Origin of the sequence: Aliihoeflea sp. 40Bstr573 (assembly GCF_024105655.1) — a bacterium.
In the GTDB taxonomy this organism is placed as follows: domain Bacteria; phylum Pseudomonadota; class Alphaproteobacteria; order Rhizobiales; family Rhizobiaceae; genus Aliihoeflea.
Genome location: NZ_JAAAMH010000008.1, coordinates 55355 through 166323 on the forward strand (window position 1 = coordinate 55355; position 110969 = coordinate 166323).

General features: G+C 64.9%; 118 protein-coding genes, 1 tRNA gene and 3 pseudogenes (2 of these 122 running past the window's edge). 65 read left to right on the top strand and 57 right to left on the bottom strand.

The features are described from left to right. The 4 genes from GTK01_RS11705 to GTK01_RS11720 form a co-directional block, all read left to right on the top strand. Window positions 1–410: the 3' portion of a response regulator gene (locus tag GTK01_RS11705; protein WP_252926068.1), read on the top strand. The gene continues 295 nt to the left of window position 1, outside the view; the window shows 410 of its 705 coding nt (coding positions 296–705); the start codon falls outside the window, past its left edge; the stop codon is at window positions 408–410. Between the two features lie 64 nt (window positions 411–474). Then, entirely contained in the window at window positions 475–1884 is a 1410-nt protein-coding gene (locus tag GTK01_RS11710) for an ATP-binding protein (protein WP_252926069.1), read from the top strand. Then, complete coding sequence (locus GTK01_RS11715; protein ID WP_252926070.1) at window positions 1881–2408, top strand: GNAT family N-acetyltransferase; 528 nt, start codon at window positions 1881–1883, stop codon at window positions 2406–2408. The genes GTK01_RS11710 and GTK01_RS11715 overlap by 4 nt, the downstream gene beginning before the upstream one ends. Window positions 2409–2419: 11 nt before the next feature. After that, window positions 2420–2836 carry a DUF983 domain-containing protein gene (locus GTK01_RS11720; protein ID WP_252926071.1) on the top strand — a complete coding sequence of 139 codons (417 nt, stop codon included), beginning with the start codon at window positions 2420–2422 and terminating at the stop codon, window positions 2834–2836. On the opposite strand, the gene GTK01_RS11725 is transcribed toward GTK01_RS11720, so the two are convergent. From GTK01_RS11725 to GTK01_RS11735, 3 genes are all read right to left on the bottom strand, one after another. Beyond that, the gene (locus GTK01_RS11725; RefSeq protein WP_252926072.1) at window positions 2833–3192 is read right to left on the bottom strand and encodes a tRNA-binding protein; all 360 of its coding nucleotides are present in this window, start codon (window positions 3190–3192) and stop codon (window positions 2833–2835) included. The two genes, GTK01_RS11720 and GTK01_RS11725, sit on opposite strands and share 4 nt — an antisense overlap. A gap of 145 nt (window positions 3193–3337) precedes the next feature. Beyond that, window positions 3338–3838 (bottom strand): YbjN domain-containing protein, encoded by a 501-nt coding sequence (locus tag GTK01_RS11730; protein WP_252926073.1) that lies wholly within the window; start codon window positions 3836–3838, stop codon window positions 3338–3340. Between the two features lie 359 nt (window positions 3839–4197). Then, the gene (locus GTK01_RS11735; RefSeq protein ID WP_252926074.1) at window positions 4198–4470 is read right to left on the bottom strand and encodes an accessory factor UbiK family protein; all 273 of its coding nucleotides are present in this window, start codon (window positions 4468–4470) and stop codon (window positions 4198–4200) included. A 138-nt stretch (window positions 4471–4608) separates the two neighbouring features. Between GTK01_RS11735 and lgt the strand changes: the two genes are divergently transcribed. The 6 genes from lgt (at window position 4609) to GTK01_RS11765 (ending at window position 10150) form a co-directional block, all read left to right on the top strand. Next, window positions 4609–5445: a prolipoprotein diacylglyceryl transferase gene (gene lgt / locus GTK01_RS11740; protein WP_252926075.1), complete on the top strand. Its 837-nt coding sequence runs from the start codon at window positions 4609–4611 to the stop codon at window positions 5443–5445. Further along, window positions 5442–6488: an SAM-dependent methyltransferase gene (locus GTK01_RS11745; RefSeq protein ID WP_252926076.1), complete on the top strand. Its 1047-nt coding sequence runs from the start codon at window positions 5442–5444 to the stop codon at window positions 6486–6488. The genes lgt and GTK01_RS11745 overlap by 4 nt, the downstream gene beginning before the upstream one ends. A 100-nt stretch (window positions 6489–6588) precedes the next feature. Next, window positions 6589–7383 (top strand): peptidoglycan editing factor PgeF, encoded by a 795-nt coding sequence (gene pgeF, locus GTK01_RS11750; RefSeq protein ID WP_252926077.1) that lies wholly within the window; start codon window positions 6589–6591, stop codon window positions 7381–7383. Window positions 7384–7387: 4 nt separating this feature from the next. Further along, on the top strand, window positions 7388–8539 hold the full coding sequence (locus GTK01_RS11755; RefSeq protein WP_252926078.1) for a Xaa-Pro peptidase family protein: 1152 nt from the start codon (window positions 7388–7390) through the stop codon (window positions 8537–8539). 16 nt (window positions 8540–8555) lie between these two features. After that, window positions 8556–9098, top strand: a complete 543-nt coding sequence (locus GTK01_RS11760; protein WP_252926079.1) for a hypothetical protein — start codon at window positions 8556–8558, stop codon at window positions 9096–9098. A gap of 119 nt (window positions 9099–9217) precedes the next feature. Further along, window positions 9218–10150: a ribose-phosphate pyrophosphokinase gene (locus tag GTK01_RS11765; RefSeq protein ID WP_252926080.1), complete on the top strand. Its 933-nt coding sequence runs from the start codon at window positions 9218–9220 to the stop codon at window positions 10148–10150. A 252-nt stretch (window positions 10151–10402) separates the two neighbouring features. Here the strand turns inward: GTK01_RS11765 and chrA are convergent, their stop codons facing one another. Continuing rightward, entirely contained in the window at window positions 10403–11719 is a 1317-nt protein-coding gene (gene chrA, locus GTK01_RS11770) for a chromate efflux transporter (protein ID WP_371924332.1), read from the bottom strand. A gap of 407 nt (window positions 11720–12126) precedes the next feature. Between chrA and GTK01_RS11775 the strand changes: the two genes are divergently transcribed. Beyond that, a complete protein-coding gene (locus tag GTK01_RS11775; RefSeq protein ID WP_252926082.1) occupies window positions 12127–13488 on the top strand; it encodes a dienelactone hydrolase in 1362 nt (453 codons plus the stop codon). On the opposite strand, the gene GTK01_RS11780 is transcribed toward GTK01_RS11775, so the two are convergent. After that, window positions 13489–14286: a helix-turn-helix domain-containing protein gene (locus GTK01_RS11780; protein WP_252926083.1), complete on the bottom strand. Its 798-nt coding sequence runs from the start codon at window positions 14284–14286 to the stop codon at window positions 13489–13491. A gap of 89 nt (window positions 14287–14375) precedes the next feature. Here GTK01_RS11780 and GTK01_RS11785 point away from each other — a divergent pair, with 89 nt between their 5' ends. Next, complete coding sequence (locus tag GTK01_RS11785; protein WP_252926084.1) at window positions 14376–15605, top strand: MFS transporter; 1230 nt, start codon at window positions 14376–14378, stop codon at window positions 15603–15605. Here GTK01_RS11785 and GTK01_RS21075 read toward each other — a convergent pair. Beyond that, the gene (locus GTK01_RS21075; RefSeq protein ID WP_371924341.1) at window positions 15602–16792 is read right to left on the bottom strand and encodes a diguanylate cyclase; all 1191 of its coding nucleotides are present in this window, start codon (window positions 16790–16792) and stop codon (window positions 15602–15604) included. The two genes, GTK01_RS11785 and GTK01_RS21075, sit on opposite strands and share 4 nt — an antisense overlap. A 6-nt stretch (window positions 16793–16798) precedes the next feature. Beyond that, window positions 16799–17281, bottom strand: a pseudogene (locus GTK01_RS11795) (CHASE3 domain-containing protein); the annotation flags it as partial. Window positions 17282–17546: 265 nt separating this feature from the next. Here GTK01_RS11795 and GTK01_RS11800 point away from each other — a divergent pair. From GTK01_RS11800 to GTK01_RS11830, 7 genes are all read left to right on the top strand, one after another. Further along, entirely contained in the window at window positions 17547–18239 is a 693-nt protein-coding gene (locus GTK01_RS11800) for a 50S ribosomal protein L25/general stress protein Ctc (RefSeq protein ID WP_252926085.1), read from the top strand. Window positions 18240–18483: 244 nt separating this feature from the next. Beyond that, on the top strand, window positions 18484–19197 hold the full coding sequence (gene pth, locus GTK01_RS11805; protein WP_252926086.1) for an aminoacyl-tRNA hydrolase: 714 nt from the start codon (window positions 18484–18486) through the stop codon (window positions 19195–19197). A gap of 94 nt (window positions 19198–19291) precedes the next feature. After that, window positions 19292–19879 carry an exopolysaccharide biosynthesis protein gene (locus tag GTK01_RS11810; RefSeq protein WP_252926087.1) on the top strand — a complete coding sequence of 196 codons (588 nt, stop codon included), beginning with the start codon at window positions 19292–19294 and terminating at the stop codon, window positions 19877–19879. Between the two features lie 71 nt (window positions 19880–19950). Then, the gene (gene ychF, locus GTK01_RS11815; protein WP_252926088.1) at window positions 19951–21054 is read left to right on the top strand and encodes a redox-regulated ATPase YchF; all 1104 of its coding nucleotides are present in this window, start codon (window positions 19951–19953) and stop codon (window positions 21052–21054) included. A gap of 9 nt (window positions 21055–21063) precedes the next feature. Continuing rightward, window positions 21064–22029, top strand: a complete 966-nt coding sequence (locus tag GTK01_RS11820; protein WP_252926089.1) for a magnesium transporter CorA family protein — start codon at window positions 21064–21066, stop codon at window positions 22027–22029. A 70-nt stretch (window positions 22030–22099) separates the two neighbouring features. After that, a complete protein-coding gene (locus GTK01_RS11825) occupies window positions 22100–22567 on the top strand; it encodes a MaoC family dehydratase (RefSeq protein ID WP_252926090.1) in 468 nt (155 codons plus the stop codon). Continuing rightward, a complete protein-coding gene (locus GTK01_RS11830; RefSeq protein ID WP_252926091.1) occupies window positions 22564–23034 on the top strand; it encodes a MaoC family dehydratase in 471 nt (156 codons plus the stop codon). The genes GTK01_RS11825 and GTK01_RS11830 overlap by 4 nt, the downstream gene beginning before the upstream one ends. Before the next feature lie 10 nt (window positions 23035–23044). On the opposite strand, the gene GTK01_RS11835 is transcribed toward GTK01_RS11830, so the two are convergent. From GTK01_RS11835 to GTK01_RS11885, 11 genes are all read right to left on the bottom strand, one after another. Then, complete coding sequence (locus tag GTK01_RS11835) at window positions 23045–23329, bottom strand: type II toxin-antitoxin system mRNA interferase toxin, RelE/StbE family (RefSeq protein ID WP_252926092.1); 285 nt, start codon at window positions 23327–23329, stop codon at window positions 23045–23047. Next, on the bottom strand, window positions 23316–23612 hold the full coding sequence (locus GTK01_RS11840) for a type II toxin-antitoxin system RelB/DinJ family antitoxin (protein WP_252926093.1): 297 nt from the start codon (window positions 23610–23612) through the stop codon (window positions 23316–23318). The genes GTK01_RS11835 and GTK01_RS11840 overlap by 14 nt, the downstream gene beginning before the upstream one ends. A gap of 63 nt (window positions 23613–23675) precedes the next feature. Further along, entirely contained in the window at window positions 23676–24305 is a 630-nt protein-coding gene (locus GTK01_RS11845) for an FMN-binding negative transcriptional regulator (RefSeq protein ID WP_252926094.1), read from the bottom strand. Between the two features lie 65 nt (window positions 24306–24370). Further along, on the bottom strand, window positions 24371–24916 hold the full coding sequence (locus GTK01_RS11850; protein ID WP_252926095.1) for an adenine phosphoribosyltransferase: 546 nt from the start codon (window positions 24914–24916) through the stop codon (window positions 24371–24373). Window positions 24917–25032: 116 nt separating this feature from the next. After that, window positions 25033–25860 (bottom strand): cytochrome c1, encoded by an 828-nt coding sequence (locus GTK01_RS11855; RefSeq protein ID WP_252926096.1) that lies wholly within the window; start codon window positions 25858–25860, stop codon window positions 25033–25035. A 33-nt stretch (window positions 25861–25893) separates the two neighbouring features. After that, on the bottom strand, window positions 25894–27198 hold the full coding sequence (locus GTK01_RS11860; RefSeq protein ID WP_252926097.1) for a cytochrome b N-terminal domain-containing protein: 1305 nt from the start codon (window positions 27196–27198) through the stop codon (window positions 25894–25896). A 21-nt stretch (window positions 27199–27219) separates the two neighbouring features. Further along, the gene (gene petA / locus GTK01_RS11865; protein WP_252926098.1) at window positions 27220–27783 is read right to left on the bottom strand and encodes a ubiquinol-cytochrome c reductase iron-sulfur subunit; all 564 of its coding nucleotides are present in this window, start codon (window positions 27781–27783) and stop codon (window positions 27220–27222) included. Between the two features lie 217 nt (window positions 27784–28000). Next, entirely contained in the window at window positions 28001–28309 is a 309-nt protein-coding gene (locus tag GTK01_RS11870; RefSeq protein ID WP_252926099.1) for a DUF6665 family protein, read from the bottom strand. Window positions 28310–28313: 4 nt separating this feature from the next. Further along, complete coding sequence (locus GTK01_RS11875) at window positions 28314–30209, bottom strand: ABC transporter ATP-binding protein (RefSeq protein WP_252926100.1); 1896 nt, start codon at window positions 30207–30209, stop codon at window positions 28314–28316. Beyond that, window positions 30206–32068, bottom strand: a complete 1863-nt coding sequence (locus GTK01_RS11880) for an ABC transporter ATP-binding protein (protein WP_252926101.1) — start codon at window positions 32066–32068, stop codon at window positions 30206–30208. Before GTK01_RS11880 ends, GTK01_RS11875 begins: the two co-directional genes overlap by 4 nt. 21 nt (window positions 32069–32089) lie before the next feature. Continuing rightward, complete coding sequence (locus tag GTK01_RS11885) at window positions 32090–32341, bottom strand: hypothetical protein (RefSeq protein ID WP_252926102.1); 252 nt, start codon at window positions 32339–32341, stop codon at window positions 32090–32092. 261 nt (window positions 32342–32602) lie between these two features. Between GTK01_RS11885 and GTK01_RS11890 the strand changes: the two genes are divergently transcribed. Then, on the top strand, window positions 32603–33055 hold the full coding sequence (locus GTK01_RS11890) for a tRNA (cytidine(34)-2'-O)-methyltransferase (protein WP_252926103.1): 453 nt from the start codon (window positions 32603–32605) through the stop codon (window positions 33053–33055). Window positions 33056–33259: 204 nt separating this feature from the next. On the opposite strand, the gene GTK01_RS11895 is transcribed toward GTK01_RS11890, so the two are convergent. From GTK01_RS11895 to GTK01_RS11905, 3 genes are all read right to left on the bottom strand, one after another. Beyond that, the gene (locus tag GTK01_RS11895; RefSeq protein ID WP_371924333.1) at window positions 33260–33658 is read right to left on the bottom strand and encodes an endonuclease domain-containing protein; all 399 of its coding nucleotides are present in this window, start codon (window positions 33656–33658) and stop codon (window positions 33260–33262) included. 235 nt (window positions 33659–33893) lie between these two features. Beyond that, window positions 33894–34172, bottom strand: a complete 279-nt coding sequence (locus GTK01_RS11900) for a MoaD/ThiS family protein (protein ID WP_252926104.1) — start codon at window positions 34170–34172, stop codon at window positions 33894–33896. Beyond that, window positions 34165–35247 carry a sialidase family protein gene (locus GTK01_RS11905; RefSeq protein WP_252926105.1) on the bottom strand — a complete coding sequence of 361 codons (1083 nt, stop codon included), beginning with the start codon at window positions 35245–35247 and terminating at the stop codon, window positions 34165–34167. The genes GTK01_RS11900 and GTK01_RS11905 overlap by 8 nt, the downstream gene beginning before the upstream one ends. A gap of 369 nt (window positions 35248–35616) precedes the next feature. Between GTK01_RS11905 and leuA the strand changes: the two genes are divergently transcribed. The 3 genes from leuA (at window position 35617) to GTK01_RS11920 (ending at window position 38750) form a co-directional block, all read left to right on the top strand. Continuing rightward, a complete protein-coding gene (gene leuA, locus GTK01_RS11910) occupies window positions 35617–37329 on the top strand; it encodes a 2-isopropylmalate synthase (RefSeq protein ID WP_252926106.1) in 1713 nt (570 codons plus the stop codon). Beyond that, window positions 37326–38096, top strand: a complete 771-nt coding sequence (locus tag GTK01_RS11915) for an alpha/beta fold hydrolase (RefSeq protein WP_252926107.1) — start codon at window positions 37326–37328, stop codon at window positions 38094–38096. Before leuA ends, GTK01_RS11915 begins: the two co-directional genes overlap by 4 nt. Before the next feature lie 75 nt (window positions 38097–38171). After that, the gene (locus GTK01_RS11920; RefSeq protein WP_252926108.1) at window positions 38172–38750 is read left to right on the top strand and encodes a hypothetical protein; all 579 of its coding nucleotides are present in this window, start codon (window positions 38172–38174) and stop codon (window positions 38748–38750) included. On the opposite strand, the gene GTK01_RS11925 is transcribed toward GTK01_RS11920, so the two are convergent. Then, window positions 38714–39667: a metallophosphoesterase gene (locus GTK01_RS11925; RefSeq protein WP_252926109.1), complete on the bottom strand. Its 954-nt coding sequence runs from the start codon at window positions 39665–39667 to the stop codon at window positions 38714–38716. The two genes, GTK01_RS11920 and GTK01_RS11925, sit on opposite strands and share 37 nt — an antisense overlap. Before the next feature lie 71 nt (window positions 39668–39738). On the opposite strand from GTK01_RS11925, the gene GTK01_RS11930 reads away from it, so the two are divergent. Next, entirely contained in the window at window positions 39739–40209 is a 471-nt protein-coding gene (locus tag GTK01_RS11930) for an NUDIX domain-containing protein (RefSeq protein ID WP_252926207.1), read from the top strand. A 24-nt stretch (window positions 40210–40233) separates the two neighbouring features. On the opposite strand, the gene GTK01_RS11935 is transcribed toward GTK01_RS11930, so the two are convergent. After that, the gene (locus tag GTK01_RS11935) at window positions 40234–40491 is read right to left on the bottom strand and encodes a hypothetical protein (protein WP_252926110.1); all 258 of its coding nucleotides are present in this window, start codon (window positions 40489–40491) and stop codon (window positions 40234–40236) included. Window positions 40492–40608: 117 nt separating this feature from the next. Here GTK01_RS11935 and hemF point away from each other — a divergent pair, with 117 nt between their 5' ends. Continuing rightward, window positions 40609–41523, top strand: coding sequence for an oxygen-dependent coproporphyrinogen oxidase (gene hemF, locus GTK01_RS11940; protein WP_252926111.1), 915 nt, complete (start codon window positions 40609–40611; stop codon window positions 41521–41523). A gap of 225 nt (window positions 41524–41748) precedes the next feature. On the opposite strand, the gene GTK01_RS11945 is transcribed toward hemF, so the two are convergent. Further along, a complete protein-coding gene (locus tag GTK01_RS11945) occupies window positions 41749–41961 on the bottom strand; it encodes a hypothetical protein (protein ID WP_252926112.1) in 213 nt (70 codons plus the stop codon). 93 nt (window positions 41962–42054) lie between these two features. On the opposite strand from GTK01_RS11945, the gene GTK01_RS11950 reads away from it, so the two are divergent. Together GTK01_RS11950 and GTK01_RS11955 are read left to right on the top strand one after the other, a co-directional pair. Continuing rightward, a complete protein-coding gene (locus GTK01_RS11950; protein ID WP_252926113.1) occupies window positions 42055–42951 on the top strand; it encodes a LysR substrate-binding domain-containing protein in 897 nt (298 codons plus the stop codon). 131 nt (window positions 42952–43082) lie between these two features. Then, entirely contained in the window at window positions 43083–43811 is a 729-nt protein-coding gene (locus tag GTK01_RS11955; RefSeq protein WP_256483830.1) for an alpha/beta hydrolase, read from the top strand. Window positions 43812–43886: 75 nt separating this feature from the next. Here the strand turns inward: GTK01_RS11955 and GTK01_RS11960 are convergent, their stop codons facing one another. Beyond that, window positions 43887–44510: a L,D-transpeptidase gene (locus GTK01_RS11960; RefSeq protein WP_252926114.1), complete on the bottom strand. Its 624-nt coding sequence runs from the start codon at window positions 44508–44510 to the stop codon at window positions 43887–43889. A gap of 173 nt (window positions 44511–44683) precedes the next feature. On the opposite strand from GTK01_RS11960, the gene GTK01_RS11965 reads away from it, so the two are divergent. Then, window positions 44684–44869: a DUF1059 domain-containing protein gene (locus tag GTK01_RS11965; protein WP_252926115.1), complete on the top strand. Its 186-nt coding sequence runs from the start codon at window positions 44684–44686 to the stop codon at window positions 44867–44869. Here the strand turns inward: GTK01_RS11965 and GTK01_RS11970 are convergent. Genes GTK01_RS11970 through GTK01_RS11980 form a run of 3 tightly spaced genes read right to left on the bottom strand, consistent with a single transcriptional unit; the run spans window position 44866 to window position 47379 of the window. Then, window positions 44866–46131 (bottom strand): CCA tRNA nucleotidyltransferase, encoded by a 1266-nt coding sequence (locus GTK01_RS11970; RefSeq protein WP_252926116.1) that lies wholly within the window; start codon window positions 46129–46131, stop codon window positions 44866–44868. The genes GTK01_RS11965 and GTK01_RS11970 overlap by 4 nt on opposite strands. After that, window positions 46128–46766 carry a CoA pyrophosphatase gene (locus tag GTK01_RS11975; protein WP_252926117.1) on the bottom strand — a complete coding sequence of 213 codons (639 nt, stop codon included), beginning with the start codon at window positions 46764–46766 and terminating at the stop codon, window positions 46128–46130. Before GTK01_RS11975 ends, GTK01_RS11970 begins: the two co-directional genes overlap by 4 nt. Beyond that, window positions 46756–47379 (bottom strand): DUF1285 domain-containing protein, encoded by a 624-nt coding sequence (locus tag GTK01_RS11980; RefSeq protein WP_252926209.1) that lies wholly within the window; start codon window positions 47377–47379, stop codon window positions 46756–46758. Before GTK01_RS11980 ends, GTK01_RS11975 begins: the two co-directional genes overlap by 11 nt. A 109-nt stretch (window positions 47380–47488) precedes the next feature. On the opposite strand from GTK01_RS11980, the gene GTK01_RS11985 reads away from it, so the two are divergent. The 5 genes from GTK01_RS11985 (at window position 47489) to GTK01_RS12005 (ending at window position 54747) form a co-directional block, all read left to right on the top strand. Continuing rightward, entirely contained in the window at window positions 47489–48493 is a 1005-nt protein-coding gene (locus tag GTK01_RS11985; protein ID WP_252926118.1) for a MoxR family ATPase, read from the top strand. Further along, window positions 48493–49389, top strand: coding sequence for a DUF58 domain-containing protein (locus GTK01_RS11990; RefSeq protein WP_252926119.1), 897 nt, complete (start codon window positions 48493–48495; stop codon window positions 49387–49389). Before GTK01_RS11985 ends, GTK01_RS11990 begins: the two co-directional genes overlap by 1 nt. Continuing rightward, on the top strand, window positions 49389–52211 hold the full coding sequence (locus GTK01_RS11995; RefSeq protein ID WP_252926120.1) for a DUF4159 domain-containing protein: 2823 nt from the start codon (window positions 49389–49391) through the stop codon (window positions 52209–52211). Before GTK01_RS11990 ends, GTK01_RS11995 begins: the two co-directional genes overlap by 1 nt. Continuing rightward, the gene (locus GTK01_RS12000) at window positions 52208–54277 is read left to right on the top strand and encodes a hypothetical protein (protein ID WP_252926121.1); all 2070 of its coding nucleotides are present in this window, start codon (window positions 52208–52210) and stop codon (window positions 54275–54277) included. The genes GTK01_RS11995 and GTK01_RS12000 overlap by 4 nt, the downstream gene beginning before the upstream one ends. A gap of 77 nt (window positions 54278–54354) precedes the next feature. After that, window positions 54355–54747, top strand: coding sequence for a VOC family protein (locus tag GTK01_RS12005; protein WP_252926122.1), 393 nt, complete (start codon window positions 54355–54357; stop codon window positions 54745–54747). Between the two features lie 42 nt (window positions 54748–54789). On the opposite strand, the gene GTK01_RS12010 is transcribed toward GTK01_RS12005, so the two are convergent. Then, on the bottom strand, window positions 54790–55302 hold the full coding sequence (locus tag GTK01_RS12010; RefSeq protein WP_252926123.1) for a GNAT family N-acetyltransferase: 513 nt from the start codon (window positions 55300–55302) through the stop codon (window positions 54790–54792). A 251-nt stretch (window positions 55303–55553) separates the two neighbouring features. On the opposite strand from GTK01_RS12010, the gene GTK01_RS12015 reads away from it, so the two are divergent. Next, window positions 55554–56543 carry a glutathione S-transferase family protein gene (locus GTK01_RS12015; RefSeq protein WP_252926124.1) on the top strand — a complete coding sequence of 330 codons (990 nt, stop codon included), beginning with the start codon at window positions 55554–55556 and terminating at the stop codon, window positions 56541–56543. 3 nt (window positions 56544–56546) lie between these two features. On the opposite strand, the gene GTK01_RS12020 is transcribed toward GTK01_RS12015, so the two are convergent. The 3 genes from GTK01_RS12020 to GTK01_RS12030 all read right to left on the bottom strand — a co-directional run bounded on the left by GTK01_RS12020 (window position 56547) and on the right by GTK01_RS12030 (window position 60639). Continuing rightward, a complete protein-coding gene (locus GTK01_RS12020) occupies window positions 56547–57311 on the bottom strand; it encodes a L,D-transpeptidase (RefSeq protein ID WP_252926125.1) in 765 nt (254 codons plus the stop codon). Between the two features lie 213 nt (window positions 57312–57524). Further along, window positions 57525–58433 (bottom strand): cation diffusion facilitator family transporter, encoded by a 909-nt coding sequence (locus GTK01_RS12025; protein WP_252926126.1) that lies wholly within the window; start codon window positions 58431–58433, stop codon window positions 57525–57527. Window positions 58434–58449: 16 nt separating this feature from the next. Continuing rightward, window positions 58450–60639, bottom strand: a complete 2190-nt coding sequence (locus GTK01_RS12030; protein WP_252926127.1) for an anthranilate synthase — start codon at window positions 60637–60639, stop codon at window positions 58450–58452. A 288-nt stretch (window positions 60640–60927) separates the two neighbouring features. On the opposite strand from GTK01_RS12030, the gene cueR reads away from it, so the two are divergent. After that, window positions 60928–61320 (top strand): Cu(I)-responsive transcriptional regulator, encoded by a 393-nt coding sequence (gene cueR / locus GTK01_RS12035; RefSeq protein WP_252926128.1) that lies wholly within the window; start codon window positions 60928–60930, stop codon window positions 61318–61320. Here cueR and GTK01_RS12040 read toward each other — a convergent pair. Then, window positions 61260–62024: a phosphatase PAP2 family protein gene (locus GTK01_RS12040; RefSeq protein WP_252926129.1), complete on the bottom strand. Its 765-nt coding sequence runs from the start codon at window positions 62022–62024 to the stop codon at window positions 61260–61262. The two genes, cueR and GTK01_RS12040, sit on opposite strands and share 61 nt — an antisense overlap. Before the next feature lie 239 nt (window positions 62025–62263). On the opposite strand from GTK01_RS12040, the gene GTK01_RS12045 reads away from it, so the two are divergent. The 3 genes from GTK01_RS12045 (at window position 62264) to GTK01_RS12055 (ending at window position 64975) form a co-directional block, all read left to right on the top strand. Next, complete coding sequence (locus tag GTK01_RS12045) at window positions 62264–62653, top strand: hypothetical protein (RefSeq protein WP_252926130.1); 390 nt, start codon at window positions 62264–62266, stop codon at window positions 62651–62653. A gap of 123 nt (window positions 62654–62776) precedes the next feature. Then, window positions 62777–63307 (top strand): YcnI family protein, encoded by a 531-nt coding sequence (locus GTK01_RS12050; protein WP_252926131.1) that lies wholly within the window; start codon window positions 62777–62779, stop codon window positions 63305–63307. A gap of 96 nt (window positions 63308–63403) precedes the next feature. Beyond that, window positions 63404–64975 carry a copper resistance CopC/CopD family protein gene (locus GTK01_RS12055; RefSeq protein WP_252926132.1) on the top strand — a complete coding sequence of 524 codons (1572 nt, stop codon included), beginning with the start codon at window positions 63404–63406 and terminating at the stop codon, window positions 64973–64975. On the opposite strand, the gene GTK01_RS12060 is transcribed toward GTK01_RS12055, so the two are convergent. The 3 genes and pseudogenes from GTK01_RS12060 to GTK01_RS12070 all read right to left on the bottom strand — a co-directional run. Further along, window positions 64965–66224, bottom strand: coding sequence for a DUF2254 domain-containing protein (locus GTK01_RS12060; protein ID WP_252926133.1), 1260 nt, complete (start codon window positions 66222–66224; stop codon window positions 64965–64967). The two genes, GTK01_RS12055 and GTK01_RS12060, sit on opposite strands and share 11 nt — an antisense overlap. Window positions 66225–66348: 124 nt before the next feature. Continuing rightward, window positions 66349–68028: a formate--tetrahydrofolate ligase gene (locus GTK01_RS12065; protein WP_252926134.1), complete on the bottom strand. Its 1680-nt coding sequence runs from the start codon at window positions 68026–68028 to the stop codon at window positions 66349–66351. Window positions 68029–68229: 201 nt separating this feature from the next. Further along, window positions 68230–68832: pseudogene (locus GTK01_RS12070) on the bottom strand (thymidine kinase); the annotation flags it as partial. A gap of 196 nt (window positions 68833–69028) precedes the next feature. Between GTK01_RS12070 and GTK01_RS12075 the strand changes: the two are divergent. The 3 genes from GTK01_RS12075 (at window position 69029) to choV (ending at window position 72092) form a co-directional block, all read left to right on the top strand. Beyond that, on the top strand, window positions 69029–69976 hold the full coding sequence (locus GTK01_RS12075; protein ID WP_252926135.1) for a choline ABC transporter substrate-binding protein: 948 nt from the start codon (window positions 69029–69031) through the stop codon (window positions 69974–69976). A 77-nt stretch (window positions 69977–70053) separates the two neighbouring features. Continuing rightward, on the top strand, window positions 70054–70908 hold the full coding sequence (gene choW, locus GTK01_RS12080; RefSeq protein WP_252926136.1) for a choline ABC transporter permease subunit: 855 nt from the start codon (window positions 70054–70056) through the stop codon (window positions 70906–70908). Further along, window positions 70905–72092, top strand: a complete 1188-nt coding sequence (gene choV, locus GTK01_RS12085; RefSeq protein ID WP_252926137.1) for a choline ABC transporter ATP-binding protein — start codon at window positions 70905–70907, stop codon at window positions 72090–72092. Before choW ends, choV begins: the two co-directional genes overlap by 4 nt. 4 nt (window positions 72093–72096) lie before the next feature. Here choV and GTK01_RS12090 read toward each other — a convergent pair whose 3' ends face one another. The 3 genes from GTK01_RS12090 to GTK01_RS12100 all read right to left on the bottom strand — a co-directional run bounded on the left by GTK01_RS12090 (window position 72097) and on the right by GTK01_RS12100 (window position 73660). After that, a complete protein-coding gene (locus tag GTK01_RS12090; protein WP_252926138.1) occupies window positions 72097–72303 on the bottom strand; it encodes a DUF1059 domain-containing protein in 207 nt (68 codons plus the stop codon). Between the two features lie 92 nt (window positions 72304–72395). Continuing rightward, complete coding sequence (locus tag GTK01_RS12095) at window positions 72396–72836, bottom strand: hypothetical protein (protein WP_252926139.1); 441 nt, start codon at window positions 72834–72836, stop codon at window positions 72396–72398. Window positions 72837–72853: 17 nt separating this feature from the next. Continuing rightward, window positions 72854–73660: a TadE/TadG family type IV pilus assembly protein gene (locus tag GTK01_RS12100; RefSeq protein WP_252926140.1), complete on the bottom strand. Its 807-nt coding sequence runs from the start codon at window positions 73658–73660 to the stop codon at window positions 72854–72856. A 322-nt stretch (window positions 73661–73982) separates the two neighbouring features. Between GTK01_RS12100 and GTK01_RS12105 the strand changes: the two genes are divergently transcribed. After that, complete coding sequence (locus GTK01_RS12105; protein WP_252926141.1) at window positions 73983–74708, top strand: hypothetical protein; 726 nt, start codon at window positions 73983–73985, stop codon at window positions 74706–74708. On the opposite strand, the gene GTK01_RS21080 is transcribed toward GTK01_RS12105, so the two are convergent. Next, window positions 74647–74865, bottom strand: a complete 219-nt coding sequence (locus GTK01_RS21080; protein ID WP_371924337.1) for a DUF6471 domain-containing protein — start codon at window positions 74863–74865, stop codon at window positions 74647–74649. The genes GTK01_RS12105 and GTK01_RS21080 overlap by 62 nt on opposite strands. Window positions 74866–75082: 217 nt before the next feature. Here GTK01_RS21080 and GTK01_RS12110 point away from each other — a divergent pair, with 217 nt between their 5' ends. The 7 genes from GTK01_RS12110 to GTK01_RS12140 all read left to right on the top strand — a co-directional run bounded on the left by GTK01_RS12110 (window position 75083) and on the right by GTK01_RS12140 (window position 81527). Next, on the top strand, window positions 75083–75844 hold the full coding sequence (locus GTK01_RS12110; protein WP_252926142.1) for a 3-hydroxyacyl-CoA dehydrogenase: 762 nt from the start codon (window positions 75083–75085) through the stop codon (window positions 75842–75844). Between the two features lie 10 nt (window positions 75845–75854). Further along, complete coding sequence (locus GTK01_RS12115) at window positions 75855–77006, top strand: CoA transferase (RefSeq protein ID WP_252926143.1); 1152 nt, start codon at window positions 75855–75857, stop codon at window positions 77004–77006. Window positions 77007–77008: 2 nt separating this feature from the next. After that, entirely contained in the window at window positions 77009–77779 is a 771-nt protein-coding gene (locus GTK01_RS12120) for a HugZ family protein (RefSeq protein WP_252926144.1), read from the top strand. 107 nt (window positions 77780–77886) lie between these two features. Next, window positions 77887–78231 carry a helix-turn-helix transcriptional regulator gene (locus tag GTK01_RS12125; RefSeq protein WP_252926145.1) on the top strand — a complete coding sequence of 115 codons (345 nt, stop codon included), beginning with the start codon at window positions 77887–77889 and terminating at the stop codon, window positions 78229–78231. A 70-nt stretch (window positions 78232–78301) separates the two neighbouring features. Next, window positions 78302–78508 carry a heavy-metal-associated domain-containing protein gene (locus GTK01_RS12130; RefSeq protein WP_252926146.1) on the top strand — a complete coding sequence of 69 codons (207 nt, stop codon included), beginning with the start codon at window positions 78302–78304 and terminating at the stop codon, window positions 78506–78508. A gap of 6 nt (window positions 78509–78514) precedes the next feature. Next, on the top strand, window positions 78515–80713 hold the full coding sequence (locus GTK01_RS12135; protein ID WP_252926147.1) for a cation-translocating P-type ATPase: 2199 nt from the start codon (window positions 78515–78517) through the stop codon (window positions 80711–80713). 7 nt (window positions 80714–80720) lie between these two features. After that, window positions 80721–81527 carry an RNA methyltransferase gene (locus tag GTK01_RS12140; protein WP_252926148.1) on the top strand — a complete coding sequence of 269 codons (807 nt, stop codon included), beginning with the start codon at window positions 80721–80723 and terminating at the stop codon, window positions 81525–81527. Here GTK01_RS12140 and GTK01_RS12145 read toward each other — a convergent pair. Further along, window positions 81483–82616, bottom strand: a complete 1134-nt coding sequence (locus GTK01_RS12145) for a hypothetical protein (RefSeq protein ID WP_252926149.1) — start codon at window positions 82614–82616, stop codon at window positions 81483–81485. The genes GTK01_RS12140 and GTK01_RS12145 overlap by 45 nt on opposite strands. 129 nt (window positions 82617–82745) lie before the next feature. Further along, complete coding sequence (locus GTK01_RS12150) at window positions 82746–83321, bottom strand: DUF1134 domain-containing protein (protein ID WP_371924342.1); 576 nt, start codon at window positions 83319–83321, stop codon at window positions 82746–82748. Between the two features lie 254 nt (window positions 83322–83575). Here GTK01_RS12150 and chpT point away from each other — a divergent pair, with 254 nt between their 5' ends. Together chpT and GTK01_RS12160 are read left to right on the top strand one after the other, a co-directional pair. Then, a complete protein-coding gene (gene chpT / locus GTK01_RS12155) occupies window positions 83576–84205 on the top strand; it encodes a histidine phosphotransferase ChpT (protein WP_252926151.1) in 630 nt (209 codons plus the stop codon). A 114-nt stretch (window positions 84206–84319) separates the two neighbouring features. Then, window positions 84320–84688 (top strand): PleD family two-component system response regulator, encoded by a 369-nt coding sequence (locus GTK01_RS12160; protein WP_252926152.1) that lies wholly within the window; start codon window positions 84320–84322, stop codon window positions 84686–84688. Between the two features lie 136 nt (window positions 84689–84824). On the opposite strand, the gene ctrA is transcribed toward GTK01_RS12160, so the two are convergent. After that, complete coding sequence (ctrA, locus tag GTK01_RS12165) at window positions 84825–85520, bottom strand: response regulator transcription factor CtrA (protein ID WP_024587507.1); 696 nt, start codon at window positions 85518–85520, stop codon at window positions 84825–84827. Between the two features lie 400 nt (window positions 85521–85920). Between ctrA and GTK01_RS12170 the strand changes: the two genes are divergently transcribed. After that, window positions 85921–86286, top strand: a complete 366-nt coding sequence (locus GTK01_RS12170; RefSeq protein WP_252926153.1) for a flagellar export protein FliJ — start codon at window positions 85921–85923, stop codon at window positions 86284–86286. 153 nt (window positions 86287–86439) lie between these two features. On the opposite strand, the gene GTK01_RS12175 is transcribed toward GTK01_RS12170, so the two are convergent. Beyond that, window positions 86440–86715, bottom strand: a complete 276-nt coding sequence (locus GTK01_RS12175; RefSeq protein WP_024587510.1) for a DUF1153 domain-containing protein — start codon at window positions 86713–86715, stop codon at window positions 86440–86442. Window positions 86716–86965: 250 nt separating this feature from the next. Between GTK01_RS12175 and mnmA the strand changes: the two genes are divergently transcribed. Then, window positions 86966–88144: a tRNA 2-thiouridine(34) synthase MnmA gene (gene mnmA / locus GTK01_RS12180; RefSeq protein WP_371924338.1), complete on the top strand. Its 1179-nt coding sequence runs from the start codon at window positions 86966–86968 to the stop codon at window positions 88142–88144. A 113-nt stretch (window positions 88145–88257) separates the two neighbouring features. Continuing rightward, window positions 88258–88446 carry a hypothetical protein gene (locus GTK01_RS12185; protein ID WP_252926155.1) on the top strand — a complete coding sequence of 63 codons (189 nt, stop codon included), beginning with the start codon at window positions 88258–88260 and terminating at the stop codon, window positions 88444–88446. A 160-nt stretch (window positions 88447–88606) separates the two neighbouring features. Here GTK01_RS12185 and GTK01_RS12190 read toward each other — a convergent pair whose 3' ends face one another. Next, a complete protein-coding gene (locus tag GTK01_RS12190; protein ID WP_252926156.1) occupies window positions 88607–89560 on the bottom strand; it encodes a Gfo/Idh/MocA family protein in 954 nt (317 codons plus the stop codon). A 214-nt stretch (window positions 89561–89774) separates the two neighbouring features. On the opposite strand from GTK01_RS12190, the gene GTK01_RS12195 reads away from it, so the two are divergent. Both GTK01_RS12195 and GTK01_RS21085 read left to right on the top strand, forming a co-directional pair. Next, window positions 89775–89851 (top strand) — tRNA-Met (locus GTK01_RS12195). A gap of 175 nt (window positions 89852–90026) precedes the next feature. After that, the gene (locus tag GTK01_RS21085; protein WP_252926157.1) at window positions 90027–90353 is read left to right on the top strand and encodes a hypothetical protein; all 327 of its coding nucleotides are present in this window, start codon (window positions 90027–90029) and stop codon (window positions 90351–90353) included. Between the two features lie 21 nt (window positions 90354–90374). On the opposite strand, the pseudogene GTK01_RS20980 reads toward GTK01_RS21085, so the two are convergent. From GTK01_RS20980 to traA, 6 genes and pseudogenes are all read right to left on the bottom strand, one after another. Further along, window positions 90375–91433 (bottom strand): annotated as a pseudogene (locus GTK01_RS20980) (recombinase family protein); the annotation flags it as partial. An 18-nt stretch (window positions 91434–91451) separates the two neighbouring features. Then, entirely contained in the window at window positions 91452–91712 is a 261-nt protein-coding gene (locus tag GTK01_RS12210) for a toxin-antitoxin system HicB family antitoxin (RefSeq protein WP_252926158.1), read from the bottom strand. Then, complete coding sequence (locus GTK01_RS12215; protein ID WP_252926159.1) at window positions 91709–92128, bottom strand: putative toxin-antitoxin system toxin component, PIN family; 420 nt, start codon at window positions 92126–92128, stop codon at window positions 91709–91711. The genes GTK01_RS12210 and GTK01_RS12215 overlap by 4 nt, the downstream gene beginning before the upstream one ends. Before the next feature lie 84 nt (window positions 92129–92212). Next, the gene (locus tag GTK01_RS12220) at window positions 92213–92440 is read right to left on the bottom strand and encodes a hypothetical protein (protein WP_252926160.1); all 228 of its coding nucleotides are present in this window, start codon (window positions 92438–92440) and stop codon (window positions 92213–92215) included. Next, a complete protein-coding gene (locus GTK01_RS12225; protein ID WP_252926161.1) occupies window positions 92430–92645 on the bottom strand; it encodes an AlpA family transcriptional regulator in 216 nt (71 codons plus the stop codon). Before GTK01_RS12225 ends, GTK01_RS12220 begins: the two co-directional genes overlap by 11 nt. 495 nt (window positions 92646–93140) lie before the next feature. After that, on the bottom strand, window positions 93141–96122 hold the full coding sequence (traA, locus tag GTK01_RS12230; protein WP_252926162.1) for a Ti-type conjugative transfer relaxase TraA: 2982 nt from the start codon (window positions 96120–96122) through the stop codon (window positions 93141–93143). Between the two features lie 180 nt (window positions 96123–96302). Here traA and GTK01_RS12235 point away from each other — a divergent pair, with 180 nt between their 5' ends. Genes GTK01_RS12235 through GTK01_RS12245 form a run of 3 tightly spaced genes read left to right on the top strand, consistent with a single transcriptional unit; the run spans window position 96303 to window position 97291 of the window. Continuing rightward, the gene (locus GTK01_RS12235; RefSeq protein ID WP_252926163.1) at window positions 96303–96626 is read left to right on the top strand and encodes a conjugal transfer protein TraD; all 324 of its coding nucleotides are present in this window, start codon (window positions 96303–96305) and stop codon (window positions 96624–96626) included. Between the two features lie 4 nt (window positions 96627–96630). Beyond that, window positions 96631–96906: a conjugal transfer protein TraD gene (locus tag GTK01_RS12240; protein WP_252926164.1), complete on the top strand. Its 276-nt coding sequence runs from the start codon at window positions 96631–96633 to the stop codon at window positions 96904–96906. Then, the gene (locus GTK01_RS12245) at window positions 96857–97291 is read left to right on the top strand and encodes a hypothetical protein (protein WP_252926165.1); all 435 of its coding nucleotides are present in this window, start codon (window positions 96857–96859) and stop codon (window positions 97289–97291) included. The genes GTK01_RS12240 and GTK01_RS12245 overlap by 50 nt, the downstream gene beginning before the upstream one ends. A gap of 37 nt (window positions 97292–97328) precedes the next feature. Here GTK01_RS12245 and glnT read toward each other — a convergent pair whose 3' ends face one another. The 6 genes from glnT to GTK01_RS12275 form a co-directional block, all read right to left on the bottom strand. Then, window positions 97329–98636 carry a type III glutamate--ammonia ligase gene (glnT, locus tag GTK01_RS12250; protein ID WP_252926166.1) on the bottom strand — a complete coding sequence of 436 codons (1308 nt, stop codon included), beginning with the start codon at window positions 98634–98636 and terminating at the stop codon, window positions 97329–97331. 84 nt (window positions 98637–98720) lie between these two features. Then, the gene (locus GTK01_RS12255) at window positions 98721–100049 is read right to left on the bottom strand and encodes an FMN-binding glutamate synthase family protein (protein WP_252926167.1); all 1329 of its coding nucleotides are present in this window, start codon (window positions 100047–100049) and stop codon (window positions 98721–98723) included. Window positions 100050–100063: 14 nt separating this feature from the next. Beyond that, the gene (locus GTK01_RS12260; protein ID WP_252926168.1) at window positions 100064–100750 is read right to left on the bottom strand and encodes a GXGXG domain-containing protein; all 687 of its coding nucleotides are present in this window, start codon (window positions 100748–100750) and stop codon (window positions 100064–100066) included. Window position 100751: 1 nt separating this feature from the next. After that, on the bottom strand, window positions 100752–101651 hold the full coding sequence (locus tag GTK01_RS12265) for a glutamine amidotransferase family protein (RefSeq protein ID WP_252926169.1): 900 nt from the start codon (window positions 101649–101651) through the stop codon (window positions 100752–100754). A gap of 93 nt (window positions 101652–101744) precedes the next feature. Next, on the bottom strand, window positions 101745–102416 hold the full coding sequence (locus GTK01_RS12270; RefSeq protein WP_252926170.1) for an XRE family transcriptional regulator: 672 nt from the start codon (window positions 102414–102416) through the stop codon (window positions 101745–101747). 64 nt (window positions 102417–102480) lie between these two features. Continuing rightward, complete coding sequence (locus tag GTK01_RS12275) at window positions 102481–103449, bottom strand: GlxA family transcriptional regulator (RefSeq protein WP_252926171.1); 969 nt, start codon at window positions 103447–103449, stop codon at window positions 102481–102483. Between the two features lie 89 nt (window positions 103450–103538). Between GTK01_RS12275 and GTK01_RS12280 the strand changes: the two genes are divergently transcribed. The 6 genes from GTK01_RS12280 to urtB all read left to right on the top strand — a co-directional run. Further along, window positions 103539–104789: a sarcosine oxidase subunit beta family protein gene (locus tag GTK01_RS12280; protein ID WP_252926172.1), complete on the top strand. Its 1251-nt coding sequence runs from the start codon at window positions 103539–103541 to the stop codon at window positions 104787–104789. Between the two features lie 19 nt (window positions 104790–104808). Next, a complete protein-coding gene (locus tag GTK01_RS12285; RefSeq protein ID WP_252926173.1) occupies window positions 104809–105072 on the top strand; it encodes a sarcosine oxidase subunit delta in 264 nt (87 codons plus the stop codon). Beyond that, on the top strand, window positions 105069–108032 hold the full coding sequence (locus GTK01_RS12290; protein WP_252926174.1) for a sarcosine oxidase subunit alpha family protein: 2964 nt from the start codon (window positions 105069–105071) through the stop codon (window positions 108030–108032). Before GTK01_RS12285 ends, GTK01_RS12290 begins: the two co-directional genes overlap by 4 nt. Further along, window positions 108025–108582 (top strand): sarcosine oxidase subunit gamma family protein, encoded by a 558-nt coding sequence (locus tag GTK01_RS12295; protein WP_252926175.1) that lies wholly within the window; start codon window positions 108025–108027, stop codon window positions 108580–108582. Before GTK01_RS12290 ends, GTK01_RS12295 begins: the two co-directional genes overlap by 8 nt. A 292-nt stretch (window positions 108583–108874) precedes the next feature. Beyond that, a complete protein-coding gene (locus GTK01_RS12300) occupies window positions 108875–110128 on the top strand; it encodes a transporter substrate-binding domain-containing protein (protein ID WP_252926176.1) in 1254 nt (417 codons plus the stop codon). 130 nt (window positions 110129–110258) lie between these two features. After that, window positions 110259–110969 carry the 5' portion of an urea ABC transporter permease subunit UrtB gene (gene urtB / locus GTK01_RS12305; RefSeq protein WP_252926177.1) on the top strand. 183 nt of this gene lie beyond the right edge of the window, so 711 of the gene's 894 nt are visible here — the first part of the coding sequence; the start codon lies at window positions 110259–110261; its stop codon lies off the right edge, out of view.

Here is a 110969-nt window from a genome sequence, read left to right on the forward strand (position 1 = left end):
TGGAGGGCCTGGAGGCGGGCGCCGACGACTATCTGCCCAAGCCCTTCGACCCGCGCGAACTGATCCTGCGCGTCAACGCGATCCTGCGCCGCGGCGGCCCGCAGACGACGCCGAAGGTCGAGCAGATCGTCTTCGGCCCCTACACCTTCCAGATCACCCGGCGCGAACTGAAGCGTGGCGGCGAACTCCTGCGCCTGACCGACCGCGAGCAGGAGATCCTGGCGATGTTCGCCGAGCGCGCCGGTGAGACGATCCCGCGCCACGAACTCGTCGGCGACGGCTCGGAGGTGGGAGAGCGCACGATCGACGTCCAGATCAACCGGCTGCGCCGCAAGATCGAGAAGGACCCGTCCAACCCGATCTGGTTGCAGACCGTGCGCGGCATTGGCTACAGGCTGAGCGTCGAATAGGGCGCACGGCTTTCCTTCAAGCATCGCTTCGCCCTATCCTGGCCGGGGCAAGCGGCAGGTGACGATGGCGAGTTCGGACATAACGGAAAGGCAGGGCGAGGCGCACAAGCCGGCGCCGAGCTTCGGCGAAAGCGTGCTGGCGCTTTGGCGGCGCAGCGCGCGTCGCGTGGCGCGCTATATGCCCAAGCGCCTTTACGCCCGCTCGCTCATCATCGTCATCGCGCCGATGATCCTCTTCCAGTCGATCGTCGCCTTCGTGTTCATGGAGCGGCACTGGCAAACGGTGACGATGCGCCTTTCGGCCGGCGTCACGCGCGATATCGCCGCCATCATCGACATGATCGAGACCTATCCGCCCGGCGACAACTACGCCAACGCCATTCGCATTGCGCAGGAGCGGCTGGGCCTCAAGGTTGATCTCCTGCCGCCAGACCCCCTGCCCGCGCCCGGGCCGAAGCCGTTCTTCTCGATCCTGGATCATTTTCTGAGCCAGGAGATCAACCGACAGATCAACCGGCCCTTCTGGCTCGATACGGTCGGCAATTCCAACGTCGTCGAAATCCGCGTCCAATTGCAGGACAAGGTTCTGCGAGTCTTTGCCCGGCGTTCCCAGACATACGCGTCGAACACGCACATCTTCCTGCTCTGGATGGGCGGCACGTCGCTGGTGCTGCTCGCCATCGCCATCGCCTTCCTGCGCAATCAGATCCGGCCGATCCTGCAGCTTGCCGAAGCCGCGGAAAGCTTCGGCAAGGGCCGGCCGATGCCCTCCGACTTCCGCCCGCGCGGGGCCGACGAGGTGCGCCGCGCCGGCAAGGCCTTTATCCTGATGCGCGAGCGCATCGAGCGCCAGATCGAGCAGCGCACGGCGATGCTGACCGGCGTCAGCCACGATCTGCGCACCATCCTGACCCGCTTCAAGCTCCAGCTCGCCCTCGCCGGCTCCAAGATGGACACGAGGCCCATGGAGCAGGACATCAACGACATGCAGTCGATGCTCGAAGGCTACCTCGCCTTCGCCAAGGGCGACGCCTCGGAGGACACGGGCTTCTTCGACCTGGAGGAATTCCTCGGCAAGCTCGAGGCCGAGGCCAAGCTGAGGAAGCGCAAGCTGACGACCAAGCTTTCCGGCCGGCCCGAGATCACCGTCCGGCCGATCGCCTTCTCGCGGCTCCTCTCCAACATCGTCGGCAACGCGTTTCGCTACGCGAAGAAGGTCGAGATCACCGCGATCCATTCGGCCGGATCGCTGACCATTACCGTCGACGACAACGGGCCGGGCATCCCGCCCGAGCGCCGCGAGGACGTCTTCAAGCCCTTCGTGCGTCTCGACGAGGCACGCAACCAGGATGCGAGCGGCACCGGCCTTGGCCTGTCCATCGCTCGCGACATCGCCCGCGCGCATGGCGGCGACATCAAGTTGGACGACAGCCCGCTCGGCGGCCTGCGCGCGATCATCCGCATTCCCGCATGAGCCGTATCGAGATCCGGCCCGCGCGCCCGCACGACCGGGACGCGATCGAGGCGCTGCTGCGCGCATCGTGGCTGGATCACTGGGCGCCCTACATATCGGAACGGTCCGTCGCGCGCTTCCACGACGAAAACCCCGTTGCCGCCTATCTAGACGCACATCTCGGTTCGCTCGATGTCTTGACCGTCGACGACCGCGTCGCCGGCATCGCCCATGTGGAGGGCGACATGCTGCACGCTCTGCACGTGGCAACGGAGCGCATCAGATCGGGTCTGGGCGCAAGGCTCCTCGCCCACGCCGAGGCGAAGGGCGCGCGCCGGCTCGAGGTCCGCGCGTTCAACACCCGCGCGCACGGCTTTCTACCTTGCGCAAGGATGGAGCGAGTCACGGCGCTATCTGGCGAGCGAAATGGGTTCGCACGCCGTGACACTGGAGATGGTCCGCGCCTGAGGAAGGGTATAATATCGCCGCAGGGTGACTTGCCGCATTGTTGTGGCGGGCGAAGTCTGCCACGGATCGGCTCGTGAGGTGCAAGACGATGACCGACGTGAACTGGAATCCTACCGACAATCCGATGAAGACCGGCATTCTCGGCCGCTGCCCGCGCTGCCAGAAGGGCCATCTGTTCAACGGCTTCCTGTCGCTCGCCCCGCGCTGCGAGGTGTGCGGCCTTGACTATTCCTTTGCCGACCCGGCTGACGGTCCGGCTTTCTTCGCCATGTCACTGGGCTGCGTTCCCGCGCTTGCCTTTGCCGTGTGGGTCCAGATGAGCTTCGACCCGCCGCTCTGGGTGCACCTGGTCACGACCCTGCCGCTGATCGTCGCCTGCTGCGCGGCGCTGCTGCGGCCGTTGAAGGGCTGGCTGGTCTGCTCGCAATTTTTCCACAAGGCGGAGGAAGGACGCATCGACCGCGACTGGCATGCTGCCCGCTCTCGGCGCGACGACGACGCCTAGAACAGCCGGCCGCCATTCGGAACGCGCTTGTCGATCGCCGCGAGGACGACTTCGCCGCCTTCGTCTGGAAATCCGAGCGTGAGCACTTCGGACATGAACTTGCCGATCTGGCGCGGCGGGAAATTCACCACCGCCATCACCTGCCGCCCGACGAGCTCGCCAGGTTCGTAGTGCGTCGTGATCTGCGCCGAGGACTTCTTGATGCCGAGCGGCGCGCCGAAATCGATCCTGAGCTTGATCGAGGGCTTGCGCGCCTCTGGATAGGGCTCGGCCTCGACGATGGTGCGTGCCCGGATATCCACCTTGTCGAAATCGGCAAAGCTGATCTTGGCCTTAAGATCGACGCTTCCAGACATGGGTGACTACCGTTGGTGATTGGCCAATTCGGGTCAGGGTGAGCCGAAAACGGTCGATTTCGAGAACCGGAGCGGAGCGTACATTTGGTACGTGAGCACCGAAAGCGCAGAAAGCGGCCGTTTGCAGGCCACCCTCACCCGAATTTCACGCGTTGCCGCGGGTTTCGAAGAGCACGTTCGCCAGCGCATCCTTGGCGCTCGACCCCGACCAGACGACGAACTGGAACGCGGGGAAGTAGCATTCGCACGCTTCGAGCGCGGAGTGCAGCAGCACCTCGACCTGCTGGCTTGTCGGCTCGGCGCCGCCCGACAGGAGCAGGGACTGGCGGAACATGATCGCGCCCTCCTGCTCCCAAAGGTCGAAATGGCCGAACAGCATCTGCTCGTTGATGAGCGAGAGGAGGCGCATGACTTCGAGCGTGCGGTTTTCGGGAACCTTGATGTCGAAGGCGCAGGCCAGATGCAGCGCCTCGAAATCCTCCATCCAGGAGAATGAGACGTGATAGTCGGTCCAGCTTCCGGCCACCGAAATCGCGATCTCGTCGCTGCCTGTCCGCTCGAACGACCATTCATTGGTGTTGGCGACATGCTCGATCACATCCACCGGGTGGAGATCGCGGGCGATATCGAGTTCAAGAAGGCTCATCAAGATCTTTGCTTTCCCGTTCGTTCCCGGCGCAGGAATAGCGCCATTCAGGACCTGCCCCACACGGACTGAAACCCTTGGTCGGAGCGGTGCGAATACGCTCGCCCCGCTCTCTCCCGCATGGATCGAACACTTGGCAGTGCTTCGAATCATGCTGTAAATTCAGTCTATTGATGCCGAGTCCCGTGAACAGCCCCTTTTTGGAACCGGGCCGGAGCAATATGTGGATAGTCGACCGGCGGCAAAGATAAAGGAAGGCTTAAGCGATTCAGCGAAAAGGCGTTTTCGCGCCGGGCGCCTGTGGAGAAACACAGGCGCGAAACTTGCGCAAAACTGGTCTTGCCAGTCGCGCTGACATCTCAAACCGTTGGTTCGGCTGATTTTTCCACGAGTTTAGCCTCGAGGGCCTCGATCCGGGCGGCCAGCTTCTCGTTTTCCGCGCGCGCCTTGAGCGCCATTTCGCGCACTGCTTCGAATTCCTCGCGCTGGACGAGATCCATGGAATTCAAGATGCGCTCGGCCTGGCCGCGAAAGGCCGTCTCGAATTCACGGCGCACGCCCTGGGCGGCGCCCGCGGCATCGGTCATCAGCTTGGCGAACTCGTCCAGAATGCGGTTGGGGCCGGTCGACATCTTCATACCTCGCGTCAGGAATACCGTTTAGCTTGAGGTAGTCGCCACCCCTTCCGATTGCAAGGAAAAGCAGCCGCTTGACCCGGCAAACCCGCCCGCGCCATATGAGGCCCGCGACATTCGCCTGCGGAGCCTCATTTGCCCGACTACCTCGCCCTTCCCCTGACGGCGCTCGCCTTTCCGAACATCGATCCGGTCGCCCTGCAGCTCGGTCCGCTCGCGATCCACTGGTACGGGCTCGGCTATGTCGTGGGCATTCTCTTTGCCTGGTGGTATGCGCGCAGGCTGATCGCCACGCCGCATCTTTGGCCGAACGACACCGCGCCGATCAAGCCGGTCGACATCGACGACTTCCTGATCTGGGCCGCGGCCGGCGTCGTGCTCGGCGGGCGCATCGGCTACATGCTCTTCTACGATTTCGCGCGCTACGCCGAAAACCCGCTCGACGCGCTGGCGATCTGGCGCGGCGGCATGTCGTTCCATGGCGGGCTCGCGGGCGTGACGGTCGCGATGATCCTCTTTGCGCGCCGGCGCGGCCTTTCCGCCTGGAGCCTCTTCGACACGATCGCGGTTGGCGCGCCGGTCGGCCTTGGCATCGTGCGCGTGACGAACTTCATCAACTCCGAACTTTGGGGCCGGCCGACGGACGTGCCCTGGGCGGTCGTCTTTCCCAATGGCGGGCCGTTCGCGCGCCATCCAAGCCAGCTCTACGAAGCGCTTCTTGAAGGCCTCGTGCTGTTCCTCGTCCTTTTCGTGCTGACCCATAAGGGACTGAAACTGAAGCAACCGGGCTTCCTCGCGGGCGTCTTCATCGCCGGCTACGGGCTCTCGCGCATCATCGTCGAGTTCTTCCGCGAGCCCGACGCCCATATCGGCTATCTCGCCGGCAACTGGCTCACCATGGGCATGGTGCTCTCGGTGCCGCTCGTCCTGCTCGGCCTTTGGGCGATGGCGCGGGCGCGCAGGGCCGCGTGACGCTCAAAGGGCGCATCGCCGAACTGATCGCCGAGGCGGGACCGATACCCGTCTCGCAATATATGGCGCTGTGCCTCTTCGACCCGAAAGAGGGCTACTACACGACGCGCGAGCCCTTCGGCGCGAAGGGCGATTTCACCACCGCGCCCGAAGTCAGCCAGATGTTCGGCGAACTCGTCGCCGTCTGGCTCGCCTCCGCCTGGCAGGCGGCAGGTGCCCCGAAGAACGCGATTCTCGCCGAGATCGGCCCGGGACGCGGGACATTGATGCGCGACATGCTGCGCACGCTGGCACGCATCGCGCCGGACCTGATGCGACGCGTGGCGATGATCGAGACCAGCCCGCGCCTGGTTGACGTCCAGAAGCAATTGCTCGGCAACGAAAGCATATCGTGGCATCGGGCGATCGCTGATCTGCCCGACGCTCCGCTTTTCATCGTCGGCAACGAACTCTTCGACGCGATCCCGATCCGGCAATTCGTGAAGACGCAGCAAGGCTGGCGTGAGCGGTGCGTCGGGCTCGACGCGGATGGCGAACTGGTTTTCATCGCCGGTCCCGGCACGACCGACGCGCCTTTGCCCGATGCCCCTGTCGGCGCAATCTACGAAGCCGCCCCCGCCCGCAACGCGCTGATGCTGGAGATTGCCGAGCGGATTGCACGGCAAGGCGGCGCGGGGCTGTTCATCGACTACGGGCATCTGGAGAACGGCGTTGGCGACACGCTGCAGGCGATGCGCGCCCACGCCCATGCCGACGTTTTGGCCACGCCCGGGGAGGCGGACCTGACGAGCCATGTCGACTTCGCGGCGCTCGGCGCGGCAGCCGGTGCGGCCGGGCTCGACGCGCGGACGACGACGCAAGCCCGCTTCCTCATCGGCTTGGGGCTCCTGGAGCGGGCGGGGCAACTCGGCGCGGGCGCGAATGCGGATCTGCAGGAGCGCCTGCACGGCGAGGTCGAGCGGCTGGCGGCGCCGGAGCAGATGGGGGAACTGTTCAAGGTGCTGATGGTGGGAAGGACCATCACCGGCCTGCCTCCGGCCTGACATGCGCGCCCGCGATTGACACCACCCCTCCCCTCAACCACCATCGCGCCCGACCCGGCCCCAACTTGGCGACGCACGGCGGCAGACGAAAAGGCACGACATGCTCGATCTGGCTCGACCGGACCCGGCGCGGTCCGATCTTCTGGACGCCCTTGCGCCCAAGGGCATACGCCACGGCTTCTTCACCCGTGCCGGCGGCGCTTCGCAAGGCATCTATGCCGGGTTGAACGTCGGCTTCGGCTCGGACGATTCGCGCGATGCGGTCGTCGAAAATCGCCGCCGTGCGGCCAGGTGGCTTGGTGTCCCGGAAACGCATCTGGCGACCGTTCACCAGATTCACTCGCCCGATGTCGAAATCGTCACGCGGCCGATCCCCCCGGATGGGCGACCGAAAGCGGACGCGCTGGTGACCGCGACGCCCGGCATCGCGCTCGGCGTGCTGACGGCCGATTGCGGGCCGATCCTCTTTGCCGACGCACGCGCGCGCGTCATCGGTGCGGCCCATGCCGGCTGGAAGGGCGCGCTCTACGGGGTCATCGAGAACACGCTCGCCGCGATGGAAAAGCTCGGTGCAAGGCGCGCCGACATCCACGCCGTTCTCGGCCCGGCGATCAGCGCCGCGAACTACGAGGTGGGCCCGGAGCGCGTCGCCGATCTGATCGCGGCGGACAGCGCGAACGACGCCTATTTCACGCCTTCGGCGACGGCCGGCCACGCGATGTTCGACCTGAACCGCTACACGATCGACCGGCTGAAGCGCGCGGGCGTGACGGTTGACCATGTCGCGCGCTGCACCTATGCGGAAGCCGACAACTTCTTTTCCTACAGGCGGACGACGCACAGGCAGGAGCCCGATTACGGCCGCCAGCTCTCCGCCATCGTCCTGGAGACCTGATTTCATGGCGCTGCATTTCGACAGAACCGAATTCGATTCCCGCCGCGACCGTCTTCTCATCGAGATGGCCGAGCGCAAGCTCGACGCAATCCTGCTCTTCGCGCAGGAGAGCATGTACTGGCTGACCGGCTACGATACGTTCGGCTTCTGCTTCTTCCAGTCGCTGGTCGTGAAATCCGACGGTTCGATGGTGCTTTTGACCCGCTCGGCCGACATGCGCCAGGCCAAGCACACCTCGACGATCGAGAACGTCGTTCTGTGGACCGACCGCGACAGGGCGGACCCGACCGCCGATCTGCGCAACCTCTTGAACGACATCGACCTTCTGGGCTGCCGCATCGGCGTCGAGTACGACACGCACGGCCTGACAGGCCACAATGCGCGCCTGCTCGACGAACAGTTGAAGACCTTCGGCAAGATCGAGGATGCGTCCGATCTCGTCTCGCGCCTGCGCCTCTTCAAGAGCCCGGCCGAGATCAAGAAGGCCGATCGCGCGGCAGCGCTTTCCGACGACGCGCTCGACGCCGCGCTGCCCCTCATCCGGCAGGGCACCGACGAGGGCGCGATCCTGGCGGCCATGCAGGGCGCTATCTTCGAAGGCGGCGGCGACTATCCGGCCAACGAGTTCATCATCGGCTCGGGCGCCGACGCGCTTCTTTGCCGCTACAAGTCCGGCCGGCGCAAGCTGACCAAGACCGACCAGCTGACGCTCGAATGGTCGGGCGCCTTCGCGCGCTACCACGCGCCGATGATGCGCACGATCCTGGTCGGCAAGGCAAGCAAGCGCCATCAGGAACTCTACGAGGCCTGCCACGACGCGCTTCTGGCCGTCGAGAAGGCAATGGTGCCCGGCAATACGTTCGGCGACGTCTTCGACGCCCACGCCAAGGTGATGGAGGCGCGTGGTCTGACGCGCCACAGGCTCAACGCCTGCGGCTATTCGGTCGGCGCGCGCTTCACGCCGTCGTGGATGGACCGGCAGATGTTCTTCTCCGGCAGCCCGGAGCCGATCGCGCCCGACATGACGCTCTTTGCCCACATGATCATCATGGATTCGGATTCGGAGACCGCCATGACGCTCGGTCGCACCTACCTCACCACCGACGCCGCGCCCCGCGCGCTTTCGCGTCACGGCCTCGACTTGATCGTCCAGTAACGGCATAGTGCGCATCATGGCCCTGACGACCCTCCCGCGGATCTCTGCATTCCTGCTGGCGCTGGCGCTGGCCGGCTGCACGAGTTCGAGCGGCGTTCAGCCCAATGCGCTGACCAGCACGCAGGAAGAGGCGATAGCGGCTGCGTCGTCGACCTCGGCCGGCGGCCAGCAGACGGCCTCGCTCGCCGCCGCGGCCGATCCGCCGCTTGCCATACCGCCGGCGATCGGCGCGCCGGAAAGCGCCGCCGTCCCGCTCAGCCAGCGTCTGTCGGCCCGCGCACAGGAACTTGGCATCCCGCTCGGATCGACCGCCAGCGCCGCCGGCCTGACGATGAAGGGCTACTTCTCTGCCATCACCGAAGGCCCGCAGACCACCGTCATCTATGTGTGGGACGTCATCGACGCTGAGGGCAACCGGCTGACCCGCATCCAGGGCCAGGAACACGGCCCGAGCAGGGCGGGCTCCGGCTGGACCAGCGTGGAGCCCGAACTGATGCAGCGTATCGCCGACCAGACGATCGACGCCTACGCATCCTGGCTTCTCGCCCGCGCAGGCTGAATCGCGCGCAAAGCGTGGGACAGGCCGAATTGAATCGGCACTGAATGAGGGCCAAGGGTTGCATTCACGGCGGGTGCCGGTAAAAGGCCGGTCAAATCCTTTGCCGGGGACCTCACTGCATGAAGCTTTTCGCGGGAAATTCGAACCGGGTGCTGGCCGAAGCCGTCGCCCGATACCTGAACATTCCGCTTGGCAAGGCATCCGTCCGCCGCTTCGCCGATCAGGAAATTTTCGTCGAGATCCAGGAAAACGTGCGCGGCGAGGATGTCTTCATCCTCCAGTCGACTTCCTATCCCGCCAATGATCACCTGATGGAAATGCTCATCATGATCGACGCCTTTCGCCGCTCCTCGGCGCGGCGCATCACGGCGGTCATTCCCTATTTCGGCTATGCCCGACAGGACCGCCGCGCCTCGGGCCGCACGCCGATCTCGGCCAAGCTCGTCGCGAACATGATCACCCGCGCCGGCGCCGACCGCATTTTGACGCTCGACCTCCACGCCGGCCAGATCCAGGGCTTCTTCGACATCCCGACCGACAACCTCTTCGCCGTGCCGGTTCTGGCGCGCGACGTGAAGGCGAACTATTCGCTGCCCAACACGATGGTCGTCTCGCCGGATGTCGGCGGCGTGGTGCGCGCCCGCGCGCTCGCCAAGCGCATCGATTCCATGCTCGCCATCGTCGACAAGCGCCGCGACCGGCCGGGCGAATCGGAAGTCATGAACATCATCGGCTCGGTCGAGGGCAAGGACTGCCTGCTGATCGACGATATCGTCGATTCCGGCGGCACGCTTTGCAACGCGGCCGACGCGCTGCTGGCCAATGGCGCGACCAGCGTTACCGCCTACATCACCCACGGCGTGCTCTCGGGCGGCGCCGTCGCGCGCATCACGGGCTCCAAGCTGAAGGAACTGGTGATCACCGATTCCATCCAGCCGACCTCGGCCGTGGAAGCCGCACACAACGTCCGCGTCGTGACGATCGCCGATTTGATCGGCGAGGCCATCTCGCGCACCTCAAGCGAGGAATCGGTCTCGAGCCTGTTCGACTAGGAAAGCAGACGGACGCAAGGAAACGGTTCTGGTTGATCGCAGGGCCGAACGGCGTCGGCAAGACGCACTAGCGTTCAAGCTTGTCGTCGCGATCAGCGGCTCAGTGCCGCTGCCGCCGACCTCTGGCGCGTCCATGAGGCATCCGGGCCAAACCCCTGCCTGGCGCTCGAAGGCCGGGGAACGCGCCTCGACCATCAAGGTGAGAATTGCCTGGCAGGCGCCCACGACCGGATTCGCGACTTCGCCGCCACCCTATCCGACGAACAACCACCCCATCCCCACTAGCGCCGCCCCTGCCAGCACAACGATCAAATTGACGTGGAAGCGCAGCAACGCGATGGCGGCGGCGACCGCGATCAGCGCTGCCGCCGCATCGAAGGTCGCAAGTTCCGGCAAGAGGATGCGCAAAGGCCCCGCCCGCACTTCCGACAGCTGTGCGAACAGCACATGCAGGCCGAACCAGACGGCGAGGTTGGCGATGACGCCGACGACCGCTGCCGTCACCGCCGAAAGCGCGTTGGCCAGCCAGCGCACATTGCGAACGGTTTCGACAAAGGGCGCGCCGGCGAAGATCCACAAAAAGCACGGCACGAAGGTGAACCAGAGCGTGACGATGGCGCCGGCGACGCCGCCCGCCAGCGGCTCGAAGCCGGAAAGCCGCGCGCCGCCGAGGAAGCCGACGAAGACGAGCACCAGGATGAGCGGACCGGGAGTCGTCTCGGCAAGTCCGAGTCCTGTCAGCATCTCGTCCGGTCGCAGCCAGCCATAGATTTCGACCGCCTGCTGAGCGACATAGGCGAGCACCGCATAGGCGCCGCCGAAGGTGACCGCGGCCATGATGGAAAAGAAGCCGGCCTGCTGGGCGAAAACATTCTCGGCGCCCGCGATGAGATGGATCAGCGCGAGCGGCAGGAGCCAGATCGCGAGCCAGACCGCCGTGGTGCGCAGGAAGCGCGGCCAGCTCGGGCGCGCCCAGTCCGGCAGGTCGCGCACGGGCGCTTTCTCGCCGCCCGCCTTGCCGTTGGCCGCCACGCCCAGCGCGCCGAGCGCGGCTGCAGCGAGGATGACGACCGGAAACGGGATCTGCAAGAGCGCGATGGCGACGAAGGCGAGAACCGCGATCGCGACCATTTCCGGCCCCTTGATCGCCCGCTTCGAGACCTTCACCAATGCTTCGAGCACGATGGCGAGCACCGCCGCCTTGAGCCCGAAAAGCAGGCCCTGGACGATCGTCACCTCGCCGGCAACGATATAGATCGACGACAGAACGGTGATGAGGACTGCGCCGGGCAGGACGAAGAGCAGGCCGGCAACCAGGCCGCCGATCGTGCCCTTGAGCAACCAGCCCGCATAGGTCGCAAGCTGCATCGCCTCGGGGCCGGGCAGCATCATGCAGTAGTTGAGCGCGTGCAGGAAACGCGGCTCGTCGAGCCAGTCGCGCTCTTCGACGAGCTCGCGGTGCATCAGCGCGATCTGCCCGGCAGGCCCGCCAAAGGAGAGAAGACCGATCTTGGCAAAGACGCGCGTGACTTCGGCGAGCGAGGGATTTGAATGGGGCTGCACTTGCAAGATTCCGCTTCAGGTCGCCGCAAAACTAGATTGCGCTTCGTACCAGCTCAATGACACATCCGATTCATTTCCAAGGGAAATCATGCGTTCGATTCCGATCGCATCGAGAAACGCAGTGTCGTGGCTGACACGAGGAGCGCGCGCGAAAGTCGCGCAGGCCCACTTGACCTCGGCGATGGTGTCGAGGTCGAGATGATTGGTCGGCTCGTCCAGAAGCGGAAGTTCACGCGCAGCGTCGGCGCGGAACGCCTGGCGCGCGAGCGCGGCGCAAAATTGTTCAACCCGCGCTTGCGCCGATGCGCCTAGCGACCGAAGATCAGGGTCAACCGTCACACGACTGTTGGCTTGCCCCGCGAGAAGGCAGCCAGCTCGAAGGCAAACTCGAAACCTCAAGGGATGGAACCTGCATGAAAATCGTATATGCGGCGGCTTTCGCAGCCGGACTCGCTACGGCGTTGACGCCGGCAATCGCTCAGGACGCGACCAAGCCAGCAACGGAGGCGTCGCAAGCCGCTGTGCAAAACCGGATCGACATCATCCGCCCCGACGCGCCGGAGCTTGCCGCACACGGGGACCTTCCCATCGGGGTGCGTACGGTCGAGGTGACGAATGCCGACCAGATCGACGTGGCAAACACGACTGCCGGTGGCGAGCCGCCGCGCTATGACCGCAAGCTGACGCTCGAGATCTGGTATCCGGCGGCTGAAGGCACCGGCAATGAGGGCACCTACACCACGCTCCTGCGCGACGGCGAGACCGAGGTGACGCTGACCGGGCGCGGCGTGCGCGACGCAGAACCGGCGGCCGAAGGCGGCCCCTTCCCGCTGGTCATCATCTCGCACGGCTATCCTGGAAACCGACTCCTTCTCAGCCACTTGGCCGAGAACCTTGCCACCAAGGGTTATGTCGTCGCGTCGATCGACCACCTGGAATCGACCTATGCCGACCAGGGCGCATTCGGCTCGACGCTCGTCAACCGCTCCCTCGACCAGCTCTTCGTCCTCGACGAGATCGAGCGCATGAGCGGTGAGGACGGCGACTTCCTTTCCGGCCTCGTCGACACCGCCAATACCGGCCTGATCGGTTATTCGATGGGCGGCTATGGCGCGGTGATCACCGCCGGCGCGGGCGTGACCGAGACGTCCGTCGGCTTTGAATGGGGCGCGCCGGCCGGCACGCTGGCAATCCACCAGTCCGGTTCGCCCGAACATGAAGACCGCGCTGAACCGCGCATCAAGGCCGTCGTCGCCTTCGCACCCTGGGGTCGCCAGCGCGGCTTTTGGGATGCGGAAGGCATGAAGGGCATCGAAACGCCGATCTTCTACGTCGCCGGCTCGGTCGACGACGTCTCCGGCTACGAGGACGGCGTGAAGACGCTCTATGAGGAAACCGTCAACGCCGAGCGCTATCTCCTGACCTTCGAGAACGCCAACCACAACGCCGCAGCCCCGATGCCGGCACCGGCCGAAAGCTGGGAATTCAGCGAGAAGCTCGGCTTCGCGCCCTTCGACCATTACGCCGACCCGGTCTGGGATACGGTGCGGATGAACAACATCGCCCAGCATTTCGTCACTGCCTTCCTCGGCAAGGAACTGAAGGGTGACGAGGAAATGGGCGCATATCTCGACCTCGTCGAGAACGCCGCCGACGGCGTCACCGCACTCGACGACGAGGACAAGCCAACCGACGAGCACACCTACTGGAAGGGCTTTGCCGACCGCACAGCGGTCGGCCTGTCGCTGATGCACGCGATGCCGGCGGGCGAGTGATCAGCCGGCCGCGCGGAAATAGGCGCGCGGCGCGGTGCCCAGCATGCGTGAGAACATGGTGGTGAAGGCCGGAACGCTGTCATAGCCGAGGTCCAGCGCGACGGCGGTGACGCTCTCGCCGTCGGCGAGCCGCGGCAGGGCGGCGAAGAGGCACGCCTGCTGGCGCCACAACCCCAGGCTGACGCCCGTCTCGCGCTGGAAGAAGCGCGTGAAGGAGCGTCGGCTCATGCCGAGGGCGGAGGCCCAGCCGTCGATGGTGACTTCCCGCGCCGGCTCGGCCAGGAATGCACGGCACCGCGCGAGAAGCCGCCGGTCGGACGGCAGCGGAAGACCGAGCGGGCGGATCGGCAGGCGAGGAATTTCCTCCACAAGCAGCGCCATGGCGAGGTCGTTGTGCCGGCTGTCATTCGCGGCGGTGCGATCGGTGGCGACCGCCACCAGCGCACGCATCAGGTCGGTCATGCCCAGAACGACGAGATCGGGCGGCGCATCCGTGACCGCGCCGGGCTCGAGATAGACCGAGCGCATCCCCACCTCCCCCATCATCTCGACCGAATGGACGATGCCGGCCGGTATCCACATGGCGTGGTCGGGCGGGACCATCCACCGGCCGAAGGACGTGGAGATCATCGCGACGCCGCTTCGGGCATGAAGAAGCTGCGCGCGGCCGTGGCTGTGGGAGGGAACGACGAAACCGTCCGCATAGGACGACGCGCGGCCGACGACCGCGCCTTCCGCACGGTCCAGCGCGGCGAGGCTGTCGTTCAGTTCCGCCCTGGAGGCAGCGTCGTCGATCATGCTTTGGCCCGATCACGTAAGAAATCGACCAAACCACGAAAGCAGCCATCGAACAACGGGCATATAAGGCGGCGACAGGAGCCGCGATCTTGACCGACACGATCATCCAGCAAGCCCAACCGAACACGCAGACGGCCGCCAGACTTCCCGCCGAGACGACGGCGTTCACCGTCATCTTCGCCGTCTCGTTCTGCCACATGCTCAACGACGTGATGCAGTCGCTGCTGGCCGCACTCTACCCGATGCTGAAGGCGGATTACGGCCTGGCCTTCTGGCAGATCGGGCTCTTGACCATGGCGTTCCAGGTCACCGCGTCGCTGCTCCAGCCGGTCGTCGGCTTCTACACCGACAAGAACCCCAAGCCCTATTCACTGTCCTTCGGCATGGCATCCACCTTCTGCGGGCTGCTCATGCTGGCCTTCGCGCATTCCTACGGCTTCCTGCTCCTGGGCGCTTCGCTGATCGGCATCGGCTCGGCGATCTTCCACCCGGAAGCCTCGCGCGTGGCGCGCATGGCGTCGGGCGGGCGCTACGGGCTGGCGCAGTCGCTGTTCCAGGTGGGCGGCAATTTCGGCACCGCAATCGGGCCGCTGCTCGCCGCCTTCATCGTCGTGCCGCGCGGGCAGGCGAGCGTCGCCTGGTTCTGCGCCGCCGCGCTCACCGGCATGATCATCCTCTATCAGATCGGCAACTGGTATCAGCGCTACACGGCCGCGCGAAAGGCACGCCCTGCCGCGCCCGCGATCGCGCTGCCGCGCAACAAGGTGGTGGTCGCGCTGGTCGTTCTGGCGCTGCTCGTCTTCACCAAGAACATCTACATGGCATCGTTCACGAGCTACTACACCTTCTATGCGATCGAGCGCTTCGACGTGACGATCCAGCAGGCCCAGATGATGCTGTTCCTCTTCCTCGGCGCAGTCGCCTTGGGGACGGTCCTCGGCGGCCCGTTCGGCGATCGATATGGCTCCAAGACGGTGATCTGGCTGTCGATCCTCGGCATCCTGCCCTTCACCATGGCTCTGCCCTATGTCGGCTTCGAAGCGACGCTGGTGCTGACCTTCATCATCGGCGTGATGATCGCCTCGGCGTTTCCGGCCATCGTCGTCTTCGCACAGGAGCTGGTGCCCGGTCGCGTCGGCATGGTCGCCGGCATCTTCTTTGGCTTCGCCTTCGGCATGGGCGGCATCGCCGCCGCGGTGCTGGGTGTGGTGGCGGACGCGCGCGGTATCGAGTTCGTCTACACGATCTGCGCCTTCCTGCCGCTGCTGGGCCTGCTCACCGTCTTCCTGCCCAACATGCGCGAATTGCAAAGACGCTAGGCTGCGACGAGTTCCGGCGCAAAGCTGACGCGGTTGCGGCCGCCACTCTTGGCCTCATAAAGCGCCGCATCCGCGCCCTCAAGCAGCGCGTCCATCGTCATCCCGTGATCGGGGAAAACCGCAACGCCGATGGACGCCGTGATCGAGGGAAGCGAGTTGCCCCCCAGTTCGAGGCTGATCGCACTGATGCCCTCCCGCAGCTCGGCAATTTTCGCTTCGGCATCGGCATGATCGGCATCGCGCAACAGAAGCACGAACTCCTCCCCGCCATAGCGGAAGATCCAGTCGCCTTCGCGCATGTTGGCCTTGAGGTAGCCGCAAACCGCAACCAGCGCCGCATCGCCGGCCCCGTGACCATGCAGGTCGTTGAACCGCTTGAAGTGGTCGACATCGAGCATCGCGACGGCAAGCGGGCGCCCGGATCGATTTGCGTGCGCGATCTCCTTGGCCGCGACCGCTTCCAGATAGCGGCGATTGAAAACGCCGGTCAACGGGTCGCGGATCGACTGTTCCTTGAGCGTTTCGCGCATCCGCAGATTGGCCAGCGTCAACCCGAGCTGGCGCGCCACCATTTCCGCCAGACGCCGCAACGCATCCATGTCGGCGCCAAGTCCATCGGTGCCGTCGAGCGTGAGAAGGCCAAGTGTTTCGCCATGAGCGATCAGCGGAATGCACAGTCCGAGCTCGGGGTGCGTCAAGTGGTGGTCGCAGCACGGCGCGCTGCCGCCGGCTGACGTCTCGTGTATCTGCCCCCGCCGCAACCCCCAGCAATCCTCAGGCGCCAGGGAGCTGTCGACAGGCGCGCCACCGAACGCTGCGAGCGTCGTCAGCCGGTTGAGCGAAGCGGCATATATCCACAGAGCCCCCTGTCTGCCGGGGAACAGGCCTGCGAGCAGGTTCGTCGACAGGGCCGCAACCTCATCCAACGAGTTGCAGCTTTGCAGGAAATTGCTCGCTTCGTTGAGACGCGCGATCTCGTTGCGCTCGCGCTCGATGAGTTGTTTCCCCCGGTCGAGCGTCTCTGCATAGCTTGCGATTTCCTGGGCGGCCGCAGAGGGACGGTGAATTTCCCTGCGCATCATCACGTAGACAAACAGAACGAGCCCGATCCCCGCCCCGGTGAATACCCACGCCGCCGTCTGGATCGCGATCTTCTGGCTGTCGTAGGCGACCGCGTTGCGCGCCATCCTGAGGTCCAGTTCGAGCTGGATGATGCGCGACTGGTCACGGATTTCGTTCATGACCGTGCGGCCTTGATGGGTCCCCACGTAGCGGCGTGACGCTTCGGAGCCTTCACGGGTGTGGGTGCTGATCGCAGATGCCATCTCGCTCAGCTTTTGTTCCGCAAGCTGGCGCATACGCACCGCGGGCTCGCGCAGCGTCGGGTCATCGGCCAGATGCGCGGTGAGTGCGAGCGCGGCCGGGTCAACCTAGTGATAGGGAGCCAGGTACTGGCTGTCGGAGGTCATGAGATAGCCGCGCTGGCCCGTCTCCGCGTTGAGCACCGCCATCATGAACGCCGCAAGAAGGTCGCGGGTCTGCTGGGTGTGCGCGACGTTTTTGCTTGCCTCCATCAGCCGGTCGAGGCTGCGGAAGAACGCGATCGAATTGACGCACAGCACGCACAGGATTACCGCCAGAACGGCGTAACCCCCGATCCGCCTGTAGGATTGCATTTTTGGACTGCCCCTGCTGCCTCGCCGACATCGGTCGAGCCGGAAGAGACCCTAATGTAGTCATTGCTAATTATCGGTTACGGTGATCGCTTCGTCGCGATGTTGCGCCTTCTCCCATCTTGCGCTATGCAGCCGCCACCCGCGTAGACACCCTTGGAGGCAACGCGGGCGATCGTCGTTGGGATTTTCGTTCCAGCGGCTTTCGACGTTTGCGGCATATGGCGATCCGCCGTCGCAGGCGCTCCATAACCTGAAAGGAACTGCCATGAGCCACGAGAGCTACACGCTCGAGGCCGAAGCGCGCGAAACGGTCGGTAAGGGGTCCGCCCGTGCATTGCGCCGCGAAGGTCGCGTCCCCGCCGTCATCTACGGCGACAAGAAGGAACCCGTTTCGATTTCGCTCCCCTACAAGGAGCTGTTCATGAAGATCCACGGCGGTGGCTTCATGACGACGATCGCCACCGTCAAGGTCGGCGGCAAGTCGTACCAGGTCCTGCCCAAGGATTACCAGCTCGACCCCGTCAGGGATTTCCCGATGCACGTGGATTTCCTGCGCGTGTCGAAGCAGACCGTGGTCACCGTCGAAGTGCCGGTCCACTTCCTCAACGAGGAGAAGTCGCCCGGTATCAAGCGCGGCGGCGTGCTGAACATCGTCCGCCATGCGGTCGAGGTCCACTGCCCGGCCGATTCGATCCCCGACGCGCTGGAATTCGACCTGACCGGTCTCCAGATCGGCGATTCGATCCACATCTCGGCGATCGAACTGCCCAAGGGCGTCGAGCCGACCATTACCGACCGCGACTTCACGGTTGCCACGATCGCCGCCCCGGCCGTTCTGACGGCTGAGGAAGAGGCAGGCACGACCGAGGAAGCCGATGCCGAGGCCGTCGAGGTCGAAGGCGAGGAAGAAGCAGCCGAAGGCGACAACGCCGAGGCCAAGGAAGAAAAGGGCGAGTAATCGTCCCGGCCTCAGCGCCGAACCCTCACCCTGCATCCCTCCCCACAAAGGGGGAGGGAGGCCATCGCCGCCGCGATCCGATCGTCGGCGGCGTAACAGGGGTTCAAGGGAGGCTCGACGCTGACGCCCCTTCCCCCTTCGTGGGGATGGGATACTGGGTGGGGCGGCCCCCGTTCGAAAGAACCTCTACCGAGACGAGGCCCCGTCTTCCCAGTTCGACCCTTTCCGGGAGACACCAACGCCAATGCGCATCATTGCAGGTCTCGGCAATCCCGGATCGAAATACGAGAACAACCGGCACAATGTCGGCTTCATGGCGGCGGACGCGATTGCACGCCGACATGCCTTTGCGCCCTGGTCGAAAAAATTCCAGGCATTGATCTCTACCGGCACGATCGGCACCGAGAAGGTGCTCCTGATCAAGCCGCAAACCTTCATGAACCTCTCGGGCCAGGCGGTCGGCGAAGCTTTGCGCTTCCACAAGGCCGCGACGAGCGACCTGATCGTCCTCTATGACGAACTCGACCTCGACCCCGGCAAGGTGCGCATCAAGACCGGCGGCGGCCATGGCGGCCACAACGGCATCAAGTCCATCGACGCCCATTGCGGCAAGGACTACACCCGCGTCCGCATCGGCATCGGCCATCCCGGCATCCGGGAAATGGTCACGAACCACGTCCTCGGAGACTTCGCCAAGGCCGACCACGACTGGCTGGACCCGCTGCTCGACGCCTTCGCCGACCATGCCGAACTGCTGGCCAAGGGCGACGATGCCGGCTTCATGAACAAGGCCGCGCTGGCCGTTCAGGGCAGGAGGGCCGCCCCATCCGCCGCGCCCAAACCCGCCCCGAAAGCGCAAAGCCACATCCGCCAGGCGCGAGCGAACCAACCGCAGGTCAAGCTGCCGGAGACCGGCCCCATGGCCGCGATGCTGAAGAAGCTGTTCGGCAAGGAATAACGCGCCTTGACCGGCGCATGAGAAGAGGTTCGCCCCTCCCTTTTCCACCCGCCAGCACGATATCGCACTGCGACCTCCAGCACGGTTTACACTCATGCCCGACAACAACGACCTTGATACGATGGAAGCCGTTCTCGACACGATCGCCGACGCTGGCGACGGCGAGCGCGTGTCGGTCGCAGACATCGTCAACGAGATCGGCGACGACGCGTTCGGGCCGTTGATGCTCATCCCGGCGCTGGTCGCCGTCACGCCCGCGAGCGGCATTCCAGGCCTCACCGCGACCTGCGGGCTGATCATCGCGCTCGTCGCGGTGCAGATCGTGATCGGGCGCAAGGCGCTTTGGCTGCCGGGCTTCATCCTGCGACGCACCATGCCGCGCTCCAAGCTCGACACCGCACGCAACTGGCTGGCAAGGCCTGCGCGTGTCATCGACCGGCTGACGGGAAAGCGCCTCGCCTTCCTCGTCAAGCCGCCCTTCTCCGTCGTGCCGGCAACGATCTGCCTTGCTGCCGGGCTGATCATGCCCTTCCTCGAGGTCATTCCGTTTTCCGGCTCGATCATGGCAGGCGCGGTGTCGCTGTTTGCGCTTTCCTTCGTCACCGAGGATGGAATCCTGTCGGTTCTGGCAACCGCCCTCGTAGGCGCGGCCGGCTATCTGGCCTATACCGCGATGGCCTGACCCTTGACCTTCGCGCCCCCATTCCCCATAGCCCCCACAACGAAAATTTCTGCCACAGGACGGGCATTTCCATGGGTTTCAAATGCGGCATCGTCGGGCTTCCCAATGTGGGCAAGTCGACGCTCTTCAACGCACTGACCAAGACGGCCGCCGCGCAGGCCGCCAACTATCCCTTCTGCACCATCGAGCCGAACACCGGCGAGGTCGCGGTTCCCGATCCGCGCCTGAAGGCGATCGCCGGCATCGCGAAGTCGAAGGAGATCATTCCGACCCGCATCTCCTTCGTCGACATCGCCGGCCTCGTGCGCGGCGCCTCGAAGGGCGAAGGGCTCGGCAACCAGTTCCTCGCCAACATCCGCGAGGTGGACGCGATCGTTCACGTCCTGCGCTGCTTCGAGGATGACGACATCACCCATGTCGAGGGCAAGATCGACCCGGTCGCCGACGCCGAGACCGTCGAGACCGAACTGATGCTTTCCGACCTCGAAAGCCTCGAGCGCCGCGCGCTGCAGTTCCGCAAGCGCGCCGCATCGAAGGACAAGGAAGCGCTGACCGTGCTGCCGATGATGGAGGCGGCGCTGACGCTTCTGCAGGACGGCAAGCCGGTACGCATGTTGCTCAAGGGCATCGCTGCGGAAGACCTGCGCATCCTCGAGGGGCTGAACCTCCTGACCTCCAAGCCGGTTCTCTACGTCTGCAACGTGGCGGAAAGCGACGCTGCTTCCGGCAACGAGCACACCGCCGCCGTCGCCAGGATGGCGGAGGCGCAGGGCGCGAGCACGGTCACGATCTCGGCCGCGATCGAAGCAGAGGTGGCGCAGCTTTCCGACGAGGAAGCCGCCGAGTTCCTCGGCGATCTCGGCCTCGACGAGCCGGGCTTGGACAAGCTCATCCGCGCCGGATACGAGCTTCTCGACCTCATCACCTATTTCACCGCCGGCCCGAAGGAGACGCGCGCCTGGACCGTTGCCAAGGGCTCCAAGGCCCCGCAGGCCGCTGGCGTCATCCACACCGACTTCGAACGCGGCTTCATCCGCGCCCAGACCATCGCCTATGACGACTACGTATCGCTGGGCGGCGAGACGGCGGCCAAGGACGCGGGCAAGGCGCGCGACGAAGGCAAGGAGTATGTCGTGCAGGACGGCGATGTGCTCTTGTTCAAGTTCAACACCTGACGGGATGCCATGATCCAGGCCTACGCGCTTCAAGCTGGGCTGCTGGTGCCCGTTGCCGTCACCGGCGAAGGGCGCGACGCCGCTGTCTGGATCGACATGGCGTCACCCACCGACGCCGATGAAGCGCTGGTTGAGCAATGGCTCGGCATCGACGTGCCGACCCGCGACGAGATGAACGAGATCGAGCTCTCGTCGCGGCTCTACAGCGAAGGTGATGTTCAATTCATGACGGCGGCCATCACCGCCAACACCCATCAGGAACGCCCGCAGATCGGCTCGGTCACCTTCATCCTGGGGGCCGGCAAGCTCGTCACCGTGCGCTACATCGAACCCTCCACCTTCACGCGCTTTGCCGAGCGAGGCGCCCGCACGCCGCTCGGCTGCCAGAACGCGACGTCGCTCCTGCTCGCTCTGCTCGAGGCCATCGTCGGCCGGGCGGCCGACGTGATCGAGCAGGTCGGCGGCGACATCGCCGATCTGTCGGAGCGCATCTTCTACCCCGCCGCCAGCAAGGCCTCGCGCCGCGACCGCGACTTCCAGCTCATCCTGCGCAAGATCGGGCGCAAGGAGGAACTGCTCGCCAGCCTTCAGGACAGCCTGCACACGCTGCAACGCGTCGCCGGCTACCTCGCCTACATCACCGACCGCGAGAAGGACCACCGCCACCGCATCCGCTCGCTATCGCGCGACGTCACCTCGCTCGCCGATTATTCCGAGCGGCTTTCGCAGAAGATTTTCTTTTTGCTCGACGCCACGCTCGGCATGATCTCGATCGAGCAGAACGCGATCATCAAGATCGTCTCTGTGCTGGCCACGGTCTTCTTGCCGCCAACGCTCGTCGCCTCGATCTACGGCATGAACTTCGAACACATGCCCGAACTCCACTGGACCTATGGCTACCCGCTGGCGCTTCTGGCCATGGTGGCCGCGGCGGCCCTGCCCTTCTGGTACATCAAGAAGAAGGGCTGGCTGTGAGCCGGAATCGGTTGCGTATCGCGACGCTTGCGGCCAAACTATCGTTCAAGATTGAACAGGATTGCAAGGCATGAGCGAAAAGCGCTGGGCGTTCGAGGATTTCACAGTGGGCCGCACAATCGACCTGCCGGTAAAGCACGTCACCGCCGAGGAGATCGTCGACTTCGCCTCGCAATTCGACGCGCAGCCCATGCACCTGGACGAGGAGGCCGGCAAGGCTTCCATCCTCGGTGGCCTTGCCGCCTCGGGCTGGCACACCTGCGCGATGTTCATGCGCATGATGTGCGATGCCTTCCTGCTCGATTCGACCTCCCAGGGCGCCCCCGGCGTCGACTATGTGCGCTGGAAGAAGCCGGTGATCGCCGGCGACACCCTCTCCGGCACTTCGACCGTCACTGCCGCGCGCGTTTCGGCCAAGCGCCCCAACCTTGGCATCGTCACGGTCGAGCATCGCATCTTCAACCAGAAGGGCGAGACAGTCTGCGAACTCGCCAACACCGGCATGTTCCTGCTGCGCAATCCGGGAGTGGCCGCATGACGCTCGACGACTATCTGATGATCGGCAAGCAGATCGATCTGGGCAGCCACACGTTCCGCGCCGACGAGATCAAGGAATTCGCCGCGAAATACGATCCGCAGCCCTTCCACATGGATGAAGCGGCAGCGGCCCAGTCCGTGTTCGGCCGCCTCTGCGCTTCCGGCTGGCACACCTGCGCCATGTGGATGCGCTACAATCTGCAAAAGCGTCAGGACATGGAAGGCGCAGGCTGGGGCGGTGACGGCGAACAGCCGGTCTTCGGCCCCTCGCCCGGCTTCACGAACCTGAAATGGCTGAAGCCCGTCTATGTCGACGAGACGATCACCTTCACCCGCACCGCCAAAGCCCACCGCACCGTCGCCTCCCGCCCCGGCTGGCGCGTGATGACGCTGATCTGCGAGGCGTTCGATTCGAGCGGCGACAAGGTGCTGGAGTTTGAAAGCGCGGTGCTGTTGAAGGCGGAGTGAGCCCAGTCCGTCAGTCCATCTGGGGCCATTGCTGCGCAGCATGGAGCACTCGCAGGATGGTCACGGCCCGTTCAGCTTCGGCATAGACGACGATGTAGTTCGAGCGAACCACCATCTCGCGCGTGCCTGCGACACGTCCCGAGCGATAGAGCCTCGGATAGTCCGGCAAAACTGCCGCCCGGTCGACGATATCTTCCAGGAGCCGTTGACCGGCGTCCGGGTTGTCCGCCGAAATATAGTCAACGATGGCGATCAGATCATCACGCGCGGCCTGTTGCCACTCAAGAACGCGCACGGCGCCTGCTGTCGATCAAAGCCTGAGCTTCTTCGATGACCTGTCGATGCGGAATGGTTGGGCGCTTGTCGTCCAACGCCTCCTGAACTTTGGCACGAAACCAGGTGTCGTGGGCCTCGGGATCGACCGCCAGACCCGCCGGAAGTCCACCCTCTTTTGAAATTCGCGTCAGAAGAATTCGGACGGCATCCGACAAAGTCAGTCCTACATTTGCGAGCTTGGCACCCGCATCTTCCTTCAATTTGTCGTCGACGCGGACGTGGAGCATCGAGGTTTGCGCCATGGCTCAGCTCTCCGATGGATCATTCGAACATAACGTAGATCAATTGAGATACAGGCGCAATTCCTAGGCTTTCCCCGTCACCAGCGCCGCCACGATCTGATCCCCCTCCCGCTCGCTGGCGCCAAGTCCAGCCGCCACGCCAGCGCGATCGGCTTCCGGTCGGTTCTGGCTCATCTTGCGCTTGCCGAAGAGGCGGGTGATCGGCAGGCGGAGGCCAACGATGCCGCGCAGTTGCGCGTCGATGAAGCGCTCCGGCGCATCCGTGATCGCCCAGGGCTCGGCGCGCGCGGCCTCGTGGCGAAGGGTCAGACGCGTGACCACGTCGCGCAGGCGCTCCGCATCCTCGAAGAACTCCACCGGCCCATGGGCATGGACGGCGACGTAGTTCCACGTCGGCACGACCTTGCCGTGCTCGCGCTTTGAAGCGTACCAGGACGGCGTGACGTAGGCATCCGGGCCGGGGAAGATGACCAGCGCCTCACCTGTGGGCTGAAGCTGCCACTGACGGTTCGCCTTGGCGACGTGGCCGTAGAGCGTCCCGAACTCGCCCTCGTTCTCGTCGAGAATAAACGGCAGCGGCGTTGCGACAAGGCCCTCATCGGTCGAAGTAACGAGCGTCGATAGCCCCGCCTCGCGCATGATGGCGGCGAGCGCGGCGGGGTCGTCCTCACGGAAAGCGGGCGGCGTGTACATGGGCCAATCCTAGCACCGCGGCCCGGTTGGGAAAGAGGCGGTCGACCGAAGAGGTTGGACCAGCCTCAGTGGCCTTCGAACGCGACCAGCGTGCGCACCGGCACGTCGAGCGCTTCGAGCTTCGCGCGCCCGCCAAGCTCCGGCAGGTCGATGACGAAGCAGGCTACGACGATCTCGGCGCCCATCTGGCGCAGGAGCTTCACCGCGCCCTCCGCCGTTCCGCCCGTCGCGATCAGGTCGTCGACGAGTATGACCTTTTCGCCCGGCGTGACAGCATCCTTGTGCATTTCCATCTCGTCGAGCCCATATTCGAGGCTGTAGGCGACGCGCACGGTCTCGTGCGGCAGCTTGCCCTTCTTGCGGATCGGGATGAAGCCGGCCGACAATTGGTGCGCCATCGCGCCGCCGATGATGAAGCCGCGCGCCTCGATGCCGGCGATCTTGTCGATCTTGGAACCGGCATAAGGATGCACCAGCTCGTCGATCGCCCGGCGGAACGCGCGCGCATTTCCCAAAAGCGTGGTGATGTCGCGGAACATGATACCGGGCTTGGGATAGTCCGGAATGTTGCGGATCGCCGAGACGAGCGTGTCGTGAAGGGTGGTGTGCATGGCTGCCCCGGAGTGGATGAGCGCTATTGGTAGAAGATGGTGGCGGCGAAGGAAAGCGCCGCGCGGCCATGAAAAAGGGCGCCCGGAGGCGCCCTTTGCAAATCATGGCGGAAACGTCAGTGCGCGACGTTCGCCCAGATCTTGCGCTTGGTGAGGTACACCAGAACCGCAAAGCCGATGAGGAACAGCATGACCACGAAGCCCATGCTCTTGCGGTCCTCCATATGCGGCTCGGCGGCCCACATCAGGAACGCGGTCACGTCATGCGCATATTGCTCGACGGTTTCAGGCGCGCCGTCATCATAGGAGATGAGGCCTTCCTGCAGCGGCGGCGCCATGGAGAGCGACGTGCCGGCGAGGAAATGCGGATTGTAGTACGTTCCCGGCTGCTGCTCGTAGCCCTCGGGCGCATCCTCGTAGCCGGTCAGCAGGTTGTAGATGTAGTCCGGACCGCTTTCGGCATACTGCGTGAAGATGTCGACGACGAAGAGCGGGAAGCCACGCTCCACGGCGCGCGCCTTGGCGATCAGCGACAGGTCGGGCGGAGCCGCGCCGTTGTTCGAGGCGGCGGCGGCTTCCGGATTGGCGAATGGCGACGGGAAGTAGTCGGACGGGATGGCCGTGCGCATGAACATTTCGCCATCGGCGTCCGGGCCGTCCTGGATTTCGTACTCGCCGGCCAGCGCGCGCACCTGCGCTTCCGAATAGCCGAGGTCTTCGAGCGTGCGGAAGGCCACGCGCTCGAGCCCGTGACAGGCCGCGCAGCCTTCGCGATAGACCTTGAGTCCGCGCTGCAGCTCGCCGCGGTCATAGGTGCCGAACGGGCCTGCGAAGCTCCAGTTCTGCTCTACCGGCTTGATCAGCGGATACTCCGCCGCGCTTGCCGCCATCGTCGCACCGACGACGAAACCGAGCGCGGCGATCCCCTTGAGAACAGTCTTCATGTCGTGTCAGTCCTTTCGAGCCGGCGCGCCGGTTCAGCCTTTGGTTTCCGGCGACGCATTGGCGCCGGCGGGCTGGACGGATGCCGCCCCCTTGTTTTTGGCAAGCACCGCTTCGGTGATCGAATTCGGCAGGCGCTTCGGCGTCTCGATCAGGCCGAGCAGCGGCATGATGACGAGGAAGAAGCCGAAATAGTAGAGCGTGCCGATCTGCGACATGATCACATAGACGCCTTCCGCCGGGCGCGAGCCGAGCCAGCCGAGGAAGATCGAATTGACCACGAACAGCCAGAAGAACAGCTTGTACCAGGGACGATAGACGGCCGAGCGCACCTTCGACGTGTCGAGCCAGGGCACGAAGAACAGGACCGCGATGGCGCCGAACATGGCGAGCACGCCGCCGAGCTTGGAGTCGATCGGGCCGATGTTGAAGGTGATGGCGCGCAGGATCGCGTAGAAGGGCAGGAAGTACCATTCCGGCACGATGTGCGACGGCGTCTTCAGCGAATCCGCCATGATGTAGTTGTCCGCGTGTCCCAGATAGTTCGGGATGTAGAAGACGAAATAGGCGAACATGATGAAGAACAGCACCATGCCGAACGCGTCCTTGATGGTCGCGTAGGGGGTGAAAGGCAGCGTGTCCGTCTTCTGCTTGACCTCGATGCCGGTCGGGTTGGTCTGGCCGGTGACATGCAGCGCCCAGACGTGAAGGACCACGACGCCGGCAATCATGAACGGCAGCAGATAATGCAGCGAGAAGAAGCGGTTCAGTGTCGGATTGTCGACCGCGAAGCCGCCCAGGAGCAACTGCTGGATCCACTCGCCGACGAGCGGAATGGCGGTGAAGAAGCCGGTGATGACGGTCGCGCCCCAGAAGGACATCTGGCCCCACGGCAGGACGTAGCCCATGAAGGCGGTCGCCATCATCAGGAGATAGATGATCACGCCGAGGATCCACAGGAGCTCGCGCGGCGCCTTGTAGGAACCGTAGTAAAGGCCCCGGGCGATGTGAAGGTAGACCGCGACGAAGAACATCGACGCGCCGTTGGCGTGAACGTAACGAAGCAGCCAGCCCGAATTGACGTCGCGCATGATCTTCTCGACGGAATCGAAAGCCATGTCGACATGCGCCGAATAGTGCATCGCAAGCACGACGCCGGTGACGATCTGCACGACCAGCATGATCGAGAGGATGCCGCCGAACGTGTAGGCGTAGTTCAGGTTGCGCGGAACGGGATAGGAAACGAACGAGTCATGCACCAGCCGCGGCAGCGGCATGCGTGAATCGATCCAGCGTCCGATGCCGGTCGTCGGCGTGTAGGTAGAGTGTCCACCGCTCATTATTGTAAGCTCTCTCTTTACTTAGCCGATTCTGATGACCGTATCGGAAATGAATTCGTACACCGGCACGGGCAGGTTCGTCGGCGCCGGGCCGACGCGGATGCGGCCCGCGGTGTCGTAGTGCGACCCGTGGCACGGGCAGAACCAGCCGCCGAAATCGCCCGACTGGCCAAGCGGCACGCAGCCCAGATGGGTACACGAGCCGACCATGACGATCCAGTTCTCCATCCCCTCGCCTGCCGAGCGCGCCAGATCCGTCGCCGGTTCGGCGTCGCTGAGATTCTCGTTGCGGGCGATCGGGTCCTTGAGCTCGGACAGTTCGACGGCCTTCGCCTCGGCGACTTCCTCTTCGGTGCGGTTGCGGATGAAGATCGGCTTGCCGCGCCACTTCGCCGTCACCGACATGCCCGGCTCGATCGCAGAGACGTCGACATCGACGGTCGCGAGAGCCAGCGTCGAGGCGTCGGGACGCATCTGGTCGATGAAAGGCCAGACAGCGGCGCCTGCGGCGACAACGCCGGCCATGCCGGTGGCGATGTAGAGAAAGTCGCGGCGGGTCGGCTCGGTCGTATCGTTCACGCTCACGGGACTATGATCCTTATTGCCTCACTTTGACCGCAGGAAACCGTGATCTTCATCTGGTCCAGACACGCTGCGCAACGGCAAGCGATGCCGGGAGCTTCCCCCAGTCATTTGGCGAAGGTTTCTATGCTCGCCTTGGGCGCTTGTCCAGCCGTTACAAGGCCGTGATGGCAGTTTGTCGCGGGGCCTGTTGATAGTCGAAAATGCCCGTTGGCGAGGATCAACTGGCACCCAGCCGGGCCAGCACTTCGCCGGGAATCGCGTAGTCGGCGATGGCGTCGTGATGGCGGCGAAGGCCGATCAGTTCGCGCTGGATGAAATAGGCATGGACCGCCTCGGCGGCCGTTTTCAGCAGAACCGCACGCTGTGCGTCGCGCTCTTCATGGGCCGCGAGCGCGGCCAGCGCCGCGACGACGCGGTCGCCCGCGCGTCCCAGGGACGACGCCATCTCGCCGGCAAGTTCGTAGTCGAGCGTGTCGAGCCCCGTCTGGAGCCGCGCACCGCCCTGCCCGGGGAGCCGAAGCGCCATCGTCCTACTCCGCTGCCAGGCTCTGCGCGAGGAAGCCGCCGGACTGGCGCTTCCACAATTGCGCATAGAGCCCGTCGCGCGCGATCAGCTCTTCATGCGTTCGCTCCTCGACGATCCGGCCTTCGTCGATGACGATCAGCCGGTCGAGCGCGGCGATGGTGGAGAGGCGATGCGCGACGGCGATGACGGTCTTGCCCTCCATCAGCCGGTAGAGATTTTCCTGGATCGCCGCCTCGACCTCCGAATCGAGCGCCGAGGTGGCCTCGTCGAGCATCAGGATCGGCGCGTCCTTCAGCATCATGCGTGCGAGCGCGATGCGCTGGCGTTGGCCGCCGGAGAGCTTCACGCCACGCTCGCCGACATGGGCGTCGTAGCCGGCGCGGCCCTTGGGGTCCGAGACCCCGGCGATGAAGTCGTGTGCCGCCGCGCCGCGCGCCGCCTCGACCACATCCGCCTCGCTGGCATCGGGGCGCGCATAGGCGATGTTGTCGTGGATGGAACGGTGCATCAGCATGGGGTCCTGCGCGACGACGCCGAACTGCGCGCGAAGCGAGGCTTGCGTCAGCGTGCGGATGTCGCGCCCGTCGATCAGGATGCGTCCCGCCTCCACGTCGAAAAGCCGCAGGATGAGGTTGACAATCGTCGTCTTGCCGGCACCGGAGGGCCCGACCAGCGCGACCTTCTCGCCCGGCCGGATGTGGAGGTTCAGGCCGTCGATGATGCCGCCATCCTTGCCGTAGTGGAAGGAGACGTTCTCGAAACGGATGTCCCCCCTTGCGCGCGGCGCAACGAGAGCGTCGGGCGCGTCGGTCAGCGTCGGCTCGACGGATATCGTTCCGGTTGCGTCCTGCACGGTCGCGTAGTTGCGGATGAGGCCGTTGATGTTGAACATCATGTAGCCGGACATCTGGTTGAGCCGGTAGGCGAGCCCCATCGCGGCGGCGATGGCGCCGGTGGTGGCGGCGCCCGCCATCCAGCTTTGCAGGGCCAGGAGGAAGATCGCCGCCATCATGAAGCCGTTGATGATGGCAACGGCGGCGCGCACGCGGGTGATGGAGCGCGTCAGCTTCTTCACCGCCATCAGATAGCTGTGCATGCCGTCACGAACGAAGGAATGCTCGCGCCCGCCCGAATCGAACAGCTTGACGGCAAGGATGTTGGTGAAGGCGTCGACGAGGCGCCCGTTGACGATGGAGCGCTCGTCGGCCGTGCGCCGGCCGGCCGCGCGCAACGGCGGCAGGAGCTTCCAGCCGGCAAGACCATAGGCGATGATCCAGACGGCGAGGACCGCCAGCATCCACGGATCAACCGAGAACATGATCGTCGCCGCAAGCACGAGGAAGGTCACGAACCCCCACACGGTCTGCAGCGAGGAGATGATGAAGTCGCCCGTCGCTTCCGCCCCTTGCGTGATCTTGGTCGCGATGCGGCCTGCGAAATCGTTCTGGAAGAATGTGTAGGGCTGTTCGATCACCCGCCGGAACGCCTGCCAGCGCACGCGCTGGTAGAAATTCGGCGCGATCGTCTGCTCCTCTACCACGGTCTGGAAGATCATCGCGACGGCGCGCACGATAAGGATCAGCGCGAGATAGCCCAGGATCGCCCAGCCATAGTCCGCGAGCAGCGCCGTCGGCGTCGTCGTTTCGAGAACGTCGATGATCCGGCCGAGCGCCCAGTAGAGCCCCGCATCCACGGCGCCCGTGAGCCCCCCGGCGATCAGCAGCAGGACGAACGGTCCCGGCGCCTGCCGGGCGAAGAAGCCGATGAAGCCGAACGCCGTCTTCGGGAGCACCGCGCGATCGGTATCGCCGAACGGTTCGATGACGTTCTCGACCCTGCGCCACGCCCGTTCGGTCGGGCGCGGCCTGGCATCGTTCGTCTTCTCCGGCGCTTCGCTCATTCGGCTGCGATGTCCTTTTCGCTTTCCGCCTCGTCTGGCAGAAGAAATCCGCCCGACTGCCGGTTCCACAGATGGGCATAAAGGCCGCCGCTTGCGATCAATTCCTCGTGGCGGCCGTCCTCGACGACATGGCCCTTGTCCATCACGATCAGCCGGTCCATCGCCGCGATGGTCGACAGCCGGTGCGCGATGGCGATGACCGTCTTGCCTTCCATAAGGCGGTAGAGGTTCTCCTGGATCGCCGCCTCGACTTCCGAATCGAGCGCCGAAGTCGCCTCGTCGAGGATCAGGATCGGCGCGTCCTTGAGCATGACGCGCGCGATCGCGATGCGCTGGCGCTGCCCGCCGGACAGCTTCACGCCGCGCTCGCCGACATGGGCGTCGAAGCCCTTGCGCCCTTCCGGATCGGAGAGACCGGCGATGAAGTCCAGCGCCTCCGCCCGCCGCGCCGCCTCGATCATCATCTCCTCGGTCGCGTCGGGGCGGCCGTAGAGGATGTTGTCGCGCACGGAGCGATGGAGAAGCGAGGTGTCCTGCGTGACGACGCCGATATGCGCGCGCAGGCTCTCTTGCGTGACGTCGGCGATGTTCTGCCCGTCGATCATCAGTCGCCCGCCCTCGATGTCGTAGAAGCGCAGCAGGAGATTGACGAGCGTCGACTTGCCCGCGCCGGAGCGCCCGACGACGCCGACCTTCTCGCCGGGCCGGATGGCGAGGTCGAGCTTTTCGAGAACGCCTTTCTGCTTGCCATAATGGAAGCGGACATCGTCGAAGACGATCTCACCGCGCGGCACGACAAGTGCCTTGGCATCGGGCTTGTCGTCGACGATGCGCGGCAGGGAGATCGAGGCGATGCCGTCCTGCACGGTGCCGACATTCTCGAACAGCGCCGAGAGCTCCCACATGATCCATTGCGACATGCCCCAAAGCCGCAGGACGAGGCCGAGCGCGACCGCGATCGCGCCGACCGAGACCGCATCGAGCTGCCACAGCCAGATGCCGAGCGCCGCGACGAAGAAAAGGCACAGCGAGTTGAGCACGTAGAGCAGGCCGTAAAGGCCCGTGACCAGACGCATCTGCCGGTAGACCGTGTCGAGGAAGGTGCGCATCCCGTCACGCGCGAAGGAGGCCTCGCGCTGGGCGTGGCTGAAGAGCTTCACGGTCTGGATGTTGGTGTAGCTGTCGACGACGCGGCCCGTCATCACGGAGCGCGCGTCCGCCTGTTCTTCCGAGACGCGGCCAAGCCGCGGCACGAAATAGAACATCAGGCCGACATAGGCGATGACCCAGCCGGCAAGCGGCAGCGCAAGCCGCCAGTCGGCCGAGGCGACGATGAACAGCATGCCGAGGAAATAGACGACGACGTAGTTCAGCACGTCGAACGTCTTGATCACCGTCTCGCGCACGGCGAGCGCCGTCTGCATCAGCTTTGTGGCGATGCGGCCGGCGAACTCGTCCTGGTAGAAGGTCATCGACTGCTTGAGCAGGTAGCGATGGACCTGCCAGCGGATGCGCATCGGGTAATTTCCGAACAGCGTCTGCTGCTGCAAAAGCGAATGCAGCATGACCATGCCCGGCAACCCGACGAGGACGAGCAACGCCATCCCGGCGAGCTGCCAGCCATTGTCAGCAAGAAAGGTCTCGCGATCCTGCGCGCTCAGCCAATCGACGATGTTGCCGAGGAAGGAGAACATCCACACCTCGGTGATCGCGATCGCCGCGATCAGGATCGCCGCCGGGATCAGGTATGGCCAGGCGTCCTTCGTGTAGTGCAGGCAAAACGCGAAGAGCGTCTTCGGCGGCTCGACCGGCTCTTCGGCCGGAAACGGGTCAAGACGGGATTCAAACCAGCGGAACATCGGGTCGGGTCTTTCAGGTTCTTAGAGGCGCTCGAGGCACAAGCGCAGATGCTGCGCGCCGACGGCGGGATGGATCGGGTCGAGAACGGCGTCGCAAAGCGACGACCTTTGTTCCGCGACCCTCATGTAGGGCGGCGCGGCCGGGCTTCCCATGCCGATGCCCGCACCTCCTGCCACGACGATGGCAAGAAGCCCCGCGACGGTCAGTCCGCCGGCTAGGTCTCGGAGATCGGTCAGGCGCCGGACAGGGCGCAAATCGGGCTGGGGAAACATCGTCGAAATCTCAAAGGTCCGGTCGTCTTGCCGGCGGATTTCGAAAGCGGATGCTTCAGTGCGTCAGGGAAGCGTCGATCCGAAAACCGCAGGCGCGAAAAAAGCGCGGCGCGCGCGAATGCGGGATGGGAAGAATATGTTCATCGCGGGCCTCCTGTGGTTCGGGTGGAACGAGGCTGTTTCATATCCGAAACATGCCGGTTTGACCACCCGCCCCCATTGGCGCTAGGGCGGGCTCTCGATTGCACCAAGGGAAAGACCATGCGCATCGCGCTCTACCAGCCCGACATCGCCGGCAATACGGGAACGATCCTGCGCCTCGCCGCCTGCCTCGGGCTTGAGGTCCACATCGTCGAACCGGCCGGTTTCGACCTGTCGGACCGCAACCTGAAGCGCGCGGGCATGGACTATCTGGAAATGGCCGCGCTCACGCGCCATGTCAACTGGGCGGCCTTCCAGATGTGGCGGGAGAGCAAAGGCGCACGGCTCGTTCTTCTCAGTACCCGGGCCGAAACCCCCTATACCGATTTCACCTACGCGCCGGACGACGTGCTCCTCTTCGGCCGCGAATCCGCCGGCGTCCCCGACGCCATCCACGCCGCCGCCCAGCACCGCCTCACCATCCCCATGCGACCTGGCGCGCGCAGCCTGAATTTGGCAATGAGCGTCGCCATGGTCGCCGGCGAGGCAGTTCGGCAAGCTCGGACGGGTTGAGCCTGGCGGCGGCCGGCCGGATAGTGAAGACCCCCACCCCTTACCCCTCCCCACAAGGAGGAGGGGGTCGCCGGCGTTGCGCACGTTCCTACAACGAAACGCCATGTGGAAGACCGATATGCCACGTTGATGCCCTCCCTCCCCCTTGTGGGGAGGGGTAAGGGGTGGGGGTGGGGCGCAGACGTTGCGAGCAGAAGTACGCCCTTACGCAACCCCGATCTCCCTCAAGATCGTCTCGATGCAGCCGTCGAAATTGTCGCCGAGTTCGCCGGTGTTGATTCGAAGCACTCGATAGCCATCCATCGCCAGCCGCTCGTCCCGAAAACGATCGCGGGTCTGCCGATCAGGAAATTGATGATGCTCGCCATCGAGTTCGATCACCAAGTTCTTCTCATGGATGACGAAATCGACGACATATGGCCCGATTGGCGCCTGTCGCCTGACATGCACGCCATACCAGGTCCGAAACATTTTCAGTTCCGCCCACAGCCGACGCTCGCCGTCCGTCATGGTGCGATGGAGTTTTCGCGCCCGCGAAATGGAACTTGGGTCGATGGCGCTCGGCATATCGGCTTGCCCCGAGGTAGGCATCAACGTCCGCATTTATTGTCAAAGTTGCAAGAAGTTCTAACGAAGGGGACCCCCACCCTTACCCTCCCCACAAGGGGGAGGGAGGGCGTCCACGTCGCATATTCGTCGTCCGCGTGGCGCTTCGTTGAAAAACGTGCGCAACGCTGGCGCCCCCCTCCTCCTTGTGGGGAGGGCTAAGGGGTGGGGGTACACCGTCGCAGGAAAAAGCCCGAGCCACGTCACGGATGCGCACGGCGGACAGGCTCCCCTACCCCCCACTGATCGCCGTCAGCACGAACACTTCGTCCCCATCCGCAAGCCTGTGCCCAAGCTTCACCCTCTCCCCATCCACGAACACATTGATATGCCTGCGAATGGCCGGCCGAGAATCGCACAGCCGGTCGCGCATCCCCGGCCATAGCGCCTCCAGCCCGTCGACCATCTCGGCAACCGTTCCCGCCTTCATCTCGACCCGCCGCCCCGCCCCCGGAAACAGGTCGACGAGGATCGCCGGAAGCCGGACGATGATGTCGGGCCGCTCAGTCATGAACCGTCAGCGTCTCGACCGACAGGATCGCCGGCATGTGCGCCTCGATTTCGCGCCATGTCTCGCCCTCGTCATTCGAGGCGAAGAGCGCGCCGCCGCTGGTGCCGAAATAGACGCCGGCCTTGTCCATCCGGTCGGTCGCCATTGCCTGGCGCAGCACGCCGAAATAGGCGTTTTCCTGCGGCAGGCCGTTGCGCAGATCCTGCCAGGTACGGCCCGCATCGCGCGTGCGCCAGACCGCGGCTTTGGCGTCCGGCATGTAGCGGCCCTTGGTGTCGCCGTTGAGCGGCAGCAGGAAGAGCGTGTCGCGGTCCTTCGGGTGCGCGGCGGCGGGGAAGCCGAAGCTCGAGGGCAGGCCTTGCTCGATGCTCTCCCATTTCACGCCGCCATCGTCGGTGCGGTACATGCCGCAATGGTTCTGCTGGTAGAGCCGCCCGTTCGCGCCCGCCGCCATGACGACATTGTGCACGCACTGACCGAATTCGGGATAGTTCTCGCCCTCGGGCAGGAAGTCGGCGCGCGTGCCGCGGTTGCGCGGCTCCCAGGTCTCGCCGCCATCGGCGGTGTGGAAGACGCCGGCCGCCGAGATGCCGACCCAGATCTTGTCGTCGTCGGCGGGGTCGATCACCAGCGAATGCAGGATCAGCCCTGCCCCGCCGGGGTTCCAGTGCGGCCGCGTCGGGTGCTTTTGCAGCCCCTCGACATGGCTCCATGTCTCGCCGTCGTCGTCGGAACGGAACAGCCCGGCCGGCTGGACGCCGGCATAGACGCTGCCATTATGCGCCGCCACGCTCCAGACCGATGAGATGGGCTCCTGCCCTTCGCCATAGGCAAGGCCGTTCGAGGAATGCGTCCATGTCCGGCCGAGATCGGTCGACTTCCAGACCGCCGGGCCAAACCACGCATCGCCGCCGCCGGCATAGAGCGTGCCGGTTTGCGGATGGGCGACGAAATGGTTGATCGGCCAGGTCTGGCAGAACGGGCCGGAGAGTTTCCAGTCGCGCCGCGCACCGTCGCTTTCCAGGATAAAGGCACCCTTCCTGGTGCCGACCAGTACCAGAACCTTGTCTGCCATCAGATCCTCCATTTTCCCGGCCGGGGAACATTACTCCTTTTGCAATGACGGTTGAACGACCCGCGGACCGACACCGCCCTGCGCAATTTTTTGAAAGCGTTGCGGCTTGTCACGCAATCATCGCTCGGCTATCTCTTCGACCATGAATTCGTCGCGCGCCTCGTTCCCGATCTTCCCGGCCATCGTCGCCGTCGATCGCGCGCGCCTTGCCTCGCTTCTTCTCCTTCTTAGCGGCGATCGTCGGGTTGGCTGAAGGAGCGCCCGGCGGTCGAAGTGCCGCCGAGGCCGAAAGCTCCTTGTCCCGACACCATTCCCACAGCTAGAAGTGCCCGCCGCAATACCTGATCGCGGCCGGGCGAGGAGACGAAGATGAACGAGCAATCGAAGATCGTTGCGCCGAGCGCAAAGGGCATGCCCGACGCCGCCCGCAAATATCAGCCCTACCCGTCCGTGGATCTGAAGGACCGCACCTGGCCTTCGAAGCGGATCGAGAAAGCGCCGATCTGGTGCTCCGTCGACCTGCGCGACGGCAATCAGGCGCTGATCGATCCGATGGGCCATGACCGCAAGGCGCGCATGTTCCAGTTGCTGCTCGACATGGGCTTCAAAGAGATCGAGATCGGCTTTCCCTCGGCCTCGCAGACCGATTTCGACTTCACCCGCTTTGCCATCGAAGAAGCGGGCGTGCCCGACGACGTGTCCTTGCAGGTGCTGGTCCAGTGCAGGCCCGAACTCATTGCCCGCACTTTCGAAGCGCTCGAGGGCGCGCGGCACCCGATCGTCCACTTCTACAACTCCACCAGCGAGTTGCAGCGCCGTGTCGTGTTCGAAAAGGACGTCGCCGGCATCAAGGCCATCGCCACGGACGCGGCCAAGATGGTGGTCGACATGGCGGCGAAGACCGGCGGCGGCTACCGTTTCCAGTATTCGCCCGAAAGCTTCACCGGCACCGAGCTGGAAGTGGCGCTGGAAATCTGCAATGCGGTCACCGAGATCGTGAACCCGACGCCCGACAACAAGCTGATCCTCAATCTGCCGGCAACCGTCGAGATGTCGACGCCCAACATCCATGCCGACCAGATCGAATGGATGAGCCGCCAGCTCGACCGGCGCGATTCGATCATCCTGTCGCTGCATCCCCACAACGACCGCGGCACCGGCATCGCCGCGACCGAACTCGGCCTGATGGCGGGCGCCGACCGCGTCGAGGGCACCTTGTTCGGCAATGGCGAGCGCACGGGCAATGTCGATCTGGTGACGCTGGCGCTCAACATGTACACGCAGGGCGTGGACCCGATGCTGGACTGCACGCAGATCGAGCGCATGAAGGACGTCTACGAATATTCCAACCAGCTGAAGATTCCAGAGCGCCACCCTTACGTCGGCGAACTGGTCTACACCGCCTTCTCCGGCTCGCATCAGGACGCGATCAACAAGGGCATGAAGGCGATCAGGAAGGCCAACAAGCCGCTGTGGGAGGTGCCTTACCTGCCGATCGACCCGCAGGACGTGGGACGCTCCTACGAGGCGATCATCCGCATCAACTCGCAATCGGGCAAGGGTGGGATCGCCTACATCCTGCAGGCCGATTACGGCCTGAACCTGCCGCGCAATTTGCAGGTCGAGTTCCGCGAGGACATCCAGGAGATCACCGACCGGGAGGGCAAGGAACTGCGCCCCAAGGCGATCTACGACCGCTTCCTCGACCTTTATGTGGACCAGCCGGACGGCCGCCTCAAATTCGTCGACCACCAGACATTTCCCGACACCAGCGTGAAGGGCCGCCGCGTGGTCGAGGCGACGATCATCGACAATGGCAAGGAGCTGCAGATCACCGGCACCGGCACCGGCCCGGTCGACGGATTCGTGGACGCGCTGTCGAAGCATGTCGGCGTCGACCTGACGGTCCTCGACTATTCGGAGCATTCCATGCAGCGCGGCTCGAACGCGGCCGCCATCTGCTACATGGAGGTCGAGCATCCGGGCGGGAAGCTTTTTGGCGCGGGCATCAACACCAATATCGTCGCGGCCTCGCTCGAAGCGGTCGTCTCGGCGGCCAACCGCATTCTCGGTGCCAGATGAGCGACCGCCTCGGCGCACGCGTGATGGGGAACGGCGGCCACACGGTCGTCCTTCTCCACGGTTTCGGCGGCTCGCATTCGACCTGGACGGACATCCAGCCGGCGCTCGCGCGCGATGCCACCGTCATCGCCTACGACCTTCCCGGCCATGGCCGCTCTCTCGACTATCCGGGCGCGGGTCCTGCGACGGTGGCGGCCAAGGCCGTCGCCGCCGACCTGACGGCGCGCGGGCGCGAGCGGGTGCATCTCGTCGGCCACTCGATGGGCGGCGCGGTCGCCACGCTGATCGCGATGCGCTCGCCCGAGCGCGTGGCGTCGCTGACGCTCCTGGCGCCCGGCGGCTTCGGGCCGCAGATCAACGGCGAGCTCCTGAAGCGCTACGCCAACGCGCGCGATGCCGGCGCGCTGGGGCAGATCATGGACGAAATGTCCGCGCCGGGCTTCTCAACGCCGCCGAAATACGTCCTCGGCCTTGCCGCCGTGCGCGGGGTGCCGGGCCAGCGCGACAGGCTCGACACCTTCCATGGCGTCATCCAGAAGGATGGCGTGCAAGGTGAAATCCCGCGCGAGGCGCTGGGCAAGCTTGCGCTACCAGTCAACCTCGTCTGGGGCACCGCCGATCCGGTCCTGCCCTTTTCCCAGACCGGGAACCTGCCGGACAACATCCGCCTCACCGCCATCGACGGTGCCGGCCACATGCTGACGGTGGAGGCCAAATCCGCTGTCCTCGCGGCGATCCGCGCCTCGCTTGCCGCCGGAAGCCCTTGACTTTTGGCCCGTTTTCGCCGGAATCGGGATTTAACGAAGCGTTAACCGTACCCCCCGAGTCCCCGGAGCGCCGGCATGAACGAAGCTTTGGAAGAAACGCCCGCCAAGGGCGAATTGCGTCGCCTCGCCGCCGCGATCCGCGAGGTGAAGACCAACAATGCCGACCGCACCGACGTCGTCGTCGACCTGCGAGAGGCCCAGCAGACACGACTCGAAATCCTCGCGCAGGACCTGGAACAGGTCTTCGCAGACATCCCCTCCGACGACGAGCGCTTCGATTTGAACGTCACCGGCGGGCTCCAGCCGCGCCTGTGGATCGACGCGGTCAGCCACGTCACGATGGGCCGCGACAAGCGCACCTACCGCTTCCTGAAGGACACGCGCAACGGTCGCATCGTGCTTGCCGAGACGCCCGACATCCGCAAGGCTGCTGACGCGGTGACGCTCTATGTCGCCGAGCGCATGGTCGAGCGCGAAGCGGTGCTGGCCGGCGACCGCGAACCGCCCGCCCCCGTCCTCGGCGTACTCGACCGCGAACCGGCCAAGGCCGCCTTCGACGTCTTCACCTCGCTCGCGCTGTTCCTCGCCGGTGCCTTCGTCGGCGTCGCCGCGGTGCTCTATTTCGCCTGGGACCGGCTGGCGATCAGCTTCTGACCGGCATCTTCCGTCGGCAAGAGCGTCTGCGCGACGATCTCGCGCACGCCTTCATGGCCGTACATCAGGCCGCGCCGCTGGACGCGCACCCCCCATCCAGCCTCCGGCCCGCCGTCGATCTCGATGAGATTGTATTGAGCGGCCGGCTTCGATCCGCCGATCGCCTGCCCCGCCGCGGCGACGCCCAGCACCGGCACGCGCCCGTCCCGCCCCTCGAGCCAGTAGAGGCTCGGCAGGTGCGTGTGGCCGTGGAGAACCAGTTCGGCGCCGTGGCGCAGCATCACCTTCTTGAACCGGCCGATGCCGTAGAGCCGCTTGTGCTGGGGCGCCGCGCCGCGCACCGGCGGGTGGTGGATAAGGATCACCCGGCAAAGGCCCTTCGTCTTCGCCTCGTCGAGCATCCGGCCGAGCCGGCGAGCCTGCGTGGAGCCGAAATAGCCCGACGCCATGAAGGGCGCGGTCGCGCGCGCAGAAGAGACGCCGATGATGGCCATGTCTCCGCGCACGCGCATGAAGGGAAACGCGCCGCGATGGGCGGGCTGCGCCCTGCCGTCGCCCCACATCCACCGGCCCCAGGCCTTGCAGGCTTTGTCGAGCGCGCCCGGCACATAGGCGTCATGATTGCCCGGAACGACCGACACGTCGTCGCCATCGCCGACCGTCTCGAGCCACTGGCGCGCGACCTCGACCTCGGCATCGAGCGCGAGGTTGACCAGATCGCCGGTGACCGCGATATGGTCAGGCGCGCGCGCCTTCATGTCGTCGAGCAGCATCCCGATCACCTGGTCGTGGAGATTGGCTTTCCGGTTGCGCTGCCAGTTGATGTAGCCCGTGATCCGCTTCGAGGCGAGTTCACGATAGGACATGTCGGGAAGGGGGCCGAGGTGGACGTCCGAGAGATGAGCGAGCCTGAGCATACCCTTCCTTACGATATGAAATTCCAGGTGACCACCCCGGGAGAAGCGCGGTGAACGAGACCTCCCGCTCAATGCCGACACGGCTGCAATGGTTGCGCATCAAGCTCTTCCACGGCTGGTTTCTCCTGCGCCGCCCGATGACGCTGGGCGTGCGCGGCATCGTCCACGACGCAAGGGCCGGCACGGTCTTCCTGATCCGCCACACCTATATCGGTGGCTGGCAATTGCCAGGCGGCGGCGTGGAAGTGGGAGAGACGATGCGGCTCTCGCTCGAGCGCGAGCTTGCCGAAGAAGGCAATATCGAGTTCACGGCCGAGCCGCGCCTCGTCTCGATCCACCTGAACCGGCAGGCGAGCCCGCGCGATCATGTCGCGCTCTATCTCATCACCGAATATCGCCAGACGACGCCGAAGCTGCCCGACCACGAGATCTCCGAGGCCGGTTTCTTCCCGCTCGACGCCCTGCCCGAGGCGACCACGCCGGCGACCCGACGCCGGCTTGCCGAAGTGTTCGGCGACGCGGTGCTGGAGCATCACTGGTAGCGCCGAAGGTGCGTGGAATGCGCCCTAATCTGCGGTCGGCAGCCGCCGGATGGTGAATTCGATGATGTCGTCGGGGCGCTCGGCCCAGCTTTCGATCTCGGTCCAGTAGGCCTGTTTCGGCCAGCGGTCGAACCACTCCTGCGCCTTCACGCGCGCGTCCAGGCGCGGCAGGCGAAACGTCTCGCGCACGAAACCGTCGCGCGGATGGGGGCTACCTTCTGCGCGATGCTTTTCGAGGCTGCGCCTCAAACCCTCCAGCGGTGGTCTGGCCGGCACCCGCACGAAAGAACTCCTTGACCCCAACGTCCAACAGATTAGGGATCAGGGCGTCAAATTACGAGTCAAATGTTGAACGCGTGCCGGCGCTCGCCGAATGCGCGCCTCCCCACGGAGCCATGAATGGAACGTCCCGACATCCCGGCCGGCCTGCCCGACGACATCGAGGCGAAGAAGGCGACCGCGAAGGCCTGGTTCGAGGAACTGCGGGGCAAGATCTGCGCCGCCTTCGAGGCGATCGAGGACGATCTGTCGGGACCGCACGCCTCCTGGGCGCCGGGCCGGTTCGAGCGCACCGAATGGCTGCGCGATGAGGGCCGTGGCGGCGGCGGCATCATGTCGATGATGCGCGGCCGTGTCTTCGAAAAGGTGGGCGTGCACACCTCGACCGTGCATGGCGAGTTCTCGCCCGAGTTCCGCAAGCAGATCCCCGGCGCCGACGAGGACCCGCGCTTTTGGGCGAGCGGCATCTCGCTCATCGCCCACCCGCACAATCCCAACGTTCCCGCCGTCCATATGAACACGCGCATGGTGGTGACCACGCGTCAGTGGTTCGGCGGCGGCGCCGATCTGACTCCGGTGCTGGACCGGCGCCGTGCGCAGGACGACCCCGATACGGTGGCCTTCCACAAGGCGATGAAATTCGTATGCGACAAGCACAAGGCCGTCGCCGACTACGACCGCCTGAAGGCCTGGTGCGATGAATATTTCTACCTTCCCCACCGCGACGAGGCGCGCGGCGTCGGCGGCATCTTCTACGACTGGCTGAAGACGCCGGAGGACCAGGGCGGCTGGAACGCCGATCTGCGCTTTTCCCAAGATGTCGGCCGCGCCTTCCTCGTGGTCTACAACCACCTCGTGCGCAAGAACTTCAACGACAACTGGACCGACGCCGACCGCGAGGAACAGCTGATCCGCCGCGGCCGCTACGTCGAGTTCAACCTCCTCTACGACCGCGGCACGATCTTCGGGCTCAAGACCGGCGGCAACGTGGATTCGATCCTCTCGTCCATGCCGCCCGAGGTGAAGTGGCCGTAGGCATCAAATCGGTGGTGATCGGGCGAAGTCTCCACGGTTGCTGAAGGAGCCGGCGGATAGGTCTGTTTTCTTGAAGGTGACCCCCACCCTCCATCCCTCCCCACAAGGGGGAGGGAGGCATCCACCTCGCGCTTTACCTTTAGGGGTGGAGCGATAGTGACGGCTCGATCGCAACGATCACGTCACCCTTCCCGTTGTGGGGAAGGAAAAAGGGTGGGGGTCACCTCAATAAGAATCCCCTTCGAGCCCCGCATTCCCAGGACGCGGCATCCGACGCCGTAGACGACTGCGATGAAGGGCGGCACCTGCATGGGGCCATTGCGGCGTCAGCGGCAGGTCGGCGATTTCGTCCAGCGACATGGCGCGGATGGCGGAATGGGCGAGCGGGTCGTCCAAGCGCGGGGCGATTTCAACTTTTCTCCAGAAAAACTTGAGCATCGGCTTTCTCCTGACTGGGAACCACGAGGGTTATCCGGCCAGATGATGCCGATTTCACTGGAGTTTGCCTCGCTCTCACTTTAGAAATTCTGCATGCGTGAACTCAACCGCGTTCATATGAACGGCCTGCGCGCGGCCGAGGCCGTAGGTCGGCTCGGCGCGTTGCAGGCAGCCGCCGACGAACTTGGCGTGACCATCGGCGCCGTCAGCCAGCACGTCGCCCGCCTTGAAGCCGCCCTTGGCCGCCCCGTCTTTTCGCGCACACCGCGCGGGCTGGTGGCGACCGAGTTCGGCCGCACCTTTCTCGCACGGCTGACGACCGGCTTTGCCGAACTCGAGGGCGCGCTGAAGAGCGCGCGTCACAACCGGGCGAACGTGTTGACCGTGTCGGTCGCTCCCGTTCTCGCCTCCAAGTGGCTGGTGCCGCGCCTTGCAGGGTTTGCCGCACTTCACCCCGACATCACCGTCAGGCTCGACGCCTCTGTCGCCCTCGTCGATCTCGAGACGAGCGACGTCGACGTCGCCATCCGCGTCGGCGACGGCAACTGGAGCGGTGTGACGAAGACATTCCTGCTGCCGCAGGAGATCTTTCCGGTCTGTGCGCCCGCACTTGCCCAACGGCTTCGCGAGCCGCACGACCTGACAAAGGTTCCGATCATCCGCGACGCGAATTCGACGCTCAAATGGTCGACCTGGCTTGCGCCATACGGCATCAAGGAGCGTGAGCTCGCCGACGGGCACAGCTTCACCGATGCCGCGCTTTGCCTCGATGCCACAATCGCTGGTCAGGGCGTCATGCTCGCGTGGCAGACATTGGCGCAATACGCGATCGGCGCGGGCCAGCTCATCGCCCCCTACCCGCAGCGCGCCAAAACCGGACTGGGCTACTGGGCGATCACCTCGCCGCTGCAGTCACCGCCGCGCAAGGTGCGCGATTTCATCGCGTGGCTGGAGGGCGAACTGGACGAGACACGCCGCGCCTTTCCTTAGAGTTCGAATAAAGTTGCGCCCAAGCAACACAGATCGAACACGAAATTGCGAGCGCATTTTCGTTAAATCACCCATTAACCTTCTGCGTTAATCTCGCGTGCATGAAAACAACGCGCATCGTTACATTAGCTTTGACTGTTGCATTGGGCTGGCCGGCGCTCGCCAGCGAGGTCGTGCCGTTTCCCGCTCTGCCGGCGCCGCAAATCCCGCAGACGGTTGGGAGCGTGACGCGCGAGACCGACTTCACACACAGCATCCACAAGCCGGCAGAGCCGAACGGCCGGACGATCATCCTGATGCATGGCTCGGGCGGCGACGAGACGACGCTGGTGCCGCTGGCGACGAAGATCGACCCGAATGCGACGCTGATCGGCATTCGCGGCCGCGTCGTTCAGGAAGGCGTCAAGCGCTGGTACAAGCGCATCACGCCGACGCGATTCGACCAGAGCGACATTCGCGGCGAGGCCGCCGCCTTCGAGCAGTTCTTCGCCCGACTGGTCAAGAGCGAGGGGATCGACCTCGAACGGACGACATTCCTCGGCTATTCGAACGGCGCAAACCTGATCGCGGCGCTGTCGGTGCTGCATCCCGACGTGGTCAAGACAGCCGTCCTGCTGCGCCCGATGCCGGTCCTCGAAACCGCACCGCATGCGAACCTCGCCAAGGCGAAGTTCCTGACCATTGCCGGCCGCGACGACACGCTCTACGCGCCTTTCGCACCCAAGCTGGAAGCGATGTTCAAATCCTGCGGCGCGGATGTGGTGGCAAAGACCATCATCGCCGGCCATGACATCGGCGACGAGGACGCAAAGATCGCGTCCGAATGGCTGGCGGGACTGAAAATCGCGTCGGCGCAGTAGGTTTCCGCAGGTTCAACAGAGCCACTCCTTTGCAGGAGTGGGTTGAATTGTTCTCCGCTGGCAAGGACCAGGCCGTCAGGCCTGGATCACCACGACCTTGGCACCAACCGGCACCCGCTCGTAAAGATCGATGACATCGTGGTTGAGCATTCGCACACAGCCCGAGGACATGGCGTGTCCGATGGACTGCGGCTGGTTGGTGCCGTGGATGCGGAACATGGTGTCGCGGCCGCCGCGGTGGAGATAGAGCGCGCGCGCACCGAGCGGATTGTTCGGGCCGCCGGGCACGCCGCCGGCGAATTCCCGGTTGCGCGGGTCGCGGCTGATCATGTTGGCGGTCGGCGTCCAGCTCGGCCACTGCGCCTTGCGACCGACGGTGGCGTTGCCGCGCAACGCGAGCCCTTCCTTGCCGACGCCGATGCCGTAGCGCATCGCGCGGCCATTGCCCATGACGTAGTAGAGACGGCGGGCGGGCGTATCGACGACGACCGTACCCTTCGGATGCTTCGTCTCGTAGGCAACCTCCTGCCGGCGCAGCTCGGGCTTGATCTTGTCGAGCGGAACGGCGCGCAGCGGAAAGCTCTCGTCCGGCAGCGCGGCGTAGTTGAGCATGGCGCTGCGGTATTCGGTGCCGGCGGCCGTGCAGCCGGCGAGAAAGATCGGAAGGCCGGCGAGAAAGCCGCGACGCGAGATGGACATGATGTTGCCTTTAACGAAGAAACCCCTGGACATTTTCGTAAACGCGTATGGTTAACGATATCTTCCCGGGCAGAAATTTGAAGGAACTTCCGAACCGTCGTCTGGTTGAGATGCATCGACGCCACACCGGACGTCGGGTATAATTGCCCATTGCCGAAGAGAGGAGAAGACCGATGAAGGAATTTCATTGCGGCTCACTCGTTCCAGGTTGCGACTGGCACACCCGTCATAACGAAGAGGCCGAGGTGATGCGACGCGCGGTCGAGCACATGCGCCAGGCGCATGGCGAGGACACGATCCGCGAAACCATGGTCGAGGCCATTCGCTCCCGCATCACCGATGCGCAGAAGGCCGCCTAGGATTTGAGCGCGAGAAGGTCGCGGGCGCGCTCGACGAGCGCCTCGCGGTCGATCGTGAAGCTGGATGACACCCACTCATCCTTGAGGATTGCGAGCGCCTTTCCAAGGCGCTCGTCCGCTGCGGCGCCGAGCGCGACGAGGTCGCGACCGTGCAGCGGAAACTGCGGCGCCTGCCAATTCTCGGCATATTTCAGCAGTTGCGAATATTGACCGGCGGCGAGGAGATCGAGGTCGTTCTGGACGCCGCGCACGCGCGCGGCCGCGAGAGCCAGCTTCAACTTATCCACACCGGGCTGGTGTCCAGCCGCAAACATGCGCTTTGCGAGCGCAATCTCGCTGGTTTCAGCCGGGATTTCGCCGAAACCGGCCCATTCGTGCAGCCTTTTCGCTTCGTTCTTCGAAAGTTTCAGCCGCTCGGAAAGGCTATCCACGCGCTCCTTCATAGGCGGGATGATCGCCATGAGACGCACAAGCGGATCGACCGCCCAGCCAAGATCGCGCTCAGCGGCGACGAGGCCGGGGACGGCATCGATGCCCCATTTCTCGCTCTCGGGAAGCACCGTGGTCAGCACCCCGGACTGGCGCATCCAAAGGAGCGCGCGGGAGGGGTCGGGAGCGGAGAGGAGTTTCTTCAGTTCCGCCCAGATGCGTTCGGCGGAAAGCTGGTCCAAACCGGACTTCAGCCGCGCCGAAGCCTTGATTCCCTCCGCATCCGGCCGCCCGGAGCCATACCAGGCGAAGAAGCGGTAGAAGCGCAGGATGCGCAGGTAATCCTCGCGGATACGGTCCTCCGCACTGCCAATGAAGCGCAAGGTTCGCGTCTCAAGATCCGCGACGCCGCCAACGAGGTCGAGGACCGTGCCGTCGGCAGTGGCGTAGAGCGCGTTGATTGTGAAGTCGCGCCGTTTGGCATCCACCTGCCAGTCGCGGCCGAAGGCGACGGTGGCGTGGCGGCCATGGTTCTCGACATCGGCCCGCAAGGTCGTGACTTCAAAGGGTTTTCCGTGCGCGACGACGGTGATCGTGCCATGCGCCTTGCCGGTCGGGACCGGTTTGAATCCGGCTTCGATGGCACGCTTTTCCGTCTCCTCGGGCAGGCAGGTCGTGGCGATGTCGATGTCGGTGACGGCTTCGCCAAGAAGCGCGTTGCGCACCGCGCCGCCGGCGATCCGCGCCTCTTCGCCATTCGCGGACAGAACGGCAAGGAGCTTTTGCAGCACCTTCTCCTTCAGCCAGGGCGCATCGGAAATGGAAACGCTCACGCGTAGAGCCTTTCATAAAGCGTGCGAATGATGCCGGCGGTGACGCCCCAGATGTACCGTTCGCCGAACGGCATCGTGTAGAAGAAGCGCTCGCGCTCCTGCCAGATGCGGCTGTCGCGGTTGTGGTTCGCCGGGTCCATCAGGAAGGAAAGCGGCACCTCGAAGGCGTCGTCGACCTCGTCCTCGTTGAGAGTGAGCATAAAGCCAGGCCGGGCGACGCCGAGCACCGGCGAGATGCGAAAACCGGAGCCGGAAACGTAGTCCGGCATCCGGCCGACGATCTCGATCGTCTCCGCGCCGATGCCGATCTCCTCCTCGGTTTCGCGGATTGCTGCGAATTCGGGCGTCGGGTCGGTCGGATCGATGCGCCCGCCCGGAAAGGCGATCTGGCCGGAATGGCTGCGCAGTTTCTCGGTGCGCTTGGTCAGGATGATCGTCGCGCCATCGGGATGGTCGACGGCGGCGATCATGACGGCCGCGTCGCGCAGCCGCTCATGCACGATGAGATGGCGCAGATCCGGGTTGAGACTGTGGTCGCCATAATCGGTATCGACGTGCGGTGCCTGCTCGCGCGCGGCGCGGCGGCGAAAATCGGCGGCCGAAAAGAGCGGCGCTTCGATTGCTTCAGCCCGCAAGACGGTTCAGCTCCGCAATCGGCATCACCGGAAAGACTTCGCCCCTCGAGCGCACGCAAAACATGGCGCGGCCGCCCACCTCGATCTCCTCGCCGATCTCGGCGAGCTGGTACATGACCGGTCGCGCGACGAGCGCTTCGAGCCGGCCTCGGACATGGAGATAAGGTTTCAGTCCCCCCGTCTCGTCCTCGTCGACGAATCGCAACGGGTGCTCGGGACCCGCCTCGACCACATCGCCGACATTGGTGCGGAAGGTCAGGACCTGCCCCTCGCCCTTGCCCGAAACATCCATTTCGACGGCGAGAAAGTGCGCGTCCTCGACCCGGATGCCGACCTTTTCAACCGGGGTGACGAGATAGGTGTTGCCGTCCTCGTCCTTGCGCAGGACGGAAGAGAAAAGCTGGACGAGCGGCATGCGGCCGATCGGCGTTCCCATGTAGAACCAGGTGCCGTCCGCCTTGATCTCCATGTCGAGATCGCCGCAAAATTCCGGGTTCCACCTGTCGACGGGAGCCGCGCCCTTGCCGGCGCGCGCAGCGCGCGAAATGAGCGCTTCGAGGCCTGCGCTGTCGGTCGCTTCTGCCAGGCCTGGCGTTTTCTGTGCATCGGTCATCGTCACGAAATAGTCACTGTTGTTTCGCTTGTCAGCACAGGCGTACCATTTAAGTTGATCGCGCCGGTTGCGCCAAGGCGTGAATCGCCCCCAGCCCAAGGACGACGACATGAGCCTGACCATCAAGGAACCAGCGATGAGCGAGACCGAGATGGTGGCCGAGGCCGAACGCGCGCTGGCCGAGATCGGCAAGGTCCGGCAGGCGGTCGGCAAGGTGATTTTCGGCCAGGAAGCGGTGGTGGAGCGCACATTGGTGGCGATTCTCGCCGGCGGTCACGGTCTGCTTGTCGGCGTGCCGGGGCTTGCCAAGACCAAGCTCGTGGAGACGCTCGGCACCGTGCTCGGCCTCGACGGACGGCGAATCCAGTTCACGCCCGATCTGATGCCGTCCGACATTCTCGGTTCCGAAGTGATGGAGCAGAACGAGACGGGCCGCCGCTCCTTCCGCTTCATCCGGGGACCGATCTTCGCGCAGCTTTTGATGGCCGACGAAATCAACCGCGCCTCGCCGCGCACGCAGTCGGCGCTGTTGCAGTCCATGCAGGAATATCACGTGACGGTGGCCGGCGAGCGCCACGACCTGCCCTCGCCCTTTCATGTGCTCGCCACGCAGAACCCGCTGGAGCAGGAAGGCACCTACCCGTTGCCCGAGGCGCAGCTCGACCGGTTCTTGATGCAGATCGACATCGACTATCCCGAGCTTGCCGCCGAACGGCGCATCCTGATCGAAACGACAGGGACCGCCAACCAGAAGGCCGAAAACGTGCTCGACGCGGACCGGCTGAAGACCGTACAGGCGCTGATCCGGCGCATGCCGGTACCCGAAAGCGTGGTCGACGCCATCCTCAAGCTGGTCCGCTCGGCCCGGCCCGGCTCGGGCGATGCGCAGACCGACCGCCACGTCTCGTGGGGTCCGGGGCCGCGCGCCAGCCAGGCGCTGACGCTGTGCGCCCGCGCCCGCGCGCTTTATGACGGACGGCTCGCACCCTCGATCGACGATGTGCGCGACCTTGCCGAGCCGGTGCTGCAGCACCGCATGGCGCTGACCTTTGCGGCGCGGGCCGAGGGCATGACGGTTCGCGACGTGATCGCGCGGCTCGCAAAGGCCGTCTGATGGCTTCCGTCGGTGCGGTCAGCCCCGCCGTCGCCCCGCGCGACGCGCTGGCCCGTGCCCGCGTTCGCGCAGCGCTGGTGCCCGACCTGCTGATCGAGGCGCGGCGCGTGGTCAACACGGTGATCGCCGGCTGGCACGGACGGCGCAAGCGCGGCATCGGCGAGAATTTCTGGCAGTTCCGCCCCTATGTCGACGGCGAGGCGATCGCGCGGATCGACTGGCGGCGCTCGGCCCGCGACGACCACACCTATGTGCGCGACCGCGAATGGGAAGCTGCGCACACCGTGTGGCTTTGGGCCGATCCATCCGCCTCCATGCTCTTCCAGTCGAAGACGGCAAGCGTGTCGAAGGACTCGCGCGCGCTGGTTCTGGCGCTGGCACTGGCCGAACTTTTGTCGCGCTCGGGCGAAAGGATCGCCTGGCCGGGGCTGACCGACCCCTTTTCGGCGCGAAACGGCGCCGAGCGGCTTGCCGCCCAGATGATGCACGCGGCGAACCTGCCGACGCGACCGAACCTTTCCACCATGAAGCGCTTTTCCGACGTGGTGCTGATCTCCGACTTCCTCGACCCTGTCGAGGAGACGCGCGAATGGCTGGACACGCTGGCGACGCGGGGCGTGCGCGCGCATCTGATCGAGATTTCCGACCCGGCCGAAGAGGAGTTTCCCTATTCCGGCCGCACCGAGTTTCAGGACCCGGAGACCGGCACCAAGCTGACCGCCGGACGCGCCGAAACGCTGCGCGAGGACTATCGCAATCTCTATGCGGCGCGCCGTGAGGAGCTTTCCGCCTGGGCGCGAAAGCTCGGCTGGAGCTACACCGTGAACCACACCGACAAGCTGGCTTCCGACGCACTGGTGCGCGTCCATCTGGCGATGAGCCAGGGGAGCCGCTGATGGGGTTCCTGCCGCTTTCCTTCGGGCTGCCGGCGGTGCTGGCCGGATTGCTGGCTCTGCCGGTGATCTGGTGGCTCTTGCGCCTGACGCCGCCGAAGCCGCAGACGGAAGCTTTTCCGCCGCTGAAGATTCTTGCGCGCGTGCTGCGCAAGGAGGAAACGCCGCATCAGAGCCCCTGGTGGCTGACGCTTCTGCGCCTTGCGATGGCGGCGCTGATCATCTTCGCCCTGGCCGAACCGGTGTTCAATCCGCGCGAGCGCATCTCGACAGGCGGCAATGCGGTGGCGATCGTCATCGACAATGGCTGGGCGTCCGCGCCGGACTGGGCGATGCGGGTCGCGAGCGCCGAGCGGCTGATCGCCGATGCGCAAGCCGAAAACGCACCCGTGCTGATCGCCTTCACGGTCGATGCGCCCAATGCCGAGATCGGCCCCTTCGACGCCGAGGCGGCGCGCGAGCGGCTGAATGCAGCCGAAGCGCGACCGGTGCCGGTGGACCGCGCGGCGACCTATGAGCGCGTTGCGCAGGCCCTGGCCGAGTTGCCGAACACCTCGGTGGCGGTTCTGTCGGACGGGCTGGCGAGCGAAGCGGACGACGCGGCCTTCGATCGGCTTCTCGCCAATGCCGGGGGCCTGATCTGGGCGACGCCGCAAGGGGTCACCGAGATCGGCCTGACGGCGACCGCGAACGAGCCTGACGCCTTCGTGGTCGAAGCGGTGCGGCCGACGGCCGATGCCGGGCCGCGCCAGGCGGTGGTGGCAGCACTCGACGACCGCGGCCGGCGGATCGCGGAGGCGCAATTGTCTTTCGGAGCCGGCGAAGCGGCCGCAACAGCGGCATTCGCCGTGCCGTTCGAACTGCGCAACGACTTCAACTCGGTCGCGGTCGACGGCGAAGCCCAGGCCGGGGCCGTGCGTGTGCTCGACGAGAATTCACGGCGCCGGCGCGTCGGCCTGATCGCACAAGGTGACGGCGACGAGGCGCAGCCGCTCCTTTCGCCGCTCCACTATATCAGCCGGGCGCTCGCGCCTTTCGCCGACCTCGTCGAGCCGTCGAGCGCAGACCTCGGCTCGGCGATCCCCGAACTGCTCGAGCAGCGCCCGGCGATGATCGTGATGGCCGATGTCGGCACGCTGCCGGACGAGGCGCACGCAGCGCTCACCGAATGGGTCGAGGGCGGCGGCACGCTGGTGCGCTTTGCCGGCCCGCGCCTTGCCGCGGCCGAGCCGGACGAGGATCTGCTGCCGGTGCGGTTGCGCATCGGCGAACGCGCGCTCGGTGGCACCTTGTCCTGGACCGAGCCGCAGGCGATCGCCGAATATCCGCAAGGCTCCCCCTTTGCCGATTTGACGCCGCCGGCCGACGTGACCGTGTCGCGGCAGGTGCTGGCAGAGCCGACCGCCGACATCGTCGAGCGGAGCTGGGTGAACCTTGCCGACGGCACGCCGCTCGTGACCGGCGCGCGACGCGGCGACGGGACGCTGGCGCTTTTCCACATCACTCCGCAGGCGACATGGTCGAACCTGCCGATCTCCGGCTCCTTCGTCGAACTGTTGCGCCGGCTGGTGCAGTTGTCGCGCAATCAGGGACCGGGCAATGCGCAGACCGGCAATGGCGAGGCGACGCTGCCGCCCTACCGGCTGATCGCCGCCGACGGCAGCCTGGTGCCGCCGACGCCCGACGCGCGACCGCTGGCGGTTTCCACCGAGGCTGCGGTGACGATCGAGAACCCGCCGGGGCTCTATGGCACCGAGGAAGGCGTCGTCGCGCACAATCTGCTGCCGCAGGACGCGACGCTGGAGCCGATAGCCCGTCCCGAGACGCCGCTCGCCGTTCGAGACGTGGCATATGGCTTCGACGAACAGGTCGATCTGCGCGGGCCGCTCTTCGCGATCGCGCTGGCACTGATGATCCTCGACACGCTGGCCGTGCTGTGGCTCGGCGGAAAGCTGCGCCGGCCGCGCGCAGCGCGCGCCGTACCGGCCGCGCTGGCGCTCGCGCTGATAGGTGCGATTTCGATGCCGGATGCCCACGCGCAGGCCCAAGGGGAGGAAACCGACATCCAGCCGGGCGACGAGGAAGCGATCGCCGCCATCAGCCAGACGCGCATCGCCTATGTCCTGACCGGGGATTCCTCGATCGACGCGATCAGCCGTGCCGGGCTCGAAGGGCTCGGCCGGTTCCTGAGCGCCAAGACCGCTCTGGAGCCCGGCGAGCCGGTCGGCGTCGACATCGCCGTGGACGAACTCGCCTTCTATCCGCTGATCTACTGGCCGATCGACGAAGGCAGCGAGATGCCGTCGCAGGCCGCGCTGGCGCGCATCGACGCCTACATGCAGGACGGCGGAACGGTGCTGTTCGATACGCGCGACCAGTTCGGCGCGGGGTTTGATGCCGGTTCGGCGAGCCCGTCGACCATGCGCCTTCGCGACATCCTCGCCAACATGAACGTGCCGCCGCTGGAGCCGGTGCCGGACGATCACGTCCTGACCAAGGCCTTCTACATCCTTCCCGAATTTCCAGGCCGCTTCAACGGCAGCCCGCTCTGGGTGGAGGCTTCGCAGACCGTGGAGGAAATGGCGGACCGCCCGGTGCGTGTCGGCGACGGCGTGACGCCGATCATGATCACCGCGAACGACCTGGCAGGCGCTTGGGCCATCGGCGGCAACGGCGCACCGATGCTGCCCACCGTGCCCGCCGACCCGATGCAGCGGGTCTATGCCTACCGGGCGGGCGTCAACATCATGATGTACATGCTGACCGGGAACTATAAGTCGGACCAGGTCCACGTGCCCTCCATTCTGGAAAGGCTGGGGCAGTGAACTGGTCCCTCGCCTTCGAACCGCTTCTTGCCTGGCCGTGGTTCGCAGCGCTGCTCGTGCCTGTCGCCGCGCTCGTCGCCTGGGGGCTCTTCGCCCGCCAGCGCGGCGCGTGGCTGCGGCTGGCGGCAATGGCGGCGCTGGCGCTCGCGCTCGTCAATCCCCTCCTCCTCGACGAGGAGCGCGAGCCGCTGAAGAGCGTCGTCGCGCTCGTCGTCGACCGCAGCCAGAGCCAGGAGATCGGCGACCGGCGCGCGACGACGGACCGGGCGCTGGAGGAGATGCAGGCGCGGCTGGCGCGGTTCGACCAGTATGACGTCCGCGTGGTCGAGACCGGCCAGGCGGATTCCGGCGACGAGAGAGCCGAGACGCGGCTCTTCGGCGCGCTCGACAGTGCCCTGCGCGACGTCGCGCCCTCGCGGGTCGGCGGGGCGATCATGATCACCGATGGTCAGGTTCACGACGTGCCCGAAACGCTCGGCTTTTCCGGCCCGCTTCATGCGCTCGTGACCGGCGAGGAGGACGAATTCGACCGGCGCATCCGCTTCGAGCGCGCGCCGCGCTTCGGCATCGTCGACCGGCCGGTGACGATGAGCTACCGGGTGCTGTCGACGGACAGCGCGAGCGGGCCGGTCGAGGTGACCGTGCGCGTCAATGGCGAGCATGTCGTGCGCCAGACGGCGATCATCGGCGAGGAGACGAGCGTCGACATCGTCATCCCCAGCGCCGGCCGCAACATCGTCGAGCTCGAATTTCCGGTCGCCGAGGGCGAGCTGACGGCGACCAACAACCGGACCATCGCGATCCTCGACGGTATCCGGGAGAATTTGCGCGTGCTGCTCGTCTCGGGCGAGCCGCATGCCGGCGAGCGGACGTGGCGCAACCTCCTGAAATCGGATGTGGCGGTGGACCTCGTCCACTTCACCATCCTGCGCCCGCCCGAAAAGCAGGACGGCACGCCTATCAACGAACTCTCGCTCATCGCCTTCCCGACGCGCGAACTCTTCGTCGACCGGATCAACGATTTCGACCTGATCATCTTCGACCGATACCAGCACCGCGACGTGCTGCCGATCCTCTATTACGACTACATCGCCGAATATGTGGAGAATGGCGGCGCGCTCCTGATCGCGGCGGGGCCGGAATATGCGGGCAACCAGTCGATTTCGCGCACGCCGCTGATGGCGGCGCTGCCCGCATTGCCGACCGGCGAGGTGGTCGAACGAGCCTTTTACCCGCGCCTGACGGAAACCGGCGAGCGCCATCCGGTGACGCGCGGGCTGGAGGGCTCGGGACAGGAGCCGCCGCAATGGAGCCGCTGGTTCCGCCAGATCGGCATCGAGCGGCCGCAGGGCGAGGTGGTGATGCAGGGCGCGGACGACATGCCGCTGCTGCTTCTCGACCGGCAGGGCGAAGGCCGCGTCGGCATGCTTCTTTCCGACCATGGCTGGCTGTGGGCGCGCGGCTTCGAGGGCGGCGGACCGCACGTCTCGCTCTACCGGCGCATGGCGCACTGGCTGATGAAGGAGCCGGAACTCGAAGAGGAACGGCTGACGGCGAATGCGCGCGGCATGACGCTCGAGATCGAACGCCAGACGATGGAAGACGAGGCCGGCGAGGCGACCGTGACGACGCCTTCGGGCGAAACGCTGACCGTGCCGCTGGCTGCCGGCGAGCCGGGCACGTTCGATGGCTCGGTGGAGACCGACGAGATCGGGCTCTACCGGATCGCCAATGGCGACCTCGAGACGCTCGCCCATGTCGGCCCGGTCAATGCGCCCGAATTCACCGACACCGTGTCCACGACCGAAATCCTCCAGCCGGTGGCTGACGCCAGCGGCGGCACCGTGCGGCGCATCGAGGCAGGACTTACCGGCGCGCTCGACCTGCCTAACATCGTGCCGATCCGCCCCGGCGCGGATGCGGACGGGCGCGGCTGGGTGGGGCTCCAGACGACGAACGACAGCGTGCTGCGCTCGGTTTCGCGCGTGCCGCTCTTCGCCGGCTTTTTCGGGCTGGCGCTTCTGCTCTTCGCTTTCGGCGCGGCCTGGTATCGCGAGGGCCGCTGATTTTTTCCGAAGGTTCGCTGTCGGAACCGACCGTCTCCGAACGTCCTGTGCGCGGACAATATTCAAGGAGCCATTCCATGCGCATGATCTTCGTCAATTTGCCGGTCAGGGACCTCGCCGCCAGCCGCGCCTTCTTTTCGGCGCTCGGCTATTCCTTCAACGAGGATTTCTCGGACGACACGGCTGCCTGCATGGTGATCGCGGACAACATCTTCGCCATGCTGCTCACGCATGAGAAGTTCCAGGGCTTCATCAATGGCGAGATCGCAGACGGGCACAAGGTCACGGAAGTCCTGACTGCCCTTTCAGCCGACAGCCGGCAGGAGGTCGACGACATCCTCGCCAAGGCTCTGAAGGCCGGCGCCAAGCCGTGGAAGCCGATCATGGACATGGGCTTCATGTATGGCTGCTCGTTCCAGGATCTGGACGGGCATGTCTGGGAATACATGTTCATGGAGCAGCCGGCCTAGGCTACGCGCTGGCCAGCTTGGAAATCCTGCCGGCCTTCGAGATCAAGCGTTGGCGACATCCGCGTGGCTGATCGCGCCATGGAGCGCAGCCGCGGCCCCTGGCACCAGTTCGAGAACCAGCAAGCGCGCCGGATCGACCGGCCAGGGCATGGTCATCGTGCCCGGCTTGACCTGCACGTAGCCGAGCGGGCCGTAATAGGGTGCGTCGCCGACGAGCACTATGGCGCGCGCGCCCTTCTGGCGGGCGGCATCGGCGGCCATTGCCATCAGCTTGCGGCCGATGCCGAGATTCTTCCAGGACGGGCGCACCGCGAGCGGACCGAGCAGCAGCGCGCGACCCGCGCCGACCGCAATGGGCGTCAGCCGCACGGACGCGATGACATGGCCCTCAACCGTCGCGACGAAGGAGAGGTCACGCGCATGCGGCCCGCCTTCGCGGATCTTGTGGGCGGCGCGTGTGAAGCGGCCGGGGCCGAACGCGTCGGCGTTGATTTCTTCGATCTCAGTGTCGTGGGAGGGCAGTTCCGGCGCGTAGGCGACGTCGGCAAGGGTCATGACGGGAATTCCGGATCGGGATGGAAAGGCATGTTTCGGACGGCAGCCAGCCGTCTTGCGCGCGGTCAGGCGCGGGTGCTCTTTCGTCGTCGCTCGATGCGGATTTGAGGCATGGAATTTCCCCCGGAGATTCGCTGCTAGCATGAGAAGTGAGGAACGTCCACCGCGATGATTGACGATCTGTTCAATGCGCAGGATTTGGCTCCACGCGTCCCCTGCCCTACCTCCTTACCTAACAAGAGGAGCAAGACATGGGACTTCTGGTCGACGGCAAGTGGCAGGACAAGTGGTACGACACCTCCAAGACGGGCGGGCGGTTCGAGCGCTCGCAGTCGCAGTGGCGCGACTGGGTGACAGTCGACGGCGAGCCTGCCGAGGGCCGCACGCGCGGCTTCAAGGCCGAGCCCGGGCGCTACCATCTCTACGTCTCGCTCGCCTGCCCGTGGGCGCACCGGACGCTGATCCTGCGCAAGCTGAAAAAGCTGGAGGACGTGATCTCGGTCTCCGTCGTGCACCATTTCATGGGCGAGAACGGCTGGACCTTCAGGACGGACGAGGCGGCGACCGGCGACGATCTCTACGGGCTCGACTTCCTGCACCAGATCTACACCAAGGCCGATCCGCACTATTCGGGCCGTGTGACGGTGCCGGTGCTTTGGGACAAGAAGGAAGAGACGATCGTCTCCAACGAGAGCGCGGAGATCATCCGCATGCTGAACTCGGCCTTCGACGAGTGGGGTGACGACAGCGTCGACTTCTATCCCGAGGAACTGCGCAACGAGATCGACGCGGTGAACGAGCGCGTTTACGACGCGATCAACAACGGCGTCTACAAGTCTGGCTTCGCGACGAAGCAGGAGGCCTACGAGCAGGCATTCGACGAGCTTTTCGCAGCGCTCGACGAGGTAGAGGCGCGGTTGTCGCGCCAGCGCTATCTGGCGGGCAATGTCTTGACGGAGGCCGACTGGCGGCTCTTCACCACGCTGGTGCGCTTCGACGCGGTCTACTATTCGCACTTCAAGTGCAACCAGCGCCGGATCGAGGATTACGCGAACATTTCCAACTATCTGCGCGAGCTCTATCAGGTGCCGGGCGTGGCGGACACGGTGAACATGCACCACATCAAGAGCCACTATTACGGCAGCCACGAGACCATCAACCCGACGCGGATCGTGCCCAAGGGGCCAGAGCTCGACTTCGCCCGGCCGCATGACCGGGCGAAGATGAAGAAGGCGGCCTGACGATCAGATCTCGAGCGGCTGCTGCTGCCGGGGCTGCGCGGCCTCAAGCTGGCGCCGGATGGATTCCGGCATCTCGCGCTGCGGGTACATCAAGGGCTCGTTCTGGAGGACGAGTACAGGCGTGTCGATCGAGACGCGCCCGTACAGGTCGATGATGTCCTGGTTGAACAGACGGATGCAACCAGATGAAACGGCAAGGCCGATCGACCACGGCTCGGACGTGCCGTGGATGCGGTAGAGCGTGTCGCGACCGCCTTCGAAGAGGTAGAGCGCGCGCGGCCCGAGCGGATTTTCAAGGCCAGGCGGCATGCCGCCGGCCCATTGCGCGTTGCGGCCAGGTTCGCGCTCGATCATGGCCGGCGTCGGCGTCCAGGTCGGCCACTGCGCCTTGCGGGCAACGCGTGCCTCGCCCTCGAATTCGAGGCCGGCGCGGCCGACGCCGATGCCGTATCGCATCGCCATCCCGCCTTCCTGCACGAGGTAAAGAAAGCGGTTTTGCGTGTCGACAACGATGGTGCCGGGGCGCTCGGAACGGTGGTAGCGCACCTGCTGGCGGAAAAAGCGCTCATCGACATCGGAGATATCGATGGCCGGAAGCGGAAACCGCTCGTTCGGCTGGGGCCCGTACATGGCCAGGAAATAGGGATCAGGACCCGGCTTCACCGTTTCGAGCGCAGCCGTCGAGGACATGCAGCCCGAAAGGACCAACGGCGCGACAGCGCCAAGTGAAGCGGCCTGAAAAAGGAAGCGACGTCGAGACACACACATCAATCAATCTACCCGATACAGGACGAGGAAACGCGGCGGAAGGCTGCCGTCTGGCAGCGAAGATCAACGTCCCTAATGCTGATGAACTGTGGCCGTGGACGGGACGAAATGCGGCGAAAACGAGTCATGCTCCCCACTGTGTCGTTTGTGTCACAGCTTGAAATATGGCGAAATGCGCCGTGATTGCGGCATCGATCAGGCACATGCCCGAAATCAGGCGAATGGCACCGCAGTCGTGCCGATCGGCAGTTTCGCCTCATGGTCGGGCTCGACATGGATGACGATGCGCACCGAAGGGATTTCTTCCTCGAGTGCCGCCTCGATGCGATCGCAGATCAGATGGCTGTCGCCCACCGACATGTCCGCCCGCACGACCATGTGAAACTCGATGAAGGTGGCGCGGCCCGCGATCCGGGTCTTGAGGTCATGGATTTCGAGCGCGCCCTGCGAATTGGCCGAGATCAGGTCGCGGATGCGCAGGTGCTCCTCAAGGTCGACCGCACGGTCCATCAATCCATCGAGGGAGGCGGTGATGACCTTCCATCCCTGCCACAAGATGTTGAGCGCGACGATGAGGGCGAGCAGGGGGTCGAGCATCCACCAGCCCGTGGCGACGGCCGCGAGAAGGCCGATGAGGACGCCCGCGGAGGTGACGACGTCCGTCATGATGTGATGGCCGTCGGCCTCCAGCGCGGGGGACTTGTGCTGTCGACCGTTGCGGATGAGGAGAAACGCCCAGAAGGCGTTGACGCTCGCGGCGGCCGCGTTGATGGCAAGGCCGAGCCCCGGCGCTTCGAGCGGAACCGGGTTCTGCCATGCGCGCCAGACCTCGGCGATGATCAAGAGCGCGGCGACGACGATCAGCACGCCTTCGAGCACGGCAGAGAAGTATTCGGCCTTGTGATGGCCGTACTGATGATCCCGGTCGGCCGGCTTGTGGCTGACCGAAATCGCCCAGAACGCGGCAAAGGCGGCGATGACGTTGACGATGGATTCGAGCGCGTCGGAATAGAGCGCCACGGAGCCGGTGAGCCACCAGGCGACGAATTTCAGGCCCATCACCGCGAAGGCGACGACGATCGACCAGGCCGCGAGGCGCCGGATCTTCTGCTTGGTGGTCATGTTCGAACTGTCGTCCCTAGGCCGCCTTCGTCTTCACCTTGCGCGGCAGATGCGCGACGACGTTCTCGATCATCCGCATGCCGGCATTCTGGCCGAGCGTCATGATGGATTCAGGGTGAAACTGGACGGCGGCAACCGGCTCGGACTTGTGTTCCAGCGCCATGATGACGCCATCCTCGGTTTCGGCGGTGACGAGAAATTCGGGCGGCAGGCGGACGGGATCGGCGAAGATCGAATGGTAGCGGCCGACCGTGACCTCCTTCGGCAGCCCGGCAAATACGACGCCGGGCTTCGTCACGCGGATGCGCGAAGGCTTGCCATGCATGGGCTCATGCAACTGACGAAGCTCGCCGCCATAGGCCTCCGCCAGCGCCTGCAGGCCGAGACACACGCCGAAGATCGGCAGATCGCGTGCGCGCGCCTTCTTGATCGTTGCCTTGCAGTCGAAGTCGGACGGCATGCCCGGGCCGGGCGAAAGGACGACGAGGTCGGGATCGACGCGGTCGAACACTTCCTCGGGCACTGGCGAGCGCACGGTGGCGACGGAAGCGCCAGTCTGGCGGAAATAGTTCGCCAGCGTGTGGACGAAACTGTCCTCATGGTCGACGAGCAGGATCGAGACCCCCTCGCCCACCTTCGCGCTTTCGCGGTGCGCGGCAGCGGAACTGCCGGGCGCGGCCTCGCGGATCGCGGCCAGCATGGCGGATGCCTTGAGTTCGGTCTCGGCCTCTTCCTCGGCCGGATCGGAATCGTTCAGGAGCGTCGCGCCGGCGCGAACCTGCGCGATGCCGTCCTTGATGCGAATGGTGCGCAAGGTGAGGCCGGTGTTCATGTCGCCGTTGAAATGAACCATGCCGATCGCCCCGCCATACCAAGCGCGCGGGCTCTTTTCGTTGGCTTCCAGGAAACGCATGGCCCAAAGCTTCGGCGCGCCGGTGACCGTAACGGCCCAGGCGTGGGACAAGAACGCGTCGAATGCGTCCATGCCTTCGCGCAGGCGGCCCTCGATATGGTCGACAGTGTGGATCAGTCGCGAATACATCTCGATCTGCCGCCGGCCGATAACACGCACCGAGCCGGGCTCGCACACGCGGCTCTTGTCGTTGCGGTCGACGTCGGAGCACATGGTGAGCTCGGACTCGTCCTTCTTGGAGTTGAGCAGCTTCAGGATCTGCTCCGAATCCGCGATTGCGTCCTCGCCGCGCTTGATCGTGCCCGAGATCGGGCAGGTCTCGACGCGCCGGCCCGACACGCGCACGAACATCTCCGGCGACGCGCCGATGAGGTATTCGTTTTCGCCAAGGTTGATGAAGAAGGAATACGGCGACGGGTTGATGGATTTCAGCTTGCGGCTGATCTCCGAAGGCCTGGAGACGCAACGCTCCATGAACATCTGGCCGGGCACGACCTCGAAGAGGTCGCCGCGCCGGAAGCTTTCCTTGGCGCGGGTGACGAGGCGCGCATATTCGCCAGGCTCGTGGTCGGAGCGCGGGGGGATGGTGTCGGACGGCCTGAAGGGCTGCTCGGCCCCGCCCCGCGGCAGGCCCTCGGTGGAAAAGCCCGCGCCGGCAAAGTCGTAGCGGTCGTGCCAGGCCTTGGCCTGATGATGGTCGACGACGAGGATTTCATCGGGAAGATAAAGGACCACGTCACGCTGGCTTTCCGGCCGGTCGAGCTTGGGCGTGACCGGATCGAACTGGAAGGCGAGGTCGTAGCCGAACGCACCGTAGAGGCCGAGATTGGCGTCTTCCGGCGACTTGAACAACGAGACGATGACGCGCAGGACGGAAAAGACGGTGGGAACGCGGCTGCGCTCTTCCTCGGCGAAGGCGCGCGTCGGCTCGGCGACGGTGAGCGTGACGAGCGCGGGCGCGCGGACGAAGCGGATGACCTCGTCGAGGGCTTCGACGACCGGCGCGATTCCGTCGAGCAGCTTTTCACCGCGCGCATTGAGCGCTTCGATGCGCATGTCGCGGCCGCAGGCCGAGACGATCAGTGGCGGATCGACGATCGCCGTGTCCCAGCGCGTATAACGGCCGGGATATTCGTAGTTGGAGGAAAAGACGCAGCCACGGCGCGAATTCAGCGCATCGATATAGGTCTCGATGGCGCCGACATAGGGCGTCTCGTGGCGTTCGCGGGTGACGGTGACGCCGCCCTCGGTGCGGTAGCGCTCCGCGCCGTTTTCCAGAAGCTCTGTGCTCATGATGTCCTTCCCCTCATCTGTCAGGTTCCGGATCGGCAGGTCCCAAAAAGACGAAGGCCGCCCGGAAAATTCCGTTGCGGCCAAACCTTAAAAACGCGCACGCAAGTGCTCGTGGCCGCTTTTAGCGGGCCCACCACCACTTGTTCGTGTGCGAATGCGCGTTCATGGGCAATCTCATACAAACGATCGGCCGCCGCGGCAAGCACGATTGTGAGGTGTTGATCTTCCAGTAACTGGAAGGATTAGCGTGAGCTTCCTATTTCATGAGTCGAACAGGAGTTGACCGCGATGAACATCGGAGCTGCATCCCGCCGTTCGGCCCTGCCGGCCAAGACGATCCGCTACTACGAGGAAATCGGCCTGTTGCGCCCGGCGCGCGCCGAAAACGGCTATCGCGACTATTGCGACGCCGACATTCACCGGCTGAAATTCCTGCAGCGGGCGCGCGGCCTCGGCTTTTCGGTCGAGGAATGCCGCCAGCTCCTGTCACTTTACGGCGATTCGCACCGGGCGAGCGCGGACGTGAAGGCGCTGGCGGCGACCAAGCTCGACCAGATCGAGCACAAGATCGCCGAGTTGCGGAGCCTGAAGAAGACGCTCACGCATCTGGTGAAGACCTGTCACGGCGATGCGCGGCCCGACTGCCCGATCCTCGACGAGCTGTCCGGCGCCTCTGCCTGACCGCCGCGGCGCCTGCGATAGAGCCGCAGCGCCGAGACCGTCAGCCAGGCAAGGCTCGCCCACGCCGCGCCCATCGCCCAGCCCGCGACGACGTCGCTTGGCCAATGAACGCCGAGATAAATGCGTGAGATGCCGATCATGAGCGTGAGTGTGATGGCCACGGCGAGCACGTAGGCGCGCACGCGCAGATTGTCGACGAAGCGCATGATGAGCGAACCGAGCGTCAGATAGACGATCGCCGAGACCATCGCATGGCCGGACGGGAAGCTTGGCGTATGCGTGTTGACGAGATGCTCGACGAGGTCGGGGCGCGGGCGCGCGTAAAGTTCCTTCAGGAGATGCCCGACCAGCGTTCCGGTGCCGATGGACAGGACGGTGTAGAGCGCGGGCCCGTTCTTGCGCGAGACAACGAGGAAGCCGATGACCGCCGCCACCAGCACGAGAATGACGGTGTAGCCGCCAAGCGCGGTGATCTCCGCCGCCGTCTCCTGCAGCCATTCGGGGCCGATCGGCGAGCCGCCGGGCGTGTGGAACCACAGGAAGATGCGCTCGTCGATGTCGTTGAGCTCACCGTCATCGAGTTCGTCGGCGATGGACAGGAAGAGCGCGATGCCCGCAGCGGCGATGGCAAATACGATTAGCGGCAAGAACGCCGTGCGGTGATCGCGCATGCCGCGCACGAGTTCGGTGATGGATCGGTTCATGACGCCCCTTGGAAGTGAACTGTGGCGATAAGGATGGGGCAGGCAAAAGGTTGCGGCAAGACTTGCCGAGAGTTGCACGCGGCCATCGTCCATGCAGTCGGCTTGCGGCGCAAGGTGACCCCGGCGAACGCGGCGTGGCAAGGGACAGGTGCGACAAACGGCGTCAACCTTGCATTGATCAAGATCAGTTTCTCCCCCGCCGCGCGGATGCTAATGTAGCCGCAGAGGGGAACGGAACGATGCCGAACGGTCGGGGCAAGGTATTGGGCAAGGGCGTCGCGCTCGTCGCGGCCTATATGCTCGTGCTTCAGGCGCTGTTCGGCGCTTTCGCGGCCGGCGCCTCGGCAGGTGTGCCGATGCTCGACGATTTCGGCAATCCGCTGTGCATCACCAGCCACGAGCCGGGACCTTCCGGCGGCGAAGGCCGCGATCATTCGGGCATGCCCGATTGCTGCGCGCCCGGCTGCAGCATGTTCGCGCCGGCCACCGACGGCGACCGCGAGCCGCATGCGCTTTCCAATCCGCTGAAGGTTTTCCGCGCGACCTTCGTCGCGTTGCCGGCAATCGTAGCAACGGACGATGCCGCGCGCCGGCCGGGCAGTCCCCGCGCGCCGCCGCTGGCGGCCTGACACTCCTGATTTCATCCATCTGACGGGCAACCGCAGCTTCGCCTGCGCCCCGTCGGCTCTGCCCGCACCGCGCGCCGCACGACCGGCCGCCCGGGCGCATTTGATCCTTACGAAAGAACACCGATGTTCAAGCACATCATCACCGCCGCCGGCCTGCTCGCGCTCGGCACCACGGTCGCCTCCGCCCATGTCTCGCTCGAAGGCAAGGAGGCCGCGATCGGCTCGACCTACAAGGCGGTCTTCCGCGTGCCGCATGGCTGCGAAGGCGAGCCGACCAATGTCGTGCGCGTGCACATTCCCGAAGGCGTCATCGCGGTCAAGCCGATGCCCAAGCCCGGCTGGGAACTGGAAAAGGTGCGCGGAGACTATGCCACGACCTACGAGTATCATGGATCGCAGGTGAGCGAAGGCGTGACCGAAATCGTCTGGAGCGGCGGCAATCTTGCCGACGACGAATATGACGAGTTCGTCCTGCGCGGCTATCTCACTCCTGCCCTCAACGCCGGCCAGACGCTCTACTTCCCGGTCGTGCAGGAGTGCCCGGGCGGTCTGACCGAGCGTTGGATCGAGGTGCCGGCGGAAGGTCAGTCGGCCGACGACCTCGAAATGCCGGCGCCAGGCGTCGCGATCATCGAGGCGACCGGCGGCCACTGACGGACGAGGATGCGGCGGCCGGCGCGAGGCGTGCCGGCCGCCCGATCGCAGCTTCAGGCGGGCGGACGCATGCAACGAGTGAAAAGCGTAACCGGAATGGCAAGGTGGATCGCGGCGCTGGCGGTGCTGGTCGCGCTGGCGCTGTCCGGTGAAGCCGCCGCGCATGCTTCGCTGACCGGCGCCGAACCGAGGGACGGCGCGGTGATCGCGGCCGCTCCGCAGGTCCTGCGGCTTGATTTCAGCGAGCCGGTTTCACCGCTCGTCCTGCGCATGCTGCGCCCCGATGGAGATGCCGTCGACCTTGGCGATTTCGTCGTGCGGGATCGATCGGTGGAAATCGAGGCGCCGGCCGACCTGCAGCAGGGAACGCATATACTGACCTGGCGGGTGGTCTCATCCGACGGGCACCCGGTCGGCGGGTCTGTGGTCTTTTCGATCGGCGCGCCGAGCGCAGCGCCGCCCGTCGCCGAGCCGGTGGACTGGACAATGCGCACCGGCGTGTGGCTGGCGAAGATCGGGCTTTATGTCGGCCTGTTCGTCGGGGCGGGCGGCGCGTTCGCGATTGCGTGGTTCCTGCCCGCTTCGCGCTCCGGCGCAAGGCCCGGGCTGGCGGCCGTCGGGATCGGCCTGGTGGCGGCTGCCGTCTCGCCGGGCTTGCAAGGCCTCGACGCGCTCGGGGCGCCGATCGGGCGCTTCACCGAGCCCGTGATCTGGGAGGCGGGCCTGGCCACGAGCTACGGCCTGACGGTCAAGATTGTTCTCGGGGCGCTGGCTGCGGCCGGCATCGCCATTTTTTGCAGGAACGCTGCCCTGTCACGCATCGTCGCGACACTCGCGCTCGCCGCAGGCGCTTACGCGCTGACCGTCTCGGGCCATGCGAGCGCGGCCGAGCCGCAATGGCTGACGCGGCCGGCCGTGGCGCTTCATGCAGCGGCGATTGCCCTGTGGGTCGGCGCGCTGGTCCCGCTCGGGCTTGCGCTGAAGACGAATGCAGCCGATGCGACGCTCGGCCTGAAGCGGTTTTCGACGGTCATACCTTTTGCGGTTGCCGGACTGATCGCGGCGGGCATCGGGCTGGCGATCATCCAGGTGGAGACGCCGATGGCGCTGATCGGGACGGCTTATGGTAGGCTGCTGCTCGCCAAGCTTGGCTGCCTCGCGGTGCTGTTCGCGCTTGCCATAGTCAATCGCTGGAGGCTGACAAGGCCGGCGCTGGCGGGCGATGGGCGAGCGCTCGTGCGCTCGATCGCGGCCGAGACGCTGGTCGTGCTGGCTGTCCTCGCAATCGCGGCGGGCTGGCGCTTCACGCCGCCGCCGCGCGCACTCGCCATCGCCGCCGCGCAGCCCGCCTCGGTGCATATCCATACGCTCGAAGCGATGGCCGATCTTTCGGTGACGCCAGGCAGGGCGGGACCGGTTTCGGTGTCGGCGATGATCATGACCGGCGATTTCGCGCCGCTCGACGCCAAGGAAGTCGCCTTCGTCTTCGCCAATCCTGAGGCCGGCATCGAGCCGTTTCGGCGGCAGGCCGCCAAGCCCGGCGACGGGACATGGCGCGCGGACGATGTGATCCTGCCGCTGGCGGGGCGCTGGACCGTTCGGCTGGATATCCTCGTCACCGATTTTGACATCGTGCGGCTGTCGACCGAGATCGAAATCAGGCCGTGAGAGTCCCTGCAACGCCCCGCGCGGCGGCGCGGACGGCCTCGATGTCCTCCTTGAGCGTAAGGGCGGCCTCTGCGCGGCGCAGCGCGATGTCCGAATGGCGCGCCGCCTCGATGCGAAAGCGCGGATCGTCGAGGGCGGAGAGCGCGGCGAAGGCCTTTTGCAGTCGCACTTGGACCTCGGCGATGCCCGCGCCATCCCGCGCGATCGGCGAATAGGCGTCATCGAAAAGGTCCGACAGCCTGACGGAGGCGACGTGGACGGCCGGAAAGCGAACCGGCTCGCGTTCCTCCGGCTCGTCCCAGATCGCCAGGAGGCGAACAGTGCGGCCGATGACGTCGATGGCGGTGCCCGGATCGTTGACGGCAGGCGACAGCGCCCGCTGGGCGATCTCGGCAAGAACGGAGAGGCCGAAGCGCGGATCCTGATCGAAGGAACGCTCGCGGGCCAGCGAATAGGCGGCGGCGATCGCCTCGTGCACCTTGCCGTCATCTGACGCGATGCGCGCGAGGGGATGACGGGGATCGACGAATGTGCCGGGAAGCGCCAGCAAATAGATGGCGACGTTCTGCGACTGCGCGATCTCCTGGAGCTTCGCCAAGTCGATGTGCTGGACATAGCCGATGAACGGCGCGGGGATCGCGACGGCATCGGCAGGAATGTCCTTCTCGCCGGCGAGATGGACACCGCCGAGATAGGGCTGCCGGCGGCGGCTGCGTAGCGCGTCGGCCGTCGCCTTCTCCACCACTTCGGTCGTATCACCCACCCGCCCCAGCCGCGTCAGATAATCGATCCAGCGCAGAAGCGTGGCGACGATCAGCAGCACGACGAAGATCGTGACCACGAACAGGATCACGCGGCCCCTTTCGCCATAGGCGTTCATCGACAGCGTGATGATCGCGACCAGGCTGTAGAGGAACGAGCCGACGAAGGTGGACAGCACGTTCTGCGACGTCGGGTCCTGCAGCAGGAGCTTGGTGGCGCGCGGCGTGACGTTGCTGGTGGCGGCCGAATAGGCGGCGACCATGGTCGAGAGCGAGAAGGTCGTCACCGCCAGCATGGACGAGGCGATAATGGTGAGGATGTTGTCGACCGCCTCCGCGCCGATGGAGGCGGAGATGTCATAGGGGATGTACGGCCCCAGGACGATCGCGAGCAGGGCCGAGACAACGGCGAGCAGCGAGATCAGAGTGCTGCGGAACCACAGGCGGCGCGTTACGAGCCGGTAGATCCAGTTCCATTTCGAAACCATGCGCCCTTGTCCCCCAAGCGCTCCGAGTGAGCAACAACGCATATGGATGCCCAAGCGTTGCCTTTGCCTCATACAGCAAAAAGGGCGCCGAAGCGCCCTTTCGCACAGGATCATCGCAAGCCGATCAGAACAGTCCTTCGATCTGGCCCTCATCATTGAGGAAGATCTTCTCCGAGGACGGCGTCTTGGGCAGGCCCGGCATGGTCATGATGTCGCCGCAGACCGCAACGACGAAGCCCGCGCCAGCCGACAGGCGCACCTCGCGCACCGGAACGACATGGTCGTCGGGCGCGCCGCGCAGATTGGGGTCGGTCGAGAAGGAATACTGCGTCTTGGCCATGCAGACCGGCAGGTTGCCGTAACCTGCCTGTTCCCACTGGTGAAGCTGGTCGCGCACCGACTTGTCGGCGATGGCATGCGAGCCGCGGTAGATGCGCTTGACGATCGTGTTGATCTTTTCGAAGAGCGGCATCTCGTCGGGATAGAGCGGGGCGAACTGGGACGCGCCGCTTTCGGCGAGCTCGACGACCTTGTTCGCCAGATCCTCGATGCCGGCCGAGCCATGCGCCCAGTGCTTGCACAGGATCGCCTCCTCGCCCATCGAGGCGACATAGTCCTTCATCGCCTGGATTTCGGCGTCGGTGTCGGAATAGAAATGGTTGATCGCGACCACGGCCGGAACGCCGAACTGCCGCACGTTCTCGATGTGGCGGCCCAGATTGGCGCAGCCCTTTTTCACGGCCTCGACATTCTCGGCGCCCAGATCGTCCTTCTTGACGCCGCCATTCATCTTCATCGCGCGCACGGTGGCGACGATGACCGCGGCTGCGGGCTTGAGGCCGGCCTTGCGGCACTTGATGTCGAAGAACTTCTCCGCGCCGAGATCCGCGCCGAAACCGGCTTCGGTGACGACGTATTCGCCCAGCTTCAAGGCGGTCGTCGTCGCGACGACCGAGTTGCAGCCATGCGCGATGTTGGCGAAGGGTCCGCCATGCACGAAAGCGGGATTGTTCTCCAGCGTCTGGACCAGGTTCGGCTGCATGGCGTCCTTGAGGAGCACCGTCATCGCCCCGTCGGCCTTGATGTCGCGGGCATAGACGGCGGTCTTGTCGCGGCGGTAGCCGATGATGATGTCGCCGAGGCGCTTTTCGAGGTCCTTGAGATCGGTCGACAGGCAAAGGATCGCCATGACCTCCGAAGCAACCGTGATGTCGAAGCCGCCTTCACGCGGGAAGCCGTTGGCGACGCCGCCCAGCGAGCAGATGATCTCGCGCAGCGCCCGGTCGTTCATGTCCATGACGCGGCGCCAGGCGACGCGGCGGATGTCGATCTGCTGCTCGTTGCCCCAGTAGATGTGGTTGTCGATGAGGGCGGAGAGAAGATTGTGCGCGGTGGTGATGGCGTGGAAATCGCCGGTGAAGTGGAGGTTCATGTCCTCCATCGGAACGACCTGCGCGTATCCGCCGCCAGCCGCGCCGCCCTTGATTCCGAAATTTGGCCCGAGCGAGGCTTCGCGGATGCAGACCACCGCCTTCTTGCCGATGCGGTTGAGCCCGTCGCCGAGGCCGACCGTCGTGGTGGTCTTGCCCTCGCCCGCCGGCGTCGGATTGATCGCGGTGACGAGGATCAGCTTGCCGTCCTTGTTGCCCTTCACCGACTTGATGTACTCGGCCGAAATCTTCGCCTTGTCGTGGCCGTATGGCAGGAGGTGCTCGTGCGGGATGCCGAGGCTCGCCCCGATTTCCATGATCGGCTTCTTCTTCGCGGCCCGCGCGATCGCGATGTCGGACTTAACTTCGGCCATTGAGGTCCCCCAGGAGGCTTGCTGCTCGGTTCTGTTCGCGACGGATTTTCAGCCGCGCGTCGGTTCGGATTCATGGCGGTTGACGCAGTTTCGCGCCGTCTCATTAAAGCCGCGCAATGCACGGAATGCGACAGGACGAAAGCGCGATCCGGCCAGGATCGAAAAGCTGTATACAACCCGAATGGAGGGTCCCCCGGCCGTGAAGCCCACGAGGTCTTCGGGCGGAACGCGGCCCATCTCTTCCTCCCAATGCCGGCGGCACAGCGACACGTAGCGGTCCTCGCCGCCGATGGCGACCTGATCGCCCTCGAGCAGCGCCTTGCCGTTCGGCCCGAGGCGCACGACCATGGTGGCCTTGCGCCCGCACTTGCAGATGGTGCGGACTTCGCGCAGTTCATCGCCGATCGCCAGAAGAGCCTTCGAACCGGGGAAGAGCTCGCCGCGAAAATCGGTGCGCAGCCCGTAGCACATGACCGGCACGCCGAGCCGGTCGGCGACGCGGGCAAGCTGCCAGACCTGGTCCTCGGACAGGAATTGCGCTTCGTCGATGAAGACGCAGTGCAGCGGTTCGCGCCGCATCAGCGCCTGGACGGCGGCGAAAAGGTCGGTGTCGACCGTGAAGAGTGCGGCATCGGCGCCGAGCCCGAGGCGCGATGCGATGCGGCCGACGCCGGCGCGGTCGTCGAGCGCGGCGGTGAAGGCAGCCGTGCGCATGCCGCGCTCCTGATAGTTGTAGGATGCCTGCAAGAGCAGCGTCGACTTGCCGGCATTCATCGCCGAATAGTGGAAGTACAGCTTGGCCATTTCCCCTCTTAAGCCCGTTGCCCGCGAAGGTGGGAGTGCTGACGGGCAACCGTCCACGAAAAATCGCTGCACATGTGCAATATCAGGCCTTTCGACATGGTTCTTGAATCATCGGGCAAATGATGTTTGGCTTTGGCACCTCGTGAAAGACCGCGTTTCAAGCGGTGTTCCATAAATCCGATGGGAGACGAATTCGATGTTGCGCAGCCGCACATTCCTCACCACGCTTGCCCTTTCGACCGTGCTTTCGGCCGGAGCGGCGCTTGCCCAGGACCCCGAGGCCTGCCAGACAGTGCGCTTCTCCGATGTCGGCTGGACCGATATCACGGCGACGACCGGCACGGCCACGGTGCTCCTGGAAGCGCTCGGCTACGACACGAACGTGCAGGTTCTGTCCGTGCCGGTGACCTACGCTTCGCTCAAGAACGGCGACATCGACGTCTTCCTCGGCAACTGGATGCCGACCATGGAAGCCGACATCGCGCCCTACCGCGAGGATGGCTCGGTCGAAACGCTGGTGACCAATCTGGAAGGCGCAAAATACACCCTCGCCGTACCGAAATACACCTATGACAAGGGCCTGACGAGCTTCGACAAGATCGCCGAGTTCAAGGACGAACTGAATGGACAGATCCATGGCATCGAGCCTGGAAATGACGGCAACCGGCTGATCCTCGACATGATCGCGGCTGACCAGTTCGGCCTGTCGGACTTCGAGGTGGTCGAAAGCTCCGAAGCGGGGATGCTCTCCGCCGTGACCCGCGCGGCGCGGTCGCAGCAGGATGTCGTCTTCCTGGGCTGGGAGCCGCATCCCATGAACGCCAATATCGAGATGGAATACCTCGACGGCGGCGACGAGGTGTTCGGCCCGAACTATGGCGGCGCCACGGTGCACACCAACGTGCGCAAGGGCTACACCGAGGAATGCCCGAATGTCGGCAAGTTGCTCACCAACCTCGTCTTCTCGCTCGAGATGGAAAACGAGATCATGGGCGCGATCCTCGACGACGGCGCCGACCCGCAGGCCGCCGCAACCGAATGGCTCAAGGCCAACCCCGACGTGCTGGCGCCGTGGCTCGAAGGCGTGACGACGCGCGACGGCGAGGATGGCGAAGCGGCCGTGCGCGCGGAACTCGGGCTCTAGGCCCGGCAACGACGTGATTTCGGAGCGGCCGGCGACGATCCGGCCGCTTCGCGTTTGAACTTCGAGGGGATGAGGCGATGGACCCGGTTTCGGATTGGGTGGCAAGCGAGAAGATACCGGTCGGCGCATGGGGCCAGACCCTGTTCGATTTCCTGATCGGCAACTTCGCCTGGTTTTTCGATTCCATTTCCAATGGCTTGCGCTCGGTTCTGGATTCCCTGGTCGACGCCTTACTGTGGTTTCCGCCGGTCGTCGTGGTCCTTGCGATCGCCGCCCTCGCCTATGCGCTGAAGCGTTCGTGGAAACTGGCGCTGGGCGTCGTCATCGGACTTCTCTTCATCATCAACCAGGGCCTCTGGGCCGAGACGGTCGAGACGCTGGTCCTCGTGGTTTCGGCGGCCACCGCGTCGATGGCGATCGGCGTGCCGATCGGCATCTGGGCCGCGCACAACGACCGGGTCTATGCCTGGCTGCAGCCTGTGCTCGACCTGATGCAGACCCTGCCGACCTTCGTCTATCTGATCCCGGTGCTGATCCTTTTCGGCCTCGGCATCGCGCCGGGCCTCATCGTCACCATCATCTTCGCCTCGCCTGCCCCGATCCGCCTGACCTATCTCGGCATCAAGTCGGTGCCGAAGCCGATGCTGGAGGCCGGCGCCGCCTTCGGCGCGACGCGCAGACAGCTTCTGTGGAAGGTGGAACTGCCTTCAGCCCTGCCGACCATCATGGCCGGCCTGACGCAGTGCATCATGCTGTCGCTGTCGATGGTGGTGATCGCGGCGCTGATCGGCGCGGACGGGCTGGGCAAGCCGGTCGTGCGCGCGCTGAACACGGTCAACATCCCGCTCGGTCTCGAGGCGGGCCTGGCGATCGTGGTGCTGGCGATCATCCTGGACCGGATGGCGCGGATCGGCCAAGAGAAGACGAAATGAGCGCGGCGATCGAATTCCGCCGGGTCGACATCGTCTTCGGCACCCAAGCCGAACAGCGCGCCGCGCTGCCATTGCTCGATGCCGGCGCGAGCCGTTCGGAAATCCTCGAGAAGACCGGCGCGGTGCTGGGCTGCTGCCAGGCCGACCTGACGGTGAACCAAGGCGAGATTTCCGTTCTGATGGGCCTTTCGGGCTCGGGCAAGTCGACGCTGCTGCGCGCCGTCAACGGGCTCAACCAGGTGACACGCGGCGCGGTGATCGTGCATGATGAGGACTGGCAGGCCGATGTGGTGAACTGCTCGCCCGCCAAGCTCCGTCAGATTCGACGCGAATGCGTGGCGATGGTGTTCCAGCAATTCGCGCTGCTTCCGTGGCGCACGGTGGCCGAAAATGTCGGCTTCGGGCTCGAACTGGCGGGCGTGCCGGCCAAGGAACGCAAGGAACGCGTTGCCACCCAGCTCGACCTCGTCGGACTGACGCAATGGGCCGACAAATATGCGCACGAGCTTTCGGGCGGCATGCAGCAGCGCGTCGGCCTCGCCCGCGCCTTTGCAACGGACGCGCCGATCCTGCTGATGGATGAGCCGTTCTCCGCGCTCGATCCACTGATCCGCACCAAGCTGCAGGACGAACTGCTCGACCTTCAGGACAAGCTGAAAAAGACCATCCTCTTCGTCAGCCACGATCTGGAGGAAGCGCTGAAGATCGGCAACACGATCTCGATCATGGAGGGCGGGCGGATCGTCCAGACCGGCGCGCCGGAGGAGATCGTGCTGGCGCCGGCGAACGACTATGTCCGCGACTTCATCGCCAATGTGAACCCGCTCTCGGTGCTGACCGCGTGGAACATCATGCGCGACGCGCGCGACCTCGACGAGGCCGGCAAGGACTGGCTGTGGCTCGACCGGCGCCACACGACGCGCTTCAAGTTCGACGAGAACATGCTCGTCATCGACGCCGAGCGCAACGGCGCGCCGGCGATCTGGGTCTCGTGCGAGAACATGGAAGACCTGCCGGCCGACAAGCCGCAGGTCTTCTGGGCATCCCCGGGAACCCCGCTCAAGACGGTGATGGCTGCCATGCACCGTTCTGCGACCGCGCCGGTCGCGCTGTTCGACGACCAGTCACGTTTCGTCGGCTCGATCGGCGTGCGCGACGTCCTGAAAGCGGTGATCCGGCGCTAGCGGGCTATGCCGCGACGCTTGCCGGAGGATTGCCCTTGTGGATCGCCTTGCGGATTTCCACGCGGAACTCGGGCGTGTCGTGGTGGCCGTGGACAGCGACAGCGTGCAGGACGGCAGCGTCGACGAGTTCCTTCTCATTGTCCGCAGCGATCGCGACCGTGCATTTCATGTCGCTGGGGAATTCGCGGCAGTCGATGTAAAGACGTTCCATCTCAACCTCCTGGAACCCGCACCCCTCGGGCGCGGCAGTCAAGGATACGCCGGTCGCGCGCGCCCGAAAATAGATCGGCATGGCCTCTTCGATCAATAAATCAGCCGCAGATTGCCCTTGTTGATCTCCGTGCCGATGGCCTGGAAGGCGCCGACCAACGCTGCATTCGACTGTGCGTCGTAGTGATATTCGGGCTTGGATGCGCAGGACTGATAGAGCTTCGTCAGCGAATTGCCCATGTCGAAGGCGATGGAGTAAATCGTAATGTCGTGTGCCTTCATGAGCGCGCATGTTTCGAGCAGCATCTCGTTCGACGTGTCGCGTGTGAAGTCGTCGCCGGCCTGGCCAGGATTGTTCTCGCCATCGGTCATTATGACGGCGATCTTGCGCGGCGTGTCGGCATAGGAAAGCGGGAGGTCGGGACTGCCCCATTTGCCTTGCCATTTTGGTGACAGCATCCGGTAGCCCCAAGCCATTCCCTCCTGCGTGCTCGTGCCGTGACCGGTATAGAGCGAGGAAAGGAGCGCGCGCACTTGCGCCGTGCTCGGGGTCAGCCCCAGCGCCCTGTGGGGCCGGGACAGGCTCTCTCGTCATGAGTGAAGGGCGGGAAGGTCTCGACGTCCGGCGGCGCGTCGTTCTGCCGGTTTGCTTGCGAGCGTAGGTCGGGGCAGCCGGGAATGGCGCCCGCGATGGTTTCGCTCTTCTTGCTGCCGCCCCTGCCCTTCTCCTTACCTGTGCTCTTTTCCTGTTCGTCCAGTTCCTCGATCCACCCGTTCTCGTAGTCGATGACATTGACCCGGCCGGAGAATGGGACGACGCCCACATAAGTATTGGGCAAAGTTGCATTAACGCCGTACAAAGTGTCGATCAAGGTCAGGCTCGCGGACCGCAGCGCCTCGATCTTGCCCTTGCCCTTCATCGAGCCGGAGACATCGAGGACCAGAACCAGTTCCATGCCGCCGCCCGATGCGCCGGCCGCCGAGCGCGCCGACAGATCGATGGCGTCGTGATTGGCGAGTTGCATGAAATAGGTCGGCGACCTGTAACTGACCTCGCCATGCAGAACGCCATCGCGCACCTCGAAAGATTTGGCGTAAAGCTTTTCACCTTCCTTGATGAACCGCGCCGCGTTGGACGCGAAAAAAGCACTGGCAGCGTCAAGCGCAGCCTCTTCGCCAGAAGGCAGATACCGCGCACCGGCCAGAACCGCCGAGTCCATTGCCTGTTGCAACGCCGCCTTCTGGCGGTTGGCCATCGTGAAGTCGACGCCGAGGCCGACCGCCAGCACGAGCGGCACCGACAACACCCCCATCATGATGGCATATGAGCCGTCTCTGTTCTGTGCGAATGCACGCATCGTCTTCACCCCAGCGACTACCATTTGATGGTAAAGAGCCGGCAAAGCACTAATAAGTGCTAAAACTCGACTCGCCTTGTCCGATTTTCACGGAAGCGTGAGGTTGGTGAACAGGTTCTGCTTTTTGTCAGGATCGACCACCCTGCGTCTATGCCAGCCAATTTCGACAAGGCAAAGCACCGTCACCACGTCGAAGCGTGCGGGTCGTTGCGGCCTCATGTAGCAAAAGCACCAAGCTGCATCCGGCCCGTTTAGCGGAAATGACAAAATCACTGGTTGAATCGACTCCCCCGCGCGGAGAAATCCGGGCATGGTGCCAAGTATGTTCAAGCGCCTTTTCAAACGCCTCCCATACATTGAATCACTCCGCGCCTTCCTGGAGCAGTGGGGACTATGGTCAATCCTTAGTTGGGCGGGGTCTTTGATGTTCGCCGCTGCGACTGGTGCTTGGGCGTGGGTTGAATCGAGCATCCCACTGTGGGCGGCTGCTGTCGTATTTATTGTGGTTTTTGCCGCGATGCTCTGCGCAGCAAATTTCGGATATGGGCTTCACCTCAAGCGGAAGCAATCAAGAGCTATCGACCAGGCCGTTACGATAGATCGCGACCTGCTTGCTGATGAACTTGAAGACTTAAGCCGAAAAATCGCGGCTCTTGTCGGCGAATACCGTGGGCCAATGCAGGAGGCATGGTGGCGGGATACAGCCAATTCCAACCCGGCTTCGATGCGTGAATCCCATTCGCGTATCGAGGGTCAGATGATCGAAAAATACTCGTATCGCCACGCTGCTGATGCTTGGCGGTTGATAAGGCGTGCGTCAAAAGTCGTGGCAATCGACCAAAGCGAACTATGGGGCGTAAGCCACGGCGTCCGCTCCGAACACGATGTTATAAACATCTACATGCTTCTCGCCCAGCTATCTGACGATGTCAGGTCACCAAAAATCCCGCTGCCCATGACAGACCGTCGAATGGCCGAACACAAAGCTAGAGCTGAAGCTGCTGCGCCCCGATTGCTGACAGGCACTGAAGGAAAAACGCCGCAGTGAATTTCCCGCGCGATAGTTTGTTGCGGATATTCACCTTCTCTCGCGATATTCCGGCTTGATACAGGCGCTGTAGCCGTGTGCAGTTCGGCGTAGATGACCTTCGACAGTTCACCGCGCCCGAATAACACTTCGCGCTTCTGGCGAGGCATGGCGGCATCCAGATCGCCCGTATTGCCCAGCACGTTCAATGTGCGGTCCATTGCGCTTATGTCGTTCTTTATCTCGGCAAGCCTGTCACGAATGCGCTCGGCTTCGTTGGCCGGGCCGCTGATCTCGCCCAGCGTCAACGGGCGCGGGCGCTTGCGCGCGTTCGGTTCGGCCAGCTAAGATGAAAGCCGACTGTTCTATCGCATAACATTTTCGGAGGAATCTTCATGAACCCATCAGGTCACGTCGCGGTCGTCACGGGCGGCGGTTCAGGTCTCGGCGAGGCGACGGCGCGGGCGCTGGCCGCCAAGGGCGCCAAGGTCGCGCTGTTCGACGTCGGACTGGAGCGCGCGCAGAAGGTGGCGGCAGAGATCGGCGGCATCGCCGTCAAGTGCGACGTGTCGAACGCGGAAGCGGGCGAAGCCGCGTTTGGGGAAGTTTCCGAAAAGCTCGGCGAGCCGCGCATCCTCGTCAATTGCGCCGGCATCGCCATCGCGATGAAGACGCTGAGCAAGGACGGCGTCCACCCGCTCGACGCCTATCGCAAGGTGATCGAGGTCAACTTGATCGGCACCTTCAACATGATCCGCCTGATGGCCGACCGCTGCCAGCATCTGGAGCCGATGGACAGCGGCGAGCGCGGCGTCATCATCAACACCGCATCGGTCGCCGCCTATGATGGCCAGATCGGCCAGATCGCCTATGCCTCGTCCAAGGGCGGCGTTGTCGGCATGACGCTGCCGGCCGCGCGCGATCTCGCCCGCTCGGGCATTCGCGTATGCACCATCGCGCCCGGCATCTTCATGACGCCGATGCTCGCGGGCCTGCCCGAAGAGGCGCAGAAATCGCTCGGCCAGCAGGTGCCGTTCCCGTCGCGCCTCGGCCAGCCGGCCGAGTATGGGGCGCTTGCGGTCCATATCGTGGAGAACCAGATGCTGAACGGCGAGACCATCCGCCTCGACGGCGCGATCCGCATGGCGCCGAAGTAAGGCGCATCGCGTGGGGGAGGCAAGGCGCCAGGGGCCGCTCGCCGGCCTCACCGTGATCGAGATGGCGGGGCTCGGTCCCGTCCCCCTCGCCGGCCTGATGCTGGCCGAACTCGGCGCGCGCGTGGTGCGCGTCGAGCGCAAGGCAAAGGCGAGAGGCTTTCTCCACGTACCGCCGGAATTCGATCTCGACCGGCATGGCCGCGACATCGTGAAGGTCGATCTGAAGGACCCGCGCGGCACCGCGCTGGTGCTCGACCTCATCGCCGCCGCGGACGTCGTGATCGAAGGTTTCCGGCCGGGCGTCATGGAGCGGCTCGGCCTCGGCCCGGATGTGTGCATGGCGCGCAACGAGAAGCTGGTCTTCGCGCGGATGACGGGCTTTGGCCAGGACGGGCCGCTCGCCGACCGCGCCGGCCACGACATCACCTATCTCGCCTATTCTGGCGCGCTGCATGCCATCGGCGAGAAGGACGGCAAGCCGGTCCCGCCGCTCAATCTCGTGGCCGATTTCGGCGGCGGGACGATGTTTCTTCTGACCGGGCTGCTGGCGGCGCTGGTCGAGCGCGGGATTTCCGGCAGGGGCCAGGTGGTGGACGCGGCAATGATCGACGGCGTCGCGATGCTGACCGCGCCGTTCCACGCGTTCCTGGCGACCGGGTTCTGGAAGGACCAGCGCGGCTCGAACCTCCTGGATACCGGCGCGCCCTTCTACGACACCTACGAGACGGCTGATGGCGGGCATGTCGCAGTCGGCTGCCTCGAGCCGCAGTTTTTCGCCGAATTCGCACGGCTTCTGCCGCTCGATGCGGATTTCATCGCCAGCCAGTATGACGTGACGGCATGGGGCGCGATGCGCGCGGCGATCGCGGCGCGGTTCCGGGAAAGGACGCGCGACGAGTGGGCGGCGATCTTCGAGCCGACCGAAGCCTGCGTCGCGCCCGTCCTGTCGCTCGCCGAAGCGACGCGCCATCCGCACAACGTCGCCCGCGAGGTGTTTGCAGCGAAGGGCAAGCTGACACGCCCGCGCCCTGCCCCGCGCTTTTCGCGCACGCCGGGCGAAATTACCGGCATGGGCGAGGCCGCAACGGCGGCAAGCCTTGCCAGCCTGGGCATTGCGAAAGAGCGGGTGGAGGAATTGGCGAGCGCGGGGGTGATCGGCTGACCATGGCGGACACCCAGAAAGATGTGCTGCGACCGACGGATGCCGAGGCGATCCGGCTCGGCAAGACCCTGCTGCGCGCCGCGCGTCATGCGGCGCTGGCCGTGCTCGAGCCCGACAGCGGCTGGCCGCTCGCAAGCCGGGTCTCCGTTGCGACGGATTGCGCCGGCCGCCCACTGATCCTCGTCTCGACGCTGTCGGCGCATACAGGCGGGCTGATGGCGGACGGGCGCTGCTCGCTGCTCCTCGGCGAGCCCGGCAAGGGCGACCCGCTCGCCCATCCGCGCATGACACTGAAATGCCGTGCGGAACGGATCGACCGTGAAAGCGCGGACCATGCGGGCGTAGCGCAGCGCTTTCTCGCGCGCCATCCGAAGGCGGCGCTCTATGCCGATTTCGCCGATTTCTCCTATTTCCGGCTGGAGCCCGAGGAGGCGAGCCTCAATGGCGGCTTCGGCAAGGCTTTCCGGCTGACGCGCGCCGACCTGATGAGCGACGAGGCCGTCGCGCGCGAACTCGAACAGGCCGGCCCTGGCGCGGTGGCGCACATGAACGCGGATCACCGGGATGCCATCGCCCTCTATGCCAGACATTTTGCCGGCATCGACGAGGCGCTGGACTGGAAAATGACCGGGATCGACCCGGACGGGTTCGACCTCATGGCAGGCGATCGCACAGCGCGCGTCTTCTTTGCCGCACCGCTCGCCTCGGCCCGCGAGATGCGTGCAGTGCTGGTCCAGATGGCCAAGGACGCACGCGCAGGCGAGATCGGTTGAAAGCCGGTTCAAAGTATTCGACAGAGGTAAAGTTTATAAAGATGCGCAACCTGCGCCGCCGCCGGGCGTTAACGACCAGATTTCTCTTCGAATTACCGAGGGGTAGGATGGTTTCCGATGAACTCGTCAGGAATGCCGGCAGGGCCGCCGGACTGCTTGGCGTCCTGGGGAACGAGAAGCGCTTCGCCATCATGTGCCACCTGCACGAGGCGGAACTCTCGGTCGGGGCGATCGCGGAAAAGGTTTCGTTGAGCCAGTCGGCCCTGTCCCAGCACTTGGCGAAGCTGCGCGCAATGGACCTCGTCCAGACGCGGCGCGACCGGCAGACGATTTACTACAGTTGCGATTCCTCTGCGGTCGAACTTTTGCTCGACACGATGGAGCAGCTTTATGGCGAGGCGCCCAAGCGCCGACAGAACGCTGCGTTGCGTGATGACCGTCAAGCCAGTTGATTTGCTACCATCTTCCTTGACCTTCCAGTGACCGGAAGTCCTATCTCCTGATGAGACAGGAGAACGGACGATGGAAATCAGGCTTGAAATCGATGGGATGACCTGCGGCGGCTGCGTCAAGTCGCTCACGCGCGTGCTCGAGGCGGTGCCCGGCGTCGACCACGCGAAGGTCGATCTCGAAACCGCGTCGGCAAGGGTCGACGGAGACCAGCTTGACGCGAAGGCGCTGATCGGTGCCGTCGAGGATGCCGGGTTCGACGCGCGCGTCGCGGGCTGACGGTCGATGACCACGCACACGCTCGACATAACCGGCATGACGTGCGCGGCCTGTTCGGCGCGTGTGGAAAAGACGCTCGGGCGCGTGCCGGGCGTGACGAAGGCGAACGTCAACCTGGCGCTGGAACGCGCCTCGGTGGAGGCCGCGCCGGGCGTTTCCATCGAGATGCTGATCGGGGCGGTCGACAGGGCAGGCTATGGCGCGCGGCTGCGCAGGGATGACCGGGCCGCGCAACGCCTTGCCGACGAAAGGCGCGATGCCGAGCGACGCGCGGACGAGCGCCAAACGCTGGTGCGGCTCGTCGTCTCGGCGCTGCTCACGATACCGCTGGTGATCGGAATGTTGCCGATGATGACCGGCGCCGGCCATGCCTGGATCGGGCCATGGACGCAGACGTTTCTGGCCACGGGCGTGATGGCTGTGGCCGCGCCGCACTTCGTGCGCGAGGCTGTCGCGGCGCTGCGCGGCGGCAGTGCCAACATGGCCGTGCTGGTCGTGCTTGGCACAGGCGTCGCCTATCTCTATTCGCTCGTGCTGGTCCTTCTGGGCGAAACCCACGCGCATCTGCACTACGAGGCGGCGGCCGTCATCCTGACGCTGATCACCGCGGGCAAATACCTCGAAGCGCGCGCCAAGCGATCGACCTCCGCCGCGCTGACCGCGCTTGGCCGGCTTGCGCCGCGCGAAGCGGAGCGGGTCGGCGCGAGCGGAACCGAGATCGTCGCGGCCGACAGCCTTGAGCCCGGCGAGCGCGTGCGCGTGCGGCCCGGCGCGATCATTCCCTGCGACGGGCGCATTCTGTCCGGACGGTCCAGCATCGACGAGGCGCTGGTGACGGGCGAAAGCCTGCCGGTCGACCGCAAGCCCGGCGATGCGGTGACGACCGGCACGGTCAACGGAGAGGCCGCGCTCGACATCGAGGTGACCGCGGTGGGCGCCGACACGCGGCTTGCCCGCATGACGCGCCTCGTCGAGGACGCACAGATCGGCCAGGCGCCGATCCAGAAGCTGGTCGACCGCATCTCGGCGATCTTTGTGCCGACGATTCTCGCCGTTGCCGCGCTGACCTTTCTCTGCTGGTGGCTGATCGGCGGCGATGCGGTCGCCGGCATGGTTTCGGCCGTTGCCGTTCTCGTCATCGCCTGCCCCTGCGCGCTCGGCCTTGCGACGCCGACGGCCCTCGTTGCCGGCACCGGCGCTGCTGCCCGGGCGGGCATTCTGATCCGCGATATCGAGACGCTGGAGCGCGCCGACGCGATCCGCACGGTCGCCTTTGACAAGACGGGAACGCTGACGCTCGGCGAGCCGGAACTGGTCGAGATCGCGGTGGCCGAAGGCAGCGAGACGCAATTGCTGCAACTGGCAGCCGCCGTCGAGGCGCAAAGCGAACACCCGCTGGCCAAGGCACTGATGCAGCGCGCGGGACCGGACGTCCCGTCAGCGGTGGAGACGCGCGCGCTTGCGGGCCGCGGCCTTGCGGGCCTCGTCGGCAACAGACGCGTCGCCATCGGCAATGCCATGCTGGCGATCGAGGAAGGCGCTGACAGGACCGCGATCGACGCATTGTCATCGAGCCTGACGGCGCAGGGCACGACCTCCTTCGTCACCATCGACGGCAGGCTCGCCGGCGCTTTCGTCTTCGCCGACCGGCCAAGGCCGGAAGCCGCAGGCGTCGTCAGCGATCTTGAGGCCCGCGGGCTTGCCGTCGTCATGCTGACCGGCGACAACGAAGCGGCGGCGAAGGCCGTTGCGAGCGAAACCGGCATCGCCGACCATCGCGCCGGGCTGACGCCGGAGGACAAGATCGCCGCGGTGCGCGAGATCGGCGCCGTGAGCGACGTCGCCTTTGTCGGCGACGGGCTGAACGACGGCCCGGCGCTGGCGGCGGCAAGGCTCGGCATCGCGCTCTCCTCCGGCACGCAGGTTGCACGCGAGGCGGCAGCGATCACGCTGATGCGCCCCGACCTTCGCCTTGTTCCGGCCGCGCTCGACATCGCGCAGCGGACGAAACGCACGATCCGCCAGAACCTCGTCTGGGCGTTCGTCTACAACGTCGTCGGCATTCCGCTGGCAGCGCTCGGCATTCTCTCGCCCGTCTTCGCCGGCGCTGCGATGGCGCTTTCCTCCGTCTCGGTGGTGACGAATTCGACCTTGCTGGCGCGCTGGAAACCGGAACTGGACGCGGCGCGGCGCAACGTGAAATAAGCCGGCGATGACGCCGATCGAGATCACCGACCCGCAAGACCCCAGGATTGCCGCCTATCGCAACGTGCGCGAACGCGACCTCGTCGGCCGCGAGGGACGCTTCGTCGCGGAGGGCAAGGTGGTTCTGAACGTGCTGTTTGGCGCGCGGCGGTTCGAAACCGAATCCGTCCTCATCCTCGACAAGCGTCTGGCCGGCATGGAAGACACGCTCGCAGCGAAGCCGGCCAACGCGCCGCTTTACATCGCGGACCAGGCGACGATGGACGCCATCGCCGGCTTCCACATCCATCGCGGCATATTGGCGATCGGGGCAAAGCGAGAGCCGGAAGCAGCCGCTGTGATACTCGCCGCCCTGCCCGACGACGCGTTGATCGTCGCGATGGTCGGCATCGCGAACCACGACAATGTCGGCGCGATCTTCCGCAATGCGGCCGCGCTTGGGGCCGATACGGTGCTGCTCGACGCCGCAAGCTGCGACCCGCTCTATCGCAAGGCGATCCGCGTCTCGGTCGGCGCGGCGCTGAAGGTGCCCTATGCGGTGCTTCCCGATGCCACCGCGATGTACGACGCATTGGACGCCGCCGGCTTCGAGCAATTGGCGATGACGCCGCGCAATGCAGAGGATCTTGCGGAGATCGCGCCGGCGGGGCGGCAGGCGATCTATCTGGGCGCGGAGGGGCGGGGCCTGCCGGAGGCGTTGATGGCGCGGATGCGGCGCGTGCGGATCGACATGGAGGCCGATTTCGACAGTCTCAACGTCGCGGCCGCCTCAGCGATCGCTCTCCATCGCCTGCGCAGGCTGCACCGGAACTGATCTTGCGCGCTCGGAGGCTTCGCGCAGCGCGCTGATGCGTTCTGCAAGGCTCACCGGAAGCCCCTCGCCTGACGCCTGCGCCGCCTCGATGGCCTTGCGGATGGGCGATTGCGGACCTTCGAGCGTCGCCGTCAGGTGCACCATCTCGGCGGCGAGCTGGTGAAGCTGGTCGCGAAGCTGCGCGTCGTCATCGCCTGAAGGTTTCGGCGATGTGGCCTGCGACTTGAGCTTCTTGTTTTCGCGCGTCAGCGTCGCGAGTTTCTTTTCCAGACGGTCGCGCTCGGCTGCAATCTTATCGGCGGCATCGGGCTCTTCCGCCGCGTCCGCCGGCGCCTTGCCCTTGAGACGGGCGATCTCTTTCTCGCGCCGCTCCAACCTGTCCTCGCGGTCGGACAGATCGGACAGAAGGCGCTCGATGCGCCGGTTGGCATCCTCGCTCTTGCGCGTCTCGACCTTCAGCGCCTCGCGCATCGCCTTGTTGTCGGCGGTGACGTCGCGCAGCTTGCGCTCCGTCTCGTTGCGCTGGTTGCGCAGCGCGGCGAGATCGGTGGCAAGCCGGTCGATCTCCGTCTCGCGCGCAACGACCTCGATCTGCCGGCTGCTCGACGTCAAGCTGGCATCCTCGTAGAGCGCGGAAAGCCGGTCGAGCTCGCTCTTGCGCGCGAAGGCCTCCGCGTGTTCGGAAACCAGCCTGTCTTCCAGATGTGCCACTTTCTCGTCATGCGCGGCTATCGTGGCACGCATTTCCTCGACTTCCGCCTCGAGCTCGGCGATGCGCGTATCGCGCGCCAGGATCACGTCGCCGCTCGATCCGAGCGCCTGGCGCTGGCGGTCAAGGTCGACCATCTGTTCGGCAATGCGCGCGCGCGCGGCCTTGAGTTCGATCTCGACCTTGCGCTGCTTCAGCGCGGCCTCAGCGCGGATGCGGTCCTTGTCGGCCTGGATCTCCTCGCGCGTCAGCGGCAGGCGCGCCTCGATGCGGCGCGTCGTCAGGCGCTCGGTGCGCCGGCGCAGCGCCGGGGCAAACAGGAGCCCGATGAAGGCGGCCGTCAGAAAACCGAGGCCGAAGAACAAGAAGGTCTGGATCACAAACGCTTTTCCATGGACGGCCCGATGACGATACTGACGTGGTGGACCCTGATCCCGTTCTGATCAAGCCTTACGCGCAAATTGCGGCGGAGAACCGCCGCAAGTCTGTTGATGGCGGCATTCTCGAGGTCAGAACGGATTCCATGTCGGGTTCTGGGTGACCTTGAGGTAGCCGATATTGACGCCGAGCCGCGCGCCGACGCCGGTGCGCACCGGGACGAGCAGGATGTTGCCGTGCTTCATGACGTTGAAGCCAAGCCCGGCGACGAGATAGGCCGAGCCGGCGACGCCGGCATAACGCTTGCCATAAAGGCTCGGCACGGCGTCGAGATTGTAGACCAGAACCATGGTCCGCGAGCCCTGCCCGCCGGCGTCCCAACCGACCGACGGACCCTGCCAGTAGACGCGGTGGTCGCCGACATTCTTTGTGTAGAGCGTGCCTTCGCCATAGGTCAGCCCGCCGATGAAGGCGCCGCCGGCTTCCTCACCGAGAATGTAGCCGTTGGGCAGGCCGTAGCTCTGGAAGATCTGCTCGACGACGGTCGCGAGCCCACCCGAGGTCGAACCGAAGAACTGGTGTCCCGAATCGATGATCTCCTGCGCCGTATAGGGCTGGTTGGCGCGCGCCGGCGCGGAAACGGCAAGAACGCCCGCCGTCAAAAGGGCGATCACTATGGACAGGCGCGAAAGGAGAGCTGCTGGCATATGCGGTCTCATGGCGAACCTCCGGAGCAAGCCTGCGCCGCGCGCCGGTCGTGATCCGGGCGCGGCGCGTTTACGTTTAAGGAACGGTAACCCGGCAGGCTTAATGAAAAGTAAGGCCGCCCGCAAAGGCGGGTTTTCTTGATGGACGCGGCCGGCTGTGTCACCACGGCTGACGACGATATCGACACGATTCGCGCGCGGCGCGGAAGCGACGGTCCGTCCAACATACGCATGCCAAACGAGGGGCCGATCGCATGTCCGAACTCTTCACGCTGACCGCAACCGATCTTGCTGCACTCCTGTGCAGCCGCGTTTGCCACGACGTCATCTCGCCGGTCGGCGCGATCAACAACGGCCTCGAACTCCTCGATGAGGGCGGCGCGGACGAAGACGCCATGCACCTGATCCGCACCAGCGCCCGCAACGCCTCGGCCCGGCTCCAGTTCGCCCGCATCGCCTTCGGCGCAGCTGGCTCGGCCGGGATGCAGATCGACACCGGCGACGCCGAAAGCGTGGCACAGGCCTTCCTGAAGAACGAAAAGCCTGAACTGGAATGGACCGGCGAGCGCGCGCTCCTGCCCAAGAACGCCGTCAAGCTGATCCTGAACCTCCTGCTCGTTGCCAATGGCGGCATTCCGCGCGGCGGCAAGATCACCGTGGACCTTGAGAACCTCCAGACCAAGCCGCGATTCACGCTGACGGCCAAGGGCCCGATGGTGCGCGTGCCGGCGAAGTTTCTCGAAATGCATTCGGGCCGCAAGCCCGAAGAGGCGATCGACGCGCACTCGGTTCAGGCCTACTACACGCTGCTTCTGGCACGCGAGGCCGGCATGGAAATCAATATCCGCGCCAGCGCCGAAGACATCGTTCTGACGGCCGAATAGACGCCGATTAACCCATTATTCAGCCAACCGATTACCCGCTTCTTTACCCGGGCCGCGTAGCTTCCTGCTCACAGACAAGGCGGGGGCCGATCGATGGACGGAAGGGATTTCGGGATGAAGCGCTGCATGATCGTGGACGATTCCAACGTCATCCGCAAGGTCGCCAAGCGAATCCTCGCCACGCCGCAGATGGCCGTGGTCGAAGCCTGCGACGGCCGCGAAGCGCTGTCGCACTGCGCTGCCGAGATGCCCGACATCATCGTCGTCGACGCGCAGCTTCCCGACATGGCGACCGTGGACTTCATCCGCCAGGCGATGGCGCTTCCCGCCGAGCCCAAGCCGCGCATCGTCATCTGCATGACCGAATTCGACGTCGGCGCCATCATGCGCGCCAAGCGCGCCGGCGCGAAAGGCTATATCCTCAAGCCCTTCAACCGGCCAATCCTGCTGGAGCGTTTCCGGGAAATCCAGATGGCGGCTTGACGGTTGGGAACGGATTGACAATTCCTCCCAACGACCGACCCGGCTGATCCTGGCATTGAGGGACGCCACTGACGACCAGTGAGCAAAAAGAAAACCCGGCTCGAGGCCGGGTTTTTTCCTGTCTGGATGTGAGCGATCAGGCGCTGACGCGCATTTCCTCGGGCTCGCGAAGCACGTAGCCACGGCCCCAGACGGTCTCGATATAGTTCTGGCCGCCGGAGGCGAGGTCGAGCTTCTTGCGCAGCTTGCAGATGAAGACGTCGATGATCTTCAGCTCCGGCTCATCCATGCCGCCATAAAGGTGGTTGAGGAACATTTCCTTGGTGAGCGTGGTGCCCTTGCGCAGCGAGAGCAGCTCCAGCATCTGGTATTCCTTGCCGGTCAGGTGCACGCGCTGGCCACCGACCTCGACCGTCTTGGCGTCGAGATTGACGATCAGGTCGCCCGTGGTGATGACCGACTGGGCATGGCCCTTGGAGCGGCGCACGATGGCATGGATGCGGGCGACGAGCTCATCCTTGTGGAATGGCTTGGTCATGTAGTCATCGGCACCGAAGCCGAGACCGCGCACCTTGTCCTCGATGCCGGCCATGCCGGAGAGGATGAGAATCGGCGTCTTGACCTTCGAAAGCCGCAGCGTGCGCAGCACCTCATAGCCGGACATGTCCGGCAGGTTCAGGTCCAGAAGAATGATGTCGTAGTCGTAGAGCTTGCCGAGATCGACACCCTCCTCGCCAAGATCGGTCGAATAGACATTGAAGCTTTCCGACTTGAGCATCAGCTCGATGCTCTGTGCAATCGCACTGTCGTCTTCAATCAGCAAAACGCGCATTTCATTCCCCTTCTCCGCCAACAGCCCCGTCAGCTCGGCACCGAAGCGTTGATTTGCCTGAATCGCAGGATGCCATCGAAATGGTTAACAAACTCTGATTCAGCCTGGCAAGAGGCCATCGCAACATTCAGCAGTTTGTCGTAGCAACCTGTTTCAAAAAGACTAATCCGCCAACCGCACCATGAATCTGAACTTTAGGATCTCCGCATAAGCGACTCATGGAAAGGCGCTTTGCGACCGTGACCTCATGTTGGGATTTACCCCGCCTTAAGTCCTCGTCCCTATGATTAACAATGCGCGTAAACGAATGGTTACTTTCCGGCGCGATCGGGGATGGTCGCGAAGAAAAAAGTAACGATATCGACCATAGCGTGCGGGTGGCGTTTCGGGAGCGTTGAGTATGAAGTCACGTGAAAACCTGGTCCGACTGAAGCAATTTCAGGTTGGCGAGAAGCGCAAGCAATTGCTCCAGCTCGACATGATGATCGCCGAATTCGACCGCATGGCCGGTGAACTCGATGCCCAGATCGTTTCGGAAGAGAAGAAGGCGGGTATCACGGACATCAATCATTTCGCTTATCCCACCTTCGCCAAGGCCGCGCGCCAGCGCCGGGACAATCTGCACAATTCGCGCAACGACCTCGCCTCGCAGCGCAGCGCCGCCGAAGACGCGCTCACGGAAGCCGAGGCCGAGCTGGCAAAGGCCGAAGCGCTCGACAACCGCAACCGCGAACCCGACTATTCCGGCCGCGCCGCCACCGGATGACCCTGGCCGCATGAATTTGCGACAAGCCCGCCCCGGCTGAACCGCGGCGGGCTTTTTCATGTCCGCACGGGACGGATCACGGTTGGCGAAGACCCCTGAAACGACAAAACGCCCGGCAGGCCGGGCGCTTCGTCAAATCGGATAACCGCTTTGTCAGTGGCGGTATTGCTGGATGCGCGTGGTGCGCAGGCCGGCAAGACCATGATCGTCGATGGAGGCCTGCCAGGACAGGAACTCCTCGACCGTCAGCTTATATCGCTGGCAGGCTTCATCGAGGCTGAGCAAACCACCGCGAACGGCAGCCACCACCTCGGCCTTCCGGCGAATGACCCAGCGACGCGTGTTGCTGGGGGGCAGATCGGCAATCGTCAACGGGCTGCCGTCCGGCCCGATTACATATTTGACACGCGGTCTAATAAGATCGGTCATCGTACTCTCTACAACATCAAAGACCCAATCGACGGCCACACTAACGCCACAGCTTTAAGAAAGGGCTAAATCACCGGTAAGCCTACCGTAACCTTCGTGAACGCGGGCTTTCGCGGACACCTCAAATCTTAAAGAGTGCGAACGCGGCGCTTGCGGGCGGTTGGCAGCCCCTGCCCGGCTCGCCTATATAGACGCCGACCGCCCCGGTCCTTGAAGCCGGTCCGATCATGCAAGCCTGATGAGCCACCTGATGAACAGCCTTGATTTCGACAAGCGCCCCGAAGACACGCGCGTCGTTGTCGCCATGTCCGGAGGCGTCGATTCCTCCGTCGTCGCCGGCCTGATGAAGGAACAGGGTTATGACGTGGTGGGCATCACGCTGCAGCTCTACGACCACGGCGCGGCGGTGCATCGCGCGGGCTCGTGCTGCGCCGGGCAGGACATTGGCGACGCGCGCGCGGTCTCCGAGAAGCTCGGCATCCCCCATTACGTGCTGGACTACGAGAAGCGGTTCCGTGAGGCGGTGATCAACCCATTTGCCGAAAGCTACATCGCCGGCGAGACGCCGATCCCGTGCGTTGCCTGCAACCAGACGGTCAAGTTCGCCGACCTGTTGCAGACCGCGCGCGAACTCGGCGCCGACGCGCTCGCGACCGGGCACTATATCCGCAGCCGCGCCAATGGCGCGCATCGCGCGCTGTTCAGGCCGATCGACGCCGACCGTGACCAGAGCTATTTCCTCTTCGCCACCACGCAGGAGCAGATCGACTTTCTGCGCTTCCCGCTCGGCGGCATGTCGAAGCGCGAGGTGCGCGACGCGGCCGCGCGCATGGGGCTGACGGTGGCCGCCAAGCCCGACAGTCAGGACATCTGCTTCGTGCCGCAGGGCAAATATGCCGACATCATCGCGAAGCTGCGGCCCGAAGCGGCCCAGCCGGGCGACATCTACCATGTCGACGGCCGACACCTGGGCCGTCACGACGGCATTTTGCGCTATACGATCGGCCAGCGCCGCGGCCTTGGCGTCGCCTCCGGCGAGCCGCTCTACGTCGTCCACCTCGATGCGCCCCGCGCACGCGTGATCGTCGGGCCGAAGGAGGCGCTGGAGACGCACCGGATCGTGCTGCGCGACATGAACTGGCTGGGCGACGCACCCCTCGAGGCGCTGCCGGCCGAGGGCATCGAGCTCTTTGCCAAGGTGCGCTCGACACGCCCGCCGCGCGAGGCGCGGCTTTTCGTGCGCGACGGCCGGCCGATCGTCGAACTGGCCGACGGCGAGGCCGGCATCGCACCCGGCCAGGCCTGCGTGCTCTATGCCGACGAGAGCGAGGATACGCGCGTCCTCGGCGGTGGCTTCATCGCCCGAACCGAACGCAGCCGGCGCTCCGAGGAAATGCTCGCCCGGCTGGAGGCCCTGCCCGCCGCCTGACGCTTGGCCTGACGCCTGCGGGAAATCGTTGCTCAGGCATGTGCAGCCGCTTGCAGAGAAACATGCCTCCCCAGGGAGGGGCATAGGGCAATGGTCAAGATCGAAACGGACCGGTGGCAGCGCTGGATCTGCTGCGGTTCGTCGCCGCGTTCGGGGTCGTCCTTGCCCACGGGCTCAATCCGCGCCCGATCGCCGCGATCGGTTACGCGGCGCGCATCTTTCTCCTGATCATGATGGCTGATCTTTCGATCCATCAGATCGAACGAAGAGGAGCGCGCAAGAATCTTGCCGTGGGTTTCTGATCGATCGTCTGCCTGGCGCTGACCGCACTGCAGATGCGCTCGAACTTTTCCGTCTGAACCACTCCAACTGGCTGCTTGGAGGCCCGCCGGGCCTGCGCGTCCGGTTTGTCAGTCGTGCTGACGGCAGCGATGAAGGAGGTTGCCAGATATCCTGACGGCCTCAGTCGTGCAGGACAGTGCCCGCCGTCAGGATCTTGAGAACGCCGATCGCCTCCTCGCCGGACGTGCGCGGCTCCTCGCGCGTTTCGATGCACTGGATGAAGTGCTGCAGTTCGCGCGTCAGCGGCATGCCCTGCTCGACCGGCACATAGGATGGCTCGTTCATCGTGAACGCCCACTGGCCGCTGTCGCGCCAGATCGCGTGGCGATAGACGGCGAGCTTCCGTTCCCACGGCTCCACGTCGTCGAACACCGCCATCGCCTTCTCGCCGACGACCGTCAGCCGCCGCTCGCGATAGGGGTTCAGCCGCGAGGCGAAGAGATGGCTGCGCAGATCGCCGGGAAAGCGCATGTGCAGATGCGCGAAATCGGACAGATGATCGAGCAGTGCCGCGCCCTCCCCGCGCACCTCGACCGGATGGGCGCCGGTGATGGCTAGGATCATCGAGAGGTCGTGCGGGGCGAGATCCCAAAGTGCGTCGTTCTCGGTGTGAAACTTGCCGAGACCGAGCCGGTGAGAGTGGATGTAGCGCACACGGCCGAGCTCGCCCGCGTCAATCAACGCCTTCAGCCCCTCGAAACCGGGATGGAAGCGCAGCACGTGACCGGTCATGAAGATGCGGCCGCAGGCCTTGGCCGTCTCGACGGCACGCGTCGCATCCTCGACGGTGAGCGCAATCGGCTTTTCGACCAGCACGTCCTTGCCGTTTTCCACCGCGCGGATCGCGGCTTCGGCATGGAACTGCGGCGGCAGCGCCATGACGACGGCGTCGATGTCATCGCGGCCGTAGATCTCGTCGACACCGACGGCAATGCATCCATGCTCGGCCGCAAAGCCTTCGGCGCGCGCGGAATTGACGTCCGCCACCGCCTGCAGCGCGCCGAGCGACTTGAGCGTTCGGATATGGTTCGATCCCCAATATCCGCATCCGAGGACGGCGATGCGCGGTTTCATCTGGCTTTCTGGTTGACGGGTCCGAGCGCAGACATAATGGGCGGGCCGAAGGAACTCAACCCTCGCGCCGCGCATGGTGGCGAAGTCGCCGCCGATGACGGAAGGGAATGCGCAATAGGGGCAAAAACCCGTCCGCAAGACCGCGCGCTTGCTTGACAGTGCCACCGCCCGCCCCTTATATCCGCGGCACTTCGCGGCGCCACGGCGCTGCCGGGGCGGAGTAGCTCAGTAGGTTAGAGCAGAGGAATCATAATCCTTGTGTCGGGGGTTCGAATCCCTCCTCCGCTACCACCATTACAGTGTTTGGCGGTTCGCCGGGGTTGCGGCGAGGCAGGTTGAGCAGTTCTGCCAGTGCGCCATTGACGTGTAGGTCAAATTTCCCGCGCCCTTCGCGCGGTATCACCTCAATGCTTGCAACGAGCGAACGAATGGTATTGATCGCTTCCCGACGATCGTCTTCGTTGGAGTGCAGCGCCTCCTGCAAGTCGGCAATCCTGCGGCGATAGACCTCGATCGAAGCCGGATGCAGTTCCACGACATCGCCAGCATCCGAGATTGCGGCAAGATCAGCGGCAAGGCGCTCTTTCTCTTCCTCCATCTCGATCAGCCGAGACTTCATGCCTGCCGTTGCCGCACCATCGGCTATGGCGTCGATGATGTTTGCGATTTGCCTTTCGAGAATGACAAGCCGTTTGTCGATCTGCTGCCGATCATGCCGCATCTTGGCGTTCAGGCGCTTCCTCTCGGCATGATACTCAGTGAGGAATTCCGCAACCGCGTCAGGCGCGAGTAGCCGCTGCTTGATGCCTTCAAGCACGCGGCGTTCGAGGTCGGGCACACGAACGGTGCGGTTGTTCGTGCATGTCCCTCGTTCCCGATGCGCTGTGCAAGCGAGCTGATCCTGGGTCTTGATGGTGTAGGTGGCGCCGCAACACCCGCACCGCACGAGACCGGAGAACATATGTTTCGGCCTTCGACGTTTATGAAGCCGAGTCCCGCCGTAGAGCTTCTTGCGTGCCTGGACGGCATTCCAGAGCTCGTCGCTGACGATACGCAGGTGAGGAGCCTCCACTACTTGCCACTGCTCGGGCAGATTCGGGCGGGAGATGCGCTTGCCGGTCTCCGGGTCCTTGACCATCTGAACGCGATTGAAGACCAGAAATCCGATATAGGCCTCGTTATAGAGTATGCCGCTGCGACGTTTGAGATTGCCGTTGATCGTCGAGGCTCCCCATTCCCGACCGAATGGAGAGGGAATGCCGTCGCGGTTAAGGCCGGCAGCGATGGTCCGGGCGGAACGTCCCGAAGCAAACTCGTGGAAGATGCGCCGGAGTACGCCGGCCTGTTCCTCATCCACTTCCCGGAGGCCCCGGATAGGCTCCCCACGTTCGTCGAGCTTCTTGACCACGCGATACCCGTAGGACAGGCCCCCGGCGGAATATCCGCTGATGATACGGCCGGACTGGCCACGCCTGATCTTGGCAGCCAGATCGCGAAGGAAGAGAGCATTCATCGTGCCTTTCAGGCCGACATGCAACTCATCCACCGTTCCCTCCGACAAGGTGACGATGCGAACACCGGCGAACCGAAGCCGCTTGAATAATGCGGCGATGTCTTCCTGATCACGGGAGAGCCTGTCAAGGGCTTCGGCTAGCACCACGTCGAACCGTCCATCCTGAGCATCCGCGAGCAGTGTTTTGATCCCCGGACGGAGGATCATGCTGGCACCGGAAATTGCGGCGTCGGTATAATTTTCCACGACCTGCCATCCTTCATGGCCCGCGCGCTCACGGCATAGCCGCAACTGATCCTCAATCGAGGCATCCCGCTGGTGGTCAGAGGAATAACGGGCGTAGAGTGCTGCGCGGGTCATGACGGTCTCCGTGTTCGGTCAGTCCTTGATGGCATCCTCCGGCATCGGCTGCACATCCGGCGCTTGGTCCAGAAGCCTCGTCAAATCTCCGCGCTTTGCCGTGCCAGCACGCGCCTTGAGAAAGTCGGCCGCTGTCTCCATGGCACCGATCTTCTGCGCGACGGCCGAGACGATCCACTGGTTGAGAGACACTCCGTCCTCTTGCGCCAGCCGCGCCGCCGTTTCCTTGAGCGACTGCGGCAGTTGCAGCGGGTATTTGTAGCGTAGGGTCTGCGTCATGTATTCAGTCTCCTGACAATCTCTCCCGGCGTTGCAATGGTGATGCCCAGTTTGAGCGCTGGGCGGAAGTCCTTGACGTTATGCGTCACGATGGCCTCGGCCTCGCCGTTCAAGGCGGCTTCAAGCACCATCTCGTCGGCGACATCGGACAGCATGGGCCGCGTCCGAAACGAAATATCGACGCCCTCGGAAACGGCAGCGAGTGCGCTCATCACCGCCGCGACATCTTCGAGGCTGTGGCCGGTTGCCTTGCGGTTTTCCTCCCGGCTCAGCACCGCCTCATATTCGAGAAACAGCGCCGTCGAACACAGCGGCGTCACCATGCCCCGGTCAACGAAGCGGAGCAGCAGGTTGCTCGCGCCGTTGCGGCTGCGGAACGCCGCCACGATCACATTGGTGTCCAGAACCAGCCTCATGGAGGCAGTATATAGACATCTCATAGGATGTCTACAATCACTTCGCATCGGATCATGTGAGGCATAGCTGTGCGGATCACGGCTCTATCGGTCATCGTCATTAGTTTTGGATGACGCATTATCATTCGCCGCGCGCATGGCATCCTCATAGTCCTCGCGTGCCATCCGCCTGCCGATCAACCGGGCGATGGACATCACCACCGCATCCACACGTTCAGACGCATCGGCTGTGCTCCCGGCTTGCTGCCCCTCGGGCGCATGGTTGTCGTTCGCCGGTCTCTCTCTACCCCGATACTTTTCCTCATCGCCCATCGCCGGCCTCTTCCTCTGGCCGCCATTTGACCGGATCGGCGACCCAGCGGTTGATGTCGGATTCCCGCCATCCCGCGCCGTTGATGCTGATCTTGAGCTGGGCTGGAAAGGTGCCCTCTTTGATCTTGCGGTAGATGGTGGATCGCGACAGACCGGTTCGGGCGCGAACAGTGTCAAAGCGGATGATACGATCTGGCTGGCGCATGGCCGCATTGCCTCCTTCTGGCTGTTTCTGGCGATTGCAGAGACCAGACAGAGCAACGAATTGCCGTTGTGCAACAGATATTTAGCCGCCGTAGGGCTATGACGTGCAACCGGCGGTAAATAGGATGGTTGTCGTAGCCGATATTCGGCCCGCCACCGGCGCGCATTGTTGATGAAGGCCAGTTCCGGTCGAAGCGCAGAGCGATTCGGGCTCGGCTTCTACTGTGTGGAATCAACCGCAATATAGGCGGCCACTTGGACAAGGGAAGCGCCGGCGCTCCCACCCAGCCTTTTCTGCTTCCTCGCGCTTTGCCGGGCCGTGAACCTGGCTGTCAAGGCTGGCGCGGAACGCGCCACCGCGAAGCGGCTGCGGCCTTGACTGCCCGGTTCAGGTCCGGCCCCATCTCGGGAAGCAACAAAGGATTGTTCCGAACCTTCCGGTTCCAAATCCTCACCTGTCATTCCGCGCAGCCCGAATGGGCGGAGCAGCGTGTGGCTACATTCCGATGCCCAGCCCTCTTCCCCTGCCGAGACCATGACTGAGGGCCAGATCGCCGCCGATGCCCAGCCCCCTGTCGAAGGAGATGCCCAGTTCGCGCCTGCGGTTGGCGAGCAGGGATTCCATCTGCGGATCGCGTTCGAGGCTCTTGGCCATGTCTCCCATCCATGCCCGGGTGGACCGATAGCCCGAATAGTCGCCCGCCGCATATTGGCGTTCGCTGGTCCGGCTGAGCTTCTGCCAGCGTTCGACAAAGCGATCCGCCCGGCGCTGCGGATCGGTGCGGATTTCGGTTTCGAGTTGCAGCGCGCGAATGGCGCGGTTGACCTTGCCGGTCGCCGCCTCATGGGAAAGACCTGCATCTTGGGAATAGGCTTCTTCCGCATCCTTTGAACCGAAGGGGCGCACCTCATCGAATGTCGTGCGGGCCTCGGCCAGTTCATTCCATTGGACGGGGCTGACCTTGTGGCCTGCGTCTTCGGTGGCATAGATCGTGCTCACGGCATGAGCATGACGGATGAGCGCCATTCTGCGGGCGTGGCGCAAGGCATCATCCGGGTCGATCCCGGCCTCCTGCGCCACCGCCTCGATCTCCTGCCTTATTCCGCTGCCGGCTGCCTCTCTATCCGACCCATCGGCGCCTTGACCGCGGGAGCCTGCGCCAAAGATGATGTCACCGATTCTGTCGTGGGCAGTTTCCAGCACGCGGTCTCGTTCGATCTCGCCGGCAAGAGTGGCAAAGTCGATGCCGCGCCGTTCGGCATAGTTTTGGGCTGGATCGATCTGCTGCTGGTAATCGCTTGCCATGTCCTTGGACCGGTCACGCGACAAGGTGGTTATGAGCTTGTCCTGGCTGGCGAAGTCGTCACGGGCGTAATGGAGGTCCATGCCGTCGCGGTGGCGCGACAACGCGACATAGCTGCCGTGGGCGTCCAGACCCGGTGTCGCCAGCACATGGCTGCGGTCCACGGTCATGCCCTGAGATTTGTGGATGGTCGCCGCATAGCCATGGTCAATGCGGTCATAGTCTTTCAGGTCGAACGCGATACTGCGTCCGTGATCGGTGCGCACTGTCATGCTCTGGGTGCTGATGTCCTCGATGGTGCCGAGCGTGCCGTTCTTGACGCCAAGACCGCGCTCGTTTTGCAGAAACATGACGCGATCCCCGGTGGCAAAGTTTCGTTCGCCCCGTTCGACGGTGACGCTGACATCATCACCCAGGTCACCTGCATCGCGCATCCTGTCGCGGGCGGCCTCGTTGAGTTCCCGCACCTCGGCATTGGTGTGGGTGAGGATGATGCGACTCGCATCCGGTGATGCCTGCCGGTCTTTGTCCCAGCGCTCGATCAGGTCGTCGCGCGCCTGCTCGCGCGTCTGCGCTTCATGCACCATGTCATTTCTGTCATAGGCATGGATGGCATCGGCGGTTTTGCCGGTCGCCAGATCGCGCGTGGCGTCCCGCTGCCAGTCGCCTCGCTGGCGGCGCACGGTTTCGATTTCGACACCACCGTGACGCTCGTGGAGCGAGCGGAAGGCCGCGCCCGCCTCGATGGATTGTAGCTGCTGCGGATCGCCAACCAGCACAACCTTTGCGCCAGCTTCCGCCGCGCGGGACAATACACGCTCCAACTGGCGGGTGCCGACCATGCCCGCCTCGTCGATGACAAGCACGTCGCGGGAAGTGAGCAGGTCACGGTTGTTTGCCCAGCCATGTTCCATGCTGGCAATGGTGCGGGACACAATGCCCGATCCGCTTTCCAGATTTTCCGCCGCAATGCCGGAGAGCGCAACGCCGCGCACCTCGTAGCCTGCCGCCTCCCATGCCTCGCGTGCTACGCCGAGCATGGCGCTCTTTCCCGTCCCGGCATAGCCGACGACAATACCAAGATTGCGCCCGTTGGTGACATGCGCCAGCGCATCGGCCTGCTCTCGGGACAGGACAAGACCGCGTTCTTCTGCACGCACCAAAGCCGCTTCGCGGTTTCTGTCGCTGACCTCGTGCAATTCCTTCTCGGCCATGAGTTCGGCAGCACGGTGCAGGCGCTGTTCGGCCTCGATCATCTCGCGCGTGGTGAAGCGATCCTCGCCGCGTCCGTCCTTGCCGAGTTCGACAAGATCGGGCGAACCGCGCATCGCGCCCATCACCTCGTTGAACTGGTCGATGCCGTCGCTGTGCCGGTGCGCGAACATCGCCATGTGTCGCTGCGTAAATGTCGATTGCTGATGCGTGATCGCGTCCAGCGCCACCGATGGATCGGCGATGATCCGCGCGCCGTTGTTGCGGGCAATCTCGCGGTGCAGGTCGGCCCGATCAGCGAGCTCGGTGCTGTCGATCTCGATCCGCTGCGCGGGCGCACCAATCTGGGTTTGCGGCTCAAGCCCGATCCCCTGCGCCTCAAGGTTGCGATGGTCGATGCGGGCATCAATGTCGAGTTCGGCCAATCGCTCGTTCACATGCTCGGCCCAGCGTTCACGCCAGCGCTCCACCATCTCCGTGCGGTTCCAGTCCCGCACCTTCTGGCCGAAACCGTTCTCGTCCACGCTGCGCATGGTGAGCATGACATGGGCATGGGGTTTGGGCATGCCGTCCTCACCGATGTCCCAATGCACATTGAGGTCAGCAATCATCCCCCGGTCGACAAACTCCGACTGCACGAAGTCGCGGGCAAGCTCGATGCCCTGCGCCTGCGTCATCTCGCGAGGAATGGCGAACTCAACCTCACGGGCAAGCTGGGCGTCCTTCCTGACCTCGAACGCCTCGACGTCATTCCAGAGCCGCTCGCGGTCGCTCCATGCTTCCGGTGCGCTCTTTGGCAGCATGATCTCGGAATGGACGACGCCGCGCTTGCTGGAAAAGTCCTGCACGCGGTCGATGCGCTCGTCGCGCATCCGCGAGGCCGAGCGGTAGGCAGCAGACGCCACCGCACTGCTTCCGGCCTTGCGGGAAATGACCTTGACGTGAAGATGATAGATCGCCATCGCGATCAAGCATTGGCACGGCCAAGCGCACGTCGGAACGACGTATAAGCGCGCCCTCCCTCGAAAAAATCTCGGGATGGACCGGGCCGTGCCACACCGTCCCGGCAACAATACTGCGTTCCGCTGTCCGCGCAACTATCCTCATCGCATCGACAACCAACCGGAACGAAGGAGGCGACATTGCGCAAGCCACGCAATTACGACGCGGAACTGAAGGCGCTCGAAGACAAGGCGCGGGAACTGAAAGCCCGCAAGGTGCAGCAACTCGGTGAACTGGTGATCGCCACGGGAGCCGATGCGCTCACCGCCGAGGAACTGGCCGGTGCGCTGATCGTGCTGGCGGAAACCACCGATGCCGGAAAGAGGGAGGCATGGGCGAAGCGCGGGCAAGCGTTCTTTCGCGGGAAACCGCGCCGATCTGCATCAACGTCTGACCGCGACAACGGCGGCGCTCAAACGCAACCGGGCGGCGCGCAACCGGCATCAGGCACAACGGGCGCGTAACGACATGCGCGCATGGCAGGTCGAGCGCCGCAAGCGCACACGGCATCTGATCGAGCTCGGCGGACTTGTCGTCAAGGCCGGCATCGTGGACCTAACTGGCGATGATCGCGCCATGATCTACGGCGCGTTGATCTGGATGGTCGGCAAGCTCAACAGCGAGGACGGTGCTCGGGCGCGCGGCGTCTGGACAAAGCTGGGAAAGATGGGGCTTGAAGTGGAATGCAAGCGAGATGAATCCGCCGTTCCCAGTCGCCGGCCCCACCTCCCTGCAGGTGCTTGAGGCGGTGACGGGAGAGGATCTGAAGGACATCGCCTTTCCGGGGGTGATTGATCCGCATACCCATTGGGGCAACTTTGGCGATCTGGAAGGCGATTGCGTTCAGGAAAGCCAGCATGCCGCAATGGGTGACACGACCACTGCACTCCTGTTCCAAAAGGTCGCTGCCTCCGGGAGGGACTTTACCGGCTATGAAACGGCTAGCCTCGATTTCGACAAACAACGTTCGATCGGAGATCGGGTCGCTTACGTAAATTACGGCTTCAATCCCATTGTTCACGATGAGGTTACCGCGGCTGAAATCCTCGATCTTGCTGAGAAATGCGGCAGCCCCGCCGTAAAATTCTACATGGCGTATCGGTTACATCAAAGGCGCGCACGTAGGTAGCAAGTGGAATGAGATTGACGTACCCGCCCCGTGCGACTCAGGCGTCCAGTGTCGAGAAGCGCTCCCAGTCGGTGATCTGCGAGGAGTAGTTGTTCCACTCCTGGTGCTTGAGCTTCAGATAGGCGGCCGAGAACTCCGTTCCCAAGGCCTGCTGGAGCTCCGTATCCCTCTCATATTCGCGCAGCGCATCGAGCAGGTTGAGCGGCAGTTTCGGCGCGTCCTTCACCGTATGGCCGTCGCGATACATGTCGATGTCATGGTGCGGGCCGGGATCGGCCGCGCTGCGCACGCCGGACAGGCCGGCGGCGATGATGATCGCCTGCAGCAGATAGGGATTGACAGCGCCGTCGGGCAGTCGCAGCTCGAACCTGCCGGGGCCGGGCACGCGCACCATGTGGGTGCGGTTGTTGCCGGTCCAGGTGACGCTGTTCGGCGCCCAGGTGGCGCCAGAGATCGTGCGCGGCGCGTTGATGCGCTTGTAGGAATTGACGGTCGGGTTGGTGACTGCCGCCAAGGCGGAGGCATGCTGCATGATGCCGCCGAGGAACGTCTTGCCCTTGGCGGACAGGCCGAAGGGCATGCCCTTGTCGGCAAAAACGTTCTCCTTCCCGTCATTGTCCCACACCGAGACGTGGGCGTGGCAGCCGTTGCCCGTCAAGCCCTTGAAGGGCTTCGGCATGAAGGTCGCGCGCAGCCCGTGCTTCTCGGCGATCGACTTGACCATGAACTTGAAGAAGGAGTGCTTGTCGGCGGTGGCGAGCGCGTCGTCATACTCCCAGTTCATCTCGAACTGGCCGTTCGCGTCCTCGTGGTCGTTCTGGTAGGGCTTCCAGCCGAGTTCCAACATGGCGTCGCAGATTTCCGCGATCACGTCATAGCGCCGCATCACCGCCTGCTGGTCGTAGCAGGGCTTCTCGGCGATATCGAACTCGTCGGAGATGCGTGATCCGTCCGGCATGATGAGGAAGAACTCGGCTTCGACGCCGGTCTTGACCCGCATGCCTTCCGCCGTTGCTTCCCGTATCAGCCGTTTCAGCACCACGCGCGGCGCCTGCTCAACGGGCGCATCCTCCATGACGCAATCCGCCGCGACCCAGGCAACCTCCTTCTTCCAGGGAAGCTGGATGACCGAGGAGGCGTCCGGCATGGCGAAGAGATCGGGATGCGCCGGCGACAGGTCGAGCCATGTGGCGAAACCGGCGAAACCGGCGCCATCCTTCTGCATATCCGCGATTGCCTGCGCGGGGACCAGCTTCGCGCGCTGGCCGCCGAACAGGTCAGTATAGCTGATCATGAAGTATTTGACGCCCTTGTCGGCGGCATAGGCCGAGAGGTCCAGTGTCATGTCGGTTCCCCTTTGTTTTGAATCAGACACCTAGAACGGAAGCCGCGGGCGCACCTCCCAGTTGCTGCCCGCCGTCCTATCGCTTCAGAAACCTCCCTTACCCGGGTACCAGCTGGTTCCGGCCAGCGGCACCTGCGCCATCGCGGCCGCCTCCATGGTCAGTGCGCACAGGTCCTCGGGCTCGAGATTGTGCAGGTGGTTCTTGCCGCAGGCGCGAGCGATGGTCTGCGCCTCCAGCGTCATCACCTTGAGGTAGTTGGCGAGCCGTCGCCCGGAGACCTCTGGATCGAGCCGGCTGGCCAGTTCCGGGTCCTGCGTGGTGATCCCCGCGGGATCGCGGCCTTCGTGCCAGTCATCATAGGCGCCAGCCGTCGAGCCCAGTTTGCGATATTCCTCCTCCCACTTCGGATCGTTGTCGCCGATCGCCGCAAGCGCCGCAGTGCCGATGGAGACGGCATCTGCACCGAGCGCCAGCGCCTTGGCGACGTCGGCGCCGGAGCGGATGCCGCCGGACACGATCAGCTGCACCTTGCGGTGCATGCCGAGATCCTGCAGCGCCTGGACCGCTGGGCGGATGCAGGCGAGCGTCGGCATGCCGACATTCTCTATGAAGACGTCCTGCGTCGCCGCCGTGCCACCCTGCATGCCGTCGAGCACCACGACGTCGGCGCCCGCCTTCACCGCCAGCGCCGTGTCGTAGTAGGGCCGCGCGCCGCCGACCTTGACATAGATCGGCTTCTCCCAATCGGTGATCTCGCGCAGTTCGAGGATCTTGATCTCGAGATCGTCCGGGCCGGTCCAGTCGGGATGGCGGCAGGCGGAGCGCTGGTCGATGCCCTTGGGCAGCGTGCGCATCTCGGCGACGCGGTCGGAGATCTTCTGGCCTAGCAGCATGCCGCCGCCGCCGGGCTTGGCGCCCTGCCCGACCACGACCTCAATCGCATCGGCACGGCGCAGGTCGCGCGGGTTCATGCCGTAGCGCGACGGCAGGTACTGATAGACGAGCTTCTGCGAGTGGCCGCGCTCCTCGTCGGTCATGCCACCGTCGCCGGTGGTGGTCGACGTGCCGGCGATCGTCGCGCCGCGCCCGAGCGCCTCCTTGGCGGGGCCGGACAGGGCACCGAAGCTCATGCCTGCGACGGTGATCGGAATCTTCAGTTCGATCGGCTTCTTGGCGAAACGCGTGCCCAGCACCACCGAGGTCTCGCATTTCTCGCGATAGCCCTCGAGCGGATAGCGAGAGATCGAGGCGCCGAGGAACAGCAGGTCGTCGAAATGCGGCACTTTGCGCTTGGTGCCGCCGCCGCGGATGTCGTAGATGCCCGTCGCCGCCGCGCGGCGGATTTCCGCCAGCGTGGCATCGTCGAAGGTGGCCGACTTGCGCGGCGGGGTGGGCGGATTGTGGTAGGACATGGTTTCTCCTCGCCTCAATACGCGTCGGCGTTGTCGATGTTGAAATTGTAGAGCTTGCGCGCCGAGCCGTAGCGCTTGAACTCCTCGGGCCGCACGTCGGTGACTCCCGCCTTGTCCAGCAGTTCGCCCAGCTTCGCGATGTGTTCGGGCCGCATCTCCTTCTCGATGCAGTCGGCGCCCAGGCTCTTCACCGTGCCGCGCACGAAAAGCTTTGCCTCGTAGAGCGAGTCGCCCAGCGCATCGCCCGCATCGCCCAACACGACCAGGTGGCCCGACTGGCCCATGAAGGCCGACATGTGGCCGATCGAGCCATGCACGACGATGTCGATGCCCTTCATCGAGATGCCGCAGCGCGAGGCCGCATTGCCCTTGATGACGAGCAGGCCACCGCGGCCCGTGGCGCCCGCATATTGCGATGCGTCGCCCTCGATCACGACCGTACCGGACATCATGTTCTCGGCGACCCCAGGCCCGGCCGAGCCGTGCACCGTGACGGTTCCGCCATCGTTCATGCCGGCGCAGTAATAGCCGACCGAGCCATGCACCTCGACGCTGACGGGTTTGGCGATGCCGACGGCCACGGCATGGCTGCCGCGCGGGTTGACCACCTCGAACTCCGTGTCGTTTGCGCCGTCCGCGATGGCATGCAGGGCACTGTTGAGGTCGCGCAAGGTTGCGCTGGAAAGGTCGAAGACGGTCATCTCAAGCGGCCTTCTCGTGATCCCAGAAATAGACGGTTGCCGGCTCCGGCTCCCAGACCCGCGCCGTCTCGATGCCGGGCAGATTGACTAGCGCGCGATATTCGGAGCCGAAAGCGACATACTGGTCGGTCTCGGCCATGACGGCCGGCTTGCAGGCGATCGGATCGCGCACCACGCCGAAGCCGGACTTCGTGCCGACAACGAAGGTGAAGAAGCCGTCTAGGTCACCCAGCGCGCCTTCCAGCGCCGCGCCGAGATCCTTGCCCTTCGCCATTTCGGACGTCAGGTAGGCGGCAGCCACCTCGGAGTCGTTCTCGGTCTCGAAACGCATGCCGCCGCGCACCAACTCGCGGCGCAGGTTGTTGTGATTGGAGAGCGATCCGTTGTGCACCAGGCACTGGTCGGGTCCGGTGGAGAAGGGGTGTGCGCCGAGCGTCGTGACAGCCGATTCCGTCGCCATGCGCGTATGGCCGATGCCGTGCGTGCCGCCCATGGCGCGGACGCCGAAGCGCTCGACGACATCCTTCGGCAGGCCGGTTTCCTTGTAGATTTCGACATTGTCGCCGACGCCCATGACACGCATCGAGGGCTTGTCGGTAAGGAATGAGCGAACCTCGTCCGCCGCCGCCTCGGTCTCGATCACCGCGTGCGTGCTCTTGACCGTCACGTCGGCCTGGATGCCGGACGAAGCGAGCTTCTGCGCCAGATCGGCGAAATCCGTTTCAGGCGCCGATGACTGGATCGTCAGCTTGGTGCCCTTGGCGGACGCCGCGCCGTAGATGGCGATGCCTGCCGAATCCGGCCCACGATCCGTCATGGTGATCAACATGTCGGACAGCATGTCGCCGAGCTTCGGCTCCAGCGTCCGGTCCTTCAAAAATAGCCCAACAATGCCGCACATCGCGCTGACAGCCTCCGGTCCAATCTGAACGGAGGCGTAGCACGGCAATCGAGGAATGACAATCAGCGAGAATAAAATATTCTCTAGGAGAAATTATCTCCCACTTCGGTCGCGGTTCGGATAGGAGATGATCGAGAGATAGCGGGCCGGCAATTTGACCAGCTCGACGGGCCCGTGCGGCGCATCCGCGTCGAAGAACAGGCTGTCGCCGGGCTGCATCGCGTAGTTGGAATCGCCATGCCGATAGGTGACCTCGCCTTCCAGCATGTAGAGAAACTCCATGCCCTCGTGCTGAAAGGTGGGAAACACGTCGGACTCCGTCGTCAGCGTGATCAGGTAGGGTTCGACCATCACACCGCTGGAATTGTTGTCGATGTGTCCGAGCAGGCTGTACTGGTGGCCGGCGCGCGTGCCGCGGCGCTCGATGTTCACGCCCTCGCCGGCCTTTACGAAGGTGGCGTTACGCGGTTCCTCGAAGCGGCGGAAGAAGGCGGTCAGCGGCACGCCGAGCGCGCGGGACAGCGCCTGCAGCGTGGTCAGCGAGGCGGAGATGTTGCCGTTCTCGATCTTGGACAGCATGCCGACGGACATGCCCGTCGCGACCGCCAGATCCGCAACGGTGATGCCGAGCTGCTTGCGATAGGCCCGCACCTCGTGGCCGATCGCCATTTCAAGATTGTTCTCTCGCGGCTCGCGCACGGCATGAGGGTTCTGGGCAAGCGGTTGTGTGGGCACAGCCGGCATTTCGTTCGACTTGCGGGGCATCATATGTCCTCGAATTAGGCGCCGAGCCTATCCTGCGAGGAAAATCGCGGCAACTCGGAAGAAACTAGCCCCGCTCCTGCCGGGGCGTATGGCCGAAGGCGCGACGGTAGGCGGTGGCGAAGTGCCCGGCGCTGGAGAAGCCCGTCGCGAATGCGATCTCGGAGACCGACAGCGGACTTTGCTGCAGCAGGCGCCGCGCGTGGCGCAGACGCAGGTCGCGATAGGTCTCGGCGAAGCCGCGCTTGAGGTGATCTGCGAATAGGCGGTCGAGATGGCGCGGGCTGACCCCTGCGAAGGCCGCCATCGCGTCGCGCCCGATCGGGTTCTCGATCGTGCCTTCCATCCGGTCGAGCACGGCGAGCAGGGCGGGATGATGCACGCCGAAGCGTTCCGCCGTCGAGGCCCGCTGCGGCGCGGTCGGCTCGGCCACCGCCGTGTGCAGGTACCAGTCGCTGACCCGCCGCGCGAAATCCGCACCCATCCGCTCCGCGATCAGCGCATGCATCATGTCGAGCGGCGCCACGCCGCCGCCGCAGGTAATGCGGTTGCCGTCCACGACGAAACGCGCCTGGCGCGGCGACAGGCTTGGAAAGGCCTCCATCAGCGCCGGCGCATGTTCCCAGTGCACGGTGAAGTCGCGCCCGTCGAGCAGGCCTGCTGCAGCCAAGACGTAAGGGCCGCCGGAAATGCCGCCGATCCGCATCCCGGAAACGGCGAACGCGCGCAGCGCCGCATGGAGCGACGGCAGGTACCAGTCGGCCGGATTGCCGCCGGCGCAGACGAATAGCGTATGCAGCACCTCCGTTTCGCTCAACGACGCGCAGGGAACCAGCGCACCGGACGACGACGCCACCGGTGCACCGTCAATGGAGAGATACACCGGCTCGTAAAGGTGCTGCCCCGCGAGCAGGTTGGCGGCGCGGAGCGGTTCCGTCGCCGATGCGAAGGACATGAGTGCGAAGCCTGGCAACAGGACAAAGCCGTAACGCTGGCTGCCTGCCCGGATCGATCCTTTGGAAGAAACGCGCGCCATGTCTCTGCTTGAAAGGAATACGTCCCTTATGAGCAGGTATAGACCAGCGCTTTCGGCTTAACAATCGCGGACGAGATGGGACGCAAACGATGCGCTATTCGGCACTGTCCGTTTTCCTGAACGGCCTGAAGGGCAACAAAAGCTGGCAGCCGGCGTGGCGAGATCCGCAGCCGAAGCCGCATTACGACGTCATCATCGTCGGCGGCGGGGGGCATGGTCTGGCCACCGCCTACTACCTCGCCAAGGAATTCGGCAGCACCAATGTCGCTGTGCTGGAGAAGGGCTACATCGGCTCCGGCAATGTCGGGCGCAACACCACTATCATCCGTTCGAACTATCTGCTGCCCGGAAACAACCCCTTCTACGAACTGTCGATGAAGCTCTGGGAAGGGCTCGAGCAGGACTTCAACTTCAACGCCATGGTCTCGCAGCGCGGGGTGCTGAACCTGTTCCACTCCGACGCCCAGCGCGACGCCTATACGCGGCGCGGCAACGCGATGCGCCTGCACGGCGTGGACGCCGACCTGCTCGACCGTTCGCAGGTCAAGGCGATGCTGCCTTTCCTCGACTACGACAATTCGCGCTTCCCCATCCAGGGCGGGCTCATCCAGCGGCGCGGCGGCACGGTACGCCACGACGCGGTGGCATGGGGCTATGCACGTGGTGCCGACAGCCGCGGCGTCGACATCATCCAGAACTGTGAGGTGACCGGGATTCGCCGCGAGAACGGCCGCGTCACCGGCGTCGAGACGTCGCGCGGCTTCATCGGCTGCGACAGGCTGGCGCTGGCGGCGGCCGGTAATTCGTCGCGCGTCGCGGCGATGGCCGAGATGCGCCTGCCGATCGAAAGCCATGTGCTGCAGGCCTTCGTCTCAGAAGCCATCAAGCCGTTCATCGACGGCGTGGTGACCTTCGGCGCCGGGCACTTCTACGTGTCCCAGTCCGACAAGGGCGGTCTGGTCTTCGGCGGCGACATCGACGGCTACAACTCCTACGCCCAGCGCGGCAACCTCGCCACGGTGGAGCATGTGGTCGAGGCCGGCAAGGCGATGATCCCTGCCCTGTCGCGGCTGCGCGTGCTGCGCTCATGGGGCGGCATCATGGACATGTCGATGGATGGTTCGCCGATCATCGACCGCACCCATATCGACAATCTCTACCTCAATGCCGGCTGGTGCTACGGCGGCTTCAAGGCGACGCCCGCCTCGGGCTTCTGTTTCGCCCATCTGATTGCGAAGGGTACGCCGCAGCAGACCGCTTCCGCCTTCCGGCTCGACCGTTTCGCGCGCGGCTACATGCTCGACGAAAAGGGCCAAGGCGCCCAGCCGAACCTGCACTGAGCGGAGGCAAGGAAGCACGATGGCAAGCCTCATCACATGCCCCCATTGCGGCGCGCGGCCCAAGGAGGAATTCACCGTCAAGAGCGCGGCGCTCCCGCGCCCCTCAGCCGATGCCGGCGAGGCGGTCTGGTTCGACCATGTCTACCTGCGCGACAATCCGCGCGGCGCCTATGAGGAGTATTGGCATCATACCTCCGGCTGCCGCCGCTGGCTGGTGGTGAGCCGGAACACGGCGACGCACGAAGTCGCCGACGCCAGAGACGCCTCGGAGGCGCGGCCATGACCTCCTACCGGCTTCCGACCGGCGGTCTGGTCGATCGCACCGCGCCCCTGTCGTTCACCTTCGATGGCAAGGCGCTGAGCGGGCTTGCCGGCGACAGCCTCGCTTCGGCGCTGCTGGCCAACGGCGTGCGGCTGGTCGGACGCAGCTTCAAATATCACCGCCCGCGCGGCATCCTCACCGCCGGCGCATCGGAGCCCAACGCGCTGGTGACGGTCGGCACCGGCGGGCGGAGCGAGCCCAACAGCCGCGCCACGATGCAGGAGCTCTATGCCGGGCTGGTCGCGACCAGCCAGAATCGCTGGCCGTCGCTCGACCTCGACATCGGCGCGCTCAATGGCCTGCTCTGGCCCTTCCTCGGCGCGGGCTTCTACTACAAGACCTTCATGTGGCCGGGCGCGCTGTGGGAGAAGCTCTACGAGCCCTTCATCCGCAAGGCCGCAGGACTCGGACGCGCGACCTACGAGTCCGACCCTGACCAATATGAAAAGCAATGGGCGCATTGCGACCTGCTGGTCGTGGGTGCGGGGCCCGCCGGTCTCTCCGCTGCCCTCGCCGCCGGCCGCGCCGGCGCGCGCGTCATCGTGGCGGACGAGCAGGCACACGCGGGCGGCGCTCTGCTTTCGGAAACGGCGACGATCGGCGGTGCGTCCGCTCCCTGCTTCGCCGCGGCAATGGTCGCCGAGCTGCAGTCGCTGCCCAACGTGCAGTTGCTGACCCGCGCCACCGTGTTCGGCTGGTACGACGACATGGTGTTCGGCGCGGTGGAGCGTGTTCAGAAACATGTCGCCGCCCCTCAGGCGCATCGACCGATGGAGCGCCTCTGGCGCATCGTCGCGCGCCGCGCACTACTCGCCACCGGGGCGGAGGAACGCCCGCTCGTCTTCGGCGGCAATGATACCCCCGGCGTCATGATGGCGGGCGCGGCCCGCACCTATCTCAACCGCTACGGCATCGCGGCCGGACGCAAGGCTGCGATCTTCACCACCAACGACAGCGGCTATGCGCTGGCGCGCGACCTCGAAGCGGCGGGCGTGGAGCTCGCCGCAATCGTGGACAGCCGGCGCCAGCGGCCGTCGGACTACCGCGGCAAGGCGCGCCTGATCTCGGGCGCCATCGTGACCGACGCACGCGGCGGCAAGTCGCTCTCCTCCATCCGCGTCAGCCATGACGGCCGAACGGAGGACATCTCGGTCGATCTGCTCGCCATGTCGGGCGGCTTCAATCCCGTCATCAACCTTGCCTGCCACCGCGGCGGGAGGCCCGTCTGGTCTGACGCCCAGGGCGCATTCCTCGCGCCGGAGAGTCTTGCAGGTTTGGCTCTGGCCGGCGCAGCGAATGCCGTCACCGGCATCGCGGCCTGCCTTGCCGATGGCGCTGAAGCCGGCGCGCGGCTCGCGGCCGAGCTGGGCTTTGCCGCGGCGCCTGACAGCACGCCGTCCGTCGAAGACGACATCATCGCCGCCCCAACCGCCCCGCTCTGGTCGGTGCCGGGGTCGAAGGTCAAGGCCTTCGTCGATTTCCAGAATGACGTGCACGTCAAGGACCTCGGCCTCGCCGTCCGCGAAGGCTACGGCCATGTCGAACTCGCCAAGCGCTACACCACGATGGGCATGGCGACGGACCAGGGCAAGCTGTCGAACGTGAACGCGATCGGCCTGCTGGCGCAAGTGCGGGGTGTGTCGCCCGGCGAGGTCGGCACCACCACGTTCAGGCCCTTCTACACCCCGGTCTCCTTCGCGGCACTGGCCGGTGCGCATCACGGCCGCCACTTCCAGCCGGTGCGCAAGTCGCCGATGCACGACTGGGCCAAGGCGCGCGGCGCGACCTTCGTGGAGACCGGCCTCTGGTACCGTCCGGCATGGTTCCCGCAGCCGGGCGAGACCCATTGGCGGACCAGCGTCGACCGCGAGGTGCGCAACGTGCGCGCCAATGTCGGCCTGTGCGACATGTCCACCCTCGGCAAGATCGAGATCTGCGGCAGCGACGCCGCCGCGTTCCTCGACCGGGTCTACTGCAACCCGTTCCTCAAGCTGCCGGTTGGCAAGGCGCGTTATGGGCTGATGCTGCGCGAGGACGGCATGGTCTATGACGACGGCACGACGAGCCGGATCGCCGAGGACCGTTTCTTCATGACCACCACAACCGCCTATGCGGCGGGTGTCATGAACCACCTCGAATTCTGTTCGCAGGCGCTCTGGCCGGAGCTCGACATGCGGCTTGCCTCGGCGACCGACCAGTGGGCGCAACTTGCCGTGGCCGGTCCGAAGGCGCGGGCGGTGCTGTCGCAGATCGTCGATGACGACATCTCCGACGCGGCCTTCCCGTTCCTCGCGGCCGGCGAGGTTTCGCTGTGCGGCAGCGCGCTGCGCGGCCGGCTGTTCCGCATCTCGTTTTCGGGCGAACTGGCCTATGAGCTGGCTGTGCCGGCCGGCTTCGGCCCTGCCATCGCCGATGCGATCATGGCGGCTGGCGAGGCGCACGGAATCTGCGCCTACGGCGCCGAAGCGCTCGCCGTACTGCGTATCGAGAAGGGCCATGTCACCCACAACGAGATCAACGGCACCGTCGTCCCATCCGATCTCGGCCTGGGCCGCATGGTCTCTGCGAAGAAGCCGGACTTCATCGGCAGGGCGATGCTGGCACGCGAAGGCTTACAGGCGCCGGGCCGCGCCCAGCTCGTCGGCGTGGTCCCGCTCGACAAGGCGGACGCCTTCCGCAGTGGAGCGCATATCCTCGCGGCAGGCGCAGAAACGACTCTGGAAAACGACCAGGGCTACATCACGTCGAGCTGCTTTTCGCCGCATGTCGGCTCAAGCATCGGTCTCGCCCTCGTACGCAACGGCGCCGCCCGGCATGGCGAGGAAATCGTGATCTGGAACGGGCTGCGCGGCGAGATCACCCGTGGACGGCTCTGTGCGCCGGTCTTCGTCGATCCGGAGGGAGGACGACTCCATGGCTGAGATGACAACGAACCGGATACCGCTCACCGCTCCGCCGACGCAGGCGGCGCTAGCCGATCGTGCGCCGGTCGTTCGCGAAGGCGTCACGCTTGAGGCGCTGCCGGAAGGCACGATCCTTCACCTGCTGGCACGGCCGACGCAGGTTGCCGCACCCTTCGCAGATAAGGTCGCAGCCGCAGGCCTCGACCTGCGCGTCGTCGCGCCGGGGCAATGGTTCGCGACGGCGCCCACAGTGATGTCTGGCGCCGACCTCGTCGTCCTCTCGCAGGCGCTGAAGCCGGAGGTCGATGTGGTCGACCAGAGCCATGGACGCGTAGGCATCGTATTGCACGGTCCGCTGGCGGCGCGCGTGCTGGCGAAGGGTACGGCGGTGGACCTCGATCCGTCCGCCTTCCCGGTGGGGCGCTCGGCAACGACGCTCGTCGGCCATATCGCAGCGCACCTCACGCGCGTGAACGCAGAGCGTTTCGAGATCGTCGTGCAACGCGGTTTCGCGGGCAGCCTGTTCGATGATCTTTCGCAGATGAGCCTCGAGTTCGCGCGGCTTTGAAATGACCGGACCGCGCCCAAAAAGCACTTGCATTGCACTGCAAAAAATGTTTGCATTCCCCTCACAGTGCCCGCGCGACGGGCACCATCGTGGACCGACAGCGCCGTCATCCACACGAGGCAAGGAAGCCTGAGCACACCGGCTGGTGGCTCGGGTTTTTTTGTTCCGACGAGGCTGTCGGAACTCCTTCGACCGAATTGACCTGCTGATCTGCCGCTGCGCGTCGCCGCGCCGGCACATGCATCCCTTTACCCAGAAAAACACCACCAACCTCCAGAGGCGGAGCACACGCATGACCATCAATCGTCGCACATTTCTCACGGGTACGGCCGGTGCCTTCGGGGCGCTGGCAGCGCCGGCCATCCTGCCCCGCGCAGCCTTCGCGGCCGACACGGTCAAGGTCGGTTCGATCTTCTCGCTGACCGGCGGCTTGTCGATCATCGAGCGCTCGCTCAACGACGCGACGCACATGGCCGTGTCGGAGATCAACGCGGCGGGCGGCGTGCTCGGCAAGCAGATCGAGATCGTCGCCGAAGACGGCGCATCCGACCCCAAGACCTTCAATGAAAAGGCCTCGAAGCTGATCCTGCAGGACCGGATCAGCTCGGTCTTCGCCTGCTACACCTCGGCCAGCCGGAAGGCCGTCCTGCCGGTGTTCGAGCGACGCAACGGCCTGCTGTTCTACCCGACCTACTACGAAGGCTTCGAGTGCTCGAAGAACGTGGTCTACACGGGCGCGGTGCCGAACCAGCAGCTGTCCAACTTCATCCCCTGGATCATCAACACGCTGGGCAAGAAGAAGTTCTTCATCGTCGGCTCGAACTACATCTACCCGCGCGAGATGGCCAAGGTCTCCAAGATGCTGATCGAGCAGAACGGCGGCGAGTGGGTTGCCGACGAATATCTCGAGCTCGGCCATTCGGAATGGGCCTCGATGGTCTCCAAGATCAAGAGCTCGGGCTGTGACGTCGTGCTGTCCAACGTGGTCGGCGATTCCGTCGTCGCCTTCTATCGCGAGTTCAAGAACCAGGGCCTCTCGCACGACACGTTGCCGATCTGCGCAACGGTGACGTCGGAGATCGAGATCGCCGCCATGGGCGCGGAATATGCCGCCGGCAGCTACACCTCCTTCCCGTATTTCCAGGCCATCGACACACCGGCCAACACGGAATTCGTCGCGCGCTATCGCAAGTTCGTCGGCGACGAGAAGGCGGTGACGCATCACGCGCTCGAGTCGTCCTATTTCCAGGTCTACCTCTGGAAACAGGCGGTGGAGAAGGCCGGCGATACGAGCACCGAGGCCGTTCGCGCCGCCGTCGGCGGCCAGACCTTCGACGCGCCGGGCGGCAAGGTGACGGTGGAAGCCGAGAACCTGCACACCGCGCTCACGCCGCGCATCGCGCAGTGGCAGGACGATGGCCAGGGCAAGATCATCGACGCCTATGACGAGCCGGAGTTCCCACTGCCCTACGTCGCCTATGGCGAGGCGCAGGACAATCTCTACTGCACGGCCTCCGGCCTCGACACGTCGAAGCTGCCGAAGTGACCGCGTGGCGGACGGCGTCCTGCACCGCGCCGTCCGCCGTCTTCCGCATGCCGGCCTGACAGGGCCCGGCTTTGTCGCGGCGCCGCTCGGGCGCCCGCACCGAAACGGATCAAGATCGGGAAGGTCCGCCATGCTGGACACCATCTTCATCGGCCTGAGCGTGGGATCGGTCCTGCTGCTCGTCGCGCTCGGCCTGGCAATCACCTACGGCGCGATGGGCGTCATCAACATGGCGCATGGCGAAATGGTCATGCTGGGTGCCTATACGACGGTGCTGGCGTCCATCCATCTCGGCATCGGCTTGCTGGGTGCCATCCCGATCGCCTTCATGGTCACCGCACTCGTCGGCTATGCCATCGAGCGGCTGATCGTCAGCCGGCTCTACGGGCGCCTGCTCGATACGCTGCTCGCGACCTGGGGCGTCGCGATCCTGCTCCAGCAGGCGGTGCGCCTGTCGCTCGGCCTCGCCTTCTTCGGCATCACCATCGCCGGGCTTGGCACAGGCCTGCAGAACGTGCGCGTGCCTGCCTATCTCTCCGGCGTCATCAGCATCGGCGGCGAGCAGGTCAGCCTATACCGCGCCTTCATCATCCTAGTGACGATCCTGCTGACCCTGCTCACCTGGTTCATCATGTACCGCACGGCGATCGGCGCGCAGGTTCGGGCCATCATGCGCAATCCGGATATGGCGGCGGCCTGCGGCATCGACGTCAAGCGAGTCAACGCGCTGACCTTCGCCTACGGGTCGGGGCTCGCCGGGGTCGCGGGCGTGATGATGTCGGGCTTCAAGACCGTGTTCCCCGACATGGGCACGCCGATGGTCGTGGACGGCTTCCTCGTC

Coding starts and splice junctions, on each gene's coding strand:
- GTK01_RS11710 (WP_252926069.1), top strand. CDS start 475: ATGGCGAGTTCGGACATAACGGAAAGGCAGGGCGAGGCGCACAAGCCG.
- GTK01_RS11715 (WP_252926070.1), top strand. CDS start 1,881: ATGAGCCGTATCGAGATCCGGCCCGCGCGCCCGCACGACCGGGACGCG.
- GTK01_RS11720 (WP_252926071.1), top strand. CDS start 2,420: ATGACCGACGTGAACTGGAATCCTACCGACAATCCGATGAAGACCGGC.
- GTK01_RS11725 (WP_252926072.1), bottom strand. CDS start 3,192: ATGTCTGGAAGCGTCGATCTTAAGGCCAAGATCAGCTTTGCCGATTTC.
- GTK01_RS11730 (WP_252926073.1), bottom strand. CDS start 3,838: ATGAGCCTTCTTGAACTCGATATCGCCCGCGATCTCCACCCGGTGGAT.
- GTK01_RS11735 (WP_252926074.1), bottom strand. CDS start 4,470: ATGTCGACCGGCCCCAACCGCATTCTGGACGAGTTCGCCAAGCTGATG.
- pgeF (WP_252926077.1), top strand. CDS start 6,589: ATGCTCGATCTGGCTCGACCGGACCCGGCGCGGTCCGATCTTCTGGAC.
- GTK01_RS11755 (WP_252926078.1), top strand. CDS start 7,388: ATGGCGCTGCATTTCGACAGAACCGAATTCGATTCCCGCCGCGACCGT.
- GTK01_RS11760 (WP_252926079.1), top strand. CDS start 8,556: ATGGCCCTGACGACCCTCCCGCGGATCTCTGCATTCCTGCTGGCGCTG.
- GTK01_RS11765 (WP_252926080.1), top strand. CDS start 9,218: ATGAAGCTTTTCGCGGGAAATTCGAACCGGGTGCTGGCCGAAGCCGTC.
- GTK01_RS11775 (WP_252926082.1), top strand. CDS start 12,127: ATGAAAATCGTATATGCGGCGGCTTTCGCAGCCGGACTCGCTACGGCG.
- GTK01_RS11780 (WP_252926083.1), bottom strand. CDS start 14,286: ATGATCGACGACGCTGCCTCCAGGGCGGAACTGAACGACAGCCTCGCC.
- GTK01_RS21075 (WP_371924341.1), bottom strand. CDS start 16,792: ATGGCGCGCAACGCGGTCGCCTACGACAGCCAGAAGATCGCGATCCAG.
- GTK01_RS11800 (WP_252926085.1), top strand. CDS start 17,547: ATGAGCCACGAGAGCTACACGCTCGAGGCCGAAGCGCGCGAAACGGTC.
- pth (WP_252926086.1), top strand. CDS start 18,484: ATGCGCATCATTGCAGGTCTCGGCAATCCCGGATCGAAATACGAGAAC.
- GTK01_RS11810 (WP_252926087.1), top strand. CDS start 19,292: ATGCCCGACAACAACGACCTTGATACGATGGAAGCCGTTCTCGACACG.
- ychF (WP_252926088.1), top strand. CDS start 19,951: ATGGGTTTCAAATGCGGCATCGTCGGGCTTCCCAATGTGGGCAAGTCG.
- GTK01_RS11820 (WP_252926089.1), top strand. CDS start 21,064: ATGATCCAGGCCTACGCGCTTCAAGCTGGGCTGCTGGTGCCCGTTGCC.
- GTK01_RS11825 (WP_252926090.1), top strand. CDS start 22,100: ATGAGCGAAAAGCGCTGGGCGTTCGAGGATTTCACAGTGGGCCGCACA.
- GTK01_RS11830 (WP_252926091.1), top strand. CDS start 22,564: ATGACGCTCGACGACTATCTGATGATCGGCAAGCAGATCGATCTGGGC.
- GTK01_RS11840 (WP_252926093.1), bottom strand. CDS start 23,612: ATGGCGCAAACCTCGATGCTCCACGTCCGCGTCGACGACAAATTGAAG.
- GTK01_RS11845 (WP_252926094.1), bottom strand. CDS start 24,305: ATGTACACGCCGCCCGCTTTCCGTGAGGACGACCCCGCCGCGCTCGCC.
- GTK01_RS11850 (WP_252926095.1), bottom strand. CDS start 24,916: ATGCACACCACCCTTCACGACACGCTCGTCTCGGCGATCCGCAACATT.
- GTK01_RS11855 (WP_252926096.1), bottom strand. CDS start 25,860: ATGAAGACTGTTCTCAAGGGGATCGCCGCGCTCGGTTTCGTCGTCGGT.
- GTK01_RS11860 (WP_252926097.1), bottom strand. CDS start 27,198: ATGAGCGGTGGACACTCTACCTACACGCCGACGACCGGCATCGGACGC.
- GTK01_RS11870 (WP_252926099.1), bottom strand. CDS start 28,309: ATGGCGCTTCGGCTCCCCGGGCAGGGCGGTGCGCGGCTCCAGACGGGG.
- GTK01_RS11875 (WP_252926100.1), bottom strand. CDS start 30,209: ATGAGCGAAGCGCCGGAGAAGACGAACGATGCCAGGCCGCGCCCGACC.
- GTK01_RS11880 (WP_252926101.1), bottom strand. CDS start 32,068: ATGTTCCGCTGGTTTGAATCCCGTCTTGACCCGTTTCCGGCCGAAGAG.
- GTK01_RS11885 (WP_252926102.1), bottom strand. CDS start 32,341: ATGTTTCCCCAGCCCGATTTGCGCCCTGTCCGGCGCCTGACCGATCTC.
- GTK01_RS11890 (WP_252926103.1), top strand. CDS start 32,603: ATGCGCATCGCGCTCTACCAGCCCGACATCGCCGGCAATACGGGAACG.
- GTK01_RS11895 (WP_371924333.1), bottom strand. CDS start 33,658: ATGCGGACGTTGATGCCTACCTCGGGGCAAGCCGATATGCCGAGCGCC.
- GTK01_RS11900 (WP_252926104.1), bottom strand. CDS start 34,172: ATGACTGAGCGGCCCGACATCATCGTCCGGCTTCCGGCGATCCTCGTC.
- GTK01_RS11905 (WP_252926105.1), bottom strand. CDS start 35,247: ATGGCAGACAAGGTTCTGGTACTGGTCGGCACCAGGAAGGGTGCCTTT.
- leuA (WP_252926106.1), top strand. CDS start 35,617: ATGAACGAGCAATCGAAGATCGTTGCGCCGAGCGCAAAGGGCATGCCC.
- GTK01_RS11915 (WP_252926107.1), top strand. CDS start 37,326: ATGAGCGACCGCCTCGGCGCACGCGTGATGGGGAACGGCGGCCACACG.
- GTK01_RS11920 (WP_252926108.1), top strand. CDS start 38,172: ATGAACGAAGCTTTGGAAGAAACGCCCGCCAAGGGCGAATTGCGTCGC.
- GTK01_RS11925 (WP_252926109.1), bottom strand. CDS start 39,667: ATGCTCAGGCTCGCTCATCTCTCGGACGTCCACCTCGGCCCCCTTCCC.
- GTK01_RS11930 (WP_252926207.1), top strand. CDS start 39,739: ATGCCGACACGGCTGCAATGGTTGCGCATCAAGCTCTTCCACGGCTGG.
- hemF (WP_252926111.1), top strand. CDS start 40,609: ATGGAACGTCCCGACATCCCGGCCGGCCTGCCCGACGACATCGAGGCG.
- GTK01_RS11945 (WP_252926112.1), bottom strand. CDS start 41,961: ATGCTCAAGTTTTTCTGGAGAAAAGTTGAAATCGCCCCGCGCTTGGAC.
- GTK01_RS11950 (WP_252926113.1), top strand. CDS start 42,055: ATGCGTGAACTCAACCGCGTTCATATGAACGGCCTGCGCGCGGCCGAG.
- GTK01_RS11960 (WP_252926114.1), bottom strand. CDS start 44,510: ATGTCCATCTCGCGTCGCGGCTTTCTCGCCGGCCTTCCGATCTTTCTC.
- GTK01_RS11965 (WP_252926115.1), top strand. CDS start 44,684: ATGAAGGAATTTCATTGCGGCTCACTCGTTCCAGGTTGCGACTGGCAC.
- GTK01_RS11980 (WP_252926209.1), bottom strand. CDS start 47,379: ATGACCGATGCACAGAAAACGCCAGGCCTGGCAGAAGCGACCGACAGC.
- GTK01_RS11985 (WP_252926118.1), top strand. CDS start 47,489: ATGAGCCTGACCATCAAGGAACCAGCGATGAGCGAGACCGAGATGGTG.
- GTK01_RS11990 (WP_252926119.1), top strand. CDS start 48,493: ATGGCTTCCGTCGGTGCGGTCAGCCCCGCCGTCGCCCCGCGCGACGCG.
- GTK01_RS11995 (WP_252926120.1), top strand. CDS start 49,389: ATGGGGTTCCTGCCGCTTTCCTTCGGGCTGCCGGCGGTGCTGGCCGGA.
- GTK01_RS12005 (WP_252926122.1), top strand. CDS start 54,355: ATGCGCATGATCTTCGTCAATTTGCCGGTCAGGGACCTCGCCGCCAGC.
- GTK01_RS12010 (WP_252926123.1), bottom strand. CDS start 55,302: ATGACCCTTGCCGACGTCGCCTACGCGCCGGAACTGCCCTCCCACGAC.
- GTK01_RS12015 (WP_252926124.1), top strand. CDS start 55,554: ATGGGACTTCTGGTCGACGGCAAGTGGCAGGACAAGTGGTACGACACC.
- GTK01_RS12020 (WP_252926125.1), bottom strand. CDS start 57,311: ATGTGTGTGTCTCGACGTCGCTTCCTTTTTCAGGCCGCTTCACTTGGC.
- GTK01_RS12025 (WP_252926126.1), bottom strand. CDS start 58,433: ATGACCACCAAGCAGAAGATCCGGCGCCTCGCGGCCTGGTCGATCGTC.
- GTK01_RS12030 (WP_252926127.1), bottom strand. CDS start 60,639: ATGAGCACAGAGCTTCTGGAAAACGGCGCGGAGCGCTACCGCACCGAG.
- cueR (WP_252926128.1), top strand. CDS start 60,928: ATGAACATCGGAGCTGCATCCCGCCGTTCGGCCCTGCCGGCCAAGACG.
- GTK01_RS12040 (WP_252926129.1), bottom strand. CDS start 62,024: ATGAACCGATCCATCACCGAACTCGTGCGCGGCATGCGCGATCACCGC.
- GTK01_RS12045 (WP_252926130.1), top strand. CDS start 62,264: ATGCCGAACGGTCGGGGCAAGGTATTGGGCAAGGGCGTCGCGCTCGTC.
- GTK01_RS12050 (WP_252926131.1), top strand. CDS start 62,777: ATGTTCAAGCACATCATCACCGCCGCCGGCCTGCTCGCGCTCGGCACC.
- GTK01_RS12055 (WP_252926132.1), top strand. CDS start 63,404: ATGGCAAGGTGGATCGCGGCGCTGGCGGTGCTGGTCGCGCTGGCGCTG.
- GTK01_RS12060 (WP_252926133.1), bottom strand. CDS start 66,224: ATGGTTTCGAAATGGAACTGGATCTACCGGCTCGTAACGCGCCGCCTG.
- GTK01_RS12065 (WP_252926134.1), bottom strand. CDS start 68,028: ATGGCCGAAGTTAAGTCCGACATCGCGATCGCGCGGGCCGCGAAGAAG.
- GTK01_RS12075 (WP_252926135.1), top strand. CDS start 69,029: ATGTTGCGCAGCCGCACATTCCTCACCACGCTTGCCCTTTCGACCGTG.
- choW (WP_252926136.1), top strand. CDS start 70,054: ATGGACCCGGTTTCGGATTGGGTGGCAAGCGAGAAGATACCGGTCGGC.
- choV (WP_252926137.1), top strand. CDS start 70,905: ATGAGCGCGGCGATCGAATTCCGCCGGGTCGACATCGTCTTCGGCACC.
- GTK01_RS12090 (WP_252926138.1), bottom strand. CDS start 72,303: ATGGAACGTCTTTACATCGACTGCCGCGAATTCCCCAGCGACATGAAA.
- GTK01_RS12100 (WP_252926140.1), bottom strand. CDS start 73,660: ATGCGTGCATTCGCACAGAACAGAGACGGCTCATATGCCATCATGATG.
- GTK01_RS12105 (WP_252926141.1), top strand. CDS start 73,983: ATGTTCAAGCGCCTTTTCAAACGCCTCCCATACATTGAATCACTCCGC.
- GTK01_RS21080 (WP_371924337.1), bottom strand. CDS start 74,865: ATGCCGCCATGCCTCGCCAGAAGCGCGAAGTGTTATTCGGGCGCGGTG.
- GTK01_RS12110 (WP_252926142.1), top strand. CDS start 75,083: ATGAACCCATCAGGTCACGTCGCGGTCGTCACGGGCGGCGGTTCAGGT.
- GTK01_RS12120 (WP_252926144.1), top strand. CDS start 77,009: ATGGCGGACACCCAGAAAGATGTGCTGCGACCGACGGATGCCGAGGCG.
- GTK01_RS12125 (WP_252926145.1), top strand. CDS start 77,887: ATGGTTTCCGATGAACTCGTCAGGAATGCCGGCAGGGCCGCCGGACTG.
- GTK01_RS12130 (WP_252926146.1), top strand. CDS start 78,302: ATGGAAATCAGGCTTGAAATCGATGGGATGACCTGCGGCGGCTGCGTC.
- GTK01_RS12135 (WP_252926147.1), top strand. CDS start 78,515: ATGACCACGCACACGCTCGACATAACCGGCATGACGTGCGCGGCCTGT.
- GTK01_RS12140 (WP_252926148.1), top strand. CDS start 80,721: ATGACGCCGATCGAGATCACCGACCCGCAAGACCCCAGGATTGCCGCC.
- GTK01_RS12150 (WP_371924342.1), bottom strand. CDS start 83,321: ATGCCAGCAGCTCTCCTTTCGCGCCTGTCCATAGTGATCGCCCTTTTG.
- chpT (WP_252926151.1), top strand. CDS start 83,576: ATGTCCGAACTCTTCACGCTGACCGCAACCGATCTTGCTGCACTCCTG.
- GTK01_RS12160 (WP_252926152.1), top strand. CDS start 84,320: ATGAAGCGCTGCATGATCGTGGACGATTCCAACGTCATCCGCAAGGTC.
- ctrA (WP_024587507.1), bottom strand. CDS start 85,520: ATGCGCGTTTTGCTGATTGAAGACGACAGTGCGATTGCACAGAGCATC.
- GTK01_RS12170 (WP_252926153.1), top strand. CDS start 85,921: ATGAAGTCACGTGAAAACCTGGTCCGACTGAAGCAATTTCAGGTTGGC.
- GTK01_RS12175 (WP_024587510.1), bottom strand. CDS start 86,715: ATGACCGATCTTATTAGACCGCGTGTCAAATATGTAATCGGGCCGGAC.
- mnmA (WP_371924338.1), top strand. CDS start 86,966: ATGAACAGCCTTGATTTCGACAAGCGCCCCGAAGACACGCGCGTCGTT.
- GTK01_RS12190 (WP_252926156.1), bottom strand. CDS start 89,560: ATGAAACCGCGCATCGCCGTCCTCGGATGCGGATATTGGGGATCGAAC.
- GTK01_RS12210 (WP_252926158.1), bottom strand. CDS start 91,712: ATGACGCAGACCCTACGCTACAAATACCCGCTGCAACTGCCGCAGTCG.
- GTK01_RS12215 (WP_252926159.1), bottom strand. CDS start 92,128: ATGAGGCTGGTTCTGGACACCAATGTGATCGTGGCGGCGTTCCGCAGC.
- GTK01_RS12220 (WP_252926160.1), bottom strand. CDS start 92,440: ATGGGCGATGAGGAAAAGTATCGGGGTAGAGAGAGACCGGCGAACGAC.
- GTK01_RS12225 (WP_252926161.1), bottom strand. CDS start 92,645: ATGCGCCAGCCAGATCGTATCATCCGCTTTGACACTGTTCGCGCCCGA.
- traA (WP_252926162.1), bottom strand. CDS start 96,122: ATGGCGATCTATCATCTTCACGTCAAGGTCATTTCCCGCAAGGCCGGA.
- GTK01_RS12240 (WP_252926164.1), top strand. CDS start 96,631: ATGCGCGCATGGCAGGTCGAGCGCCGCAAGCGCACACGGCATCTGATC.
- GTK01_RS12245 (WP_252926165.1), top strand. CDS start 96,857: ATGAATCCGCCGTTCCCAGTCGCCGGCCCCACCTCCCTGCAGGTGCTT.
- glnT (WP_252926166.1), bottom strand. CDS start 98,636: ATGACACTGGACCTCTCGGCCTATGCCGCCGACAAGGGCGTCAAATAC.
- GTK01_RS12255 (WP_252926167.1), bottom strand. CDS start 100,049: ATGTCCTACCACAATCCGCCCACCCCGCCGCGCAAGTCGGCCACCTTC.
- GTK01_RS12260 (WP_252926168.1), bottom strand. CDS start 100,750: ATGACCGTCTTCGACCTTTCCAGCGCAACCTTGCGCGACCTCAACAGT.
- GTK01_RS12265 (WP_252926169.1), bottom strand. CDS start 101,651: ATGTGCGGCATTGTTGGGCTATTTTTGAAGGACCGGACGCTGGAGCCG.
- GTK01_RS12270 (WP_252926170.1), bottom strand. CDS start 102,416: ATGCCCCGCAAGTCGAACGAAATGCCGGCTGTGCCCACACAACCGCTT.
- GTK01_RS12275 (WP_252926171.1), bottom strand. CDS start 103,449: ATGGCGCGCGTTTCTTCCAAAGGATCGATCCGGGCAGGCAGCCAGCGT.
- GTK01_RS12280 (WP_252926172.1), top strand. CDS start 103,539: ATGCGCTATTCGGCACTGTCCGTTTTCCTGAACGGCCTGAAGGGCAAC.
- GTK01_RS12285 (WP_252926173.1), top strand. CDS start 104,809: ATGGCAAGCCTCATCACATGCCCCCATTGCGGCGCGCGGCCCAAGGAG.
- GTK01_RS12290 (WP_252926174.1), top strand. CDS start 105,069: ATGACCTCCTACCGGCTTCCGACCGGCGGTCTGGTCGATCGCACCGCG.
- GTK01_RS12295 (WP_252926175.1), top strand. CDS start 108,025: ATGGCTGAGATGACAACGAACCGGATACCGCTCACCGCTCCGCCGACG.
- GTK01_RS12300 (WP_252926176.1), top strand. CDS start 108,875: ATGACCATCAATCGTCGCACATTTCTCACGGGTACGGCCGGTGCCTTC.